The organism is Botrimarina sp. (assembly GCF_040219535.1).
In the GTDB taxonomy this organism is placed as follows: Bacteria; Planctomycetota; Planctomycetia; order Pirellulales; family Lacipirellulaceae; genus Botrimarina.
The window spans coordinates 400,671-514,541 of sequence record NZ_JAVJSH010000020.1; the positions used below are offsets into that span (position 1 = coordinate 400,671).

The following is a 113,871-nucleotide window of genomic DNA, read 5'->3' on the forward strand; positions in this document are numbered from 1 at the left end:
GACTTTCTTGCTCACGAGGCCCCCTTGGCTCGGCGGAGAGAGCGACACCGACTCTTCGGCCACGCGCGGCCCTGTTGAGTCGTCGACCGCGAGCGGCGCGAGGGAGATAGCGACATCGATCTCGTTACCCTCAGCGGCGGCCCGCTGATTAGTCGCGACCGTCACCGAAACGCTGAAGCGGTCGCCCACCGCCGCGCGGCTGGGCGCGGCGAGGTCGCGGAGTTCGGTCCGCGGCGGCTCATCCCGCGGGCCCACGCCGATCGTGTGGACCGGCACGCCGCGCGCGAGGGCGGCCGGCGCGGCTTCTCTCGGGTCGCTCCCGGCGTTCCACCCCCCGTCGGTCGCGACGAAGACCGCCGCCAGGGGAGTCGCCGAGTGGTCGGCGAGAACCTGCTCGAGCGCCGCGCCCAGACGGGTCGCATCGGCGCCGGGTGGCTCGTCGCCGTAGGCAAGCGACGCGGCGAACGCCGCCGCGCGGGGCGTGTGGTCGGGCCGGAGCAAGCGATCGACCCGGCGGAGGGCCTCCTCGGCGGCGTCGCCCCGCGTCGCGCCGGACGCGTCGCTCGCCGGTAGCCGCATGCTCGCGCTGTGATCGCTCAGCAGCACGACGCGCGACGGCTCGACACGCGGCGTCACGCTGCGTCGCTGCGGTTCGACCAGCAGCGTCGCCAGGGCCGCGATGGCGATCAGCCGCAGCGCCAGCAGCAGCAACCCCCCCCGCCGCAGCGCCGGCCGCTCGCGCAACCAGCAAGCGACCGCCGCTCCGCACGCGGCCAAAGCGAGCACGAGGATCACCGACAGCCACGCCGGGTTGTCGAGCAGGAGCTCCCACCCCAAGCCGTCGTAAACGACAGCCGCTCCGCCCTCCGGCAACCCGTTCATCGCCCCCTCCGCGGCGCGGGGACGGCGTCGGTCGCCACGTGGCTCGACCGGTAGGCCAGCACACGCTCGGCGGCGAGCAGCAGCAGCAGCGCGGCCGCCAGGGCGTACTCGAACACGCGGCTTTGCGGCGCGTCTTCTTCGCGGAAGAGCTCGTCGGCCACGGCCACGCGCGCGACGTCGGCGAAGCGACGCCGCAGCTCCTCGAGCGGGGGCGCCCTGAGGTCGCTCTCGCGCGGGTCGACGTCGGCCGAGAACGGCGCCTCCTCGACCCCGCCGACCACGCGGCGGTACACGCCCGGCTCGGCCGGCGACAGCGGCGCGCCCGGGCCGAGGCCCGCGGCGGGCGTCGGGTCGCCGCTGTCGTTGAGCCGGAGCAGCGTGTCGCGTGGCGAGTCGGCGCCGACGGCTCCGGCGCCGATTGTCTCGGCCGGTGGCCGCAGCCGCTGCTGCGAGAGCCAAGCGACGAGGTCGTTCGCCAGCACCGGGAAGACCGGCAGCGCGGCCAGGTTGGTCCACGGCGGCCCGTCCGGTTCGCTCGCCGCGGCAGTCGTTAGGAGCGTGATCACGCGGCCCCGGGCGTGCTGCGACTCGACCATGAGCGGCGACCCGTCGACCATTTCCACGATTGACTCGCTCGTGGCAGAGGATCGCTCGGACACCTGCCGGAGCGGCTGCGCGGCGCCGTCGGACTCAAGCTTGCGGAAGGCGAGCACGTGGACCAATGGCAAGAAGCTGTTCCGCTCGCCCCGAAGCACCCGCACGGCGGGGTGGTCGTTGGCGGTCAGCACCGCTTGGCCGGGATCGACCGGCGGCGGCGAGGTGGGCGGTCCCAGTTTCGCGCGGCCCCCCACCGAGCGCCAGAAGAGGTCAAACCACTCCGCATCGGTCTGCGGCCCCGCGACCACGAGGGCGCCGCCTCCCGTGGCGACGTACCGCTCCAGGCGGCGGATCTCTTGGGCGGAAAGTCGCTGCTTGTCGAGCACGAGCACGGCGGCGGCGTCGGTGAGGTCCTCGTCGGTCAAGCGCGAGCGGACGTGCGGCGCCCAACCGCTGCGGCTCGACCCGGTGGGGCTCAACGCGGCGGAGAAGACCCGGGCCTCGGCGTCGGCGCCATCGTCTGCCAACAGAAGCACCGGCCGGGCGGCTGCGGTTTCGATCGCCAGCCACCGACGGTTGTCCGCCTGGAGGGCGTCAGCGCCGATCGACGCGGCGACCGCGTGCACGCCCTCGCCCGGCAGGCGGACGGGGGCTTCGATCGCGCGCCGGCCGCGTGGATCGAGCGGGCCGGCTTCGATGGTGGCGAGCGGTGCGCCGTTGCGCTCGATCGTGACCGGCGTCGGGCCGACGGCCGAGTCGCTGTCGTTGACGAGCTCGATCCGCAGCCGCTGCTCAACACCGGCCGCGCGGGGTCCCGGTTCGAGTTCGAGCGACTCGATCGCCAAGTTGGTCGCACCGGCCCCGCCCACGGTCGCCAGGACCACACCGCTCACGAGGTTGGACAGCCTCTCGACCGACGACGACCAGCCGGTCGCCGCGTCGTGGTCGGGGCCGGCGAAGTCGGAGAAGAGGTAAGCGTACCCCGGGCCGCCCTCGGCGCGATCGGCGAGGCGTTGCGCGATCAGGTCCAACGCGTCGGCCGGACCGCCCGAAGCGTAGCTGGGTCGCCAAGTCGACGGGGCCGGCGGCGCGGCGCCGCCGGTTGCCGGCTCGGTGGCGGCGAGCACGTCGGGCCTGCGTTGTGTCAGCAGGTCGGTGTAGCGGACGACCTCGACCCGGTCGCCGTGCCGCTCGGCGGACTCCGCGAGCCGCTGGATGGCTTGGGTGGCTCGGCGCCAGGCGTCGGCCTCGGCGCCTTGGCTACGCATCGAGGCCGTGTCATCGAGCAGCACGTAGTGCGTCGCCGGCGCGGCGCCGAACCACCCGTCTAGCAGGCCGGTCGTGCGTGGGCCCGCGGCCAGCAGGCCGGCGGCGGCCACCGCGAGCACACGGCTGGCGAGCAGCAACCACTCCGTGAGGCGCACCCGCGTCTTGTTGCGTCGGTCGCTTGCGAGGAGGAAATCCATCGCGGCCCACGGAACCACCCGCCGGCGGCGGCGGTTGAGCAGGTGCACGATGATCGGGCCGAGCGCGAGCGCGGCGCCGACAGCGGCAAGCGTGGGGAAGACGAACGTCACGGCAAGCGGTTCGAGGGGACGCGGCGCGAGTCAACGCCGGCGGTTGCGGCCGCGGCTGGTCAGCAGCGCCGCGAGCACCGCGTCGAGCGGCTCGCTGGTGCGGATCAACCGGTGTTCTGCGCCGTGCCGGGCGCAAGCGGACTCGATGGCCTGTTGGTGCCGCGCGAGCGCGGCGAGGTACTCGCCCCTTAGGGCGCGGGGGTTGGCGTCGAGCTGCGCGCCCCCTTCGAGCCCAACGAAGCGGGTCGCGCCCTGGAGGGGGAAGTCGATCTCGTCGTCGCTGAGGGTCTGGAGCACGAGCGTGTCGACGCCCTTCGAGGCGAGCATCGCGAGCCCCCCGTCGAGGCGGTCGAGTGGGGCGAGCAGGTCGGACAGCAGCACGACCACGCTGCGCCGGGCCGCGGCCTCGGCCGTGCTCGCTAGGATCGACGCGAGGTCGGTCTTGGCGGCCGCGCCGGGGGATTCCAGCGAGCGTGAGAGGAGGTCGGCGATCGTCGCGACGTGGGAGCGATCGGTGCGGAGCGGCGCCTCGGCCAGGACGCGATCGGAGAACACGCGGCAGGCGACGGCGTCGTGCTGGCTCACGAGCAGGTACGCCAGCACGCACGCGGCGGTCGCGGCGTACTCGTGCTTGGACATCGCGTCCTGCGCGCCGCGGAAGCTCATGCTGGCGGACGCGTCGACGAGCAGCGTGGCCCGCAGGTTGGTTTCCTCTTCGTACTGTTTCACGTAGAGCCGGTCTTGCCGGCCCCAAACTTTCCAGTCCACGTGCCGCAGGTCGTCGCCGGCGGTGTACTCGCGGTGCTCACGGAACTCGAGCGACCGGCCGAGGAACGGGCTGTGGTGCCGCCCGGTGAGGAAGCCGTCGACGACTCGCGCGGCGCGGACCTCGAGCCGGCCGACACGCCTGAGCACGTCGGGGAGCGACGGGCCGCCGGCCCGATCAACCTGCGAGGACGCCGCGGAAGCGGGGGTCATTGCGGAGGGTCTCGTCACGCGTGGGGGTGGCGCCGAGCAGTTCTTCGATCACGTCGTCGGGCGACAGGCCCTCGCTCTCGGTCTGGAAGTTCAGCAGCAGGCGGTGCCGGAGCACGGGCTTGGCGAGCGCGGTGAGGTCGTCCATCTCGACGCACGGCCGGCCGGCCATCAGCGCGCGGGCCTTCGCGCCGAGGATCAGGAACTGGACCGCGCGCGGCCCCGCGCCCCACGCGAGCCGCCCGGCCGCGTCGGGCGCCGCGTCGGGCTCGCCGACACGCGACCCGCGGACCAGCGCGACCGTGTAGCGCACCAGGTCGTCGCCGATGGGCGTCTGACGCACGAGGCTCTGCAGCGCGACGATCTCTTCGGCCGAGGAGACCGGCTCGATCTCGGCGAACTCGCCGACGGTCGTGCGCCGGGCGACCTCGATCTCTTCTTCGAACGTCGGGTACCGGACCAGGGCCTTGAACATGAAGCGGTCCTGCTGCGCCTCGGGCAGCGGGTAGGTCCCTTCTTGCTCGATCGGGTTTTGGGTTGCGAGCACAAAGAAGGGATTGCCGATCTCGCGACGCACCCGGCCCACGGTGACCTGCCGTTCTTGCATCGCCTCGAGCAGCGCGGCTTGGGTCTTTGGCGGGGTGCGGTTGATCTCGTCGGCGAGGATCACGTGCGAGAAGATCGGACCGGGCAGGAACCGCAGGTCCCGCCGGCCGGTAGCCCGGTCCTCTTCGATGATCTCGGTGCCGAGGATGTCGGCGGGCATCAGGTCGGGCGTGAACTGGATGCGGCTGTACGTGAGACCGAGCGACTTTGCGAGCGAGCTGATGAGGAGCGTCTTGGCCAAGCCCGGCGCCCCTTCCAGCAGGCAGTGGCCCCGGCACAGCATCGCGATCAGCAGCAGATCGATCACGCCCTCTTGCCCCACGATCAGGCGGGCGAGCTGCTCGCGGATGCGGTTGGTCGTGTCGCGGAGGCGGGCCGCGTCGTCGGCGGTGGATTCGTCGGGCACCGTGTTTCTCGTTCAGCCGGGAGGGGGGGCGGGTCGCGGGCTTACCGCTGGTAGATCGGCAGGCACGCGTTGTCGAGCTGCAGGATGATCAGGTTCAGCGCGGTCGTATACACCGGGCCGATGTACCCCTGGTTCCATCGGTAACCGGGCCCGCGCGGCGTGTCGACCGGCGTGGCTTGTGCGATCAGCTTCGCGTAGGTCTGGCGGCGGTACTCGTCCCACTGCTCGGGCTCTCGGTAGAGCACCTGCGAATAGTAGAAGTGCGCGTAGTGCCAGTGGCCGTGCGAGCCGGTGTCGTCGGCGCCCAGGTGGGTCTCGCAGTACTGCTTCATGCGGGGCACGTAGTTGTCGTCGTACTGGCCCGCGTCGTAGAGGCACGCGAGCGCCGCGGCGGTGATCGCCGGCCGGCCGTTGCCCCCCTTGGTGCTGTACTGCACACCGCCGTCCTTGAGCGTGCAGCCGTGGATGTAGGCGACCGCCTTGTCGACGATCGACTTCGGGACCGGCACGCCCGCGTTGCGGCAACCGCGTAGGCCCTGGACCTGCGTGACGGTGGTGGAGCCCTCGTCGAAGCCGTTGCCGTCGCGCGCGCTGACGTAGCCCCAGCCGCCCGCCACGGTCTGTGCTTTGCCGGTGAACTCGACCGCGGCGCTGAGCACGCGGAGGATCTCTTCGCGTCGCTTGGCGTCTTCTTCCTCGCCGAGCACCTGCGAGAGGAACAGCATGCTGAAGCCATGCCCGTACGTGTAGCGGTCGTCGCGGAGCGGATCGCCGATCAGGCCGTTGGGGCGGGCTTGGCTGATCAAGTAATCGACCGCACGGCGCAGCTCGGGGGCGTACTGGCCGCCGCTGGGAGTCGAGCCCTCGGACAGCAACGCGATGCCCGCCAGCGCGGTCATCGCGGCCGGGTAGCGGCCGCCGGCGTCCCAAGAGCCGAGGCGGCTCTGCGTGGCGGCAAGCCACCGGAGCCCCCCGTCGGTCACGCGGGCCGCGTCGGCGGCGGGGGCCGAGGCCGTCAGGGCGAACGCGAAGGGCAGGGCCAAGAGCGACGCCGCTCGAGGCGCGGGGAGGCGGGAGAGCATGCCCCTACTGTACCCGATCGCTACCGCCGCGGCCCACGCCGAGTTCATTGTTCGGCTTCTTCGATCCACTGGAACAGCCGGTCGACCCCTTGTTCGAGGTCCTCCAGGTCGGGCCGCCGCTGCGCGTCGGGGTCTTCGACCCGAGCGTCCATCGGCGGCCGGGGCGGGGCCGGGCGGTCGGTCGTTTCCAGCCGCAGGGCGACGCGTCCGACCCGGGCGACGACCCGCTCCGTGTCGCCCCGTTCCAACACGGCCCACGCCGGAGGCGCTTCGATTGGCTGGTCCGCGGGCAGCCCCGAGCGTCGCATGAGCGTCGCCCCCGTGCGGGCGTCGAGGGCTGCTAGCACGAGCTCCGGCGTGTCGTCGGACTCGCCGCTTGCCGAAGCGGCGCCGCGGGCGAGCAGCAGGACCGGCGGGTCGGCGATGGCCGTCTGCAAGACCGCCATACGCTGGATGATCGCCGGCGAGACCCACGCCGGCTCGCCGCTCTTCCGATCCAGGCAGTGCAATTCTCCGGTCAGCAGCGGCTCGGGCCCCAGCGGGGCGGCGCCGCGCGCTTGATCGAGCATCGCCGTCCCCCGATCGACCTCTACGAGGATCCGCTCTCCGAGCGGGCGCGCACGCAGGTCGCGGACCGGTGAATCGTCGAAGGCAGGCAGACGGGTTTCGAACCGCTCTTCGCCGCGCGCGATGTCGATTGCCGTGAGCCGGCAGTCTGGGTCGAGCACCAGAAGCAAATCGCCACCGCAGAGGGCGGCCACCGAATCGGCCGGGAACGACCGTTCCCACAGCTTCGGCTCGTTCTCATCGGCCAACGGCCAAATCGAAAAACGCCGCGACTCCCGCGCTTTGGACTGCGTAAGCAACGCGTCGCCGGCTTGGCAAACCCAACTGTCCGGAGCCGGAAAACGCCCCTCGGCGCCACTCGGTTCACCCGTCCACGCGGCGAGACGAAGGGCAGGGTTCTCGCCGTCGCAGACGATCAGTCGGTCGTTGACGGCCAGCACGCGGGTCGCGTTCGCTCTGCCGGCGAGCGGGCGCCGCCACGCCAGTCGGCCCGACTCGAGGTCGCGGCAGGCAAGCGAGCGATCACTGATCGACACGACGCCCCAGGGCCCGATCGCCATCGGGCTCTCTACCGCTGGTGTGTCGTCGAGCGGGTCGGGCCAGTCCGCCCGGCTCGCCGACCGACTCGTCCAAAGCAGGCCTGCCCGGCCGCCTGCGAGCGAACCCTCGGCCGGATTCAGTCGGTAAACGGCGTAGCCGTCCTCGAGTCGAACGGCTAGCCGGCCTCGCCACAGGCAGTGGTTGGGCTCGCCCGGGTCGGGCGGGCGGTTGCTGCGCCGGTCGGGGGGACCGCTCGGCAAGGCTTCTGCGAACACCCCCTCACCGAACCGATTGGTCGCGACGACGACCGTCTGGTTACCTCGGGTTATCAACTGCAGGTCGGTCGGGTCGGTCGGGCTCGGTTCGCGGATTGCCGGCTCGAACGTCTGGTGCTGGAACCTGCGGCCGCTGTGTCGCCGCCGCGAACTCCGGGTGAGGATCGGCTCAGGCGTGCCGACAGCGAGCTGGCTGCGGACGTGGTGGGTCGACCACGTGATCGAAGCGCCACGCTCCGGGGGTTCGGCGGGCTCGGGCTCGGGCTCGCGGCGTGAGAGGACGCCTTCCGCGAGCCGCGCGGCGCGTAGTTCGAGGCCCCCGGACCGACGCAGAACGCAGTCTGCCGCCGGTGAGTTGCTGAGCCGCCGGGCGGTGGCCAGCAGAGTGGAAGGGTCGGCGCCCTCGGCGGTCAGCCGCAGGGCGGCGGCGAACGCGTCCGCGCGGGGGCCCGCCTCGAGGCGTTCCAGCTCGCTCGCCGCCTCGACCGGGGCGATCCGCCCCGCGTCGGCCGATTCGAGCAACGCGGCTGCGTAGCGGGCGATTGCCTGAGGGTCGTCGGGGGCGGCTTCGTAGCGTCCTTGCCAGTACGAGAGCGACGCCGCTTCGCGCGTCGGGGCCCGATCGGCATCGCACGCCCACCGTCCGACCGCTCGATCCGAGCAACTGAACAGGCCGCCAGCGCTCACGATGAGATCGCCGAGTTGGACGGGCGCCACCAACGGGTTGGTGTCGGTGGACACCCACTCAAGCCGAGCGGATTCGGTCTCGCCCGCGCAAACCACGGCGAATCGCCCCGACCGTGTCGGCACGATCACGCGGTCGCCGACGACCGCGCCGTGGCCGACGGGGCGGTCGCCATCGAGCGAGACGGACCACAGCTCGCGACCGTCACTCACCGCCCACGAGCTGATGGCGCCGCTCTCGATCACCACAACCGAGTCGTCGACGACGCCGGCGATGCTCAGCCCCTCGTCGCGCGAGACCGCCCAGATCGACTCGCCGGTCGCCGGGTCGAGCGCTTCGATAGTCGGCGCGGCGGGGGTCGCGACGATGAGGCGGTCGCCGTTCTCGATGACGGCGGAGTGCCGCCAAGCGACCTCGTCGTTCTCCCACGCCCTGAGATCCCCCGCGTTGAGGCCCTGCCAACCGCGTTGCGGCCGGCCATCTTGCGCTTCGGCGGGGACGGGCAGGTAGTGGATCCAAGCCAGCCGCCGCCGCACGGGGTCGACCGCCGCGACCGCGCCGCGCGCCGTTGGGCAGTAAATCAGGCGCTCGCCGACTACGGGAATCGCTGGAATCTCCGCCACCCTGGCGGGCGCCGCGCGTTCAAACCGAACCAAGGGCTGGGTCCATCGCACCTCGCCCGTGTCGGCCGCGACCTCGACCAGGCTGACGGTTTGGTCGCGGCTCGTGAGCGCGTACAGGCGCGTTTCAGCGGGCTTCGGAGGACCGAGGAACGCCGCGCCCGACACCGGGCTGTCCGCGTCGGCGCCGTCGAGGGCCCAGCGGAGCTTGCCCCCGGCGGCGGCGTCCAGCGCGACGAGGCGGTTGGGCGTCTCGGCGGTGTCGGACCGCCGGCGCCAGTGGCTCTCGATCGACGAGCGCAATGTATCCGGCGTTGCGATCCGTCGCTCGGGCGAGGCGGCCACCGCGTACACAAACTGATCGTCGCACGCGATCGAGCCGACCGGCGTCGACTCGCGGCGGCCCCGCTGTGAAGTCCCGCGCTGGGCGACCTCGGCCGCCCAGTTCAGCCGGCCGGAGGCCGCGTCGTAGGCGAGCAGCGAGTCTTCCCTGACGACGTACACCCCGGTGTCATTCGCGGCGACCGGCGCGTTTTGGAACCCCCCGCTGGGCCCGCCGCCACTTCGGCCGTTTTGATCGCTAGCGAACTCGCAAAGCCAGCTCAGCCAACCGCTAGGGGGCGCAGACGGCGGTCTCGGAGGACTGGGCGCGCGAAGCGGCTCGGCGATCTCTCTCAAGCCGGACGCGGCCGCCGACGCCAAGTCGTCGCGGCCGGCGCGTCGCCAGTTGGCCGCTTCTCTCAGCCGCAACCACGAGGGCGCCGCATCGCCGGCGGCCACGCGCGCCTCGCGGGCCACGCGGTAGATTTGAGCCGAGCGTTGCGGTGCGCCCGACGCGGCCTCGTTGGCCGCCAAGGTCAAGAGAGCGGCGTCGCCGAACAGCTCGGGCGGCCAGTCGGCAACAATCTGCTGCAGCTGCGTCACGCCGGACGCCGACTTGAGTCGTTGGTCGTACTGGCCCTGGAGAACGGTCAAGACGACCGATCGGCCTTCGCGGGGCGCGGCGGCGATCGCGTCGACCAGGCGTTGCTCGAGGCTCGCGCCTGCCGCGTCAACCGTGTCGGCTTTCTTCCCGGCGAGGCGTTCCACGAGCGGCGCCGCTTCGCCGTACCGCTGGTTGGAAAGCAGGTCGAGGACCAGCTCTAGACGCGACTCGACTTCGCGATCGGTCACCGTTTGGAGGCCGAAGTACAGACGGCTGAATTCGGCTGTCTGGGGCTCGGGGGCCGTTTCCTCGGCGAAAACCGGCTGAAAACCGAAAAAAAGGCCGCTTGCCGCGAGGACTATCCCAAGAAGCCGAGGGAGGGCGCCGGCCGCGTCGAATGGACGGCTTGGCTGACAGCCCGACTGAGCCTTCAGATCAACGCTAAGTGTATTATTCATAAGGCGTTATGCCTTCCCTGCAAGCTGCCTGGTTCCCATGCCGCTTCGCGACACGCGTCGGGGCCATGTCGGGGCGGGTCGTCGGCCTCCGAGGGCCGTAACCCCCGTTTTTCTCGGCACAGACGCGCTTTTCCCGCTTGTAGGGCCGAGACCTACCTCGTTTTAATCTCCCGGGTCGCCCGCCGGGCGCAAGCCGAGCTATCACCCAATAGCGTCTCGCCGCAAATCGCATCCACGGACAGCGCGTCCAGGGACGGAGTCCCGGCGAGTCATATCGTCACGAACGGAGGATACCACCCCATGGCGAAAGCCGCCCCCAAGCCGCCTACCAAGACCGAGATCTACGCCAACATCGCCGACGCGACCGGGCTGACCAAGAAGCAAGTCGCCGAGGTCTTCGACGCGCTCGACGCGCAGATCGAGAAGGCTCTGACCGGCCGCGGCGCGCCGAAGATGTTCTCGATCCCGGGCCTTTGCAAGATCACCCTGCAGCACAAGCCCGCCACCAAGGAGCGCGAGGGCATCAACCCGTTCACCGGCGAGCCGACGATCTTCAAGGCCAAGCCCGCGAAGAACGTCGTGAAGATCCGCCCGCTGAAGAAGCTCAAGGACATGGTCGGCTGAGCGCCGTCCGCCCCCCGCTTCTTCGCACCGTGAGCTCACGCCGTGGCGGGCCGAACCTTCGGTCCGCCACGGTTTTTTGTTGGTCTCGGCGGCGCCCACGGCGCCCATCGCCGCCCGTGCCCGAAGCGACCGCGAGATGCCCGAGCTGCACGTCGTGCTCTACCAGCCCGAGATCCCCTACAACACGGGGAGCGTGGGGCGCACGTGCGTGGCGCTCGGGGCCAAGCTCTGGCTGGTGCGGCCGCTTGGCTTCCAGCTAGACGACCGGCAGCTGAAGCGCGCCGGGCTCGATTACTGGGCCCACCTGGACTGGCAGGTCGTCGACGACTGGGCCGACCTCCGCCGGCGGCTGCCGACCGATCGGTTGTGGCTGCTCACCAAGAGAGCCGATCGCTCCTACCTCGAGGCAGACTACCAACCCGGCGACGCGCTGGTGTTCGGCGCCGAGTCGAGCGGGCTGCCGGACTCGCTGCACAGCGAGTTCCCCAACCGCCGGCTGCGGATCCCGACGCGGCCCGAGGTCCGCAGCCTGAACCTGTCGGTGGCCGTCGCGGTGACCGCGTACGAAGCGGCCCGGCAAACGCAGCTGGCGTGACCGGCACGCGTCCCTTCCGCCGGAAGGGGGATTCGCCTTGAATATCGGTATCACGCCCCGCGAGCCTGCCCACGACCCGACCATGGCGCTCACCACCGGTTTGGAAACCATCTTCACGGCCGACGCCCCGCTGGCCGAGCGGACGTGGTTCGGCGTGGGGGGGCCCGCCGCCCAGCTAGCGCAACCAGCCAGCGCCGATCAAATGGCCGAGGTCGTCACCCGCTGCCGCGACGACGCCACGCCGGTGCGGCTGCTCGGATCTGGCTCCAACGTGCTGGCCCGCGACGCCGGCGTGCCCGGCGTGGTCATCCTCCTCGACGACCCCGAGTTCGCCCGCGTCCGTGTCGAGGGCGCCCGGGTCCGAGTGGGGGCTGGCGCGTCGCTGGCGACCGTCATCAACGAGACGGTCCGCGCCGGGCTGGCGGGCCTCGACACGCTCGTGGGGATTCCCGGCACGGTCGGCGCAGCCTTGCACCACAACGCGGGCGGACGCGGCGGCGATATCGGACAGTGGGTCGCCGAGGCGACGGTCATGACCAGGGCCGGTGAGACCCTCACCCGCGAGCGCTCGGAGATGGTCTTCGGGTACCGCGAGAGCAGCCTCGACGAGCTAGCCATCGTTGAGGCGGTCTTCGAACTCGAACAGGCCGACCCGTCCGAGCTCACCAAGCGGATGCAGAAGCAGTGGATCGTGAGCAAGGCCAGCCAGCCCATGAGCCACCAGCGGCGGGGGCAGATCTTCCGGAACCCCCGCGGAATGAGCGCCGGCATGCTGATCGACCAGGCCGGCCTGAAGGGCGCGACGATCGGCGGCGCCAGCGTGAGCGACAAACACGCCAACTTCTTCGTCGCCGCCGAGAGCGCCACCTCCGACGACCTGCTGAAGCTGATCGACCTGGTCCGCAACCGGGTGCACGAGCGGATGGGGATCGAGCTGGAGCTGGCGATCGAGATCTGGTAATCGGCGGGGGCCGCTCCCGAGACGCGACGCCATCCGGCGGCGCGCGAGCCTCCCGGGCGAGGGGCGACCGAGGAGCCGACACCGTGCCCGAACCCAATCCGTCTTCGCAGACGCTCTTCGCAGGGCTGCGGCAGGCCATCGTCGCCCGACGCGGCGTGCTCACGTCGCTAGCGATCCTAGCGGCCCTGTGGTGCGCGGCTCAGGCCGCGTGGCGGGTCTTTCAACCCGAGGTCGCCCGGCGGCCGCAGTACCGATTGACCGCGGCAGCGCTCGAGGTGAACGAGCCCCCGCCGTGGGTGAGGGGCGACCTCCCGGAGCAAGTCTTCTCCGCGATCGACGAGGGGGCAGAGCTCTCAGTCCTGTCGCCGCGGCCGGAGCTGGAGCGCACGCTGAGCGACGCGTTGCTCGGCCACCCTTGGGTTCGCCGTGTCGATTCGATCACGCTGGCGCCGCCGGACCGCGTCGTGGCTCGCTTGGAATACCGGCGGCCGCTGGCGACCGTGATGTTGCCGGACGGCATGACGCCGATCGATGTCGACACGGTCCGGCTCCCCAGCAGCGACCTGCCCGAGCGCCTGGTCGCTCGGCTTCCTCGGATCGCCGTCGCCGTCGGCGATGGCGCCCGAGCGCCGTTCGACCCCTCGCCGTGGCCCACGCAGCAGCTCACCGGCGCCACGGCGATCCTCGCCGCGTTCGGCGACGCGTGGCCCGAGCTGCACCTGTACGAGATCCACGTCGAACTCCCGCCCGAAGTGCGGGGCGGGGTGAGGTTCTACAGCTACCGCCTGCGATCGACCGGCAACACGATCGTGAATTGGGGCGCCGCGCCGGGGCGGGGGCCCACCGACGAGGCCCCCTTCGAGGTGAAACTCGCGCGGCTGCGGCGGTTTGTCGAAGCCGAGGGCGATCTCGATTCGGTCGCCACCAGCCCCGAATTGCTCGACGTACGCAACGGCATTGAAGCGCACCGCCGCGTGGTGCGACGCACGGGGAATCGCCTTGCCGCTAAGCCGGGCGAGGAGCCAGAAACGGTCGCCAAATAGTCACGCCGCGTCGGATGCCGGGGCTCAAGGCCCGCCCTCTTTGGCGAGCTTGCTAATCTCCCGAAACGCCGGGTTTGCCGACGACTCGCACCATTCGAACAGCGTCGCCTCGGTGGTGGTGAGCGTGACGGCCGAGCCTTCGAGCCTCCGCAACGCGGTCTGGTGATCGACGGCGAACCGTGACCCGACCGCGTCGACCGCCACGTGCGGCTCGAAGCCGGCCGAAAGCAGGTCCAGCGCCGTCTGAGCAATGCACACGTGGGTCTCGATCCCCGCGAGCACCACGCTCCTGACGCCCTCCCGAGACCACTCTTCGAGCAGGTCCACGCACGCGCCCGCGCTGAAGTCGGCTTTGGGAAGCCGCGGCGGCAGCAGCTCGGCGAGCGGCGCGACCGTTGGGCCGAGCTTCTCGGGGGCTTGTTCGGTGGCCGCACGCCGCACGCCGAGCGCGGCGGCTGCTTGGGCGAGGCGGCGCGCGTTCCAGACGATCCGCTCGGCGTCGCCTTGGGCGGCCAGCAGCCTCTCCTGCAGGTCGACCACCAACAGGGCGGATTCATCGGGCGACATCAGCAGCGGGCTACGCGAGACGCGAGAACTCGGCACGGTGGTTTCTCCGATTGCGCCGACCAGTCAAAATACAAGCACACCGCCCGAGTCTAACGGCCCACCCGCCCCCCGTCCGCCCCGCCGTGTCGAAACAGAAAACCCTCTGCGATTGGAGCAAGAAAGACCTCCGCGAACGCTTCGAGGAGTTGCGGGAATTGGTCTCGCAGCCGCAGTACGTCTGCCTCAAGTGCGGCCGCGCGGCGTCGCAAAAGGGTGCGCTTTGTAAGGCCCAGTCGCTCGAAAAGCCGCCAAAGTGACTGCCCGCCGCCCCGCTTGGGGCCGGTTGGGCACTGGGCAAATCGGAGCGATCGCTCGACAATCCGATGGTATGAAAACCCCTCGAATCCGGTCGACAACGATCCTCACCGTGCGTGTCGGCGACACGGTCGCGATGGGGGGCGACGGCCAAGTGAGTCTCGGCGACACCGTCATGAAGGCCGATGCGCGGAAGGTCCGCACGATCGGCGACGGCCGCGTAATGACCGGCTTCGCCGGGTCGGCCGCCGACGCGTTCGCGCTGCTGGAGCGGTTCGAGGCGAGGCTCAAGGACTACCCACAGAACATGCCCCGCGCGGCGACCGAGCTCGCCAAGGACTGGCGCACCGACAGGGCGCTGCGACGCCTCGAGGCCCTGATCGCCGTGGCCGACGCCCGCGACACCCTCTTGGTCTCCGGCACCGGCGACGTCATCCAACCATCGGACGGCGTGCTCGGCATCGGCTCGGGGGGCAACTTTGCGACCGCCGCGGCACGGGCCCTGGTGGCCCACTCTTCGCTGTCGGCCGAAGAGATTGTCCGCGAGGCGCTCGGCATCGCCGGCGACATTTGCGTTTACAGCAACCGGAACATCCTCGTCGAGACGCTCGCCGCCGAATCGCGGGATTGAGCACCGGGCCGAGTCGACGCCCCGCCCCTTTTTCCGTAACCCGCCACCAAGTTTTGAAAGACCTGACGCCCAAGAAGATCGTCGAAGAGCTCGACCGCTACATCGTCGGTCAAGGCGACGCGAAGCGAGCCGTGGCGGTGGCGATCCGCAACCGCTGGCGCCGGCGGCGGCTCGACAAGGAGCTGCAACGCGAGGTGTCCCCCAAGAACATCCTGATGATCGGCCCGACGGGCGTCGGCAAGACCGAGATCGCCCGCCGCCTGGCCAAGCTCACCGGCGCCCCGTTCATCAAGGTCGAGGCCACCAAGTACACCGAGGTCGGCTACTACGGCCGCGACGTCGAGAGCATGGTGCGCGAGCTCGTCGACAGCGCGATCGCCCTGGTCCGCGAGCGACTGCGGGGCGAGGTCGAGCCGGAGGCCCGCCGGCGGACCGACGAGCGGCTGCTCGACAAGCTCGTGCCGGCGCCCAATTCGTTCGACGCGGGGGCCGGCGTTGAGGACGCGCAGGAGCGGCACGAGCGCAACCGCGAGAAGATGCGCGCGATGCTGGTCGCCGGCGAGCTCGAAGACCGCACCGTCGAGGTCGCGATCGAGCGGAAGCCGCAGGCGATGATGATCCCGGGGATGGGCGGCCCGGGGGGCGAGATGGACTTCGACGTGCAGGGCATGATCGAGAAGATGCTGCCCAAGCAGGTCTCGCGGCGCCGCATGCCGATCGCCGAAGCGAGGAAGGTGATCTTCGAGCAAGAGTGCGAGCGGCTCATCGACACCGAGAAGGTCAACGCCGAGGCGGTCGACCTTGCGCAAGACTCTGGCGTGATCTTCCTCGACGAGATCGACAAGGTGGTCGCCACCGAGGGGGGCAAGGGCGCCGACGTTTCTCGCCAGGGCGTGCAGCGCGACCTGCTGCCGATCGTCGAGGGGACGACCGTGCAGACGCGTTACGGCTACGTGCAGACCGACCACATCCTGTTCATCGCGGCCGGCGCGTTCCACAAGGTCAGCCCCAGCGACCTGATGCCCGAGCTGCAGGGGCGGTTCCCGATCCGGGTCGAGCTGAGCGACCTCACGAAGGAAGACTTCGTCCGCATCCTCACCGAGCCACGGGGCGCGCTGACCAAGCAGTACGCCGCGCTGATGCAGACCGAGGGGGTGAAGATCGACTTCGACGCCGACGCGATCGACGCGCTGGCCGAGTACGCTTACACGGTCAACCAGTCGACCCAGAATATCGGCGCCCGCAGGCTGTCGACCATCATGGAGCGGCTGCTCGAGGAGCTCTCGTTCGAGGCGCCCGAGATGGGCGGAGCCAGCGTGCCGATCGGCGCCGCGTACGTGCGGGAGCGGCTGGACGAGGTCACTCGCGACGAGGACCTCAGCCGCTATATTCTTTGAGTGTTCGCCCGGCGACCCGGTTGTGACGTTTGGAGCAGTCGCGCCGGGCGGGCCGTTGCGTTTCGCCACGCGCCGAGCCGGCGGGGAGGCCCCGCCAGATTTCCGCCGGTCAGAATGGCTATGCCAAACGAGGGCCCGACGGCACGTCGACCCCGCACGACTAGCGCCCCCAGCGAGAACCCGCCGTGAGCCAAGCCACGACGCTCCCCCTCCGCGCCGAAAACAACCCGAAGTTCTACAGCCGCTTCAAGTGGCTCGGCCTCGGCGCGCTGGCGTTCATGGCCTACTCCGTGTACGACGGGTTCATCCGCTACCCGGCGCAGATGGAGCGGAGCGAGGCCTTCTACGAGTTGGTCGACAGCAAGCTGTCGGACGAGCAAAAGGCCGACGTCCGGCAGCAGGTGCATGGTCGCGCGGAGGAGTACCAAGCCTTCTTGCAGCTCTACAAGAAGTCCGACGAGCTCCAGGCCGCTTGGGCGGAGACAGCCCAGGCCGAGACCTTGCCCCCCGAGCCCTTCAGCAAGCTCCGCACCCAGGCGGACATCTATAGCAACTACATCTTCGCGGCGTTGGGGCTGGTGGCGGGCGTGTGGTTCTTGACCACGGTCGCGCGCACCAACGGGCGGTGGATCGAGCTCAACGGCGACGGGATTACGTCGCGTTGGGGCGAGTCGTTCTCGCTCGACCAGGTCGCCGCGATCGAGAAGAAGCAGTGGCGCGACAAGGGGATTGCGTACCTGCGTTACCGTGACGCGAAGGGGCGCAGCCGGCGGTTCTTGATCGACAACTACAAGTACCACCGGCCCACCACCGAACGGATCCTCTACGAGGTCGAACAGCGGGTCGGGACCGAAAAGATCCAAAACGGCTACCCCGAGGTCGATCCCGACGCACCGCCGGTCGAGGCCGAGGCCGCGCCGCCCGTTGCGGAGCAAGAAGCGGCCAACCGCGACGCCTGAGCCGGTCAGTCGCCGCCCGCTGTGATCGTCTGGGTGAGCAGGCCGGCCGGGTCGCTGATCGTCGCGCGGCGGGTGGTTTCGCCGGTCGGCTCCAGCCGCACCGTCACGCGGTCGGCGGGCAACAAACGGTCGAAGCGGTCGCCCCACTCGACGAACACCAGGCCCGGGCCGGCCGGTGCGTGGCCGGCGAAGTATTCCTCGGCGCCGAGCTGCAGCAGCTCGTCCTCGTCCGTCAGGCGGTAGGCGTCGAAGTGGTAGACCGGCGCGCTGCCCGAGCGGTACTCGTTGATCAGTACGAAGGTAGGGCTGGTGACCTCCTCGCTCGCTCCCAGCTCCGCGGCCACGGCCTGCACCAGCCGCGTCTTGCCGGCGCCGAGCGGGCCTACGAGGCAGACGACCACCGGCGGCTGCAGCGCGCGGGCCAGCCGGCGCCCGAGCTCGGCGGTCGCTTGTTCGTCGGCGAGGTCGAGCGTGTAAGTCATCGGTGCTCGTAGCCCCGCGGCTGGAGGGGCTCCTCGGCGCCGCCGGAGCGGCGGAGCACCACGTCGGTCGGCTCCGTGGCGTTCCCGATCCAGAACAACCGGCAGCCGCCGGGCGGCGACTGGAGCAAGCGGTCCTTCTCCGTGTCGGCGACGGCCAGCAGGAGCTCGAAGTCTTCGCCGTCGGAGAGCGCTCGCTCGATCGCGTCGGGCTCATCCACGAGCGACTCCGAGACCGGCAGCCGAGACGCCTCGACTCGCGCCCCAACCCCGCTGGCGCGGCACAGGCGGTTGAGGTCGAGCGAGAGCCCGTCGCTGAGGTCGATCATCGCATGGACGTCGGTCGCTTCGACAAGGCGGAGCGCTTCGGCCACACGCGGCGTGAAGTCGAGGTGCTTGCCCGCAAGGCTGCCCCCCAACTCTCCGGTCACCAGCAACGCGTCGCCCGCCCGAGCGCCGCTTCGGAGGGTGGACCCGCGGGGCCCCGGTTCGCCGAACACCGTGACGGCCAGCACGAGCGGCCCGGGGCCGACGTTCGTGTCGCCGCCGACCAGCGGGCAGCCGAACTCCTCGGCGAGCGGCAGCATCCCTTCGACCAAGCGTCGGGCCAAGCGGTCTGGCGGCAGGCCGCCGGCGCCCCCGCGGGGCACGGCTAGGCTGAGCAGGAAACCGGTCGGGCGGGAGGCCATCGCGGCCAGGTCGCTGAGGTTCACGGCTAGCGCTTTGCGGCCGATCCGCTCGGGCGAGTGTTCCTGCGACGAGAAGTGCACGCCGTCGATCAGCAGGTCGGCCGCGGTCACCAGCTGGCCGCCGCCGAGCGGCAAGAGGACCGCGTCGTCGCCGACGCCCTCGCCGGGCCGGTTCTCTGGTGGCAGCCGATCGGCGAGCCACTGGACGAAATCGAGTTCCATCCAGAGAGCCTGAGCCAGCGAGGCCGCTTCGGCAAGCGTCCGCTCGCAGGCCGTTAGCGGAGGACTGGTTCGATCCGCATCGCGCCGTAGAGCGTCTCGGCGCCGCGGAGCACGTAGAACTTCACCTCGCCGAGGTCGCTGAGCGACTCGTTGTTGACGATGTAGCGGACGTCGTCGTCCGAGGCCGTCTCCCAGCGGTGCATGCCCACGAGGATGTCGCCGGTGCGGATGCCCTTGGCCGCGGCCGGCCCGTCGACGCGGACGTCGGTCACTCGCATGCCGCCGCGGTAGCGGCTCTGGCGCTGTTGGAACGTGCGCGACGGCTCCTGCTCGAGCCGGAGCCCCAAGACGCTCCACGCCTTGTCGCCGCCGGCGGCAGCTTCGGTTGCGGCGGCCACCCGAGCGGTCGCTTGCCGCGCCGGCGCGTCGCCGCGGCGAGCCACGGCCAAGCGGAGGTCGACCTGTTGTTCCCCACGCCGGACCGCGAGCTCGACGTTCTCGCCGATCCGCCGGCCGAGCAAAGCCCGCTCGACGTCCAGTGCGCGTTCGACCCGCACGTCGCCGAGCTGTTCGATGACGTCGCCCGGGCGCACGCCGGAGTGTGCGGCGGGGCTGCCTGGGTCGACACGCCGCACGACCAGCGCGGCGCCGTTTCGCGAGCCTGCCACGTCGAGGCCGTGCCACTTGTTCTCGAGCCGCTCGACGCTCATCAGCTCGGCCGCCACGTCGAGCGCCTGGTCGATCGGGATGGCGAAGCCGATGCCCTGGGCGCCCGCCCGCACCGCCACGTTGAGGCCGATCATCTTGCCCTCGATCGATAGCAGCGGCCCGCCGGAGTTGCCGGGGTTGATGCTCGCGTCGGTCTGGATCAGGTCGTCGTACGCTTGGGTGTCGCTGACCTGCACGTCCCGGCCCAGGGCCGAGATGATCCCGCGGGTGACGGTGTGCTCGTAGCCGTAGGCGTTGCCCACCGCGATGACCGGCTCGCCGGGCATGAGGTCCTGCGAGGCGCCGACGGGGATCGTCGGCAGCGTTCGGCCAACGTTGATCTTGATCACGGCCAGGTCGGTCCGGCGGTCGTGCGCGACGAGCCTCGCGACATCGACCGAGCCGTCGTCGAGCGTGACGCGGATCTGCCGCACGCCGTCGACCACGTGGTGGTTCGTCAGCACGTAGCCGCGCGGATCGATCACCACGCCCGTGCCCATCCCGTTCACTTGGCGGGCGCCGCCGCCGGGGGCCGCCTCGTCGGTGACGGTCTTCTGGCCCTGGATGTTGACGACCGACGGCCGCGCCGCCTGCACCGCGCGAACGATCGGCGTCATCCGCAGCGGCGAGATCTCCGCCGAACAGCGTCCCGGCGCCAGCAACGAGGCCGCCGCGCCGGCGAAGCCGGCCAACCAGAACGTGCGACGACGAAACGACGGGGCGAACGGCATAGGTGCGACGGCGGGCGGGGGCGTTGGGCGAGCGGCCGGGACCGCCCGCCGGCTCCGAGCCCGGCAGCGCCCCCTACAACCGGCCGAACCATGCGGTCGGCACGATCGTCGATCGGCCCTACGCAGGCGCGTCTCCAGCCCCAGATTCGTTCCCCCTCATAGACACCCTATTTTGACACCCGATATCGTCCCGATTCGGGAATTGCCCCGAAGGGCGCCACCGCGGGCTGTGGCTCGAACGCCGGCCGAGTCGGCACGGGGAAGAATCGGCCTCGGGGGGGAGGCTCCAGCGGCACCGCGGGCGGGGGGTCGGGCAGTGTCGCAGCTTGGTGGCCAGCCAAGCCCCGGCCAGCGTTCCAGTCGTCCGGCCAGCCGCATCCGCTCTCACCACCGTCACACGGGCCGCAGGCGGGCTCTGGCGCCGCGTGGCAGCCGCCGCACCCGCACGGCGACGCGTCCGTGGGGATCGCCGGAGGGCCCGACAGCGGCCACTCTCGAGCGAAGTAGTCGGCCAAGTCGTGGGTTACCGACTGCGAGTCGCGTCCCTCGGGCGCAACAGCGCAGCCGCTAGCAGCGACCGCCGGCACGACGACGAGGGCTGCGATTAGTAGCCGCATAGCTGCAGGTCCAAAGGAAGGCCGCCCGCCCGCGTCTGCTCGGTCGGCACCTCAGAGGTATCGGCGGCCGAGGGCCCGCGCTTTCGGCAAAATCAGCACACACGGCCTAGCTTGACAGCGGTTTAACGCTCACCGAGCGTGTGGGCTGTGCTGCCGGCGGGCGGTTAGGCTTTGGCCGTGACCGATCCCTCCGATCCGACGCCCATTCCCCGAGACCTAGCGACCCTGCAAGTCGCCGAGGCGGCTCGGGCTTCGGCTCTGGCGGCGGGGCATCGTGTCGAGGTCGAGTGCTCGCCAGGCAGCGAATCGACCTACGTGCACGTCTGCCGGGACTCGCGCTGGTACGGGGTGCGGGTCTCGTGCCATGCGCCGGCCTACGATTGCTCGATCGACTATGCGCAGGTGCTGATCGAGGAGCCGCCCACGGCCGAGTCAATCGCGGCCGCCGCTTCGAGGGCCGAGGAACTCGCCGTGCGGGGCGGGGCCGTGGTGGCCGATCCGGCGGACGTGGCGGTGGCGATCGCCAAGATCGCCGCCGTGATGGCCGACGGGCGCGTGTTCCGCGACGCCGACGGCACGCGGTGGCGGTGGAGTTCCGACGACGATGCTTGGCGACAGATCGGCCGCTATTGGGGCGACGGCCCACCTACCCCTCCCGCCCACCGCCCCAACCCGGCGGTCGGCGCGAGGATCCGTTGCCAGGTGCGTCACGCGCAGAACACCAGCGCGAAGTGGGCGGCCGAGCACGAGGGCTGACCGGGGTTCGTCCGGCCTCAGCGTGCGGCGACGGGCTCGTCGACTGTCTCGAAGCCGACCTCCAACCTCAGCGGGCCGAAGTCGGTCTTGAACGGGACCGCCAGCGGCGGCGTCGAGGAGGGGAACCGGATCTCGTGGCCTTCGCCGGTCACAACGTTCGGCAGGCTGACGTTCAGGTCGTATTGAGCCAGGTCGGTCTTGGCTTGGCCCGCGATGACGTTCGCGAGCTCGCCGACCGCGTCGAGCACGTCGTCGTTCACCTCGTTGATGTCTTCCATCAGCATCTGCGACGCGGCCTTTAGCGCGACCTCGGTCGACAGGTTGATCACGACCATGCCCGACGCCTTGCCCGACAGGCCGATCAGGCCGCTGATCGGGTACTGGCGCTGGCGCGGGTCTCCGAGCGACAGGTCGCCGCGGTGGGCGTCGGCGGCCAGCATCGTAGCGAACGTGTTGGTGACCGCCTTCAAGAACGGGTTGATGTGCTCGACCTTCATTGCGCCGCTCCGGTAGTCGGTGTCTGGAGTCTGCTCCCACGGCCGCAGTCGGAGTGCGGCGTAGCGATCGCGAAAGCCTACGTCGACAGACGCGGCCCGCGGGTCGGCGGTCGGCGATGGGCGCCCGTACGCCGCGCGGGTTGTGACGGTCGTAGGAGTCGCATCGAGAAGAGCGGGGCCCGTCTCAGCCGAGGCGGCATCGGCCGATCTGCCCCTCGCATTCATCGACCTCGACCGTCAGCCGGGCCGGCCGCGGCGCGTCGTTCTGCTCGAGGGCTTGGAGCAGCGTCTTGCCGATCCACTCGGCCAGCTTCTCGGCGGTCGTGTTGGGCACCGGCAACAGCACGCAATCTTCGGCTGGGAACACCCAGCGTCGATCGCCGTGCGTAACGACCACCTCGTGCCCCCCGGTCGGGCCGACGGACTTTTGGACCCGGATGGTCCGGTGCTCCGTGGGCAAGAGCATGCGGTGGTCGAGTCGGCGAACTATCCCGGCGAGCGTGTCGCGCGTGGCTATGAAGTCCAGCACGTAGTGGTTCGCGTCGAGCGGCGCCTCGGCCTCGATCGCTACGCGGTAATTGTGCCCGTGCAGCGGTTCGCACGTGTCGCCCGCGTAGGTGATGAAGTGGGCCGCGCTGAAGGTGAACGCCTGCTTCCCCAAGCGGATCGCGTAAGCGGCATCGCCTTCGAACAAATCGGCCATGGACTAGACGCTCTCCCTTGCGGCGCCCGCGTCCGCGCGCGCCGGGTCCGCTGGGCCGTCGCACTCGGCGATGAGACTCGTCAACTCCGCGGCACAGACCTCGGGCGCATCCTCGGCGACCCAGTGGCCGGCCCGCTCCAGGCGCCGCACGCGCAGGTCCGGCGCGGCGGCCCAGATCTCGCAGAACCGCTCCAGGCAGGCGCGGTCGAAACACCAGTCCCGCATGCCCCAAACCAGACGGATGGGCAAGCCTGCGAGCTCCGGCAGGCGCCGTTCGATCTGGGCGAGCGTCCGCCACGTTGGGTGCGACGGGCCTGTGGGGATGTCGTTCACGAACTCAAAGACCGCGCGGCGGTTGGACCAACTGTTGTACGGCGCGAGGTAACCCGACCGCACCGCCGAGTCGAGCGGTTTCTCGGTCGTCATCCGCAGGGCCGCCAGCGAGAAGAGATTGCCGCCCTGCAGCGCGAGCCGCCCCAGCACCGGCGTGCGGCACACGGCGATCCGCCGAGGCGCCCGCCGCGGCGGCCAGGCGCCGGTGTTCAGCAGCATGAGTGCCGACAGCCGGTCCTTCCGCTGCAGCATCGCCCCGAGGCCGATGGCCCCGCCCCAGTCTTGCGCCACGAGCGTGACGTCGCGGAGGTCGAGCTCGTCGACCAAGCGGCCGAGGTGCTCGATCCGGTCTGCGAGCCGGAAGGGCCGCGCGGGCTTGTCGCTGAGACCGCACCCGAGGTGATCGACTGCGACGCACCGCCGCTCGTGCTGCGCCGCGGCGATCAGCCTGCGCCAGTGAAACGACCAGGTGGGGTTGCCGTGCACGAACAGCACCACGCCAGCCGAGTTGCGAGCGGGCGACTCGTCGACGTAGTGCATCGCCCCCTGCTCGAGCTGCAGCCAGCGCGAAGCGAACGGGTACTCGCGCCGCCAGGGGGCGTCGGCGTGTTTGGCGGGCTGGTCCAAGGGGGGCGCCGTGGTGGGTCGGCGGAGAAGGCGTTCGTTTCGGGGAGGGGGGGGGGGAGGTGAAGTTTCCGCTGGGCTCCAAAAAAAAGAAAGCCGCGGTCGAGCGAGTCGACCACGGCTTCTCTATCAAACTTCCGACCGATTGCGACGGAGTGGAGTCGCTCGAAGAAAGACGCGAACCGGACAGCGCTGCGCGCGGCCATGGATCGGCTCGGGCCAATCGAATTTTTAGGTCCTCCCGGCGGAATGCTGGTCGAAAGCTTGGATCGGATACGCGGTCGTCGACCGCGGTGTTCGGTTTGTCGCGTCGCCGCAAGCGGGCGGCTTCCCTGGTATCGGAAAGTGGCCCGCGCGGCGTGACCTTCAGGCCGCGATTCCTGTCGACCCAGCGGGTCGCAAGGCCGGGCTTTCCGGTGGGCCAGGAACCCTATCGCCAAAGCATAGTTCAGGGAACCCCTAGCGGTCGCGCTTTGAGGTTGCCGCAGCGCCATTTTCGTCCGATTGGCGGAATGGCCTTCTCCGGCGCCTTGGGTTTTGGTAGCGCCCCGCGGACACTTCGCGCCGCCCTTCGCATTAGCCCCGCCTGACAGCATGTTCCTCGACTCCCGCGGATCCGCTTATCAGCGCCGCAGAGCGTTGCTAGCCGCGACGCTTGCACTTATCGCGCCGGCTGCCGACAGCTTTGGTCAGACGACGGAAAACCGCGAGCTCACGCTCCGCGAGCAGCTCGTCTTTGGCTTGCAGGTCCGGCGCCCGGTCGAGTTCGCCTATATCGACGCGGTGATCGACACGGTCGAGAGGGACGAGCTGCCGGAGTCGCTCGTGCTCAGGGTTTTCGCCTACGCCCGATCGCGGCAAGCCGTTTCACGGGTGCGCCGGCGGCCGATCATCACGTTCCAGGCGGCTTTGGACGAGATCACGAAGAAGCTGAGGATCGACATCCGTCCCGATCCGGCGCCGACCGCCTGACGCCCGGTAGGAGCCGGCGGGGAGTTGCGGTAAAATCCGGCTTTCGCGGCGTCTGGCCGCTTTCCCCGATTTCGGTCCGCCCGATACAGGCTGCCTTTATGGCTCGTAAAGTCGTTAACCGCAAAGACCTTCGAGCCGAGGCCGAAGCGGCCGAGGCGCGTGAGAAAGCCGACGAAGCGCTCGCCCCGAAGAAGAAAAAAGCAGCGGCCAAGAAGAAGACCACCCGCAGCAAGGCAGCCGCCGAAGTCCGCTTGAAGGCGTTTTGGGGCGTCTTCAATCAGTCGCTCAAGCGGGTCGCTCTTTACGACTACAGTCAGAAGAAAGAGGCCCAAAAGAAGGCCGACGAACTAACGGCCAAGGGCAAGTCGCCGCACTTCGTGCAGCCGGTGAAAGAAGTCATTAAGGAATAGCTAAACCCCTTCCTTGAAAGGCTTTGTGTCGCCGCTCAGGCGCCACTTCCGCGGCGAGGCGCGCCGAGCGGGTTTGGTCTCTCTCCGTTGGGTGCGGGGCATTTTCTGGTTAGCTTCGCGCTTCTGCCTTGACGAAACGTCAAGACATGACGAATAGTCAGTTAGGAGCCATGATCGCCAATACCTCGACACCGCCGCCAACGACACGCGTCGATCTCGCAGAACGCCCCGGCGAAACCCGCAAGCAGCGCGAGGTCCGGGTCCGTGAGGCGCGGATCCTGTCGGTAGCTCGGGAGCAGGTCCTTGAGGGGGGCTATCTGGGCCTCAACATGGACCGGATCGCCTCGGAGATCGAGTACTCGAAGGGCACGATCTACCAGCACTTCCGCAACAAGGAAGAGATCCTGCTCGCTCTGACGAACGATGCCCTCGACACAAGACTGCGGATGTTTGAGGCCGCCGCCGGGCACGTCGCGCCGACCCGCGTCCGCCTAGCGACGGTCGGCGCCGCCGCTGAGGCGTTCGTCGAACAGTTCCCCTATCACTTTAAAGTCGAGCAGATCGTTCGGGCCGCGTCGATCTGGGAGAAAACATCGCCCGAGCGCCGGCGCTTGATGGAATCGTGCGAGCGACGGTGCATGGCGACCGTCGTGCGGATCGTCCACGACGCGTTGGCAGCCGGGGAACTGACACTCGACGATCGGGTTCAGCCCGAGGAAGTTGTCTTCGGGCTGTGGTCGATTTACCTCGGCGCACAAATCATTGCTCACACGAGCCACGCCTTGAACGAGATCGGGATCGAGAGCGCGGTGTCGTCGCTACGAACGAACCAGTCGATGATGCTCGACGGCTACCGCTGGGCGCCGATGAGCGACGATTATGACTACCCCTTTCACATGGACCGCGTCAAACAGCAGTGTTTTCGGCATGAACAGTTCGCCCCCCGGTGAAGCCAGCCGCCCGTCGCGCGAAGGGCGGAGCGGGCCGCCGCTTTTTTTTGGCCGTGCGTTGACGGACCGTCAAAAACTGACGGGCCGTTGGCTGGGCGGGGCCGGATTGGCGATCCTGGTCGGATTGCTGGGCGCGGCCTCGGCGGGGGGCGACGCATCGCAGGCCGCCTCGCGAGCGGGCGCGTCGGCGACGCCGGCCGACGCATCGGACGCCCCCGCCGCGACTGTGGGGGTGCGCATCGCCGAGCCCGTCGACTCGCTGTTACGCGAGCGCGTCTACACCGGCACGCTCCAGCCGCGACGACGCAGTGTGCTGTCGTTCGAATCGGCCGGCAAACTGGTTTCGGTAGCCGTCGACGAAGGCGACCGCGTCGAGCAGGGCCAGCCGCTCGCGGCGCTCGACACCCGCCGACTCGAAGCGACGCGGGCAAAGGCCGCCGCCGAATTGGCGACGGCCATCGCACGGCTGGAGGAGCTGATCGCCGGACCGCGACAGCAGACCATCGCCGCCGCGCGAGCCGACGCGAGGAGCCTCGCCGCGCAACGCGACATCGCCGAACGCCGACGGAAACGCCGGCACGAACTGGCGCCGACCGAAGCGATCAGCCAAGAGGAGTACGAGGAGGCGGTCTACGCGTTTCGTGCGGCGGCAGCCCGCGCCGAGTCGGCTCAACAGGTGTTGGCCGAACTCGAGGCCGGCACGCGTCCTGAGGAGATCGCCGCCCAACGCGGGCAGGTCGAGGCCCTCCGAGCGCAGCTCGCGGACATCGACCACCAGCTCGAAGACGCCGTCCTCCGAGCGCCGTTCACAGGGCGGGTGTCCCGGCGCCGGCTCGATGAGGGGACCGTCGTCGCGCCCGGGGAGCCAGTCATCGACCTCGTCGAAGAGGACGCACTGGAGGCGTGGGTCGGGGCGCCCCCGTCGGCGGCCGGCCGGTTGGAAGCGGGCCAATCGCTGCCGATCGTGGTCGACGGACAGCAGCACTACGCCGTTGTCCAGTCGGTGCGTCCCGAGCTCGACCCGGAGACTCGCACGCAGAACGTGGTGCTGCGGCTAACGGATTCGGCCAACTTGGTGCCGGGACAGGTGGCGAAGGTCGCGCTAGACGAGTCGATCGCGATCGACGGCTTCTGGACACCGACATCTTCGCTCTCGCCCGGCAAACGCGGGCTGTGGTCGGTCCTGGTGGTCAACGCCGACGGGGTCGTCGCGAAGCGGCCGGTTGAGGTGATCGAGAACGACGGCGACCGGAGCTTCGTCCGCGGCACGCTCCAGGCGGGCGAGAGGGTCATTGTCGAGGGGACGCACCGCGTCGTTCCGGGCCAGCGGGTTGACGTTGCCCCGGCGGAGAAGCCTTGATCCGCGCACGGAGAACCGGTCGCGGCTATCGATGACCCACCCACCGCATGAATCGTCTGTTCTTTGACAACCGCCGTTTGCTGCTGCTGGTCATCGCTCTGGTGGCCGTGTCGGGGCTGTCGTCGTACTTCGTGCTGCCGCGGATGGAGGACCCGACGCTGACCCAGCGGGCGGCGATCGTGAACACCTTCCTTCCCGGGGCAACCCCCGACCGCGTCGAGGCGCTGCTGGTCGAGCCCCTCGAGGAGGAGCTCAAGGAGATCCCGGAAATCAAGGAGCTCCGTTCGACCAGTCGGTCGGGGGTCGCGACGATCACGATCGAACTCCGGGACGATGTCTACCAGTCCGACGAGGTCTGGTCACGTGTCCGCGACAAGATCGACGACGCCACGCCGCTGTTGCCGGACGACGCCAGCGAGCCCGAGTTCGACCTGCTGGAGGTGGTGGCCTACGCGTCGATCGTTGCGCTCCGCTGGGACGCCGACGCACCGGTCAACTACGCCGTGCTCCGCCGCGCCGCGGAAGAGCTAGAGCAGCGTCTGCGAGCCACGCCCGGCACACGCGAGGTCGACGCGTTTGGGGATCCCGAAGAGGAGGTCACCGTCGCGGTCGACCCGGCCCAGCTCGCCACGCTCGGCCTCACCGTCGGCGACGTGGCCGACCAGCTGCGCTCGAGCGACGCCAAGATCTCGGCGGGCCAGCTGCGGGGTTCGGACGGGTCGCTCGCGCTGGAGGTCGATTCGGAGCTCGACACGGTCGGCCGCGTCGCCGCCACGCCGATCCGCTACGGCGCCGACGAGTCCGGCCGCGTCGTGTCGCTCGGGGAAGTCGCCGACGTGCACAAGGGGATCGCCGATCCCGCGCGGCGGCTCGCGTTGGTCGGCGGCAAACCGGCCATCGCCGTGGCGACGCTCGTCCGGAGCGAAGAGCGGATCGACACGTGGTCGCGGCGGGCACAGGCGGTCGTCGACCAGTTCGAGAGCGAGCTGCCGCCCGCGATCGGCCTGAAGCGGGTGTTCGAGCAGAGTGGCTACGTGGAGTCGCGTCTGAACACGCTGCTCCTCAACCTCCTCTTCGGCGCCGCGGCGGTGATGGCGGTCGTGTGGGTCATCATGGGGTGGCGCAGCGCCCTCGTAGTCGGCTCGGCGCTGCCGCTGGTTTCGCTGATCGTGCTCGCCGGGATGCGGGTGCTCGGCGTGCCGATCCACCAGATGTCGGTGACGGGCTTGATCATCGCGCTGGGCCTGCTGATCGACAACGCGATCGTGATGGTCGACGAGGTCGCCGACCGCATCCGTGGCGGCGCGCCGGCGGGCGAGGCCGTCGCCGCGAGCGTGTCGCACCTGGCGGCGCCGCTGTTTGGCTCGACGCTGACGACCTGCCTGTCCTTCGCGCCGATCGCGCTGATGCCCGGCCCGGCCGGCGAGTTCGTCGGCGCGATCTCGATCAGCGTGATGCTCGCGGTTGGTTCGTCGTTCGTGCTCGCGATGACCGTCACGCCCGCCATGGCGGCGATCCTCTTGCCGAACGGGCGGCACGGACGCGGCGCCTGGTGGGTCCGGGGCATCGAGACTCCGCGGGCCGGTCGGCTCTATCGCCGGGTGCTCGGCGTTCTGTACCGGCGGCCTCTTCTCGGGGTCTCGCTGGCGGTGGCGCCGCCCGTTATCGGTTTCGCGTTGGCGGGCGCCCTGGAAGAGCAGTTCTTCCCTCCGGCCGAGCGAAACCAGTTCCACATCCAGGCCGACCTCCCGGCCGGCTCGTCGATCGAGGCCACACGACGCCTGACGCTCGCCGCGCGCGACGTGCTGCTGGAGCACCCGCGCGTCGGGTCGGTCGATTGGTTCCTGGGCGCCAGCGCGCCCAATTTCTACTACAACATGATGGCCAACCGCGCCGCCACGCCCGAGTACGCTCAGGCGATCGTCACGCTGGACACGGCGGAGGACTACGCTGCGGTGCTCCGGGAGATCCAGCAAGAGCTCGACGCTCGGCTGCCCGAGGGGCGCCTGCTGGTGAGGCAACTGGAGCAGGGCCCGCCGTTCGAGGCGCCGATCGAGGTCCGCCTGTTCGGTCCCGATCTGGACCGGCTCGAGTCGCTCGGCGCGGAGGTCCGCCGCATCCTCTCCAACACGCCGGGGGTGGTCCACACCGCGTCCGACTTGTCGGAGAGCCGGCCGAAGCTTGAGGTGGTCGTCGACGAGGCCGCCGTGCGGCTCGCGGGGCTCAGCAACGAAGCGATCGCGGAGCAGCTCGACGCGACGCTCGAGGGCGCCATCGGCGGCTCGGTTTTGGAGGAGACCGAGAACCTGCCGGTTCGCGTCCGGGTGGCCGACCTTGCCCGGGGGGACATGAGCCGCGTCGCCGCAACCGACCTGGTGGGGATCGGCGATTCGGGAGAGCCGATCCGCACGCCGCTCTCAGCGGTCGCCGACCTCCGGCTCGCCCCGGAACGCGCGGCGATCCCGCACTTCAACGGCCAACGCTTGAACGAGGTGAAGGCCTACTTGCAGGCCGGTTTGCTGCCGGCGGCTGTGCAGGCCGACTTCCGGGACCGGCTATCTCGGAGCGGCTTCGAAACGCCGCCGGGTTACCGCGTCGAGTACGGCGGCGAATCGTCGAAGCGTGACCAAGCAATCGGCAATTTGCTGTCGAGCGTGGCCGTGCTGCTGGTGCTGATGGCGGCGACGCTCGTGCTGTCGTTCGGGAGCTTCCGCATGGCGGCGCTGATCGCTGCGATCGCCTTTATGTCGGTCGGCCTCAGCCTCGGGGTGCTCGCACTGGCGGGGTACCCGTTCGGCTTCACGGCGATCATCGGCACGATGGGGCTGATCGGCGTGGCGATCAACGACTCGATCGTCGTGCTGGCCGCGCTCCGTGAGGGCGAACGCTCGCGGGCGGGCGAGCCGGACGCGGTGCTCGACGTGGTCGTGCACTCGACCCGCCACGTCATCGCGACGACGCTCACGACGGTCGCCGGCTTCATGCCGCTGATCCTCGGCGGCGGCGGTTTCTGGCCGCCGATGGCCGTCACCATCGCCGGCGGCGTGACGGGGGCGACCGTGCTGGCGCTGGTGTTCGCTCCGTCGGCGTACATCTTGTTGATGTGCCCGAAACGCGGACGTGGCGGCTCGGCGGACGACACGAGGGTCGACCTCGTCGCGCGGGGCGAAGCCTCACGGGCTGCCGAGCAACTACCCGCCGCCGGCTGAAGAACGCCGCAGCGGGAACGCGTCCGTCACGACGCGAGCGCCGCCCGAACCCTCTGGACGGTTGCCGGGTCGCCCAACTCCAGCTTGCCGAAACCGCGCAGCGCTCCCTCGGCCACGGCGGCGTCCTGGTGCTCGGCGTAATTCGTCACGAGCATCACCGGCGTGTCACGGAGGGTCGGCTCGGACTTAATCTGGCGGACGACCTCGATGCCGTCAGAGTAGTCCTCGTCGAGCTTGCGGTTGACGAGGACCAGGTCGTAGGAGCCGGCGCGGAGCTTCTCGAAGGTGTCGGCGGGGAGCTTGGCCGCGTCGACCTCGACGCCGTCGAAGTTGCGGGTGAGGAAATCGACGAGGGCCGCGTGGTCGGGGCCGCACTGGCCGACGCTAAGGACTCGACTTGCCATTTGGTAAGGCTCCGGGTGAAGCTCCGTCGGTCACGACTTCGACTTCGTTCACGTGCGCGAGTGCGAAATGACGGATGCGCGGCAGTTTTTCCCCTTCGGTATGTACGCCGATCGCAACAACGCCTTGCCCGACAATCGCCATCTCCGGATGGCGGATTTCATGGGTCCTGCCATTCGACATGTGGATTCGAAGCGGGAAGAAGGGTCGCTCTTCTAGCAACTCGATCAACTCTTCGGCTCTCATTGCTCGGCCTCGGCTTGAGCTCCCTGCGCTATTGCGAACAGGTGCGTGCGGTTGCTGATGTACAGCACGTTGTCCGAAACGATCGGCGTGGAGTACACGCTGTTGCCCATGTTGACCTCGCCGTAGTGCGGGGCGAACTCGCCGCCGTCGTCCTTCATGGCGACCTTCGGGTCGGACGAGTGGCGGAAGATCGCCACGTCGCCGTCCTCGTCGCCGATGTAGACCTTGCCGTCGACGATCAGCGGAGAGCCCCACGCGGCCGCGAACATGTCGTAGGTCCAGTGGACCTTGCCCGTCATCGCGTCGAGGCAGTGGAAGATGCCGCTGAAGTCGGCGATGTAGAGCACGTCGTCCTTGATGGCGACCGTGCCGCAAGCGCGGTGCATGGTCTCGAGGTACTCGTCGATCTCGCCGTCGCCGTCCTGGTCCTGCGTGCTGTAGTGCCACACGGCCTTGCTCGCCGGGTTGACGTTGGCGAAGTCCCCCTCCTCGGGAACCACCGCTTGGATCCGCTTGTGCGGGATCGGCTGGTTGCGGTCCTCGGCGTTGAACGCCAGTTCGGGCGACACGTCGCCCTCGCCGGTGGGGTCGATGCACCACAGGTGGCCGATCCCCTCGCCGTGCTCGGGGTCCTGGCCGACGGCCACGTAGACGCGGTTCTTGTAGATCACCGGCGTGGCGATGATGTTGTTTCGGGTACCGCGTCCGCCGAGCACCCAGACGGAGTCTTTCGGGTTCGCGTCGAACTTCCAGAGCAGCTTCGAGCCGCCCGAGCCGTCGCCGGCAGGGTCGAAGCTGTAGACCCATCCGTCGCCGCCGCCGAAGATCGCTTGGGCTTGCTCCGAGCCGTCGGGCATCTCGATCTGGCCTACGGCGGGGCTCGACCACTGGCCGTGCAGGATGTTCTCGCCCGGTGACTTATCGGACCAGAGCAGCTCGCCGGTGTTCTTGTCCAGCGCGATGAAGCTGGGCGCGTCGGGCGAGGGGAGGTTGATGTGCGACTCGTCCAGTCCGTTCGAGGTGTTGACCAGCAGCACGTCGCCGATCGCCGTGACGCTGCAGCTGCACATGTTGTGCTGCGACACGCCGAGTTCCCGCATCATGTCGAACACCCAAATGACGTCCGCCTCCTTGTCGCCGGTGTGCCGCTCGTCGGCGACGGGCCCGTCGTTCTCTCCGTCGCGGAACCCCTCCGTGTCCAAGCAACGCACTTCGCCCCGGCTGGTGACAAACCAGAGCTTCTTCCCCTCAACCAGCGGCGCGCAGCAAATGCCTTGCAGCGGCCAGTCGTGCACGCGGCCGGTCTTGAGCTTCTCGCTGGAGTGCTGCCACAGGAACTCGCCGCTCGCCGCGTCGAACGCGATCAGGCACCCCAGGTCGACGTCGCTCGGGTACCGCTCGAGCCAGCCGCCCGAGTTGTTCGTGCCGACGAACGCCTTGCCATCGGCCACGACCACGTTCCCGTAAGTCTGCGAACCCAGGCGGGCGGCCCACTTCACGTTCTCGGCGGACGACGGGTCCCATTCGCCGGTCCGGAAGTCGAAGTCGCCGACGTTCCAATCGGTCGGGATCCCCTCGCCGACCGGCGTGTTGTTGCGGTCGCCGTCGCCGCCCCACTGCGACCACTCCTTCGTGATCTCTTTCGACTGGGCCGACGGCCCGGCGGAGTCGGCGGCGAGCGCCGCGGCGGCGACAAACAGGGCAGACGCAACGCAACCAAGACGGATGAGCATGCTAATCATATCTCGGATCGAGAGGCGGCGGCCGGCTCGCTCGCCGCGTGTTGTGTACCAAGGTGGCGCGAGACCGGCGCCGGGGGGATCTTAGGACTCTGCGGCCGGATCAGCCATTCGGTTCGACGTTCAGGTTGTCGACGTAGAACTCCGCTTCCTTGGAGTCGCCGAACAGGCCCGGCGCGCCCCGCAGGTTGGGCGCCTCGTCGACGAACTCGAGCGTCCACCCGCCCGGCTCGGCCTCGCCGCGCGGCCAGACCTTCGCCTGCACGGTGGTTGACTCGCCGTCCTCACCGGGCGTGACCGAGAGCTTCATCCGGTACCACACGCCGGCCTCGAGCTCCATCTCCTTCGTCGCCTGGGTCCGCTTGTCGTGGGTGCACCAGCTATAGAGCCGGGCCTCTTGGCTGGGGCCGAACAGCGTGAAGGTGTAGCCGCTGTTGATCAGGCCGGCCGAGGGGAGCTTGATGGCCGTCTCGGCGGCGGGCGGGCCTTCGGGCAACGGCGCGTCGTCGGACGCCTCGCCGGCCGTGCCCTCTTGAAGCTGGATGTCCGCGTGCACGGTGTAATCCGTGAGGGTGTGCGGCCCCATCCACATGCGGCTGCGGGTGCCGAGCTTGGTGGTCGGCGCGCCGGGGCGGGTGGGCAACTCGGTCGGCTTGGCGAGGTAGTGGTTGCCGTCGTCGGATTGCCGCATCACGTAGCGGATCCGTCCGCCGACCCAGGTCAGCGGCGCCTCCTCGGCCCCATCCTCGAAGTCGAATGACCACGGCAACGGCGGCACAACGCGGACACGCCCCTGGGCGGATTGCCCCTTGTACTCGCAGAGCACCAGGGCGGTGTCGTGCCCCGACTTCGGGGAGGCCTTGTACACCCCCTGCTTCGAGATCGAGCCGGGACCGGACACGCCGAACGAGACCTCCTTGGGCTGCGCGTCGCGGAGGTACTGGCCTTTGGCGTTGTACAGCCGCAGGCGGTACGGCTGCTCTTCCCCCGGCGCGAGCAACACGTCCCACGGCACGAGCTGCACCTGGGCGACCCGTTTGTCGCTGATCTTATCTTCGGCCGCAGGCGGGGCGTCGTTGTCGCCGCCGCCGAGGGCGGTCTCCTCGGAGCCGATGCAGTACATGGTTTCGCTGGTCGTGAGGTAGATCCGCCCGTTGGCGACGATCGGCGAGGCGTCCACCTGTTCGCGGCCAAGACGCACCCTGTCGACAAGCTCGACTCCCTTCTCGGTCGGCTTGAGAACCGCCCAGTTGCCCCCCTCGCTGCACGCGTAGATCTTGCCGTCGGCGTAGACCGGCGTGCCGCGCATGACGCGCCCGATCGCGGCCCGGTCGATCACCTCGCCCGATTCGGCGTCGAACACCATCAGCTTGGCGGTGTCGGTCACCGCGTAAACGCGGCCGTCGATGTACAGCGGCGAGCTCTTGCCGACCATCTGCTGGAACTCCTTCCAGAGCACGCCGCCGTTCTCGGTCTTCGAGAGGTCGACCGGCTCGGTCTCGCCGACCTGCGTTCCGTCGAGCGCCACCATCGCCCCCATCGCGTTGCCGACGGTGTTCTCCTCGCTGTGGCCCATGAACACGCGGCCGTCGTCGGTCACGACCGGCGAGACATTCAGGCCGCGGCGGGACAAGGGGTACTTCCACAGCAGCTTGCCGGTGCCGGGCTGCATCGCCCACACGGCCCCGTCGCCCGAGCCGAAGACCATCGCGTCTTGCCCCGCCAGGGTCGTCAGCGCGGGGGTGCTATAGGTGGTGTCGTCGGGTATCAGCGAGGTGCCGTTCACCCACCGCAGCTCGCCGGTCAGCTTGTCGAACGCCATGAAGCGGTGCGCGGGCTTGGCCATTAGGTTCCACTTCGGCGTGTCGCCCCAGCCGATGATCACCGCGCTGGTGATGACCGTGTCGTCGTAAATGAGCGGGAAGTTGGTTCGGCCGCCGTAGGTCGAGAGGAACCCGAACTCTTCGTGGAGGCTGCGGTCCCAGACCAGCTTGCCCGAGTCCCCTTCGAGGCAGCAGAAGTAGCCGCACACTCCCTGCGCGTAGACGCGGCCCGTTTCGGGATCGCCGACGACGCTAGACCACCCGACGCGGGTGTCGGGCACGTCGGACAGGTACACGTTGAACCGGTGTTCCCAGAGCTTCTCGCCCTTGGCCGCGTCGACGCAGACGACCTTCTCCCCTTCGAGCGGCGTGCCCGGCTTGTCGCGCACGAGCGTGTACAGCTTGCCCCCCATCACGATGGGGGTCGAACGCCCGGCCAGGGCGTCGTTGCGCCACAGCAGATTGCTGCCGGGGCCGCCTTTGGGGTCCCACTTCTCGACGAGGCCTGTTTCGTCGGAGGTGTTGTTGTGGTTCGGGCCTCTCCAGTTCGGCCAGTCGCCAGCGAGCGCGCCAGCGGCGAACCAGGGGAGGCAGAGTGCAGCGGTGAGAAGCAGCGGAGTTGAACGCATAAGTCTTAGGGGTCGTGCTAGGACGCGAGACATGGCGGTCCTTAGGGGCTCGGCAAGACAGGAGGGCTGCAGCCGACCGGGCGCGGGCCTCCCCGGGCTTCGGCCAGCTCGGGCAGGCGCCCTGGCTCAAGGCGGTGCGTGAAAGGATACCAGCCACCTTGGCGGCAGGCCATCAGCGCGAGCTTCGCGGCCGGCCGCGGCAGCGGGGCGCCCGGCGCCCTACAACCGGAACAATCATGGCGTCCGGCATGGCCCTCAGGGTTTGCGTAACGGTTGATCTAAAGCTTTTGCTGGGAAACGTTTGCGACATCTCAAGGGCCGTTTCAAAGGACGCCGATAGGACTGCTGCCCCGCGATGTCACCCGCGTCATGGCGGGGCGAAAGCGTCCGACCGCTGGCCCAACTGAATCGAGTCAAGGAGTGGCTCGACTGGCGGCGACGCTCCCCCCCGCAGGTTCCTTTGTCGAGCACGGACGAGTCGGCCCCGACGGACTCCCGGCACTTATAAGTGCCGTTCCCTCGGCTGACGCAACAGGCCCCGTACGCGTCGGGCCACGCGAAGAGCAAAGCCGCTGAGGAGCGGCGTCGCGCGTTGCCGGAAGTCAGCCGGTCGCCCACCGGACTGCTGCCCGGAAGGAATCCGCAGAAGTTTTAGGAGAGTCATCGATGAAGTTCCAATTGCTGGGAGCGCTGCTGCTGAGCGCCTCTCTGGCTGGCCAAAGCCACGGCGGCGGCCTGCTGGACGGGTTGTTCGGCGGCGGTTGTGGCTCCGCATGTTGCAGCGACTGCTGCAGCGAACCGAGCTGTTGCGCCACCGACGCGTGTGGGTGTGAGCCGAGCTGCTGCGCGACCGACGCGTGCGGCTGCGAACCGAGCTGCTGCGCCGCGGCGGACTGCGGCTCGTGCTGTGGCGGCGGAAAGTGCTGCCTGCTGGACCGGCTGTTCGGCGGTCTGAAGGGCCGTGGCTGTGGCTCGTGCTGCGAGCCGAGCTGCTGTGCCGAGCCCAGCTGCTGTGCGGACGACGCCTGCTGCGAGCCCAGCTGCTGTGCGGCTGACGCTTGCGGTTGCGAGCCCAGCTGCTGTGCCGCCCCCGCTTGCGGCTCTTGCTGCGACCGCGGCTGCGGCCTGCTGGACAAGCTGTTCGGCGGTCTGAAGAGCCGTGGCTGTGGCTCGTGCTGCGAGCCGAGCTGCTGTGCCGAGCCCAGCTGCTGTGCGGACGACGCCTGCGGCTGTGAGCCCAGCTGCTGTGCGGCTGACGCTTGCGGGTGCGAGCCCAGCTGTGCGGCCGACCCCTGCTGCGGCGCGCCGGCTTGCGGAACGTCGTGCTGCTCGTCGAAGCGTCCTTGCCTGCTGGACAAGCTGTTCGGCGGCCTGAAGGGCCACGGCTGCGGTTCGTGCTGCGAGCCGAGCTGCTGTGCGGCCGACGCTTGCGGATGCGAGCCCAGCTGTGCGGCCGACCCCTGCTGTGCCGCGCCGTCGGCCTGCGGTTGTGCCCCGATGTCGGCGCCGGCTCCCGCTCCGGCGGGCGCCCCGGCTCCGGTCGAGGTTTCCGAGGAAGAAGCCGCGCCGATGCCCCCGGCGCCGATGGCCGACCCGAACGCGTCGCTCGGTCGTCAGCGTGACGTGGTCCGCGTCAGCTTCGCCCGCTGATCCGGAAACGTCGACAACTCGGCAGTGAACGGCCGGCCCGTGGGGCGAACCCCGCGGGCCGGCCTTTTTTCGTTCCCGCTCAGCCGGCGCTCGCGGGCTGCTTCGACGGCGGCAACAAAGGCCGGAAGTGCTCTTCGGGCAAGATCATATTGAGCACCCGCACGCCGAAACGCTCGCCCACCTTGACCGCTTCGCCCCGCGCGACGGGCCGCGCCCCGATGCTCAACTCCAACGGGTCGTCGCACGGCTTGTTGAAGGTGATGATGGAGCCGGGCCCCAGCTCGATGACTTCGCTAAGCCGCACCTTCTTACCGGCTAGGTTGGCGGACACCTCGAGGTTGACCCTCAGCAGGCTGCGTGTGTTGGGCGGAAGGTCCCGCAGGTCCCGCGGCCTCGATCCGCCGCGCAGCACGCGGGATCGCGGCGGAGCCTTTTGAGAAGGTTCCGACGGGGCCTCGGGCGGGGGCGGGGCGTCGGACTCGACCGGCTCGCGGGCCCGGTCGGATGGCGCCCCGCTGAGGATCGCTGCGGTGACCTCTCCGCAGGGCCACGCCAAGCTCAGCGTGCCCAGGGATTCGCCGCGTGTCACCCCCAGCCCCAGCGCGACGGCTTCGGTTGCGGGTCGTGCTCGGGAGACCGCCGCGGCGAGGTCGTCGACCCAGGCGGCTTCGGCCGTTTCGGCTTCGGACCCCTCCGGCAAGAGCAGCATGCCCAGTTCTTGGGCGAGCGCGCCGAGCTTGCTCCGGCCGGTCTCGTCGGGTGACCGCACCCATTCGGGGACGAGGCCCGAAGCCTCTGGGAGAATAGCCAGCGCGCCCGACTCGCCGATCGCTAGGGCCACGACCAGCCCGCCGCCGGCGGGCGTCTGCGCCGCGACCGGGGCGGCTTGCTCGTCCACTTGCAAGGCGAACTCGCCACCGAGTGCGCGAGAGAAGGCTTCGGCCAGCTCCTGGGCGTTCTGGCTGCAAGCAGCGACTACCTGATCGGCGATTTCTGGCGTTAATTCGGGCACGGCTTTCGGGGGACAGAGCGCAACAGCGCGCGGACGACCGACTCTGTCGTTATCGACTGCCTAATCGGCAAGCTTTGCCCAAAGCGTCGCCCGAGGGCGCCCCCCGGCCGATGGAAGCCGCCCCGGTATAATGGAAGTCTTGGCTCGTCGTGCTGGCGCAGCTAGCCCTCAAACCACGTTTCGCAAATGCCCACGGCCACTACCGACGTCCAGCCCCCCCTAGACGGCATCCGGGCGTACAAATCGCTCTCCAACGCGCAGCTCCGCGACAGGATCCAAGCCGTGCGCGACGCGATGGGCCCCGAGCTGTTGATCCTCGGCCACCATTACCAGCAGGACGAGGTGATCGAGCTGGCCGATCTACGCGGCGACAGCTACCAGCTCAGCCAGATGGCTGCCGACAGCGAGCGGTGCCGGGCGATCGCCTTCTGCGGCGTCCACTTCATGGCGGAGACCGCCGACATCCTCAGCAACCGGCCGGAGAAGCTCGCCCAACGCGGCGGCCAGAGGGTGAGGGTGGTTCTGCCCGACCTAGCGGCGGGCTGCAGCATGGCCGACATGGCCGCGATCGACCAGATCGAGGACGCGTGGGATCAGCTCTCCGAGGTGATCGACACCGATCGCCTGATCCCGGTCACGTACATCAATTCTGCGGCGAGCCTCAAGGCGTTCGTCGGCCGGCACGGCGGCATCGTCTGCACCAGCAGCAACGCCCGCGCGGCGATCGACTGGGCCTTCAACGAGGCCAATGGCGGTAGCGGCGGCGACCGCGTGATGTTCTTCCCCGACCAGCACCTCGGGCGTAACACGGCGCTCGGCATGGGGATAACGAACGACCAGATGCCGGTCTGGGATCCGCACCAAGAACTGGGAGGATCGACCGAAGAGCGGCTCCGCCAGTCGAAGGTCATCCTCTGGCGCGGCCACTGCAGCGTGCACCAGATGTTCAAGGCTGAGCACGTCGCGATGTTCCGCGAGCGTCAGCCCGGCATCAGGGTTCTCGTTCACCCCGAGTGCCCGCAGGAAGTCTTCGAGCTGGCCGACCAATCCGGCAGCACCGGCGCCATCATCAAGGCGGTTCGGAGCGCGCCGCCGGGCACGAAGTGGGCGATCGGGACCGAGCTGCACTTGGTGAACCGGCTCAAGCAGGAGCACCCCGAGCAAGAGATTCATTTCCTCTCGCCCGTTGTCTGTATGTGCGCGACGATGTACCGCATCGACCTGGCGCACCTCGCCTGGTCGCTAGAGAACCTCGCGGCCGGCACGCCGGTCAACTCGATCGAGGTGGACGAGGAAACCGCCAAGTGGAGCCTCGTCGCGCTCGAGCGGATGCTCCAGGTGCGGTGACCCGCGCATCGCGGCGTGTGTCGGGAGTCCGCAATATCTTTTCCATGAGATCGCGGGTGTTTATCCGCAAATGCGCCGACAACATCGGCGCCGTGAGTAGAACAAGGCATTGCCGCGTTCTGTGGTCGCTCTCAGGCGGCTCCGGATTGACCCGACCCCAAGTGAGGCTTCCCGAATGCGCTTCGTAGTCGCTGTTGGACTCTTTCTCTGCACAGGCGTGGCCGCCGTGAGCGACGCCGCGCCGGCCGGCGACGTGATCTCGGGCCTGTGGACTCACCTGCTGATCGATGGCGCTCCCGAAGAGCCACGGAGGCTTCCGGTGATTTACCAGGGGCACACCATGGCGTCGGCAGAGAAGCTGCGTGTGGCGGCCGCTAACGCGGCTCGAGAAGGCACGCCGATTGTCCTCGACATCGAGCACCACCCGACCGACGGTTCTGAAATCTGGTGGCTCGACCGACACCGAGACAGCACCGAAGTCTTCAATCGGGCAGAGAACTATTTCATCGACCGCCTTGCCGTTGCCCAGTCGGTCGGCGCCACGGCGTCGCTGTGGAGCCGACCGAGCCAAAACCAGATGCTCCATATTTGGAAGTCCGGACACCGCGAGCTGCGCGAGAAGTACGCCAACCGCTGGGACGACGCCGCGCGGGTGCTTCCGTTGCAGGACTTTGTCGCCATCCAGCTATACATGCCGCGCGATCATCGCCCGTACACCGAGAAGGGCTTCCCGCTGAGCGAGTGGAAGGCGCGTGGCGATTGGTTCGTCAACCACGCGCGGCGCCACGGGAAGCCCGCGATGCTGTTCCTCTCGCCGACGTGGGGCGGCTCGAAAACCCCGTACATCCCGCCCGATTGGCTCATCGAAGTGACTTCCCACTTCCTGCAGGACGGCGGCAGTGTCTGCGTGTGGGGAGGCCAGGGCAAAACCTGGGACCCGAGCCATCCGATGTGCCAGGCCCTGGGCCGGATCGTCGAAGAGTCGCGACGCTACGCGCAGCCTTGAGCACGCGCAGCCGTGAGCCGCGGCGCTCGTCAGAACGCCGCCTCGATGTGGACGACTTTGCTCGGGCGGCGACGGTTGATCGGCCAGACGATCGCCACCACGTCGAACCGGACGGGGTGATCCTCCAGGTCGTGGGTGCGGAGGAACGCGGCCGCGGCTCGACTCAGCCGCCGCTGCTTTTCGGGCGTGACCGCTTCGGCCGGAGAGCCGGCTCGCTCGTTGCGGCGCGTTTTGACCTCGACGAATACCAGCCGACGCTCGGCGGTGCGCTCGTCGATGGTGATGAGGTCGAACTCCCCAAACCGGTTCCGCTTGCCCAAGAAGAGCACCCGGTGCCCCTTGCGCCGCAGAAGGCGGGCCGCGTAGCGTTCGCCACGCTTGCCAAGGGGTTGGGGGCGGTAACGGAGCGGGAGCCGGACCATGGCGCCCGATTCTGCGCCCTTGCGGCGCACGACGCCAACGAAAAAGCGGCCGGCGTTCCGCGCCGGGCCGCTCTCGAGCCGAATAGATGACCGCTGACCGCTGACCGCCGAAGCGGCGCAGCCGCTCAGGCCTTCTTTGTGTCGCGGCGTCGCTCCTTCAGACGCGTCGCCTTGCCGACGCGGTCGCGGAGGTAATAGAGCTTCGCCCGACGCACCACAGCCGATCGGGTCACCTCGACCTTGGCGATCTTCGGCGAATGGATCGGGAACTTACGCTCGACGCCCTCGTTGTTCACGATCCGCCGGACCGTGAACATCTCCTTGGAGCCAGAGCCGCTCCGCGCGATGACCACGCCCGTGAACACCTGGATCCGCTCTTTGTTGCCTTCGAGGATGCGTGTGTGCACGTCGACCGTGTCGCCGATCTCGAAGTCGGGGACCTCTTCGGTCTTCAGGTTTTTCTGTTCGACCAGGTCGATGAGGGATTGGGACATGGCGGTGGGCTTCGGTTGGGGCCCGCCTCCGGGGCGGGCCGGGGTCGTGTTGGATCGTGGGGCTTTGGGTCTCAGGCCTCGGGCTTCGGTCGCGGCTCGCCAGCCGAATCTTGAAGCCCGGAGTCCATAGCCCGAAGCCGCGCCGCCGTGCGGCGAGCGGCGTCGGCCTCTCGCCAGGCGGCGATCTCGGGGTGGTTGCCGCTCAGCAGCACGTCGGGGACGCTCAGGCCTCGGTACTCGCGCGGACGCGTGTACTGGGCGTATTCGAGCGTGCGCCCGGCGCGGCTGAACGAGTCCTCTTGGTTGCTGGTTTCATCGCCGAGCACGCCCGGCACGAGCCGGACGACCGAGTCGATGATCGTCATCGCGGCGACCTCGCCCCCGTTGAGGACGTAGTCGCCGATGGAAATCTCTTCGGGCCGCAGCAGGTCAACAACCCGTTGATCGAATCCCTCGTAGCGGCCGCACAGCAGGACCAATCGATTGCTCGTCGACAGCTCCTCGGCCAGCGATTGGTCGAGCCGGCGGCCCTGGGGTGACATCAGCAGGAGCCGGCCGGGAGGGGCGTCGGCGGCGGCTTGGACCGCCTCGACCGCCTCGACCACGGGACCCGCCATCAGCAGCATGCCGGGTCCGCCGCCGAACGGCTTGTCGTCGACTTGTTTGTGCTTTCCCTCGGCCCAGTCTCGGATGTTGTGCAGGTGTACGGAGGTCAGCCCGCGGTCGATCGCCAGCTTCAGCAGGCTCTGGGTCAGGTACCCCGAGAAGATCTCCGGGAAGAGGGTCAGCACGTCGAAACGCATCGGGCCCCCTTAACGCCCGCGGCTTCCAGGAGGGAGCCGCGAGTGGCTCGTTCACTCGGCCTTCGCCTCTTCGGTGGACTCTTCTTTGGGCGCCTGGTCGGCCGCGGCGCCGTCGCCGGCGGACTCTTCGGCCTTCGCTTCTTCGGCCTTGGGCTCCTCGGCCTTTTCCTCTTCGCTCTTCTGCGTGCTGACCGGTTCGCCGGCGTCCGGGATCTCGACCGGCATCGAGAGCTTCTCCAGGGCCGCCCGCTGCGCGTCGAGGTGCGTGCCGTTCTCGCCGTACTTCTTGATCAGCACGGCGACCTTCTCCGACGGCTGGGCGCCGACGCCGAGCCAGTAGCTCACCCGCTCTTTGTTGAGGACCGCACGGGCGTCCGCTTCGGGGAGCATCGGGTCGTACGTGCCGAGCTCTTCAAGCACCCTCCCGTCGCGGGGGGATCGCTTGTCGGTCGCGCAGATACGAAAGAAGTGCCGGTGGGCGCGGCCCATCTTCTTCATGCGGATACGGACTGCCACGGTCGCGGGTCTCCTCGGTCGGCTTTTATCGAGCGCCAGCGAGCGGCTCTCTTGAGCGCCAGCGGCGGGCGGGCGTTGTAGGCCAGGCTAAAAATGTCGGCTGCGAATCCACGAGTATGGCCGTCGACCGCGCCGCCCCACAAGCCCCTTTCCGGCAGGAAGCGTGGGCGGGCGTCGAGAGCGGCGTCGGCACACCATCGCGGGGGCAGGCGCCGATCGGCGCCGGGGTGCTCACTGCCGCAGCGTGTTCGCCTGAGCGGCGGCGATCGGCGCGAACGCCATCAGCGGCAGCCACGCCCCGAACGCCGGCTTCACCCAGCCCCCCGAACCCAGCGCCTGGCCGCCCAGCACAAGAAGGAAAAAGCCCGTCACCACAAGCACCGAAAGGCCGATCGCGGCGAACGGGCTCCGCGCTCCCCGCGAAACCACCAGCGGCAAGCCGACAAGCAGCAGCGTCACGTCGAGCGCGGGCTGTGTCAGGCGGCTGTGAACGGCCGTGCGAACGTCGGGCCCCAGGTCGGTGGCCGGATTGGCCAGTTCGGCCACCATCTCGCGCGTCGAAGCAAGGTCGCGCCACTGCGGGCCGGCCGCCAAAAGGTCGAACGACACGCCGCTGACGAGGAAAGCCTGACCCGGTTGGAGCCACGGGGCGTCGTGTTGGGTCACGATTAGCGGCTGGGGCTTGGGCTCGCTCTGCCCCGGCTCGGCGGCCCGAACCGGCGCAAAGACCGCGTCGCGGCTGTCGATCCCGCTCGGCGCGGTCACGCCCGACAGCAGGTAGCCGGCGGGGCGGTCGCCATCGGCGCGCAGGTAGCGAGCCGATGCGGCCGAGAGCTGCTTGCCGAACCCCGCCGACACGCGTGGCGGGAGCCCGAACGAGGGGTTGAGGAGGGTGCGCGTCGCGAGGTTGGCGCGCTCGCCGCCGAGCAGCACGTCGGTCACGTTGTCGTACCGCGGCGCGATCTCGACCGTGCGGTCGCCGGCCAGGTCTTTGGAGTCGAGCGACAGCTCGTGCCGCAGGCCCGGCAACACGAATTCGCGCACGCCCGCCGCCCCGAGGGCCACGCCCAACGACGCGAGCAGGATAGGACGCAGCACCCTGAACCGCGGCACACCGGCGGCGAGCAGTGCGGTCAGCTCGTTGTGTCGCTGGATCCACGTGACCGTGAACATCGCCGCGATGAGCGTCAACACGCCGCTGGTCTTGTTGAAGAAGCCGAGCGACTGCAGCGCGTAGTAACGTGCCGCCGTTGCGGCCGCTTCACCCAGCGGACGGCCGGTCGTGAAGTCGTCCATGCGACCGAACGCGTCGATCACCGTGTACAGCCCCGCCAAGCTGACAAAGCAGATCAGGAACGTCTGCAGGAAGTGCCGGAGCAGGTAGCGGTCGATCTTTCGCATCGCGTTTCCGCCGCGGACCAGATGGCAGCATTCGGGGGGGGGCGGGGAGTGTCCCGGCGGGCGTCGGGGCGGTCAAGACAAACCGCACGGCAGGCCCCCCCGGCGATTCGAGGCACAGTTGCTGGCGTGGCCTGGCGTGGGCGGTTACCGTGCCGGCAATGCTGGCGCCTGTACGATCTGCCTTGTCGCACGTCCTCGACGTGGCGTTCCCGCCCACGTGCGCCGCGTGCGGAACAGCCACCGCGGACCGCCCGCGATCCGAGCGCGGCTTCTGCCCCGGCTGCGAGGTGGACCTGCCGCTGCTGGACGATCCTCTGTGTGAGCGTTGCGCTTCGCCATTGGTCGCAGGCGAATCCGAGCATTCGCCGGGGTGCCCGGTCTGCCGCGAAGAACGCTGGTCCTTCGATTCGGTAGTGGCGTTGGGCGCTTACGACGGGCTGATCCGCCGCTTGGTGCTCGACGCGAAGCGACCCGCCGGCGAGGACGGCGCGATGGCGCTGGGGCGGCTGCTCGCCGAGCGACGCCGCCAGCAGCTATTGGGCTGCGGCGAAACGCTTGTCGTCCCCGTGCCGCAGCACTGGCGGCGCCGCCTGAGCCGGCGGGCCGACGGCGTGGGCGCGTTGGCGCGGTCGATAGCGGGCGAGCTGCGCCGCCCCTACGCCCCGGCCCTCACACGCGTGCGGGCGACGCCGCGGCAGACGGACGTCGCCCCCAGCGATCGCTCCGCCAACGTGCGCCGCGCTTTTCGCGCCCGCCGCAGGCGCCGATTGTCCGGGATCTGCGTACTGCTCGTGGACGATGTCCTCACGACGGGCGCCACCTGCCACGCGGCGGCCCTGGCGCTGAAGCGGGCGGGCGCCACTCGGGTCGTGGCGGTCGTCGCGGCTAGGCGGCTCGCCACACGCTGAGGCGCCCCGCGCCGCCCGCACTCGAGCGGCAAGTTGTGTGGACGCTTGCTGGTTGGGGCCGATTGCGAAGAATGCTAGCGGAGGCGGTCTGGGCGCCCGGGTGGGATTGCGCGGATTGTCCGGGCGCCTCCTGCGACGCGCGCTGCCGACGCGCTCACTCCCTTTAACGTTCGCTGATGTCCGCCCCCCACATCCCCGCCGCCCCGCCCGAACGCAGCGCGTTCGACCCGTTCCGCCGGGCCGTGCTGCGCGGCCTCGGGGTGTTGCTGCCGCCGCTGCTGACGGTGGTCATCTTCTTGTGGGTAGGCGGCACCATAGCTCGCTACGTGTTGACGCCGCTCGAAGACGCGACGCGCTACGTGCTCGCCGAGTACGCGTCCGACATCAAGGCGGCCGACGAGCTGCGTGGGGCCGACGCCCCGCTCGGCGAACGGGTCGCCACCGACTCCGGTCGGACGTACCGGCAGACGCCCGACGGGCTGTATATCCCGGAGCGGATTTACGAGCACGTCGAGAGCCACTTGCTGAAGAAGGACGCCGCGCCCACCACCGCGCGGGAGTACCACGAGCGGTACGTCAACGACGTGTGGCTCCGCCCTTGGATCGTCGGGCCGATTTTCTTGTCGGTCTTCTTGCTGCTGCTGTACGCGTTGGGGAAGTTCCTCGCGGCGGGGATCGGCCGCTTCTTCTGGAACCAGTTCGAGTCACTCGTGACACGTGTGCCGCTGGTCAGCAACGTGTACTCGTCGGTCAAGCAGGTCACCGACTTCATCTTCAGCGACCCCGACCTCGACATCACGCGGATCGTGGCCGTGGAGTACCCGCGTCGCGGGATCTGGACGGTCGCTTTCGTGACCGGCGAGAGCATGCTGGATATCGAGTCGGCCGCGAACGAGCCGGTCTGCACCGTGCTGATCCCGACCTCGCCGATGCCGTTCACCGGCTTCTTGATCACCGTCAAGAAGAGCGAAACGGTCGACCTCAACCTCACGATCGATCAGGCGTTCCAGTTCATCGTCAGCTGCGGGGTGGTGGTGCCGCCCCAGCAGATGACACGCATGATCGCCCAACGTGACAGGGGCACGCCGCCGCCGGACACGTCGGCCTACGGCCTCGGCATGGGCGACCCGCCCCTGAAGGGCGCGGGCCATCCCAACGGGGCGGTCGGGTCGGGCGCCGCCGAGCTAGAGCGGCAGGCCGCGCGGGAGCCCACGAACCCTTCACAAGCCGACGACGATGCCAACTGACCGCCCGCTGAGGCTCGGCACGCGTGGCAGCCAGCTGGCGCGGTGGCAGTCGCAGTGGGTCGCCGAGCGCCTCCGCTCGTGCGGCCACTCGGTCGAACTTGTCGAGGTCCGCACCCTCGGCGACGCTCGCCAGAGCGGGCCGATCAGCGAGATCGTCGACAGCTCCGGCGCCATCGCGGGGGGGCAGGGGGTGTTCACCAAGGAGCTGCAGCGGGCCTTGCTCGCCGGCCAAGTCGACCTCGCCGTGCACAGCCTGAAAGACCTGCCGACGGCGCCGGTCGAGGGTCTCACGCTCGCGGCGGCGCCCGAGCGCGCCCCGGTCGCCGATGTGCTTGTCTCCCCAACCGCGACGCGGATCTCCGACCTCTCAAACGGCGCCAGGGTGGGCACCGGCAGCTTCCGAAGGAAGGCGCAGCTCCTCAACCGCCGCCCCGACCTGCGGGTGAGTGACTTGCGGGGCAACCTCGATACGCGGCTCGCGAAACTCGACCGGGGCGAGCACGACGCGATCCTGCTGGCCGAAGCCGGCCTGGCGCGCCTCGGCTGGTCGGACCGCCTCGCCGGCCGCATCCCGCCCCACGAGCTTTTGCCCGCCCCGGGGCAGGGCGCCCTCGGCGTGGAGTGCAGGGCGGACGACTCTCGAACGCTCGCGGCGCTCGCCCTCTTGGAGCACTGGCCCACCCGCGCGGCGGTCACCGCCGAGCGTTCCGCGCTCGCGCGGCTCGAGGGGGGGTGCCTGGCCGCGCTCGGGGCGTGGGGGCGGTTCGAGGGGGACTCGCTGCGGCTCTCGGTCGTCGTGCTCAGCGACGACGGAGTGAAGCGGCTCGACGCCGAGCTGGCCGACCTCTGCCCCGACGCGCGGGCCGCCCGAGACATCGGCCACCGCGTGGCCGACGAGCTGCTCTCACGCGGCGCCGGCGACCTGCTCAGGTCGCGAGGCTGACGACCGGCGATCGGCGCCTTTCGCCGGCGCCCGGTCGGCGGCTTCTGCCGGCCGCCCCGGCACGCGGGAGTCGCTAGCGGCCTGAATCACGAGATTCACGCGTGGCGTCGCGATTGGCCCGCGGTGTGCCTAGTAGGCAGTCGCCAGCAGGGGGGCGACCTGCTAGCGACCCGGCCAACGGCTCATGTCCTACGGCATGTATATCTCCGCTGAGGGAGCGAACGCGCAGTCCCAGCGGCTCGAGGTGATCGCCAACAACATGGCGAACGTCGACACGGTCGGCTTCAAGCCCGACGCGACCGCCTTTCAGGCCCGCTACGCCGAAGCGATCCAAACCGGCGACGCGCTGCCCACCACGACCGGCCTGCCCAACCTCGGCGGCGGCGTGAAGACCATCGAGACGTTGACCAATTGGGCGCCGGGCCGCCTCGAACGGACGGGCAACCAAGCCGACCTGGCGATCCTCGGCGAGGGCTTCTTCGCGGTCGAGGAGCCCGGCAGCGACGAGCCGCTGCTGACCCGCGCCGGGTCGCTGGACATCGACTCGACCGGCCGCCTGGTTCTGTCCGGCACGAACCTGCCGGTGCTCGCCGCCGACGGCGCGCCGATCGCCCTGCTGCCCGACGCGCCGTGGCGCGTGAGCCGCGACGGCTTCGTCGAGCAGGCGGGCGACCGGATCGCGCTGGCGCTGGTCCAACCGCAGTCGCTCGAAACGCTCGACAAGGCCGGCGCCAACCTCTTCCGGCCCCGCGAAGAGGTCTTCCCGGTGCCCGTCGCGGCCCGCGAGGTCCGCCAGGGCTACCTCGAGATGTCCGGCGCAAACTCCACGCAGCTGATGATGGAGATGATCGAGACCAACCGCGCGTTCGAAGCCAACACGCAGATGATCCGCCACCAAGACACCGCCACCGGGCAGTTGATCTCTCGTTTGCTCGGCTGATTGCGCGGCCTGAGCTCTTGGTTATCGCTGAACGACTCCTCAACCCCGCAAGCCCCACCCCTCAAGCCTTTCCATGTCTTTCCAATCTCTCTACACCGCCGCGACCGGCATGCAGGCGATGGAGACCAAGCTCGACGTGATCGCCAACAACCTGGCGAACAACAACACCGTCGGCTTCAAGAAAGACCGCGCCAACTTCGAGGACCTGCTGTACCGGCAGACCCGCCTGCCCGGCGCGCTCGACTCGGACGGCAACCGCACCGCCACCGGGATCGACGTCGGACTCGGTGTGCGTGTCAGCAGCACCCAGGCGGACTTCGACCAAGGCGCGTTCCAGAACACCGGCAACCAGCTCGACATGGCGATCGAGGGCGAGGGCTTCTTCGGCGTGCAGGGTCCCAACGGAGAGACCCTCTACACCCGCGCCGGCAATTTTAACCTGAACGCCGAAGGCGAGATCGTGCTCGGCTCGGCGAGCGTGGGGTACCGGCTGGTGCCCGGGATCCAGATCCCGCCCGAGGCGATCGGCATCTCGATCAGCGGCACCGGCGAGGTGACGTTCCGCCAAGCGGGTCAGACGCAGCTCTCTAATGCCGGCGTGATCCAGCTGTCGAACTTCCAGAACCCGGACGGCCTGCTGAAGCTCGGCGACAATCTGTTCCAGGAGACCGAAGCCTCCGGGCCGGTCACCACCGCCAACCCGCTCTCGCCGGGCTTCGGCAGCATCCAGCAAGGCTTCCTCGAGTCGTCCAACGTGCAAGCGACCACGGAATTGATCGACCTGATCAACACGCAGCGCTCCTTCGAGCTGAACTCGCAGGTCATCCGCGCCGGCGACGAGATCATGGAGCTGGTAGCGAATCTGCGGAGGTAGGCACGAGGCTCGATGGGTGAGGCCTGAGGGAGAGGGACACAGGGAATCAAAATGAGAGACTTGCTGCTCAGCACCGCCGCGCTCTTTCTGGCCGTGGCGGCTGCCGCGGCCGACATCCGGCTGCGGGAGTCGGCCTCGGTTGGTGGCGGCCTGGTTCGGTTGGGCGATGTCGCCGAGGTCACGGGCCCCGGCGCTCGGGAACTCGGATCGGCGCCGCTGATGCCCGCGCCGCCCGACGGCGAGACGCGTCGCCTTTCGGCCGGCGCGGTCCGCGACATGCTGGAAGCCCAGGGCGTGAGGCTCGACCGACACCGGTTCTGGGGCGCGTATCAAGTGCAAATCAGCTCGGGCGCCGAGTCCCCTTCCTCCCGCCAGACGCCCCCGACCGCCGAGCGGCAGACGACCGCGTTCCGCGTCCGCCCCGTGGCCGACCGGGCCAGTCGCTGGGCCGTTTCCACCGTTGAGCGTCGCGTGCAGGCCCCACCGCGGGAGGTCGAACAAGCAGTGACCGAGCGCTTGCGGTCGATGCTCGAAGAACTCCACGCCGCGCAGCCCGACACGCCGCGGCTACTCGTACGCGGCGTGGCCGTGTCGGCGACCGCGGCCCGCGAGCTGGGAGAGTTCGATCCGGCGTCGTATCAGGCGCAATGGGTCGACGGTGGCTCGCTCGGACCGGGCGAGGCCTCCGCGCTCGTGTGGCCCGAGAGCCGCAACCCCGACGAGGCGTTCCGCGTGGTGGCCGATTTGGTGGAGCAACCGATGCGGGTCGTCGCGACGCAGCCGCTAGCCCGCGGCGCGGCCGTGGTGCGCTCGGCGGTGCGGCTCGAGCCGGTGCCGCTCGCAGAAATCGATCGCCCCTCGGCCCTCGGGTTCACCAAGTTAGAGGAAGCGGTCGGCGCCGAGACGCTCCGGCGGGTGCGCGTCGGCGAGCCGCTCTCGACGATCAACACGGCCCCGCCGCTGGTCGTCCGCAAGGGACAAGAAGTCGAGGTCTACAGCGGCGGCGGCGGCGTTTCGGTCAGGCTGACCGCGATCGCGCAAGGCGATGGCCGCGTGGGCGACCTCGTGCAGGTCGAGGCCTACGACGGCCGCGAGACGTTCAGCGCGCGGGTCGTCGGCGACCGGCGGCTGGCCGTTCTGTCGGCCGGTTCCAGCACGAGCGGCTTGGTCCGCTCGGGAGGTGTGCAATGAGCCACGGTTTGTTCGCGGCGGCGATCCTCTCGCTCACCGCAGCGTTGGCGCTCGGTCAGCCCTCGGCGTTCGGCGTCGGGCAAGAGGGCAACCTGTTCGCCCAGCCGGTCGCGCCGGCGGCCGCGGCGGCCAACGCGGGGGGCGGAGGCTGGCTGTACCAGCCGTTGCCGCCGGAGTCGCAGCCCCGCCCTTTGGCCGAGCAGAGCATCGTTACGGTGCTGGTCGACTACCGCTCGGTGACGCTCTCCGAGGGGAGCGGCGAATCGATCAAGACAGGCATCTACAACGCCGCGCTGACCGACTGGATCAAGTTCGACGGCGAGGACCTGTACCCCGCCCCGCAGCGTCGCGGCGATCCGACCGTGGCCGGCCAGCTGAACAGCCAGCTACGCGCAGAGACCGAACTCGAGCAACGCGAGGCGCTCACCTTCGAGATGGCGGCCACGATCGTCGACATCCGCCCCAACGGGAACCTCGTGCTCGAGGGTTGGCGGCGGGTCGTGATCAACGAGGAGGTCTGGATGGTCTACCTGTCCGGCGAAACGGCGCGCGAGAGCATCGGACCGGATCGGCGGGTGCGTGACTCTTCGATCGCGCACCTGGAGATCAAGAAGTTCGAAGAAGGCCTCGTCCGCGACGGCTACGCCCGCGGATGGCTCACGCGGTGGTACGGCAAGTTCAAGCCCTTCTGAGCGGTTGCGGCGGCCTCGCGCCGCGGAGTTTTCCACGGGTGAAACGGATGTCTCGGACGAAGCACACAACACGAGCGCTCCTCGCTATCGCAACGCTGTTGGGCGGCGGCGAATCGGCTTGCCTCGCCGCCGGCAGCACCCGCTTGGCGAACATCTGCCGCATCAAGGGGCAGGAAGAGAACACCCTGAGGGGGATCGGCCTCGTGGTCGGCCTCAACGGCACCGGCGCCACCAACGACCTGGCGACCCAACGCGCGCTCTCCACGATGCTCGACCTGATGGGCAACCCGGTCAGCGCTACCGGGCGTTTCGACCAGCAGGCGCAACTTGCGCTACGCAACGTGAAGAACGCGACGCTCGTCATGGTGACCGCCACGGTGCCCGCGAGCGGCGCCCGCAGCGGCGACAAGCTCGATTGCAACGTGGTGGCGATCCAGGGGAAGAGCCTCGAGGGAGGGCGGCTGGTCGCCGCGCGGCTGCGGGGTCCCAACCCGGCCGACCCGACGCCGTACGCGCTCTGCGAGGGCCCCTTGCAGGTCAACAATCCGGCGACACCGACGACCGCCTACGTGCACGCGGGTTGCCAGATGATCGTCGACGTGAAGACGCCCTACGTTTCCGAGGACGGCTGGGTGACGTTCGTCCTCCGGCCTCACCACGCCGACTTCCTCCGCGCCGAGCAGGTCGCCTACGCGTTGGTTCAGAAGTACGTGGCCCGCGACTTCGGCGACGGCGAGGAGCTCGAGGAGGGGGCGATCCGTGAGAAGTACGTGCAGGTTCTGAACGCTGGGAACATCCGCGTGAAGGTCCCGCCGAACCTCACGAACGATCCGGTCGCGTTCATCGCGGAGCTGCTGGAGCTGCCGATCTACGACACGGACACCGAGGCCCGCGTGGTCTGCAACCGCCAGACGGGCAGCATCGTGATCGACGGCGCCGTGGAGATCGGCGACGTCGTGTTCACCCACAAGAACCTCGTCATCGACACGGGCGTCGTCGCCGAGTTCAAGCCGATCTCGCAGGCGGAAACCTCCCGGCCGCGGCTGGAGCGTTTGGTCAATGCCCTCAGCACGCTGCGTGTGCCGCCGGAGGACGTGATCGAGATCATCCGAATGATCGAGGTCGCCGGGAAACTGCACGCCGACCTGATCATCCTCTGAGCGGCCCGCCCGCTCTGCTTCCTACCCTGCTGAGGGCAAGCCTATGAACACGATCGCCTCGCTGTCGCCGTCGCTGATGCGGCCGGCGCCCTCGGCTTTCGGCGTCAACGGCGCCACACGCCCCGTGCCGGCCGGCGAATCGCCCGCGTTGGCCGACGCGAAGCAGCTCCGTCAGGCCTACACGCAGTTCGTCGGCGAGACCTTCTACGGCCAGATGCTCAAGGCCATGCGGCAGAGCGTCGGCGAGCCGGCCTACTTCCACGGCGGCATGGCCGAACGGCAATTTCAGGCGCAGCTCGATCAGCACCTGGCGCAGGACCTGGCCGGCGCGGGGGCGGGCGGGCTGGCCGACGAGCTGTTCGCGTCGCAGTTCCCGTCGGAGGCCGCGTTGATCGAGGCCTCAACAGACACCGACGGGCCGCTCGCTGCTCTCGACCAACTCCGCCGGCGCTGAGCCGCTCTAAATCCGAATAGCAACCCACGCACGCCCTGCTCAAGACGCCATGGACCCGCAAGCCCCGCTCGCTCCGATCGCGCCGACGACCCCGCCCCGGTCACTCGAAGGGTGGGAGGAGCCGCTCGCGGAGCTGCTCGCAGAGTTGTCGGAGACCCAAGCCGAGTTGCTGGACGTGCTCACCCGCAAGCGCGACCTGCTAGCGGCGGGCGACCGCGACGGCCTCGCCGCGATCGCCCCCGAGGAGGAGCGGCTCGCCGAGCGTCTGGCCGTGTGCCAGCGGCGCCGGCTTGGGCTGCTTGAGGTCGCCGGCGAGCAAGGCCTGCCGTCACAAAACCTGAGGGAGCTGGCCGGCGCGTTGCCGGGGGGCGCCCGCCGAACGCTCACGCCGGCGCTGCAAGCGGCGCAGTCACAGTCGCGGCTCTTGCGGCACCAGAGCCTCACCAACTGGGTGCTCGTGCAACGCACGCTGCTGCACTTGTCCCAAATGATCGAGATTGTCGCTTGCGGCGGACGCAGCGCGCCGACGTATGACAAAAAGGGAAGTTCTCCCGCCGGCGGTGTGCTGATGGACCGCGCGGTTTAAGCGTCCCAACCAATCAACCTCGGCCCGGCGCGTGCGTTCCGCCGGCGCACGCCCGCCCCCCCTGCCGCGCGAGTCGCCCGCCCCCGATGTCCCTGTTCGGTTCGCTACAGACGGCGAGCAACACGCTGCGGGCCGTGCAGATCGGCCTGCAGGTGGTGAACAACAACATCGCCAACGCGGGAACCGAAGGCTACATCCGCGAACAAGCCAACTTCGCGCCCACGCCGGTCCAGAAGCTCGGCTCGCTGCAGATCGGCACGGGCGTCAAGGTCGATAGCATCACGCAGAAGGTCGACGAGTTCCTCGGGACCCAGCTGCGCGACGCGGCCGCGGACCGGGTCAGCGCGGACCTCCAGAACCAGGCGTACAAGGACCTCGAGGAGCTGCTGGGCGAGCTCACCGGGGGCGACCTCAGCACGAGCCTGACCGGCTTCTTCGGCAGCATCGAGGACACCCTCAACGCCGTCGGTGGCGACGCCGCGTCGATCCGCAACCTGGCGGTGCTCGAGGGGCGGCGGCTTTCGCAGGAGATCCAGCGGGTCGAGGACGCCGCGCAGGACCTCCGCGACGGGTACGACCAGCAAATCGCCCAGGCCGCGGACCAAGTCAACGCGCTCACCGAGCAGATCCGCCGCCTGAACATCCAGATCTCGCAAACCGAGGGGGGCGGGGCCGGCAAGTCGGACGCCGGCGCGCTCCGCGCGACCCGCAATCAGGCGATCAACGAGCTGACCGAGCTGGTCTCTGCTACGGTGCGGGAGCAACCCTCCGGCGGCGTGAGCATCTCGGTGAACGGCGAGTTCCTTGTTTTCGAAGGCCAACGTCGCCTGGTCGCCGTCGTGCAGACCGAGGACCAGAGCGAGCCCAGCTCGAGCCTCCGCTTCACCGACACCGGCAAGGCGCTGAAGCCAACAGCCGGCCGTGTCCACGGCTTGACCGCGGCGCGCGACCAGATCGTCGACGGCTTCCGTGACAGCCTCAACGATTTCGCGGCGACCCTGATCTACGAGTTCAACCGCGTCCACTCGCAGGGGCAGGGCATCGAAGGGTTCGGCAGCCTGACGAGCCAGGACGCCGTCGACGACCCGGCCGCGGCGCTCGACGCGGCAGGCCTCGCCTTTGCGCCGGAGAACGGCTCGTTCCGGGTCTCGTTGCTCGACGAGGCCAGCGGCGACTTCAAGACCGCCGTGATCGACGTGCGGTTGCAGGACGACGCGGCCGGCGAGAAGTCCTCGCTCCAGTCGGTCGCCGACCAGATCGACGCGGTCGCCGGCCTCACCGCAACGGTCACGTCGACCGGCCGCCTCGCGATCGCCACGGAGAGCCCCAACGCGGTCTTCACCTTCTCCAACGACACAAGCGGGCTGCTAGCCTCGCTCGGCTTGAACACCTTCTTCGTGGGGTCCAACGCCGACAACATCGGCACGAACCCAGAGCTCGACGGTGTGAAGAACGCCGGCAAGCTGGCCCTCCGGCGTGCGCCCGACGGAGAGCGGCCGGGCCCCGGCGGCACGACCGAGAACGCCGTGCTGCTCGCCGGGCTGATCGACGCGCCGCTGGGTTCGCTCGACGGCGCGTCGATCAGCGAGAGTTACGACCAGGTCGTCAACGAGCTCGCCCAGAACTCGACCGTGGCGGGGTCTGTCGCCGAGGGGCTCGGCGTGTTCGAAGCGACGCTCGCCAACGAGTGGCAGGCGATCAGCGGCGTCAACATCGACGAGGAAGCGATCGACCTCATCTCGCTGCAACGCATCTTCCAAGCGACCGGACGCGTGATCCAGACGATCCAATCCATGCTCGAGACGCTGGTCAACCTCTGAGGCGCGCCGCGTGTCACGCATCCAGCCACTCTCGACGACGCGCGTCACCGACGGGATGACCCGCTCCCGGCTCGTCAACCAGGTCCAGGCCGCCCAGCTCGACCTGTTCCGGCTCCAGGACCAGATCAGCACCGGCCGGCGCATCTTCCTGCCGTCCGAAGACCCGGCCGCGGCCCAACGCGCCAGCGCGCTGCAACGCACGATCGAACGCAAGGAGCAATCGCTCACCAACCTGAAGGGGGCGGTCGCGTCGCTCACGACCACCGAGTCTTCGCTGCAGGGAGTCGCCGGCAGCCTCAACGAGCTGAAGTCCCAGGTCCTGGGGGTGATCGATACGGTCGCCACCGACAGCGAGCGCCGCGGCGTGGCCGACGGCATCAACGGGCTGCTCTACGAGCTCGCCCGCGTGGGCAACGCGACGTTCGCGTCGAACTACCTGCTCGGCGGCGCGGAGCGGTCGGCCGAGGCCTACGCGCGTTCGGAGACCTACGTCGATTTCCTCGGCGACGAGCGGTCGCCGCAGACCTACGTCGATCTCGGACAGCTGTTCGACACCGGCGTCTCCGGCGACGACGTGCTCGGCGGCTTGTCCGAGTCGATCCGCGGCGCGACCGACCTCAACCCGCAGCTCACCCCGGACACGCCCCTGGCGCGGCTCCGCGGCGGCGCCGGCATGCCCGAGCTCGGCTCGTTCTCATTGACCTACCAACCGCCCTCCGGCAGCGGCCCGCCGGAGACCGCCGTGGTCGACCTGCGGGGCGCGAAGACCGCGGGCGACCTCGCGCGGCTCGTCGAAGCCCATGCGCCGCCGGGCGCCGACTTGTCGGTGATGATCGAGGGCTCGTCGCTGCGTATCGGGGTCGCGTCCGGCGCGTTGACGATCGAGGAGGTCGGCCAGGGCGACACGGCCGAGCGGCTGGGTTGGCTCAACCCGACCCTCCCGGCCGCATCGATCACCGGCGCCGATCTGGACCCGGCGATCGACATCACCACGAAGCTCAGCGACCTCGGTGGAGCGAAGACACGCGGCCGGGTTGTCTCCGGTGGGGACAACAACGACATCGTGCTCGCCGCCGCGTCGAACGGCGCGGCCTACAACGGCGTGACCGTCGACTTCGTCGACGGCGCGTCCGAGGGCGCCGAGTCGGCCGTTTACGACGCGATCACCAACACCCTGACCGTGACGATCGACGACGGCCGGTCCACCGCCGCGCAGGTCGCCGACGCGATCAACGCCGAGGGCACGTTTGTCGCCGAGGTCGACTACCGCGACCAAACCTCCGCCGACCAACGCGGCCTGGGGGTCGTGTCGGCCGGGACCGACCTGGGCGTCGCTCTGACCGGCGGCGCCGACGGCGGCGTCGACCTGGCCTCGGGGCTGATCGTCACCAACGGCGAGGTGGCCGCGACGATCGATACCTCCGGCGCCGAGACCGTTGAGGACCTGCTGAACTTGCTGAACGACCCCCAGCTCGGCTTGGCCGCGGCGATCAACTCCGCTGGGTCGGGGCTCGACGTGAGGTCACGCCGAAGCGGCGCGGCGTTCACCATCGGCGAGAACGGCGGCACGACCGCCGCCGACCTAGGCATCCGAAGCTACACGGCCGACTCCGCGCTGGACGGGTTCAACCGCGGCCTCGGCGTGATCGAGCCGCAAGAGAACGACGCCCAAACCCGGCTCCAGAACCGCTTCCAAATCACCGTCACCGACCAAGGCGTCGCCACGACTTACGAGGTCGACCCGATCGGCTTGGCGACCGTGCAGGACGTGATCGACGCGGTCGCCAGCACAACCGGCGGCGCGGTGACCGCTTCGCTCACGACGACCGGCAACGGCTTGGTGCTGACCCGGGCCGACGCGCTCGACGCGCCCGCGACGGCCAGCGGGGTGGTCCCCCTGGGGGCCGACACGCTCACGCTCACGGCCGACGCCCCCGGCGCCCAGGGCAACGCCAACTTCACGCTCAACCTGACGGACGTCGGCGCCGGCGGGCTGGTTGCCGGCGTGTCCGGCACGATGATCACCGTCGATCTGGGCGGCGCGACGCCCACTTCGGACACGATCGCGGCGGCGATCTCGGCGCAGCTGCCCGGCTACACCGCAAGTTCGAGCGGCGCCGCCGCGGTGACCTCGCCGGCCGGCATCACCTCGTTCGCGGTGACCGGCGGCCACGACCAAGACGCCATGACCGTGTCGGGCGAGGTCGCGCAGCGGCTGGGGTTCTTCGAGGGAGGGCAGACCGAGGCCACGACCTCGGGGGCCACGGTCACCTCGACCGACCGCAACCCGCAGGAGGTCGACAGCGTGTTCACCACGCTGATCCGCCTCCGCGACGCGCTGCTGGAGGACGACAGCGCGGCGATCGAGCGAGAAGTCGCGCGGCTCGACAACGACATCCAGCGCGTGACCGCCTCGCGCGCCGAGGTCGGCACGCGGCTGCGCAACCTCGAAGCGGTCGAAGAGCGGCTCGCCGACGAGGAGGTCACCCTCAGGAAGGCCCTCTCCGAGGAGCTCGACACCGACCTCGTCGAGGCCATCTCCGACTTCACCCAGCAGCAGTACGCGTTGCAAGCCTCGCTGCAGACGTCGGCCTCGCTGCTGAGCCTCACGATCCTCGACTTCATCTGAGCCGAACCGCCGCGCCGGCCTGGATTGGGTCAACTCGGGCGACCCGCGCAGCCGATCCAACCGACAAGGGCGCCGCCTGAGGGCCGCCGGTGCTGCGCCGCCCTTGGGCGGACGTGTCAGGGAGAAGACCATGCAGATCAACACAACACGGTTCGGGTCGGTTTCGATCCAGCCGAGCGACGTGCTGGAGTTCCCTCACGGGCTGATCGGCCTCGAGCCGTGGGTCCGCTGGGTGGTGTTGGCGGATCGGGAGAACCCCGGTTTGGGCTGGCTCCAATCGGTCGACAGGGCCGACCTGGCGCTGGCAGTGGTCAGCCCCCGCCGGTTCGTGCCGGGCTACAAGGTGCGGGTCTCGGCCCGCGACGTGGAGCCGCTCGGGCTGCCCGAGGGGGTGAACCCCCAGGTGGTCGCGCCGGTCAGCAGCCACGGCGGCGCGTTGTCGATCAACCTGAAGGCGCCGATCCTGATCGGGCTTGAAACCGGCCGCGGCCGGCAGGTGATCGCCAAAGACGACCACCCCGTGCAGCACTGGCTGTCGGGGCCCGCGACGATGCGTCGTTCCGCTTGAGGCCTGCGCCGCGTGGGGCTCTGGCTTCGGCTATCCCCAGCCGTAGCGAGCGTCACAACCGGCGCGCCTTGCGATCCGGTGCAGTGTGGCGGCGGGGCCGTCGATACGACGTGCTGGCGCCACCGCCCCTTACCGATGATTCCCCGTCCCGCAGCCGCTCTCGCATTCAAGAAGGGTATTGCCCATGTTGGTCCTATCACGCCAACGCGACGAGAGCATCATCATTGGCGACAACGTGGTCGTGACCGTTGTCGACGTGCGGGGCGACAAGGTGCGGCTGGGCATCGACGCGCCGGTCGAGATCCCCGTGCACCGCCGCGAGGTCTACGAGGCGATCCAGCGAGAGAACCGCCGCGCCAGCGAGATCTCCGCCGAAGAGGCCCGCCGCGTGGGCGGCGACCGAGGCCAGTAACCGCGGCCCGCTTGGCGCCGCTACCCCACCCCGCCCGCCCTGCGCCCCCTCGGCGTGGGGCATTGTCGTTTCTTGGGGGCGGGGCTCGGCGGGCTCTTGGAGCCCGGGGCGGATCGCACGAAGCCGGGGCGGGTCGCACGCTGGTCGCGGCCAGGCCGAGCCGGTTTTCGAGCGGCCACACGCTGTGTGGTTGGGGTCGCCGCGGTTGTGACGGCTGTGCGAGGTGAGCCCTTCTCCGCGGGCCTCGAATCCGCGAGCCCGCGTCACGCACGCCACGCTAGCGGACGATACGTTCGCGTAGGCCCCGGCCTCCGGACCGCTCCGAGAGGCCGCCGGGGTCTCTGAGTCACGCGATGGATCGCCCGCCAAGCGCCAACCGAACAAGCTAGCGCCCGCCTCCGGCGGGGGCGGAAAAGCACCCGCTGACCATTCCGAGGTGAGTTAGATGACGCGTATCAACACCAACGTCAGTTCGCTGATCGGCCGGAACAACCTGAACCGGGCGAACGCGAGCCTGTCGCAGTCGCTCACCCGGCTCTCGACCGGTCTGCGGATCAACACCGGCAAGGACGACCCTGCCGGTTTGATCGCCAGCGAGAACCTGCGGAGCGACATCACCGCGATCCGCCGCGCGATCGGCAACACCGACCGTGCGAACCAGGTCATCGCGACCGCTGACTCGGCCCTCGGCCAGGTCAGCTCGCTGCTGAACGACATCCGCGGCCTCGTGACCGAGTCGGCGAACTCCGGCGCGCTGTCGGACGAGCAGATCCGGGCGAACCAGTCGCAGGTCGACTCGTCGCTCGCCGCGTTGAACCGCATCGCGCAGACGACGACCTTCCAGGGCCGCAAGCTGCTCGACGGCTCGCTCGACTTCGTCACCACGCCCGGCTCCAACTTCAGCAACATCTCCGACCTGGCGATCGACCAGGCGAACCTCGGCGCGTCCGGCTCGGTCGGCGTGAACGTGTCGGTGTCGCAAGCCGCGACCCAAGCGCTGGTCGACGTCGAGGGCTTCCCGGACGGCTCGATCGCCGCGAGCACCACCGCCACGTTCGCCACCGCGGCCAACGCGGCGAGCGGCTCGGTCTCGCTGACCGTGAACGTGCCCGCCGTGCAGGCGAGCGGCACGTTCACCGCTGGCACGACGTCGACCGTCGGCTTCGACATCACCGCGGTAGCCGGCCAAGCGGCCGATGGCGTCACGGGCAACGATGTCGACGTGATCCTCGTCGACAACGACGACGACTCGGGCAACATCGCGTCGGTCGTGTTCGACGACTTGGCCGGAACCCTGACCATCACCGGTGACTTCGACGGCTCTGCGGGCGGCTCCAACTCCGGCGCTACCGGCACGCAGGTCGCGGACGCGATCGACGCCGAGGGGACCTTCGTCACGAGCAACCGCTCGGCCGGCGTCGGCAACAACCTGGTAGCCGCGGACGCCACGACGTACTCGGACGTGACCAGCAACGGCGCCAACGCCACGACCGGCACCGAGACGATCGACATCGTCACCAACTCCGACGCGACCGGCGGGAACCTCTCGCTCACGTTCCAGCAGGGCACCACGGCCGGTGTCGCCGACTTCGGCGACGGCGCGTACACGATCACGTACACGTCGGGCCAGACGATCAACGACATCGTCTCGCTGCTGGAGAACGGCACGATCACCGAGATCGACGCGGCCGCGACGGGCGTCGCCACCGGCAGCAGCGGAACCTCGGTGCTGTCGGGCGTGACGCTTGCAAACCAAGCGATCAACGGCTACGTGGCCGCCGGCAACGACGTCATCACGATCTCGGCCGCCGACGGCGGCACGGCCGGCAACGGCAAGACCGTGACGATCCAAGAGTCGGCCATCGCGTCGGAGTTCGACGCGACGACCGGCGTGGGCGTGGCGGTCGACGGCAGCGGCAACATCACGGTCAGCCTCGACGCGTCGAGGACCGACATCTCGATCCAGGACATCGTCGACGCGATCGACGACACGGGCGAGTACGTGGCCGAGCTGACCACCTCGGACGGCTCCGGCACGTACGACGCGACAACGGCCACCCCGCCGTCGGTCGCCAACACGGCCGGCGGCGCCGCGACCGGCGGCAGCCAAGGCATCGCGTCGGCCGTGGTCTTCGAGCTGACCGGCTCCAACGGGTCGGAGGTCCTCTCCTTCGGCGCCGGCACAACGCTCACCGGCATCATCAACGGCATCAACCTGCTGTCGGACGCGACCGGCGTGCAGGCCCGGGCCAACGGCACCACGAGCACCACGCTCGAGCTGTTCTCGACGACCTACGGCCGCGACTCGGTGGTCGACATCGAGGTCATCAGCGAGGCCGCGACCGGGGTGTTCACGACCGGCCTGGCCAACACGGGCCAAGAGCGGGTCGTCGGCGTCGACGCCCTCGCCGCCGTGAACGGCGTCGCCGCGACGACCAACGGCAACCGGTTGTCGATCAACACCTCGACGCTCGACCTGAACCTCACGCTCGCCGAGGACTTCACCGGCAGCGCGGCGTTCACCATCACCGGCGGCGGCGCCAAGTTCCAGCTCGGCCCCGACGTGGTCAGCAACCAGCAGGCCCGCCTGGGCATCGGCAGCGTCAACACGTCACGCTTGGGCGGGGTCAGCGGCAAGCTGTTCCAGCTCGAGAACGGCGGCTCGTTCGACCTGTCGACCGACCCGAACCAGGCCGCCAAGATCATCGAAGAGGCGATCGACCAGGTCACCTCGCTCCGCGGCCGGCTCGGCGCGTTCCAACGCACCACGCTCGAGACCAACAAGAACGCGCTGAACGACACCCTCTCGAACCTCACCGAGGCCGAGAGCTCGATCCGCGACGCCGACTTCGCCGAGGAAACCGCCTCCCTGACACGGTCGCAGATCCTGGTCCAGTCCGGCACCCGGGTCCTCGCAATCGCCAACCAGAACCCGCAGAACGTGCTGGCGCTGCTGGGTTAGTCACCACACTCGCGGCTTGATCACCGAGCCGGTCTGGCCTTCAGGGGCCAGACCGGCTTTTTTCGTGCCGCCGGGGCGTGGCCGGCACGATCGTTAAATTTCGCTCAAACCGCCCGGCCCGCCGGTCGATCCAAGAGAAGACGCTCCGCCGCCGCGCGCCGCTTCCGACCGCCGAGCACCCGCCGTGTCCAACGTCCACAACGCCGCCGTGCTGTTGATGAGCCTGCCAGAGGAGCAGGCCGGCGAGCTGCTCGGCCGCATGAGCCGACGCGAGGTCGAGCAGGTCACGACCGAGATCGCCCGCATGGAGAGGGTGCCGGCCGACGAGCAGGAGGAGGTCATCAAGCAGTTCGCCGACGCCAACCCGGCCGCCAGCGGCGGGGTCGGCGGCATGGACTACGCGAAGAAGCTCGTCCGCTCCGCCCTCGGCGCCGACGCGGGCGACACACTGGACAACATCCGCCAGTCGATCGAGGCCCTCCCCTTCGGCTTCCTCCGGAACATCGACAGCCAGAACATCCTGACCTACGTCATCGACGAGCACCCCCAGACCATCGCGCTGATCCTCGCCCACCTGCCGCCGGGCTTCAGCGCCGAGATCCTCGCCGGCCTGCCGGCCGACCGGCAGCTCGCCGTGGTGCGTCGGATGGCCACGATGAACCAGACCAACCCCGAGATCATCCACGAGGTCGAGGCCGGCCTCGAGCGCCGCATGTCGAGCGTCATGAGCCAGAGCTTCCAGATGGCCGGCGGCGTCGAAGCGGTCGCCTCGATGCTCAACGTGTCCGACCGGGGCACCGAGCGCGCCCTGATGGACGGCCTGGCCGACGACGACCCCGAACTCGCCGAAGAGATCCGCCGGCTGATGTTCGTGTTCGACGACATCCAGAAGTTCAGCCCCAAAGAGGTCCAAACGATCCTCAAAGCCGTCGAGGCCAGCCAGTGGGCCCTCGCCCTCAAGGGGGCGAGCCCCGAGCTGAAGGACAAGATCCTCAGCAACATGTCCCAACGCGCCGCCGCGATGCTCCAAGAAGAGATGGACTACCTGGGCGCGGTGAAGGTCTCGGCCGTCGAGGAGCAGCAGCAAAAGATCGTCGACGCGATCCGCGCCCTGGAAGACGCCGGCGAGCTGGAGCTCAACAAGTCGGGTGAGGAAGAAAGGCTGATCCGGTGAGGCTGGAGGCCGGAGCCCGGAGGCGGTAGGGTTTCGCGTCGCGATCGTCGCGGGGTCGCGTCGTCATCCCTCCCGCCTGTCGCCTCCCGTCTGCAGCCTGTTATGTCCCCGATGATGCGTCAGTACCACGAGGCCAAGCAGGCCTCGGGCGACGCGCTGCTCTTGTTCCGCATGGGGGACTTCTACGAGCTGTTCTACGACGACGCGCGCGACGCGGCCCGGCTGCTCGGCATCACGCTGACCACCCGCGACAAAGACAAAGGGGAGCGCGCCGTGCCGATGGCCGGCTTCCCGCACCACCAGCTCGACGCGTACCTCGCAAAGATCCTCCGCTGCGGACGCCGCGCCGCGGTCTGCGAGCAGGTCGAAGACGCCCGGCAAGCCAAAGGCCTCGTGCGGCGCGAGGTGACCCGCATCGTTTCGGCCGGCACCGTCACCGACGACGGCCTGCTCGACCCGCAAGCGAGCAATTACCTGGCCGCCGTCGCCATCGACGGCCAGTCGAGCGGCCGTCAACCGAGCGGGGACCGCCAGCCGCCGGCGGTCGGCCTCGCGTGGATCGACGCGTCCACCGGCGAGTTCAACGCCGCCGCCATCGACCAGAGCCGCCTGGCCGATGAGCTCTCCCGGATCGAGGCGGTCGAGTGCCTCGTCGCCGAAGGCGCCGACGCGCTACTCCCGGCCGACGCGGTCCGCCACGCGGCCGTCACCACACGGCCGCCGCACAGCTTCGGCTTGCAGGTCGCGGTCGAGTCGCTCCGCAAGCACTTCGGCACGCGGTCCCTCGAAGGGTTCGGCTTCAACCCCGCCGACCACGGCCACGCGCTCGCGTTGTCCGCGGCCGGGGCGATCTTGGCCTACTTGGCCGAAACGCAGCGGGCGTCGCTCGCGCACGTCGAGCGCCTGACGCCCTACGCGACCGGATCGGCCATGCAGATCGACGCGGCCACCTGGCGGAGCCTCGAGGTCACCCAGACCCTCCGCGACGGCCGCCGCGAGGGCGCCCTGCTGGGCGTGATCGACCGCACGGTGACCGGGGCCGGCGCGCGGCGGCTCGCCGACTGGCTCCGCCGGCCGCTGACACGAGTCGACGCCATCCGCCGGCGGCAAGAGGCCGTCGAGGAGTTGGTCGGCGACCCGTCGCTGGCAGCGACTCTGCGCGAAGAGCTCCGCGGCGTGTACGACCTGCAGCGCCTGGTGGCCCGCGCCACAACCGGCCGCGCCAGCCCGCGCGACTTGGCGAGCATCGGCCGCACGCTCGGCGTGCTCCCCAAGGTCAAGGCGCGGCTCGCCGCGCGTCGCAGCGAGCGGCTCGGCCAACTCCAGTCGCGCGTCGACCTCTGCGGCGAACTCCGCGAGGCGCTCGCCGCGGCGCTGGCCGACGACTGCCCGCTCTCGCCGCGCGAGGGGGGCTTCATCCGCCAGGGCTACTCCGCGGACTTGGACGAGTGCCGCGAGCTGATGGCCGGCGGCAAGCAGTGGATGGCCGCCTACCAAGCCAAGATGCAGTCCGAGCGCGACATCCCCAACATCAAGGTCGGCTTCAACAAGGTCTTCGGCTACTACCTCGAAGTCACCCACGCCCACAGCGGCAAGGTCCCCGCCGATTTCATCCGCAAGCAGACGCTCAAGAACGCCGAACGCTACATCACCCCCGAACTGAAAGAGTACGAAGAGAAAGTCCTCACCGCCGAAGAACGCGCCCACACCCTCGAGTACGACCTGTTCGTCGCGCTAAGGGAACGGGCCGCCGAGAGCTCGTCGCGTCTGCTGGCGACCGCCGACGCGCTCGCCGAGATCGACGTGCTGGCCGCCCTGGCGGACCTGGCGCGCTCGCGAGGCTACTGCAAGCCGGAAGTGGTCGAAGAGCCGGTCCTCGACATCACAGCCGGCCGCCACCCGGTGCTCGACCTGACCGAGCCGGAGGGGACGTTCGTCCCCAACGGGGTGCGGTGCGCTGCGCGAGGCAAGCGGGAGGAGGGGAGCGGGAAGCGGGATCCAAAGGCGGGCGAGCCCTCCGGCCTCCGGCCCCCGGCCCCTAGCCTCCTGCTGATCACCGGCCCCAACATGGCCGGCAAGAGCACCTATATCCGGCAGATGGCGCTGCTCACGCTGCTCGCGCAGGTCGGCGGCTTCGTGCCGGCCGAGGCGGCGCGGATCGGCGTGGCGGACCGGCTGTTCGCGCGGGTCGGCGCGAGCGACGACGTGTCGCGCGGCCAGAGCACGTTCATGGTCGAGATGACCGAGACCGCGCGGATCCTCAACACGGCCACGCGGCGGTCGCTCGTCGTGCTCGACGAGATCGGCCGCGGCACCAGCACGTACGACGGCCTGTCGCTCGCGTGGGCGATCACCGAGCACCTGCACGACGTGGTCGGCTGCCGCACGCTGTTCGCCACGCACTACCACGAGCTGACCGAGCTCGCCAACCGCCTCGAGCACGTCGGCAACCGCAGCGTGGCCGTACGCGAGCACGACGGCCGCGTGGTCTTCATGCACCAGATCGTCGACGGGCCGGCCGACAAGAGCTACGGGATCCACGTCGCACAGCTCGCCGGCGTGCCCCGCAGCGTGAATGACCGCGCCGCGGCGATACTGGAAGCGCTCGAATCGACCAAAGCCGACAGCCGACAGCCGCCAGCCGACAGCCGGCGCGGCGGCATCCAAATGACGCTGTTCGAAACGGTCGAGCACCCGCTCGTCGACGAGCTACGCAACCTCGACATCGACCGCTTGGCGCCGATCGAAGCCTTGGAGAAACTCCACGCCTGGCGGCAGCAGCTCTTGGCGGAGCGCCAATAAAAACGGCCCCGCGACGGCGCGAGGGACCAATGGGGCGACGGGACGCCGCGCCAGTTCGTCACCGGGGCCTATTCATTGGCCATTCAATCCAGCGGTCACTCCGCCAGCTTCTCGCCCACCAGCTCGTCTAGCGTCGCGTGCAGTTCGCGGTGCGTCGACAGGGTGTACTCGAGGTCGAACCAGAGGAGCTTCCCCTCGGGGCCGAGCACGTACACGTGCGGCGTAGGGCGCACGCCGAGCTTCTCGTCGAGCGTCTGCGGATCGACGCCCAGCGAGCGGATCGCGTCGGCTTCGAGGCCGCCGTCGAGCGAAACGAACGACACGCCCCGCTCGGCGTACTTCGCCGCGAAGTCCTCGACCAGGTCCGACCGCATCATCGCCTGCATCCAGTCCGGCTTGCCGGCGGTAGCGACGACCGTCGCCTTCTCGCCCAGCAAACCGCGGAGGGCGGTCGCCTCGCCGGCCGCCGATTGGCCGCTCAGTTCGGGGAACACGTCGCCGACGGCGACCTTCGTCATCGCCTGGTGTTCCGCCGATAAGATGACCGCCGGGACCGCAACGACCATCGCCGCAAATGGGAGCATCGAGAGACCTCGTGTCGGGGGCTGACGTAGGAAACAATTGAACGCCTGCGCCCGCTCGCGGTCAACGTGGCCGACCGGCGCGACGCCCCGCCCGCCCTGCCTCCCCGGACGAGCCGATCCCCGTGCCCACGACGCGCCTCGCCCCGTCGCCGACCGGCGCGCTGCACCTCGGCAATGCGAGAACCTTTCTGGTCAACTGGGCCCTCGCGCGACGCTCTGGCTGGCGAGTCGTTCTTCGTATCGACGACCTCGACAGCCCGCGGGTCAAGCCGCAGGCCGCCGCCGAGGCGATCGACGCGCTCCGGTGGCTCGGCCTCGACTGGGACGCGGGACCCTTCTACGAGTCCGACGACACGCGCGCCTACCGCGCGGCCCTGGAAGCCCTGATCGACGCCGGCCACGCTTATCCCTGCCGCTGCACGCGGTCGCAGATCCTCGCCGCCAGCCTCTCGGCGCCGCACGCGGGCGAGCACGAGCTGCGATATCCCGGAACGTGCCGGCCAGCCGGTGACCGAGCGGCCGACAAAGCCCTGCTCGACGACCCCGCTTACGCTTGGCGGCTCGCCACGCCCGACGCGCCGGTGGCCTTTGAGGATCAGTTCCGCGGCCCGCAACGGTTCAACCCGCAGCGCCAGGTCGGCGACTTTCTCATCGCCGCCAAGGGGGGGCAAGCGAGCTACCAGCTCGCGGTAGTTGTCGACGACACGCGGCAGGGGGTGGACCGCGTCGTCCGCGGCGACGACCTGCTCGCCAGCACCGCGCGGCAGCTGCTCTTGTACGAGCGGCTCGGCCGCGAGCCGGTCCCGCTGCACTGGCACTTGCCGATCGTGATCGGCGAGGACGGGCGTCGGCTCGCCAAGCGGCACGGCGACACCCGCCTGTCCACTTACCGCGACCACGGCGTCGCGCCCGAGCGACTGATCGGCCTGCTAGCCGAGTGGTCGGGCCTGGGCCCCCGCCGGCCGATGACCTCCCGCGATTTCGCCGACGGCTTCGACCTCGGCCGGCTCGGCGTCGATCCGATCGTGTTCACCGACGCCGACGACCACTGGCTGCTCTCGCGCGGGTAACGGCCCCCGAGAAGCAGAGCGAGTCGTGTTGGGCCGCGTGCGGCGGCAGTGCTAGCACGGCGCCGTGGTAATCGCGGCCGGTTCAGCCCTTTAACTCAAGCCAACCGTCACAACCCGCCGAAACGGTACGACAGAGCGCGCCCCGGTGCGCGCTCCGAGACTGGCGTCGTACCCACCCCGAGGCGAGGCATGCTGACCTACTGGCTCTTACGCCCGCTGCGGACGCTGCTGGGCGTGCTGCTCACGAACGACTCCAGCCGTCAGGTCGCGGCCGGTGTGGCGATCGGCGTGGTGCTCGGGGCTGCGCCGCTGGGGTCGCTGACCGCGGTCGCGCTGGGCGTGGTGCTGTGTTCGCTCCGCGTGAACAAGGCCGCCGGCCTGCTCGCCGCCGCCGGCGTGGCCGCCGCCACGCCGCTGCTGGACCCGTTCACCCACAAGCTTGGGCTGAAGGTCCTCACCGTGCCGAGCCTCCAGTCGACGTACGCCGCCGCGTACGACGCGCCGTTAGGTCCGTGGTGGGGCCTGCACAACACGGTCGCGTGCGGCTCGCTGCTGCTCGGCCTGTACCTGTCGTACCCCGTGTTCCTAGGAACCCGTGCGCTGGTCGATCGCGCGCGGCCGTGGGCGGTGAAGCATATCGCCAAGTACAAGCTCGGCCGGGTGCTGCTCGGCGCGCAGATCACCGACCGGCTCGGCGCGTCGTTCGGGATCGGTTCCTGAGCCGATCGCGGCGCCGCTCGGCTAGACCCCCACTCCCTCGCGGACCCGTCACGATGACGCGATACCTCCGGCTCGGATACCTCGTCCCACGCTTGCTGCTGCTGGTCGTGCTGCTGCTAGCGGCCGAGATCGGCTCCGGATGGGGCCTCCGCTGGGCCGCGATCAACGCGGGCCAGGGGGCCGTCGGCGCGAAGGTCGAGGTCGGCGGCAGCAAGGTCTCGCTCCTTGGCGCCCGCGCGGTGCTCGCCGACGTGGCGGTCGCCAACCCGAGGCGGCCGATGGAGAACCTGGTCGAGGCCGAGCGGATCGAACTCGACTTCGACTCCGCCGCCCTCACGCACCGCAGCGCCGTCGGCCGCGGCCTCGTCCGCGGCTTGCGTTTCAACACGCCCCGCTCCGAGTCCGGCGCCCTGGACCCCGACGACGCCCCCGAAGCGGGCGGCGCCGCCCCGGCCTGGGTCGCCGGCGCGCAGCAGGCGGCCGCCGACTCGGCCGAGCGTTGGATCGCCGCCCTAGAATCGAAGCTCACAGGACAAGTCGACGAGTTCGAGTCCGTCCGCTTGGCGGAGCAGCTCTCCGAGAGTTGGCCATCGCGCTGGCGCGAGCTGCGCGCCGAGGCCGAGGCGATCGAGGACGAGTTTCGGTCGCTCAAGGAAGCGGCCCAGGAAGCCCGGCGGAACCCGCTCCGTCACACCGAATTCCTCGCCACCGCGCCAAGCCGGGCCGCCCAGCTGCAGACGAGGCTCACCGCGCTGGCGGACGAGGTCAGCCGCCTGCCCGAGCTGGCGGAAGTCGACCGCCAGCGGATCGAAGCGGCCCGCAAGGCCGACCGGCGCTTGCTCACCGAGCGCTTGAAGGCGGATCAACTCGACCCGGAGTCGCTCACCAGCCAACTGCTCGGCGAGAGCGTCACCGGCACGGTCGAGAGCCTGGTCGGCTGGGTCCGGTGGGCGCGCGAGATGACGCCTGCCAGCGGTCCCGGCGAGCGCGTGTGTCCCCGCGACCGGGGCGCCGACATCCGCTTCGTGGGCGTTCGGCCCCGGCCCGCTCTGCTGTTGACCGAGCTACAGTTCGACGGGGTGGCTCGGCTGCTAGGGCGTGGCGTCGAGCTGCGTGGCCGGGTGACCGACTTCTGCAGCACGCCCGCCGCCCACGACCAGCCGCTACGCATCGTCGCGCAAGCGACCGGCGGCGCGCCGATGACGATCGACGCGACCCTCGACCGCCGACAGGCCGAACCGATCGACACGCTGGCCATCGTTTGCGAAGGGTTCCCGACGCCAGGCGGAAAGATAGGCAAGCCAGACAAGCTGGCCGTGAGGCTCGCACCCACGCCCGCCACGCTCGCGATGAATCTCCGCATCGAAGGCGAAGCCCTCAGTGGCCGAATCGACCTGACGCAGCACGCGGTGGGCTTGGAAACGATCGTGGGCCCAGACGCCGGCCGGGTCGGGGCCCGCTTCGGGGCGGCGCTGGGTCAAGGGCTCGCGGAGGTAGACCGCGCCGAAACGACCATCCTGGTTTCGGGCAGGCTCGATCGGCCCATGGTCAAGCTAGAGTCCGACCTCGGGGGCGTGCTCGCCGCGGCATTGCAGCACGCGGCTACCGACCTGGTGCAGGCCGAGGTCCAACAGCGGTTCGACGCCGGGCAAAAGCGCGTCGATCAGCAGCTTGCCCGTTTCGACGAGCAGCTGCGGGAAGCGTCTCGTGAGCTCTCGCAGCGGCTGGCCGGGCCCACCGAGGAGCTTGAGCGGGTCGCCGCCGCGTGGGCGCCGGCCGGATTCTCTGGCCGGGGCGTGTCGGTCGAGCAGATCGGCCGGCGTCTGTTGGGTGGCGGCCAGACCCGTTAGCCGGCCGATCATCGCAAGCTGGACGCCGTCTTCGACGCCGCAAGTCCCTTTCTAAAGGTGACTTGCGACGACGAGGCAACTTGGGTGATCCAGGCGAGGGGTTTGGCGGAGTAATCGGTTAAGAACTTTCTTGCCGTATTTTCGGAAAGTTTATTGTACGGCAGCCCGTCACTGCGTAGACTCACGCACGTGTGCCGGAATCCCCGCCCCTGGTCTTTCCATGCGGCCGGCCCTAAACGGATAACAGTGAGAGAGCAGCGTCGCGGGGTGGAAAATCCGCCGACGCCGTGATTCCAGATCCCCACGACTAGCACCCAGCATCTGCGGAGTTGACCTAATGAGCGTCACGAAACGAGTTGCTTCTCTGCTCTGCGGGGCAGTGATGTGCTTTGCAGGCTCGGCGCAGGCCGAGCTCATCCAGATCGGCTTTACCGGCCTCGATCTGTCTTACGACGGCGCCACCCTACGCGACGTCAGCGCCAACGGCGATGTGCTTAGCTCGGTCTCGATCGAAGAGAACGGCGTCGCGGTTGCCGGGTCGCCCTTCGGTGCAGGCATCTCGATGGACCTCGAGATCCCGGGCCTTACGCTCGAAGACGTGATGGTCGACGAGGCCGTCAGCGCCGCCGGCGGCTCCCTTCTGCTGAACCTTCCCGGCGGCGACTTCCTCAATCTGTCGCTCGCTGAAGTTCAGGTCACCTACATCAATACCGGCTTCTTGAAGGCGACCTTCGGCGGCACCGTGGCCGACGTCGTGTCGCAGCAGTTGCCGACCACGATGCCGATCGGTTCGCCCGTCGAAGTGACGTTCTCGGCGAACATCAGCACGACGACCGCCAGCAACGGCTTCATCGACAGCTTCCTGGCCCGTGGTTCGGGCGAGATCTCCGGCGAAGCGATCCCCGAGCCCGCCTCGCTCGCTCTGGTCGCCCTGGCCGGCGTGGCCGCCGCCGCCCGTCGCCGCAGCTAATCGTCCGAAGGTCGGCCTCGCACCCGCCGCCGGCCGCTAGGACCACGACGAATAAGCAAAAAGCCTCTCGGCGCCCCTTCGGCGCCGAGAGGCTTTTTTTCGTGCCTTACCGTGCTTGAAACCTTTGATTCGTACAGCCGAAGGCGAAGAGGAGCGGGCGAGGTCGCGGCTGCAGGACGCACTTTCGCTTGCTTGCAAGAGGGCAGCCCGCTTCGACAAACAGTTACCTCGGCCGAGAGTCACACAACTCGGTGATCTAGCTACCGTCCGACAGCTGAGCCACAGCCGCGCGAGGCCGGTCCGCCCCTGCCCCTGTCGAGGCCGCGAACCCGCCGAGGGCGAACGCCCGCCGCCCGGACAGACGCATTGAGCCAGCTGTCCGGGCGGACGCTTGAGTGTCGGAAGCCGCCATCCGGGCCGCCGGCGCCGCCAAACGCGCCGCCAAACGCAAAGAGCCGCCCTGCACACGTGCAGAGCGGCTAGGCGGAGAGAGTGACCCCAACGGGACTCGAACCCGTGTTGCCGGCGTGAAAGGCCGGAGTCCTAGACCACTAGACGATGGGGCCGCGGGTGCGAGAGCTGTGAGCGGGGGTGGCCGTCACCGGCCTGCGCTACCGCTTCAAGCTCGCCAGCAAGAAGGCTAAGAGCCGCGCCAGCTGTGGTCAACCCGCCTTCCTACCAACGCGGCGGGGAGTGTCGCGTCACGGCCCCAGGCGAGATCGGCGTGACAGCACACAGGCAAGCGTCGTCGATCAAGAATCGGCGACTTGCCCCTCAGGTGCGCCGCCTACAGCGCCGGGGCCGTCTTGCTGGCTCTTCCGGATCGCTTCGTAGACTTCGTTCCGATGGACAGGCACCTCTTTGGGCGCCTCGATGCCGAGCCGGACCTTGTCGCCGCGGATTTCTACCACCACGATGGTGATATCATCGTTGATGACAATGCTTTCGTTCTTTTTCCGCGACAGGACTAGCATTTCGATTCCTTCGCTCTCGAGGAGGGACTTCCTGGCAGCCGCTCGGAACCGCCCGAGTAATGGTTCTTTAGGCGCGGTCTCGCGGAGCGGTCGGCTTCCCTATTTTGGCTTGGCTTCGGCTTGACGGAGTTTATGGAACTGAGTCTGCGGAACTGAAACGGAAGGACTCGCGTCCTGTCGCCCGCCGCCGCGACACGCGTCGCTAGCGGCGCCCAGCTCCCATTCTACTTACCTGTCGCACTGTCTACTGTACGGCCGGGGGGTTGACAGTCAAGAATCAGGGCGGTCGCGCGGCGACCTGTGGCCTGAAATTTGCCAAATAGGCCTTCCCACGGGGCAGACTGGGGGGTCTACAACGCGCTTGCTGCGGATTGCCGCATTGTCCGGTTGTCTAGCGGGACGGACCTACAGGACCGGGATGCTCTACGACACCCATGCTCACCTCGACCAACAGGCCTTCGCCGACGACCTGCCCGTCGTGATCCACAGAGCGCGGGAAGCGGGCGTCGGCCGCGTGAACGTCATCGGCGTCGACGCTCATTCTAGCCGGCAGTGCGTCCGCCTGGCGGCGCAGTGGGCGCCCCTCTGGGCCGTCGTCGGCATTCAGCCGAACGATGTGGCGGAGGCCAAGCCTGGCGACTGGGACGAGATCGTCCGCCTGGCCGCGACGCCTGGCGTGGTGGGTCTCGGGGAGACCGGCCTCGACCGGTACTGGGACCACACCCCGATCGACGCGCAGAAAGACTTTTTCGACAGGCACCTGCGGCTGTCTCAAGCCAGCGGGCTGCCGTTCGTAGTGCACATGCGCGAGTGCGAGCAAGAAGTGCTCGACATGCTCGGCGAAGCCCGCCGCCGGGGGCCGCTACGCGGCGTGATGCACAGCTACACCGGCTCGGCCGACGGGGCGGCCCAAGCGATCGAGCTTGGCCTCCACGTCAGCTTTGCTGGCATGGCGACCTTCAAGAAGTCGGACGAGCTCCGCGCAGTGGCCGTTAGCGTGCCGCTCGAGCGGCTGCTTGTCGAGACCGACTCGCCGTACCTGTCGCCGGAGCCGGTGCGCAAAGTCAAACGCAATGAACCTGCCCACGTGGCCCACACCGCGCGTCGCTTGGCCGAGGTCCGGGGCGAGCCCTTCGAGCGCTTCGCCGAAGCGACGACCGCCAACGCGCTGGCCCTGTTCGACCGCGCCGAGTAAGCGGTCAAATCACCGGAGCTTGGTCGTCCCGTCGCCCGGCAGCCGCGTGACGCGTCGCGGGGTGAAGTGCGGCTGGTGGCTCATCGCTTGCGGAGCGGTCGGGCCGACCCAGTTGCCGCAGTCGTCGCACGGGTCGTGGCACGCCGGCGGGTCGTTGTGCCATTCGCTCCAGTAAAGCTCGCCGTCGCAGCCGCCGCAGCCGCCGCACGCGCCGCCGGGGCAGCACAAGCCCAGCGGAGAGAGCAGGCGCCGCAGCTCGGCGCCGATCGAGTGCAGGCCGAAGGCCACGTTTTGGGCCACCGGACAACGGCCGCAGCCGCCGCACAGTCCGCCACACACGTCGCCGCAGCCGCCGACGCCGCAGGCGGGCTCGCACCCGCAGCCAGGATCGCAGGCGCCGCACGCGGGGCCTTCGCACACGTTGATCAGCGGGCGGGCCGGGCCGCAGTCGCAGCCGCCGCACCATTTCTGGCCGGCGAGGCTACACCCGCCGACGCCGCAAGCAGGCTCGCACCCGCATCCGGGCTCGATGGCGCAGCCGGGCTCCAGAGCGCAGCCCCCGTGGATAGGGGCCCCGCAGCCCACAAGCGAGCCGCATCCCGGCGCTGGGCCGACACACCCAGTCGAGCCGATGAGCGTCAGCACCGCGGCGATCGCGGCCAGCGGCGCCGACCCGGCGAGGGCGAAGCGATTGCGAAAGGTCATCCCTGTGGTCTCCTGGCCCGATCGGGGCGGGCGCCTGGCGTTCCCTCGCCAGCGGCGCCGTCACGAGTAGCGTCGGGTCCTGTCGACCTGCACGAGCGTGTCAGTCGACCGGCCCCGGTAGGCTTGAATCGGACGCGCGGGCCGCACCGCCTGAGCCGAATCGTCAAGGTCAACCCAGATTGCGACAGCCGCGGCGGACCCCTTCGAACCCGGGCGAAGGGCGGTTAGAGTCGGCCCCGACGACCCGCGCCGGGCGACCCGCCCCGCGCAGCGGCGAGCCATCCGATCCCTCCCACCAGCCGAGCGACCCGCCCGATGACGCCAGAGGCCAAGAAGTTCTTCCTGGAGGTCCTCGAAACGCCGAGCCCCTCGGGCTACGAGCAGCCCGTGCAGCGGCTGGTGCGCGAGTACTCGGAGCCGTTCGCCGACGGCGTGCACACCGATTCGCACGGCAACGTCGTGGTGTCGGTCAACGCCGACGCGCCGCTGCGTGTGATGTTCGCCGGCCACTGCGACCAGATCGGTTTGATCGTCACGTACATCGACGAGTTCGGTTTCGTGTACACCAAGCCGATCGGCGGCTGGGACCCGCAGCAACTGATCGGCCAGCGGATGACGATCCACACCGACAGCGGGCCGGTCCCGGCGGTGATTTCTCGCAAGCCGATCCACCTGCTCGAAGAGGAGGAACGCAAGCAGGTCGTCAAGCAGAAGGAGATGTGGCTCGACGTCGGCGTGAAGTCCGAGAAGGAGGCCAAGGAGCTGATCCAGGTCGGCGACCCGGTCACCCTGAACCTCGGCTGCCAAGAGATGCGCAACGGGTTCGCGAACGGCCCCGGCATGGACAACAAGACCGGCATGTGGGTCTGCATCGAGGCCGCGCGACGGGCCGCCGAACGCGGCGGTCTGAAGGTCGCGGTCCACGCCGTCGCCACCGTGCAGGAAGAGATCGGTCTCCGCGGCGCGAGGACCAGCGCGTACGGGATCGACCCGCACGTGGGCGTCGCGGTGGACGTGACCCACGCGACCGATTGCCCCACGATCGACAAGACCCAAGAGGCCGACATCCGCCTCGGCGGCGGGCCGGTGATCGAGCGGGGCCCGAACATCAACCCGGCCGTCTTCTCGCGCCTGAAATCGGTCGGCGAGTCCGCCAAGCTGCCGATGCAATGGGCCGCGCTCAACCGCGGCGCGTCGAACGACGGCAACGCGCTGCAGCTCACCCGGGCGGGCGTGGCGACGGGCATCGTGGGCATCCCGCTGCGTTACATGCACTCGGCCGTCGAGGTGATCTCGCTGGACGACATCGACCACGCGGCCGACCTGCTAGCCGAGTTCGTGCTGTCGCTCGAAGCCGACGCCGACTTCACGCCGCGGTGAGCAATCAAGCAGAGCAGATTATGGGTAAACGACTGCTGGTCGTCGGTGGGCCGAACGGGGCAGGCAAGACCACGCTCGCTAGAGCTTACCTGGCGAGCGGAGACTGGCTGTACCTTGGCGCCGACGAGATCGCGAAAGAAATGTCGCCGCAACGGCCCGAATCGGCATCTGTGGCGGCTGGAAGGGAATTTGTGGAGCGACTCGAGGCGGCGCTAAACGGGGGCCGAAACTTGCTCGTCGAGTCGACCCTCTCGGGGAGGTCGATTGGACGCAACCTGGAGCGCGCAAGGCAGCTCGGTTTTTCCGTTGAGATAGCGTTTACGTTTGTAGACGCCCCCGAGACCAGCATCGCCCGGGTGGCTCACAGGGTCCGAGTGGGCGGTCACCACGTTCCTAGCGACGATGTGCGGCGACGCTTCTTCCGCAGCATCAGGAACTTTTGGCAGAAGTACCGGGAGCAAGCCGATTACTGGACTCTGGCCGACAACCGCTCGTCCGTCCAACGTAGAATCGCAATAGGCGATCGTTCCTTTTCGAAGGTACTGGATCGTGAGGCGATGGCAGAGTTCATAGCAATCGTGGAGGGTGAGCATGTCTGATTCAGCCAGCGGACACGCCAGCGACTTATCGCTCGAAGCGTACGTCTTCGCCGCCGAGGTGGACGAGATGGCGGCCCGCGGTGTCCGCGCGGCCCAAACCGAGGCCCGCGCCGCTGGCGTGCCGTGCGTCTACTCGATCAACGGGATCCTCCACTGGGAGCTGCCCGACGGCAGCCTCACCACCGTCGACCCCTGGGCCGGCCGGGACACGCCGCCGGCAGAGTGAGTCCGGCCTCACTCGCCCGAGCGGATCTGCGCGTAGCTCTCGTACCGACGCACGTCGATCCAGCCGTCGGCCACGGCGTCCTTCACCGCACAGAAGCCCTCGTGGGTGTGTGTGCAGTCCGGGAAGCGGCACTGGCTGACATAAGGCCGGATGTCGCGGAAGTAGCCCGCGACCTCCTCCGGGATCACGTCCCACAGCTCGAAGCTGCGGATGCCCGGCGTGTCGACGAGCAGCCCCCCCGCGCCCGGGTCGCCCCACGGGTAGAGTTCGGCGGTGGTCGTGGTGTGGCGGCCCTTCTGGCTCTCGGCGCTGACGTGCTGCACACGCAGCGCCAGGCCCGGCTCGATCGCGTTCAGGAGCGAGCTCTTCCCCACGCCGCTCTGGCCCGCGAACACCGTTTGGGTCCCCTTCAGCTGCTCGCGCAACCGCCCGATCCCCGCCCCGGTGGTCGCCGACACCGGCGCGACGCGATAGCCCAACTGCGACCACACGCCAACGATCGGGACGAGGTCCGAGGGCTCGACCAGGTCGACCTTGTTGATGCACACGATCGGGCGGAGGCCCGTCTTCTCGGCGGTCACCAGGTAGCGGTCGACCAGATTCGGCTTCAAACGCGGCTCGGCCGCCGACGCGACGACGACGATCTGATCGACGTTGGTGGCGATGAGCTGCTGCCGCCCGCGGCTGGTGCGGCTCAGCACGCCGTGGCGGGGCTCCACACGCTCGATGATCCCCTCCTGGGGAGAGCCGTCACTCGGGGGCTTGCCTTCGGGGCGGATCCAGACGCGGTCCCCGGCGGCGACCACGTGCCGCAGGTCCGTTGCGAGCTGCTTGAGCAGCTGCCGCGTCGCACAAGCATAGAGCCGTCCATTGTCGCCGAGCACGCGGCTCACCAAGCCTTGCACCCGCAGCACGCGGCCGAGCAGGCAAGTCCGCTTGTCCACGTCGGGCAGCACCAGACGGCCGGACTCGTCCTCGACGATCTCCGCGTCGGCCACGGTCCGGTGGCGGGTCAGTCGGCCCTTGCCCGACAGCCGTTCGCCGCGCTCCACGTCGGCCGTCGCGTCGGCGCCTTCGAGCTCGAACGTGCGCGTCAGGCGGCGGTCGCGCTGCGCCGCGTCGTGGTGCTTGCGGAACGTCGCCCGGACCTTGCGGCGCTTCTTAGCCACAGCGGGCGATCCCTCAGTAAAGGACCGACGGCGATCGCGGGCCCGGCGTCAAACCTTGTCGCCCGGCAGCTTGATCTGACCGGCCGCGTCGTTCGTCGGGTCGTAGCGACTCGACCGCGAGCCGCGCCCCGCCGAGTCGGCCTTCTGCAAGCCGGCCCGCGCGAGCAACGACGTGCCCAGGATCTCACGCTGACGATTCTCTGCCGGCGGGGGACCCACCGCCCCGAGGTCGGCCGGCGAGTACTCTACCCGGTAGCTGTGCTTGGCGACCGAGAGCGTGTCGCCCGGGTCGAGCCGGCCATCGGGAGTGCGGACGCCGTTGATCTTGATGCCGTTGCGGCTCTGCAAGTCGCGGGCGTACAGGTAGCCGCCGTCGATCCGCAGCTCGCAGTGGTGGGCGGACACGTTGGCGAACCGCAACACGATGTCGCAGCTCTCGCGCCGGCCTACCAAGAGCTTCTTCTTAAGAAGCGGGATCGGGTCGCCGCCTCCGAGCGGCACAAGCTCGCCGTACATAAGATGGGTCTCGTCAGGCAGGGCGGCGGCAAATGGGGAAGGGCAACTCGTAGGATGGCCGCCGCAGCGCGGGGACGCAGAGCCGTTCGTCTGCCCCATTGGGCAGCGGCCCATTGGGCAGCGGTAATCCGCGTGTCTCCGACTACCCCTCACCTTACGAACGGCGCCGGTAATCGTCAAACGCGCGGCGACCGCTCTTGCCAGCCCCCTGGCCGCCGCGGGCAATCGCCTAAGCCCCTGCGTGACCTAGAGTTGCGCACCGGGCGGTCGTCCCGATCAGGCGGCCTTGCCCGGCGATGCGGTTGCCGCGACCCCGCGCCGCGTGCCAGACTTGCCCGGCTCGCCGCCGCCCGACTCCCTCCGACACGAACACGGCAGACCGTTGACCGCTACCGCCCCCGTCGTCCCACGCGACCGCGAAGCCCTCTCCCGCCGGCTGGCGAACGGCCTCACGGTCGTCGGCGAGCCGGCGCCCGGCTTCCAGTCGGCCGCGTTCACGCTGATGCTGCCGGCCGGCTGCCGCTACGACCCGGCCGAGCGACGCGGCTTGGCCAACCTCACGTGCGAGATGGTCCTGCGCGGGGCGGGCGACCGCGACAGCCGCCAGTTGGTCAACGACCTCGACGCGCTGGGCGTCGAGCGGGGCGAGTCGGTCGGCTTGGGCCACACGTCGTTCTGGGCGAGCACGCTGGCCGAGAACCTGCCCGCCGCGCTGGCCATCTACGCCGACATCGCGCGGCGACCGCTGCTGCCCCAAGACCAATTCGAAGCCGGCCGCCAGGTCTGCTTCCAAGAGCTACGCGGCGTCGAGGACGAGCCGAGCCACAAGCTCATGCAAGAGCTCCGCCGGCGACACTACGGCGACCCGTTCGGACGCTCCTCCAGCGGCGAGCGCGAAGCGATCGCCGCCGCCACAATGGCCGACGTCCGCCGCTTCCACCGCTCCCGCTACGCCCCCGACAGCGCGATCCTGGCGATCGCCGGCGCGTTCGACTGGGCCGAGGTCTGCGACCAGGCGGACGAGCTGTTCGGCGACTGGGCCAAGACCGAAGCGCCGCACTCCACGGAGGAAACACCCCCCGAGCGGGGCGGCCACTTGCCGTACGATTCCTCCCAGTCGCACATCGGCATCGCCTACGCGTCGACGCCGTACAACCACCCCGACTACTTCCAAGCGTGGGGCGCCACGGGCGTGCTCTCCAGCGGCATGAGCAGCCGCTTGTTCTACGAGGTCCGGGAGAAGCGGGGCCTGTGCTACACGGTCTACGCGTCGCTGCAGACGCAGCACGACCGCGCGGCCGTTTTCTGCTACGCGGGCACGACCGCCCAACGCGCGCAAGAGACGCTCGACGTCACCCACGGAGAGCTCGTCCGCTTGGCCGACGGGGTGACCGCCGACGAGCTGGCCCGCCTGAAGGCCCGGATGAAGAGCGCCTTAATCCTGCAGCAAGAATCGACCCACGCCCGGGCCGGCGCGTTGGCGCGCGACTGGCGCCACCTGGGCCGCGTGCGCAGCTTGTCGGAGGTCAACGCGCTGGTCGACGCGGTCACGGCCGAGTCGATCAACGACTACCTCCGGCGCAACCCGCCCGGCGACTTCACCATCGTGACGCTGGGGCCGGAGGAGCTGACGCTCAGCAGCCCGTAGCCGGTCGCCAGTAGCCGGAAGACGGTCGACACGAAGAGCCGAGCCGTCGCCGCGTCTTGAACCCGTCGACTAGCAACTGGCCGCTGACAACTGGCCACGGACAACTCGCAACCAACATGCAATTCAAACGCCACACACTCGCTAACGGCCTCGAGGTGATCGCCGAGTGCGACCCCGACGCGCTGTCCCTCGCGCTGGGGTTCTTCGTGCAGACCGGCTCGCGCGACGAGACCCCCGCGGAGGCCGGCGTGAGCCATTTCCTCGAGCACATGGTCTTCAAGGGGACCGACCGTCGCTCGGCCGACGACGTGAACCGCGAGTTCGACGAGCTCGGCGCACACTACAACGCGTTCACCAGCGAGGAGAACACGGTCTACTACGCGTCGCTGCTGCCCGAGCACCAGGCGCCGGCCGTCGACCTGCTGGCCGACATCCTCCGCCCGACCCTCCGCGACGACGACTTCGCCACCGAGCAGAAGGTCATCCTCGAAGAGATCGAGATGTACCTCGACCAGCCGCCCTACGGCATGGACGACCACGTGAAGCGGCTTGCGCTGGGCGACCACCCGATCGCCAACAGCATCCTCGGCACGGCCGAATCGGTCGCCGCCCTCACGCCCTCGTCGATGCGCGCGTACTTCCAGCGGCGCTACGCGCCGCGCAACCTCGTGCTCGCCGCCGCGGGCCGCGTCGACTTCGACACGCTCGTCGAGCAGGCGGAGCAGGCGTGCGGCGAGTGGACCGGCGGCCCGCCGGAGCGTCACGCCCCGGCGGCCGAGACCTTCACCCCGCGCGAGGCGGTCGTGCAGTCGTCCGCCACCCAGCAGTACGCGCTGCTGCTCGGCGCCGCGCCGGACGGCGCGTCCGACGACCGCTACGCGGCCAAGCTGCTCGCCGCGATCCTCGGCGACGACTCCGGCAGCCGGATGTATTGGCGGCTGATCGACACCGGCCACGCGGAGTCGGCCAGCCTCGGGCACTACGACTACCAGGGCGTCGGCATGTTCTACACGTGGCTCGCGTGCGACCCCGGCGACCTGGAGCGCAACCTCGACGAGCTCGAGGCGGTCCTCTCCTCGGCCGCCGACACGCCGACCCAGAACGAGCTCGCGCTGGCCAAGAGCAAGATCAAGTCGCGCGTCGTGCTCGGCAGCGAGCGGCCGCGTAGCCGGCTGTTCCACCTCGGCGGCAACTGGCTGCTCCGCGGGGAGTACCGCCCCGTGGCCGAGGAGCTCGAGCGGCTCGACGCCGTCACGCGCGACGACCTCGCCCGCATCGCCCAGGCGTGGCCGCTCGACCGAAACGCGGTGGTCACGGTGGGGCCGCGCGACGACTTGCGGTTGTGATTGACGGCCGGCCGTCGGCTGTCGGCTGTCGGCTGTCGGCTATCGGCTGTTGGTTAGCGGGGGCCGGAGCCCCTTCCGGCGCCAGAGCCTGCCGGCTGCCGCCGACGGCTGACCGGTCCTGTGGACCGCCCCCCCCTTAGGGCCAACAGCCAACAGCCGACAGCCGACCGCAACCCACACCCCCCATGCTCGCCGACAAACTCCGCAGCGACCTGGCCCTCTCGCCCGATGACACCGGCGTGATCGTCGTCGACCACGGCTCCCGCCGCGCCGAGAGCAACGCGTTGCTCCACGACGCCGCGGACCTGTTCCAGCGTGTGTCGGGCATGGGGATCGTCGAACCGGCCCACATGGAGCTCGCCGAGCCTTCGATCGCGCAGGCGTTCGATCGCTGTGTGCAGCGGGGCGCGTCGACGGTCGTCGTTTTCCCGTACTTCCTCTCGCCGGGCCGGCACTGGTCGCAAGACATCCCGCGCCTCGCGGCGGAAGCGGCCGCCGAGCACACCGGGGTTCGCTACCAGGTGACCTCGCCGCTCGGGCTGCACGAGCTGCTAGCGGAGGTCATGTGCGAGCGGATCACCCACTGCCTGCGGCGCTCGCTGCACGGTGGCGAGCCTTGCGAGCTCTGCCGGCCCAGCGGCGGCTGCCGGATGCACGAGGGGCCATGAAATCGGCCCGCCCGGCCGAGACCGCGCAACCTTTGCTGGGGTCGCGGCCGCGCGACGGACGATGCCTAACGACGGCTGCGCACCACGAGCGACAGCCGCCGTTCGCATGCTATCGCCGCAAGCAACCACGCAAGGAGCAAGGATGCTCGCCACGCGCTACTGGATCGTCCCGCTGGCCGCCGCGCTGCTGGCCGCCCCGCTCGCCACGCCGTCCGCCCGGGCCGCCGAGCCCTTCGTGCCCGGCAGCGGAGAGTTCGTCTACCAAGCGGCCGACGACTTCGAAGACCCGAAGTGGTCTTACCAGACCAACTTCCCCAAGAGCAGCTTCGAGCAAGACGACAACCAACGCGCCCCCGGCGGCTACTCGGCCAACAAGCTCTGGCACGAAGGCGCCAAGCGCGGCACGCCCGACGTGGTCAAGCGGGTCGCCACCCCGCCGGGCGGCATCCCCGGCAGCCAAGGCGCGTTGATGTTCCAGACACGCTACTCGGGCATCCCGGGCCGCATCACCAACGAGCAGCAGCAGGACGACCTGCTGATGAAGGTCGACCGCTTCCTCGGCCGCTCGATCCCCGTCACCTGGCAGCCCAGCTGCACGGTGCGCGTCTACCTGCCGCCGTTCGAAGAGTGGGAGAACCGGACCGGCGCGTCGTTCGGCATGCGCGCCGACTGCCGCGGCCGGATCCCCGAGGGCGAGACCGCCGCGTACTGGCCCGGCATGTTCATCCTGTTCCGCAGCGAGACCTCCCGGAACGTCGAGTCGGACTACGCCGAGCTCTCGGTCCGCGCCAACGGCATGGGCCGCGACATCCGCGCCCTCGACATCAAGGAGCCCGGCTGGTGGACGCTCGGCATGTCGTTCACGCCCGACGGCCAGATCCACTACTACGCGAGCGAAGGGGTCGACGACCTGACCGAGGAGGACTACCTGACCTCGAGCTTCCCGTACAACTACAAGTGCCTGGCGTTCGACAACTTCTTCTTCAACGTGGCCAACTGGGACAACGGGCAGACCTGGAGCACCGCCTGGGTGATCGACGACCCGAAGGTGTTCGTCGTGCCGCCCACCGGCGAGTCGATCGCCAGCCTGCCGCGCCGCAAGGGGCAGCGGGTGCCGACCTTCCCGATCACCCACATCCACGAAGCCGACAAGAAAGACAACGGCTTCTTCGGAAACCTGTTCGGCGGCGGCTCAAGCCGGGGCGGACGCGGCTACAACCGTAGCGCGAGCGGCAGCTCGATCCGGAATCGCCGGTGAAGTCGGATTGATATCGGCTGCTATCGATGTGATCGCGACTGGCGCGCCCCGTAAGCCGCTGCGTGGCGTGCGTTGATCGACTTAAGTAGCATCTAGAAATCGACTTGCGTCGCGAACGGCGATTGCGGCGCCGGCGTTGCCTCTACCGAGAAGCGAGCCCCACCACGGGGCGGAGCAACTCGCAATAGGGAGGCAATCCAATGCTTAAATCGATCACCACGGCGGCCCTAGCGGCCGCTATCGCTAGTCCGGCCGCGGCCGGCCACTTCGGCGACCTCTACCAACACGTCGCCCAGGTGCGTGGCCAGATGGCGCTGCTCGAGGCCCAGACCTCGGCGATCTTCGACCCGCTGCCGCGCGGCCGGCTGCTGGCCGACGACATCTACGACGAACTCGAGGACCTCTGCCGCGACCTCGACCGCTTCGAGGCCGACCTGCGGCGGCCGATCCAAACCCGCGGCCAGCTCCGCCGGCTCGAGCGACGCGCCGAGCAAATCGAGGACCAGGCCTGCGAGGTCTACGAGGCCGTCGCCGAGGCGCTCCACGACGCCCGCGGCCGGCACGCCGTGCACCGGCCGGTCCACCGCCACGCGCACCGCCAGGCCCTCCGCCCGTTCCCGGTGACCCGCGGCTTCCCGGGCGAGCCGCTGACGGCCTACCACGGCGTGACCACGCGCGGCGTGAGCGTCAACCTCGGCGGCGTCCGCTTGAGCTTCGGCGGCGAGCCCCGCTTTGTGGCTCGGCCGGTGGTCGCCCACCCGGTCGTGGCCTCGCACCTGGCGCCCGGTTGCGTGTCGCCCGGGCAAGCGGCCGTGCTGCTCGCTCAAGCCAACGACCTCCGCCAGATGGCGAAGCTGCTGCACCAGTGCGCGTGCCGCTGATCCGCTTCGTCGCCAAAGGGGCTGATCTCGTCAGGCAAACCCTCGCCGCCCCGCCAAGCCCGTCCCGGGTCCGGCGGGGCGGTGTTGTTGTTGGCTGGCTCGTGAAGCGGTATCCTTCGGCGCTCCGAGGGCTAATGCCCTCGGCTCCGGTTTCTCGAACCGCATCGCGCTCTTCCTACGGTCTACAGCCTACAGCCTCCGGCCTCCCCCATGCCCCGCAACCGCACGTACGACCACGCCGCCGCCTGCATCGGCGACACGCCGATGATCCGCATCAACCGCCTGGTGCCCGAGGGCCAGGCGACGGTGTTCGCGAAGTGCGAGTTCTTCCAGCCGCTCAACAGCGTGAAGGACCGGATCGGCGCCGCGATGATCGAGGCCGGCGAGCGCGACGGCCACATCAAGGCCGACACCCACATCGTCGAGCCCACCAGCGGCAACACCGGCATCGCGTTGGCGTTCGTCTGCGCGGCGAAGGGCTACCAGCTCACGCTCACCATGCCCGAGAGCATGTCCGTCGAGCGCCGCGCGTTGCTCAAGGCGATGGGCGCGCACCTGGTGCTCACGCCGGCCGCCGAGGGGATGAAGGGCGCCATCGCCAAGGCGACGGAGCTCGCCGACAAGCCGAACCACTGGATGCCTCAGCAGTTCGAGAACCCGGCCAACCCGGCGATCCACGAGGCCACCACCGGCCCCGAGATCTGGGAAGACTCCGGCCACGACATCGACTGCATCGTGGCCGGCGTGGGGACCGGCGGCACGATCACCGGCGTGTCGCGGTTCATCAAGAAGCTGAACCCCGACTTCAAGGCGGTCGCCGTCGAGCCGGCCGACTCGCCGGTCATCTCCGGCGGCGACCCGGGCCCCCACAAGATCCAAGGCATCGGCGCCGGCTTCGTGCCGAAGAACCTCGACACGAGCCTCGTCGACGAGGTCATCACGGTCAGCAACGAGGAGGCCTTCCTCTGGGGCCGCCGCCTGGCGAAGGAAGAGGGCATCGTCGGCGGCATCAGCAGCGGCGCCAACATGTGCGCGGCCGCGAAGGTCGCCGCCCGGCCCGAGATGGCCGGCAAGCGGATCGTCACGATCATGTGCTCGCTCGGCGAGCGCTACCTGTCGACGCCGCTGTTCGAAGGGCTAGCCAGCTAACGCCTGGCTGGCGCCGCCGACGTCGCTCGGCTCACCAGCCACGGGTTCCGGCGCGAGGGTCGGCGGCTCTGGCTCGATCACCCGCATGCTGCGCCAGTATCCGGCGCGGAATCGCAGGTAGAAGACCACGGCCAAGCCGAAGATCCACGCCGACACCAGCGCCCAACAGCCGTACACGCCCGCGTCGAGCACCTCCAGCGCGGTCCACGTCAGCGCGGCGAGCGCCGTGGCCATCACGAGGCTGGCCCAGAGGATGAAGCGGGTGTCGCCGGCGCCCTTCAGCGCGCTGACGAACACGATCAGCATCGCGTCGACGAAGTTGTAGGCCGCGTTGAACCGCAGCAGCACGACCGCCAGCGCGCCGACCGCCGCGCGGTGGGCCGGGTCGGCGCCCGCCACGGCCTCGCCGCTAAAGAAGCCGCCCAGCAGCCAGCCCGGCGCGAAGACCATCACGGCCGACGCGCCCGCCATGTAGGCCCACGACACGTGCAGCGAGGTCCAGGTGGCCTGGGTCGCGGCCTCTTCGCGGTTCTCGCCCAGGTGCTGGCCGACGAGGATCGAAGCGGCCATGCCGATGCCGCACACGGGCATGAACGCCAGCGAGCCGATGCTGAACGTCATGCTGCTGGCCTCGTTGGCGACATCGCCCAGCCGTGCGATCAGCAGCACGAAGACCGTGAAGCCGAGGATGTCCAGCAGCATCTGCAGCCCGCTGGGGCCGCCGAACCAGAGCATCCGGCCGAGCAGCGCGCGGTCCACGCCCACCGCGCCGGTCGCGAAGGCCGCGCGGTGCTCCCGCCGCAGCACCAGGGCCAGGTAAGTGAGCGCCTTGAGCCACAACGACACGACCGTCGCCCAGCCCGCGCCGGCGATCCCCGCGGCCGGGAAGACCTCGAAGGTCTCCCCGCCCATCGCGACGGTCAGCCCGAAGATCCACCACCAGTCCAGCAGCAGGTTCAGCAACGCGAACGCCGCGTCGACGACCATCACCACGACCGTCCGCCCCCGCCCGCTATAGAACGAGCTGAGCGCCTGCGAGAACAGCATGGCCGGCGCGCCGATCGAGAGGATCGCGAAGTAGCGTCCCTCGAGGGCGACGGCCTCGGGCGAGTGGCCCGCCCACTCGAACAGGCGGTCGGCCAGCGGCACGCCGAGCAACACAAAGGGGGTGGCTGCCGCCGCGATCCAAACGCTTTGCCACACGGCCGGGCCGATCCGCAGCGGCCGCCCGGCCCCTTGGTACTGGGCGACGAACGTGTTCGCGTAAGCGCACACGCCGAGCGGGAAGCACAGGGCCGCGAACCAAGCGGTCGAAGCGGCGAACGCGGCCGCCATGGCCGCGCCGGACCAGTGGTTCAGCAGCATCCGGTCGACGAACGTCATGACCGTCCACGACAGGCTCGACACGACCAGCGGCGCAGCGACCGACAGCACCTCGCGGCCGCCGCCGGGGCGTCGCCACCAGGTTCGGCTTTGGGCGCCCGCCGTGGAATGCATCTGGGGCTCCGCCACCATCGTGTTTCCCTGCGCTACAGGCCGGTGCGCGCCGCCTAACCCCGGAGCGACCGCTGCCGGACACGCCGCGCGACGCCGGGGTTCGCGCAACCCGGACGCAGCAAGCTATCGACCCGCCCCGCGCACCACCAGCCACCGGCCACTAGCGATTAGCGACTGGCGACCGGCGACCGGTCCCTAAAAATCAAACGGGTTGTCCGCGTCCGCGTCGCCGGAGTCTTCGGCCGGCGCGAGGTCGCCGAACGGGTCGGTCGCGTCGGGCGACTCGGCCGGGGGCTCGCCGAATCCGGGGATCGGCTCGGGCGCCGTCGTGTCGGGCTCGTCGGCGGGCGTGGTTTCGGCCGGCGCGTCGGCTTTCGGCTCGGTCTCTTCGCTCGGCCGGTGGCGGAACGGCTCGTCGGCGCCCGCTTCGTGGAAGCACTGGATCAGGCCGCTGTCGCTCATCACGTAAATGCGGTCCGTTTCGTTGTTGGGGATCGCCCGCAGCGGCTCGACCGCTGGCCAGCTAGCGACCGGCTCGCCGGTCTCTCGGTCGAGCACCGCCAGGGCGCCCCCCGGCGCCAGCGCGTAGACGCGTTTCTCCGACGCCGCGGCGAAGTCGCTCACCCCCTCGACGTTCCAGCGGATCTGCCCGGTCTCGCGCGAGAGGGCGTGCAGCGACGGCGTCGCGGCGGTCACGTAGATCGTGTCCGCGACCTCGACCAACGGCTTCTCGACCGAGCCCTCGATCGCCCTCCGCCAGACGACCCGGCCGGTTTCGGTTTGCATGGCGTAAACGAAGCCGGCCGTCGTCGCGAAGTACATCTGCTCCGCGTCGACGATCGGCGCGCCGGACAACCTGGCGGCCGCGTCGAAGCGGTAGCTCGGCACGCCGCTGTCGATCGCGGCCGTGTAGACCATCCCCTCGACCGTCGACCAGACAACGCGGCCGCTCGCCACCACCGGGTTGCCGAGCACCGTGCCGGGCGAAGCGATCCGGAACGGCAGGGCCGCTTGGTAGTCGATCGGGTGGGCGACCAACCGGCCCCCGAGCAGCGGCGTCAGCAGGTACTCTTCGCCGATGGCCGGCGCGCCGCCGGGGGCGCCGTCGAGTTGCTTGGCCAGCACCTGCGCGCCGGTCTCGGCGTCGATCAGGAACGCGGTCGACCCGACAACGATCGCCAATCGGTTCCCCTCGACCGTCGGCCCAGCCACCGGGGCGAGGCGGTCGCCGTAGCGCCGCCGCCACTTGGGGGCGCCCGTCTCGGCGTCGAGGGCCTGCACGTTGCCGGCCGACGTCAGCACGTAGATCACGCCGTCGGACAGCACGGCCGCGTGGATCTGTTGCGTCGCCGCGTCGATCGGCGCCTGAGTGAACCAAGCCCGGGTGAGCCCGGCTTGCTGCGCGACCGACTCGGGGATCACGGCGCCGGCTTGCGGGGCCGAAACGACCGCCGCAGCGGCAGCGATGCAGGTCATCGCCCTACGCCAGGCTCGGCGGGCGGGGTTCTTGGAGCGTTTCATCGCGGCTGGGCGGTTGCGTTGGTAGGGAGCCGGGCCGCCGGCGCGGGGCGCCGACCTGAGACTCATCCTAATCCCCGACCCCCACGCCTGCACGTTTTGGCCAAGCGGCTGGCCGCTAGACCGTCTCGCAGGGGCTCCCTAAATTGCGTTCCGGGACCCCTGTCGGCGCTGGCTCGCCTTGAGTGACCCGCGCCGCCTGTCTAACCCGCCCCGCTTGCGTATGCCCCACGTCGACGACGACCCGCAGCAACGCCGAGGTCGACTCGAGCGTGAGGTGCTCGGTTACCTCAACTTCTCGTCCGGGGCGAGCGATGGCGGCTTCTTGAAGGCCCTGAACGGCCTGTTCGAGATCGCCGAAGGCGATTCCCCCACCGCCGCGCCGAACCAGCCGGCCTCGGTCGACCGCGTGCTGGCGAGCCTCTCTTCGCGGCTGGAGCAGCTCCGCAGCGAGGGCGCCGCGTTTGCCGACGCGAGCCAGGCGGTCGGCGTGCTGCGGCTGGCCGAGCAATTCCGCCAGGCGTACGGCCGCTTCCACGCCGACCTGCTGTGGGGCGTGCCGGCGCAGCAGCTCTGGCGGCCTTTCTTCCTGGGGCGGGTGTTCGAAGCGATCCTCGCGCAGGGGCCGCCGTGGGACGAGTCGACCCTCAACACGGCCCGGGACCGCCTGGACGACTACATCGGCTACCGGCCGATCGCCGTGCTCGAGACCGAGCAGAAGATCGAGCCCTACCGGAACGAGTGGATCCGGCCGATCCCGCTGTACGTGGCCGGCGCGGGGGTGGGGCACGGCCGGCGCCAAGAGCTGATCGAGCGGACCCTGCGCTTGCTGCGTGAGAGCGACCCCGGCGTGCTCCGCGCGGCGTACTTCGACCCGGACAACCTGGACGAGCTGGCCCTCGACCCCCGCGCGTACGACTTCGACCACCCGGCCCACAAGCGGCCCAACCACCACTTCGGCCTCTGGGACCCGGACCGCATCGACGGCAAGGGGATGTACCGCCGCTTCGTGCTGCAGCCGGTCGTGCTCGATGCGTTGTGCGAGCGGGTGGAGCTCGAGTCCGGCGACCGGCCCGACGGCGCGTTCGCGCGGGAAGAGCTGCTCACCGAGGCGGCCGCGGTGCTCGCCGGCACGATCCTGATGGCCTCCGGCGTGAGCGGCTCGGGGCCCGGCGCCCACAGCGGCGACGAGACCCTGGCCACGCTGCTGCCGCAGATCGCCGCGTACCGCGACCGCTTCTACGCGGACCTGCTCGCGCGGACCACCGGCGACCACGGCGAGCGGCTGCGCCGCGAGGCCCAGCGCATGCGTCAGCCGTTCGCCGGCGCGCGGCAGCACCTGAACCACGCCATCGCGCGGCGCCGCGCGGAGCAGCTGCAGCGGGTGCGGCTGGCCCGGGTCTACGCGCGGATGGGCGCCGCCGAGGCCGCGCTGGAGCAGGCCAACGAGGTGCGCGTCGCGTCGAGCCGCATCCTCTGCAAGATCTACTGCAAGCTGACCGCCGGCCACCAGGCGCTGGACAACCACGACCTGGCGGTCGCCGCGGAGCTCACGCCCGAGGTCGAGGACCTGATCGAGCGGGGCATCGAGTGCGGTGCGTTGGTGGACCCTTGGAACGTGGTCGGCTTCGGCGGCAACTTCAGCCTGTGGCCGAGCGTGGAGAACACGATCCACGACTACCGGGTCGACGACCTGATCCGGGTGGTCGAGCAGCTGCTGGGGCTCTGCTCGCGCGGTTGCGGCGAGGCGGCCGCCGTCGACGACCAGGAGTACGAGCAGTTCTTCTCGAGCACGCTGGAAAGGGTCGCCGGCTGGTGGGACCAGTTCGCCACCCCCACCGTCAGCGGCGTGCGGCGGCTGTTGGCCAAGGAGGTCGAGGTGTCGACCAACCTGGTCGCCGGCGCCCTCAGCGCTTGGCACAAGGCCGGCGCGGCGGCCGGCGACATCGCTTTCTGGGGGATGTTCGTCGACCAGTTCGACTCTCCCAAGGCGTTCCACCAGGTGGTCGAGGCGCTGCTCGAGAAGGGCGACCTGGTCGCTTCGATGGCCCTGCTGATGCGTTGGGTCTGCCAGGTCGAGTACACGCCGCTGGACGACGGCGACGCGTCGTTCCACCCGCTGGCCGAGCGGTGGCTGCGGCAGGTCGAGCGTCGCGGCGAGGAGACCGGCGAGGACCAGTGGCCGCTGGTGGCGAAGTTCTTCGACCACCTGGAAGCCAACGCCGAGGACCTGTGGAACGCGCCGCGGTGGCAGTTCGGCGAGTTCGACGAAGCGGAGCTCGACGACCTGCTCGACGACGACAGCGAGCTGCACGACGACCCCCTCGCCGACGACGAGTTCGACCCCCTCGGCGACGCCGCGTTCGACGACGACGACGAGGACGACCTGTTCGAGGCCGCCTACGACGACGTCACCTACGAGGACAGCACCGACGACGGCGTCGACTCGGCCATCTTCGAGTACGGCGGCGAGGACGAGACCCGCGCCGAACTCGAGGCCGAGGCCGAGCGGCTCGAAGCCCGGCTGGCCTTCCTCAACACGGTCGCCCGGCTCTGGAAGCACGCGGCCGTCGTGTGGGGCGTGCGGCAAGCGGAGCCCGACAACCGCCACGAGGTCATCGCCCAGTGGCGACGCATGGCCGCCCGCCGCGGCGCCCAGCTCGCTCAGCTGCTCGAAGCGGTCCACTCCCACCGGCTGCCGCAGCCCGGCGCGGACCACGACTCGATGGTCGAGTACGACCGCCTCCGCTCGGTCCGCGACGCGATCCTCGACGGCGTGATCAACTCCTGCGTCGAGTCCGCCGACGCGGGCCGCCTGCTCCGCGCGGCGGTCGGCGCCACCGCGGCCGACGAACCCCCCACGCCCGACGGCGCCACCCACGTCGGCGGCGCCGGCGCGGTGCTCTGCCGCGTGCTCCGCGGCGACGCCCCCGGCGTGCGCCAGCACTGGCCCGAGTTCCTCGCCGCGCTGGGCCGCGAAGAGATCCTCTACGTGCCGCTGGCCCGCGGCGGCGACCCCCGCAAGATCGTCCGCGCGCGGACCCTGCACCGGCTCACCAGCGACCTGGCCGGATGGCTCCCCCGCTTGGGCCTGCTCAGCGAGACCGCCGAGCTGCTCGCCACGGCCCAACGCATGGAGAGCGACCACCCGGTCGGCCGCGGCGCGGTGACCGAGTACGACCGGCTCTTCGAGACCGGCTACTCGGCGATGGTCAAGTGCCTGGTCGCGTCGTCGCTGTCGTGGCAGGTCCGCCGGGGCGACTCGCCCGCCGAGGCCAGCCCGGCCGAGTCGATGCTCGCCGAGGCCCTCTGGGACCTGACCGACAAGCACCTGAAGCGGTGGCTCGCCCACAGCGCGACCGTGAGGCTGAGCGTGGTCGAACGCTTCCGCGACCGGCCCGACGACTGGGAGCGGTTCGTGCGGTTCGTCGAGCGCTACGGCGAGGACCTCTTCACCCAGCGCTTCCTCACGCTCAGCAACCTGCGGGCGATCCTCCACCACCGGGTCGGCGTGTGGCTCGACAACCTCCGCGACGCCCCGCCCGACGACGCGCCGCGGCTGGTCGAGGAGATCGACGCCGGCGTGTCGCGCGAAGAGGCCATCCGCTGGCTCACCGTGGCGATCGAAGCGGTCGTCGAGAACTACGGCGTCTACCGCGACTACAACGCCACGACCACCCAGTCCGACCGCGGCGAGCTGCTGCACGCCCTCGTCGACTTCCTCCGCCTGAAGAACGACTACGACCGCGTCGCCTGGAACCTCAAACCGGTGACCCTCGCCCACCGGATCCTCGTCGAGAACGGCATGCCGCTCGCCGCCGCGCTGTGGCGGCGCGAGGTCGAGCACCGCACGCGCGAGGTCGCCGACCAGAACCTGGCCGCGCTGGAGGCCCTGTCGCAGCGGTACGGCATGCGCCTGCCCACGATCGGCGAGCGGCTCGGCGAGCGCTTCGTGCGGCCGCTCACGATCGACCTCGTGCGCTCCCTGGTCGGCCCCGCGATGGGGACCGACCCGCGCATCGACCGCCAGACGGCCTTCGCCGCGATCGAGCGCGAGGTCGCCGTGCTGCTGGCCGACGCGTCCGGCGCGGGGCTCGACCTGCCCGACTGGGTCGAGGCCCTCGAAGACGAGGCCGACGACCACGCCCGCCGCGCCCGCCGCGGCGAGGACACCGCTTCAGACGACCCGCTCCGGCGGATCGAGCAAGCCGAGCTCTCTTGGGAAGAGACCCAGCGCCAGCTAGCCGAAACCCCACGCCCGAACGAAGGCTGAGGGCCAAGCGGTCTTTTGCGGTCGGCCGCAATCCGAGCCCCGGCGCACTTCGCTCCGTTTGAAACACGACACACACTAAGAAAACGCTGTGTCACGCATCACGGCGCTAAAATCGACCTTAAGTCGTTTCCGCCAGACGGTTTAGCGAAGCGTTACACGGCCCAGCAGGTGTAAACTTTCGGCTTGCCGCAAGTCTTCGCCCCGACGCCCTATTCTCCCAGCCTTACGGCCACGCACAGCAGAAATAGCCCCCTGAGGCCAGCCTTTCCCCGCCCCTAAAGCCCCGCCCCCCACCCCTCAAGCCTCACCCCTCAAGCCTCCGTAACCGCTCTTGTTCCGCCGCCCCGCGTCCGGGACGCTCCCCGCCCCCCTCACTCGGTTCCTTGGGTCGGAGGCACGGCGATGCAGCCACGCGGAGTCACGGCGGCAGTTCAAACAGAGGCCCGGCGGCACGCCCCCAACGGAAGCCCGCACCGACCCGCCCCCCAGAGCCCCGGGCATCAGCAGAGCCCCGGGCATCAGCCCGGGGAGCGCGCCGGAGTTCGGTTGGCAAGCAACTCCCCGGGCTTATGCCCGGGGCTCCGGGGGGTTGGGTTCGGGCTCGGGCTGCGCTGGTCGGGCGTCGCCGTCGGCGGGGGTTGTGGTGGGAGGCTTCGCCGCGCGCGGGTGCTGCCGCTTGCACTGGTGATCGCTGTGGGGGCCGTGGCGGTCGCCGCGGAGGCCGCGGCCGCCGGGGAACCCGACAGCGTCACCTTCGGCGAGCCGTCGTCGCGCGTGGGCGACATCGTCCGGCAGTCGGTGCAGGTCGGCCTTTCGCTCGAATCGAAGCTCCGCCGCGGCGCGGAGGTCCTCGAAGAAGAGAACCGCCGGGTCGAACGGGCCCAGCGCCGGACCGTCACCGCCACCGCGCTCGACTCCGGGCGGGTCACGGCGGCCCAGGTCGTGTTCGCCGAGTCGCACGCGCAGATCGTCGACGGCCCCAAGGCCGGCGCACGCGACGACGACCCGGTCGTGGGCAAGACCTACCTGTGCTGGCGCGAGGGGGACGAGCTGCGTGTCACGCTGCCCGACGGCAAGCTGCCGCCGCTCGACGAGTACGCGGTGGTCGCCCGCGCGATGCGCACGCTCGGCACGCCCAGCCCGCTGGCCGCCCACCTGGCCGGCCGCACGGTGCGCGTCGGCGAGAAGCTCGAGCTGCCCAGCGCGGTCGCGCAGCAAGCGCTCGGCTTCGACAAGGAAATGGGCGAGGTCGTCGACTTCGAGCTCGAGCTCAAAGCGATCGACGAGGCCGGCGGCGCCCGCCTGGCCCGCTTCGACGCACGGATCGAGGCGGTCGGGGCCGGCGCGGAGCAGATGCGGCTGTTCATCGCGGGCCGCTTCGTGCTGGACGAGGCCCAGTGCCGCGTCACGTCGGCCGACCTGTCCGGCCCGATCGCGATGAGCAGCCTGCGCGGCCCGTCGTCGCAGGGCTACCAGATGGACGCGCGCGGCAAGATGCGCCTGCGAGTCGCCGCGGAGCACACCGACGCGCCGCGCTAGCCGGGCGTGGACGAGAGAACCACGAGGGGCAGGACGGCCCGGTCGTGGGTTGGGTGCTCAGGGCTTTGCTGGTGGGTCATTAGGGCTGCAGCCAGGCGTTTGCCTGTACAACATTATTGTTGTACACTCGCTAGGGACTCGGCCGCCAAAATGCCACAAACCCTGCTGCAGTTTTACCAGGACGACGACGGCAGTGTGCCGGTGCGAGACTGGCTGGCCGGACTGCAACAAACGGATCGTCGCGCCTTTGCAAAATGCGTGGCGGCCATCGATCGGCTAGCCGCTCTTGGGCACGAGTTGCGGCGGCCTCACGCCGATCTGCTGCGGGACGGGATCTACGAATTGAGGGTACGGCATCAGCGTGTGAATTACCGAGTGTTGTACTTTTTCCACGGCCAGAACGTGGCGTTCCTTGCTCACGGGTTGGTCAAAGAGAAGCGGGTTCCAAACGCCGACATCGAACGGGCGCTCGCCCGGAAGCAGAAACTCCAAAACAATCCTGCCAAGCACACTTACCGGGGAGGCGACGGCGATGGCGAAGACTAGCGACGCCGTGGCGATTATCGACCGCATGGTCGGCGACGACGCCGAGCTGCGTGACCTTATTCGGCAGGCCAAGACCAACGCCGACGTCGCCCAGATGATCTACGACGCTCGGACCCAAGCCGGCCTGAGCCAAGCCGCGTTGGCCGAGCGGATCGGCTCGAAACAACAAACGATCTCGCAACTCGAGTCCGCTGACTACGAGGGGCATTCTCTTTCCATGCTGCGGCGGATCGCCGAAGCACTCGAGCAAGAGTTGGTCGTGCGGTTCGTCCCCGCGAAGGCCGGGTAGCGAGAGTATGGCCGGATCGCACGACCGTTACGACGTCCACGACGGCCCGCTCGACGGGGGCTCACACAAAGTCGCAGGGCCGGGCGTCACGCTCAGACGCAAAGCGGATGAGCACCAGTTTCGTAGGCCAGACTGTGCCTGACGCATCGCCCGATAGGCCGGAACCAGCGTCGGGCGAAGCCTGACTTACTGTACTTCGGATAAGATGGCCCCCCCTTGTCACGCCTTCAGTCTGTCAAAAAGTCGCGAAGCGGAATCGCGAACGTACGCATCTTTTGCGCGCGTTAGATTCGCCAATGCGCAGAATAGCCCTTCGTGGTGAATCATCGGGGCGACGGTATCCCGTTCCAGTAAGTTCCACAGCTCGAACAGACCACCGCAAATCTCGCTCTCGTGGCCGCTGTTGAGTGCGTCGAGAATTGAAGATAGGGTGCGCTCGGCATCGAACGAGCAACGGTTCGCGAGTTTACGGCCGATGATTCGTCCATCAACTATCGGGGATTTCAGCAGCGCTTCGATTAGCCCCTCCGGCACTTGGATAGAACCCGGGTGCACTCGCAGGTAGTCACTGGCCGCACCCCCCAAATGCCAAAGAGTCGCGGGGCCCTCGGCAGAACGGTACAGCTCATCGAATCTCGCTTGAAAGCTCTCGGGTCGCAGGCGAATTGACTCTGTAGACCACAAGACTTTTGCGTGCTTTGCTGTGCTGTCGTGAAGATTGCTCATATAGCCTCACTGAAACCCCACGGCCTCGTGTGGGGCATCATAGTTGCTCACGAAGCGGACGAGCATGCGGCGCGGCCGAGGTTGCACGCATGCCCATCTCCTTGAGGTGGGCATGCGCCCGGCTTCGCCAAGCGAAGCTACCGGCTTGCGATGGCCTCCCAGGCCTTTCGGGGGTGTGTCTGCAGAACCATGTGCGGGGCGTTGATCTCGTGAACCTCGACGCGTCCGTTCTGTTCCTGGATCTCCTGTACGCAGCGGAGTGGCACGAGCGCATCGGCGGTCGGCCTCAGGTAAAGTATCGGGCAGGTCAGCCGGCGGAGCGGGGCGGTCACGTCGACCTTGAGTATACAGCGGATGCGGTGCGCGAGCACGCTGGGATCGTTCGCTGCGATCGCCACCCGCGCTCCAGGTAGCAGGTGTAGGTGTTCGCCGAGGAGGAGACGCTTCGCGGCCGCGGCGGGCAGCGGCGCCCTCAAGAGCAACGGCCAAGGCGCCCATGCGGCCAGCTTTGGCGCCGGAGAGGTCGCGAAGCTGGCGACCAGCACCAACCGCTGGACGGTCTCGGGGCAGCGCTCGGCCAGCAGGATCGCGAGCGGGCCCGAGAACGATTCGCCGATCAGGGTGCAGGGGCCGCCACTAACTTCCTCCGCAAGCCGATCGGCCAGACCCTCGTACCCGAGCCGCTGCTGCGGCAGCGGAACGACTCGAGCGGCCCATCCCGGCGGCGCCGCCAGCGTGAACGGCGCGCGGAACTCGCGCGAACCGTCCAACCCTGGGAGCAGCACGGCGTTCATTCGTTTGCTGCCTCTCTTGAAGGGTCCGACCCGCCGGCGCGAGTGGGTCGGCTTGCGAAGCATGCCGGCCAGAGCGCCCATCGTACCGGATGAACTAGGCGGCAAGATCGCCCCCCGGCGGGCGGAGTATCCGCGTCGGCTTTGCGAGCCGGGCGAGCCGGCTGGCTAGGCAAGCCGGGCCGACTGTTGCGCCGCCGATTTGGTCGACTGCTGCGCCCGGATGTGGTACGACGAACGCGCTGGCTTGCGGTGGTGGATCCTCGAGCGATCGGCCCGGCGTCGCTTGTCGCGGCGCGTGGAGGGCGGGTCGCGTGTCCTTGTCGGAGCCTTCGCGATGCCCACGATTATCGATCTCCCCGAGCCGCGCGCCGCGAGCCAACCACGGGTCCGGCCGTCGCGGGGCGAGCCGCGGCCCTTCACGCTCGAGCAAGAGCTGGAGCCGTTCGCCCGCTGGGTCGGCGAGCCGATCTGGGCGCCGCCGCTCGACTCGGCCCAGACGCTCGCCGAGTCGATGCTCCAGCGGAGCCGGCCTTTCGCGTCGCGCGAGCGGCGTTGGCGCGCGGTCGTCCAGATGCACCGCAACGAGTTCGCCCAGGTGCGCGAGGTCGACCTGGCGAAGGCCTCGATCCGGCTGCCCAAGGGGCGGCTGCTGGTGAGCGTCACCGAGCAGAAGCACTTCGACCGGATCGAGGAAGAGGTGCCCGACTGCGTGCGCACGCGACTGGAAGAGTTCTTGATGGGGCAGGGGGCGCGGACCGGCGTGCGGGTCTACTACCTGAAGCCGCTGTGCGTGGAGGTCGGCGACCGCCTGGTGATGACCACGCGCGAGGAGTTGACGGCGGCGATCGAGCGGATCAAGGCCGACGCGTTCGCCGAGTACGCGCGCCGGGCGCCGCTGCGGCGGACGAAGGACGCGCTGCGGTCGGCGGCGCGCGTCGGCCTGGCCGGGCCGAAGCGGGTGGCGCAGGCGATCGACAAGCGTCGCCGCCGCGCGCTCGACGCTTACCACGCGCGGATGGAGTTCGAGCGTCGCAAGACGGCGCTCGACGCGATGCGGATGCACCAGAGGCGCCGCACCAACGGCTGCACGTTCGACGAGATGCTCTCGCTCACCAACCCGCTGGAGCCTTCGGCCGTCGCGCGGCAATACAGCGCGGAGAAGAAGCTGTCGACCGTCAAGCGGCGGCAGATCGCGCGGATGGCGGCCGGCAGCACGCCGTGGTTCGTGACCCTGGCCCTGGCGGTCTCCGAGGCCGCGGCCTGGAGCTCGGTGCTGACGTTCGCCCCGCCGGTGCTGATGTGCGACCCGGCCTTCGTCGCCGAGCTGCCCGGCACGCGCGGCGTGCTGTGGAAGATCGGCCACTTCGACGAGGTGGGCGGGGTGGTGCACGTCGAGCTGTGAGCGGCGGGGCAGGCTTGTCCTCTGGTAGACCCCAAAGGGCGAGCGCCAGCTACGGGCGGCGCCTCTTGGCGTGCGTGGCGCCGGATGTGCTGCAGCCGCAGCGCTAGGGCGAGGCCGGATCAGACATGGCCTCGCAGCTTGTTCGATGAGCCACGCAGCGGAGGGAAGCGGTGATGCGGCTTCGAGGGTCGGTTGTTCTGTTGTCGGTCGTGACCGCCTCTCTCGCTGTCGCGCAGTCGCGCGACACGAGCGAGGTCGAGACCCTCACCGCGCCGCCGGCGCCGTTGCCGGAGGTCCGGGCCGAGCCGGCGGAGGTGGTCGATCGGGTCGTGCGGCAGACGAACGAGCTGCGTCGCAGCGAGGGGCTCGAGGAGCTCGCCACGGACGACCGCCTGGCCGAAGCGGCCCAACGCTTCGCCGATTACATGGCGCGGACCGATCGGTACGGGCACCAAGCCGACGGCCAGCGCGCCGCGCAGCGCGTGCGCGAAGAGGGCTACGACTACTGCCTGGTGCTGGAGAACATCGGCTACGGGTTCGACCCCGACGGCTACTCCAGCGGAGAGCTCACGAGCACGTTCTTCGACGGCTGGAAGAACTCGCCGGGCCACCGAGAGAATATGCTCGACCCGGCCGTGACCGAGACCGTTGTGGCGGTCGCGCGGAGCGACAAGACGGCCCACTGGTACGCGGTGCAGCTGTTCGGGCGGCCCAAGTCGGCCGCGATCGAGTTCCGCGTCGAGAACGACTCCGAAGCGGAGGTCAGCTACACGGTCGGCGAGAACGCCTTTGACCTGCCGCCGCGCTACGCGCGAGAGCACCTGCGGTGCCGGCCGGTCGACCTGGTCTTCGACCTGGGCGGCGACGACTCGGCCGAGCGGACGCTCGAGGCGGAGGCCGGCGCATCGTATGTGATCTCGGGCGAGGGGCAGGGCGGGGGGCTTCGCGTCGAGGCGTCGGCCCCGGAAGCGACGCGGGGCGATTGACGCTCGGTTTAGAGCGATCGTGTGCAGATCGTGCGCAAGCTGACGGCGGCTTGCCGGGCGTTATCGGAATCTGGAGACCCCTCCCACAGCAGTTCTCTTCTTGCGCGGAAGCTCACGACGAGCGTTGCCGGCGCGCTTCGTAGAACAGCACGGCGGCCGCCGCGGCGACGTTCAAGCTGTCGGCCACGCCGAGCATCGGCAGCGACACGCCGAGCACGCCCGGCGCGGTGTCCCACTCCGGCGGCAGGCCCTCCGCTTCGCTGCCGAGCACGATAGCGACCCGGCCCGCCAGGTCGGCGCGGGTGTAGGGCGTGGCCGCGTCGGGGCGGGTGGCGATCGGCTGCAGGCGCTGCTCGGCGAGCCACCGGCGGGTCTGGCCGCCGTCGGCCGCCGCGACGTTGTCGCGGAACACGGCGCCGACGCTCGCGCGGATCGTGTTGGGGTTGAACAGGTCGACGCGCGGGTCGGCCACGACCACGGCGTCGACGCCTGCGCCGTCGGCCGTGCGGAGGATCGCGCCGACATTGCCGGGCTTTTCGAGCCCGGCGAGCACCGCCACGAGCGGTCGGTCGGGGAGCACCAGGTCGGCCAGCGTACGCGGCGCGGCCCGGGCGACGAGCACCACGCCGTCTGAGCGGTCGCCGTAGGCGAGCTTGTCGAACGCGTCGCGTGCGGTCGGGAACACGTCGACGCCGCGCCGCTGGAGTTCGGCGAGCGCTTCGGCGGTGCGTGCGTTCGCGCTCGGGTCGTCGAGCACAAAGGCCTCGACCGGCGCCACCCCGGCCGCCAGCGCGCGGAGCGATTCCCGCGCGCCGTCCACCAGCAGCCGCCCCGTGCGGCGACGCTCGCGGCTGTCGCGGAGCCGCGCGGCCTGTTTCAATCGTGGGTTGTGGCGGCTAGTGATCCGAGGGAGCGACAAGACAACTCCAAGCGGGGGACGGGATGCGATCCGGCGAAACGATGACGGCCCAGCAACTGATCGACCGGCTCGGCCTCGAGCCGCTGCCCGAGGAGGGCGGCTACTACCGCGAAACGTTCCGCTCGCCGCGCCGGCTGCCGGCCGGGTCGATGGGGCCGGGGTACGAGGGCCCGCGCGACGCGCTCACGGCAATCTACTTCCTCGTGACCCGCGAGTCGCCCTCCGCTTGGCACGTGCTCCCCAGCGACGAGGTCTTCCTGTGGCACGCCGGCGCGAGCGTGGCGATGCTGCGGCTGCCGCCGGACGGGCCGGCCGACCCGGTCGTGCTGGGCGTCGATCTGTCGGCTGGCGAGCGGCCGCAAGCGGTTGTGCCGGGCGGGGTGTGGCAGGGCTGCCGTGTGGCGGACCGGGCGGAGGTCGATTGGGCCCTGTTGAGCTGCCTGGTCGCTCCGGGCTTCGACTTCGCCGACTTCCGTGTCGCCACGCCGGAGGAGGTCGCCGAGCTGGCCGCGCGGTTCGCCGAGCACGCCGAAGAAGTCAAGCGCCTCGCGCCGAAGTGATGTCGATAGGATGTCGCCGCCAAGTAAGGTGTGTTATCTAATCGACTTCGATTGCAGGCGCCGCAAGCGAGGCTCGATCTCGGATTTCGAGTCGTAAGTCTTTTCTGAATATCGAGTTAAGGGTGATGGCGGGCGTGCTGGCACGGCGTGAGCTTTAGGGAAAACCGAACGGCGAGGACAGCTCGCCCACACGGCCCTCCCAAACTCATTCGCTGACGCCAAGGAGCCCTGAGATGTCCCGCTCGACCCCACACCGCTTGCTCTCGCTGGTCGTGCTGCCCGCCGTGGCGGCGATGCTCGCCTCGCCTGCCTCCGCCGGAAAGGGCTTCAAGTTCCCTAGCATCGACGTCGGGGGGGTGAAGATCGGCGTCGGCCATGGGGGCGGCTTCCAGGTCTCGCCGCCGGTCAGAAAGCCGCCCATCAAGATCACCCCGCCGATCCGGATCACGCCGCCACCGATCTTCAAGCCGCCGATCATCAAGCCGCCCGTGTGCCCGCCTAGGCCGCCGGTGCACCCGCCGATCCACCCGCCGGTGCACCCGCCGGTGCACCCGCCCGTTTGCCCGCCGCCGGTGGTGAAGCCGATCTGCCCGCCGCCGATCGTGTGCCCCACGCCGACCCCGATCCAGCCGGCGCCCGCCCCCACGGTGCAGCCGATCGGGTGGACGCCGCAGCACGGCCCGCGGCCGTGGTACTTCGGGATGAGCCTGCAGATCGTCGGGACCCAGTACGGCCCCGGCCTGCAAGTCGCCGCGGTCACGCCCGGCAGCCCGGCGCAGGCAGCGGGCCTCGAGCAGGGCGACGTGCTGCTGGTCGCCGGTCAGGTGAGCCTGCAACAAGCGGCCAGCAACGAGCACGGCGTAGACCTGTTGCAGTCGGCGGTCACGAGCGGCGGCCCCGCGCCGGCCGCCCCGGCGGTGGCGGTCGGGTTGCCCCCCAACGTGACGATCACCACGCTCGACGTTCGCTCGCAGCAGCTCACCTACGTGACGGTGCAGCCGATCTCGACCGCCGCCCCGGCCCCAACCGCGGCGACGACGGTGGCGACCGCGGCGCCGTCGGCGACCTTCTGAGAAGGGCGGGTCCCGTAGATCGCAGGTCCCCTCAGCCGCGGCCCCCCTAGGGGCCGCGGTTTTTCTCATGCGCGACGGCCAATCGAAATTGGCTTCGAATAAATTCGGTATGTTTTATCGCGTGTAGATCCCAAAGCATCCAGGATAGCCCGCATCGCTCCATTGGTTCTCAGGATCCACGACATCTCACAATGCGTAACCCCCCGGGGAAGCAAGGCTTGCCTGCACCGGTCGATCAACAGCAGCGCGATCGCGGCGCCCAAGCGGCTTCTTTGGTGTTCCTTGCAGATGCCGAGCAGAGGCACCCGCACAGACTGAAACTGCGCATGCTTGAGTCGCCACAGGAGGCGTAGCCAACCTACAGGAAATAACTTGCCGTCGAGATCGCCTATTATCTCATTGACATTTGGCAGCGCGACAATGAATCCAACCGGGTTGCCATCGAGTTCAGCAAACATGACGGAACCCCTGCGCAGGATCTGCATTAAATTCCGCGTCAGATGTTCCACTTCTGCTTCTGTAGGCGGTATATACCCCCAGTTTTCCGACCACGCCTCTTGGAAGAGTTGCAGCGCCAGTCGGAGCTCGCCGCTGTAGTTCTCCTCGGCTATTGGGCGAATCAGGATGTCACTGCGGCGTTCCGCCCAGTCTACGACGCGTTGAATCCGGTCCGCGTAAGGTCGGGAGATGTCCAGGTAGTAGCCATAGACATCCATTTCTCCTTGGAATCCCGCGTTCAACAAGAGTTGGTGGTAATAGGGTCGATGGTGCCCCATGAGGATCGACGGGGGCCGATAGAAACCGTCAACGAGCAGCCCCACCTCGTCGTTGATCGAGTGACTGAATGGTCCCTGGATTTGGCGCATGCCACGCTGGTGCAACCAACCTTCGGCCACGCGGAATAGCTCATTGGCGGCGTCCTGAGCGTTCTCACACTCGAAGAAACCGAATTGGCCAATGCCCTCGCCGAAATGCTCTTGAACCAGCTGGCACACCTGCGCGGAGATACGCCCGACAACCCGGCCTTCACGCACCGCCAAAAAGTAAGCCACCTCGGCATGCTCAAAATAGGGGTTCTTACGGGGATCGAGCTGGGCCCGCACTTCGGATCGCAGCGGCGGGACCCACTGGGCGTCATCCCGGTACAAGTCCCAAGGCACGCTTATGAAACGCTCCAGGTCACTCCGCGTGGCGACGATTTGTATGTCTGTCGCCATTGCCATTCCTTTGCCGCGAGAGATCGTGGTTTCGCCCGCAGTCTTTTTCCCCGATGGATATCCAGTAGTCTACTCCCGCACCAATTTTGAGACCAAGCGAGGGGCTCTGAGGGAGAATCGACGAGCCCGCGACGTTGGCGTGCAAAGTGGGGATCGGTCGCGAGGCGCACGAATCCGCGGAGGTGAATCGGAGCGATGCGTCTCGGGGGCGTCGCTAACAGCCTGTTGAAGAACGCGTTCCTGGCATTTTTTCAACCTCGCCAACCTCGCAGCAAGCTCCTCGCGACTCGCAAGACGCCGGCTCTCCGCCGACGTACCGGCGCCGCCCTCCTGGGGGGCGACGCGGGCCGCTGATCAATCACAGCCTGCTAAGGCAACGCGGATGCGGTGCGCGACCGCAGGTGGCGAGTCTGTCAATTCGCGACGGTCGTGACAGCCTCCGGGGATAGCGGCGCCCAAACAGGGAGCGCTCGGCCACTTCCGTGAGCCGTCGAAGTCTCCACGGTGCAGCGTACGAATGTCGCTCAGATGAGAGCGACGGGAAACGAGCTGCCAGCAGATGGGCGACTAGAAGCGAGGTTCTCCCCCAGCTTTTCGCGATAGCAGCGCGCCCTTCCTCGCTAGCGAAGCGGCATTCGTGCAGCGCACCTCAGCGAGTGGGATGAGCAGGGCTGCGGTGGGTCGCGGGCCCGGTTGGCGGCGTGGAGCGATCCGGTCGCCGCGTTGCGTCTCTTCGAAAATGGTTCGCCCGTTGGCGGGCGGGCATGCAGCGTCTCTTGATGAGGCCCGGCCCGCCACGGTTGCGACGTTAGGCCGGCCTCGAGGCGTCGGTAGGAGGTGATGTCGATATGGCGCCACCACCGCTGATGGGTGTCATCGAAATGGTGACGACCGGACGGCGGTAAATCGAGTCGTGGACCGACGCAATAGGAGCGTAAGTCCATCGGCAAAGGTCACTTAGATCAATATCCAGCGACGCTGGCACGGGGTGAGCGTTACAGGTCCGGCAACAGCCGAGCGGCGACTCTGCTTGGCTCACCAACGACCCAGATCGAAACGCCTGTTCCGCCTTCCGCTGCTGACCCAGGAGCCCACGATGACCCGCACGCTCGCCATTGCCGCTTTGGCCGCCTCGCTTGCCGCCGCCCCGGCCGCCCTCGCTGGGGGCTGCAACAAGGGGGGCGGGCAATGGAGGCCGGTCCACCCCGTTCACCCCGCGCCGGCCCCGGCGGTTCGGCCGATCGGCTGGCATCCGCAGCCGGTCGCCCCGACTCACCGCGACTGGTACTTCGGCATGAGCCTCGAGATCCAGCACACCCAGTACGGCCGCGGCCTGCGGGTGGCGAGCGTCACGCACGGCAGCCCGGCTGACCGAGCGGGTCTGGAGGTTGGCGACGTGCTGCTCGCGGCGAACCAGGTCAGCCTGGCCGGCGCGGTGAGCAATGAGCACGGCGTCACGCTGGTCAACCAAGCGATGTCGCAGGGCCAGGCCCCCGCGCCGGCCGCCGCTGTGACAACGGCCGTGGCGTACGTGCAGCCGCAATCGCAGATGCAGTTCACCGTGCTCGACCGCCGCAGCGGCCAGCCGGTCTACGTGGCGGTCGCCCCGCACCGCGTGGGCGGCTACCCGGCGCCGGCCCCCGCGGCCCCGGCCTTCGGAGCGCCGGCCCCGTCGGCGCCGCGTCCTGCCGCTCCGGCGGTGACGACCTTCTGATCTCACCCCGAGGATCGGCGACCTACCCCCGACGAACCGGCCGCCGCGGCCTCTGCCGCGGCGGCCGGTTTCGTCGTGTAGGCAGGCGGCAAGCTAGCGGCTACTGTAGCTTGGCGTTGGTGTCGGTTGGTCGCGGCGCGACCAGGGGCTAAAGTCTGTAAGTCGGCTGGCGGCGGCCAACCGGATCCGATCGTTCGAGGGGCGCGGGGAGCAAACGTGGCATCGAATCGAACGGCGCAGGTCGCCACGCTGGTGCTGGCGGCGGTGGCCGGATGCTCGAGCCGGTCGGGCTCCCAGGCGGGGGGCCCGCAGCCTCCGCCAGAGGTGGTCGTCGCCAAGCCGGCGGTCGTCCAGACCCTCGACTGGGATCCCTACACGGGCCGTTTGGCCGCGGTCGAGTCGGTCGACGTGCGGTCGCGTGTCGAGGGCTACCTGGTGTCGCACCACTTCGAGGAAGGCAAGCCGGTCGAGAAGGGGCAGTTGCTCTTCCGCATCGACCCACGCCCCTTTGAAGCGAAGCTCCAAGAGGCGATCGCGCAGCGGGCCGAAGCGCTCGCGAAGCGCGAGCAGGCGTCGTCCGAGGTCGAGGTGGCCCAGGCCAACGCGAAGCAGGTCGAGGCCCGCCTGCGACTGGCGACCGCGCAGCTCAACCGGGCCCGCCCGCTTGCGCCGCGGGGCGCGATCAGCGAGGACGAGCTGGACGAGCTGGAGGCGGCCTACAGCCAGGCCGACGCGGACCTGACGGCGGCCGGATCGAAAATCAAGTCTGCCCAGGCGGCGGTCACCGCGGCCGAGGCCGCGTACGAGACGGCGCAGGCCGCCGTTGATTCGGCCCGGCTCGACCTGGAGTACTGCGACATCACCGCGCCGATCAGCGGCCGCGCCGGGCAACGCCTAGTGACCGAGGGCAACCTCGTAACCGGGGGAGCGCTCGCGTCGCCGCTAACGACGATTGTGTCGTACGATCCGATCCAGGCGTACTTCGACGCCAACGAGCAGGCGTACTTGAAGTACCGGCGGCTCGATCAGCAAAACGAGCGGCCCGACTCGCGCGACGCGGCCACGCCGGTTTTCATGTCCCTCGCCGACGAGGAGGGCTACCCGCACCAGGGGTACATCGACTTCGTCGACAACCGGGTTAACCAATCAACAGGCTCGATGCGCGCCCGGGCCATCTTTCCGAACCGGGACCAGTTCCTCACGCCGGGCGTGTTCGTGCGGATTCAGGTTCCCGCGAGCAAGCCGCAGCCGCGGATCCTCGTTCCGGACGTGGCGGTCGGCACGGACCAAGACAAGCAATTTGTGTGGATCGTCGACGGGGCCAACAAGGCACAGCGCCAGGTGGTCAAGACCGGGCCGATGGCCAAGGGCCTGCGGGTCATCGAGGAAGGGCTCACCGGCGAGGAGTCGGTCGTCATCCGCGGCGTGCAGCGGTGCCGAGCGGGCGCCGAGGTGCAGCCGACGGTTGAAGAGATCGAGCCGGGCGATGGCCTCGGCCTGCCCGACGACTACTCGCCCGTCGCACGGGAAGAGTGGCTGCTGCCCCCCACGCCGCCGGCGCCGCAGCCGCAGGCGCCTGGTAGGGACGGCGCGTCGGCGCCGGGGGCGGCCGGATGAGGTTCGCGCACTTCTTTATCGACCGCCCGATCTTTGCGGCGGTGTTGTCGATCACCGTCGTGATCGTCGGCGTGCTCAGCTACTACGCGTTGCCGGTCGCGCAGTACCCCGAGATCGCGTTGCCCACGGTCGTGGTTAGCACGAGTTACGCGGGCGCGACGCCGGAAACCATCGCCGAGACGGTCGCCACGCCGCTGGAGCAAGAGATCAACGGCGTCGAGGAAATGCTCTACATGCAGTCGCAGTCGACCCCAGACGGGGCGATGCAGCTGACGGTCACTTTCGCGCTGGGGACCGATGTCGACCAGGCGCAGGTGCTGGTGCAGAACCGCGTGGCGATCGCGCTGCCCCGCCTGCCGGAGGAGGTGCGCAACGTGGGCGTGACGACCGAGAAGTCGTCGCCTCAGATCATGATGGTCGTTCACCTGATCTCGCCCGACGCGAGCCGCGACCAGCTGTACATCGCCAACTACGCGTACCTGCAGGTGCGCGACGTGCTCGCTCGGCTGGGCGGGGTGGGCGACATCACCATCTTCGGCGCGTCCGAGTACAGCATGCGGGTCTGGCTCGACGTGGAGCGGCTCGCGTCGCTGGACCTCACGGCGGGCGACGTCGTCGACGCGCTGCGCGAGCAAAACGTGCAGGTCGCCGCGGGTAAGATCGGCGAGCCGCCGCTCGACCGCCCGGGCGACTTTCAGCTCATGATCGCCAGCCAGGGCCGCTTGCGCGACGCCGACGAGTTCGCCGACATCGTGGTGAAGCGCGGCGAAGGCGGCCGCCTCACCCGCGTGCGCGACGTGGCCCGCGTGGAGCTCGGCGCGCAGGACTACTCCGTGCAGAGCTACCTCGACGGCGACAACGCGATCGCGCTGGTCATCTACCAGCGCCCGGGCACGAACAGCGTCGCCGCGGCCGCCGAGGTCAAGGAGACGATGCGGGAGCTCAAGGAGAACTTCCCGGCCGGCGTCGACTACGAGATCGTCTACAACCCGACGGACTTCGTGAGCGAGTCGATCGACGAGGTCTTCGTAACCCTGTTCCAGGCGGGCGCCTTGGTCGTGCTCACCGTGTTCATCTTCTTGCAGCGCTGGCAGGCGACGTTGATCCCGGTCGCGGCGATCCCGATCTCGCTGATCGGCACGTTCGCGGTGATGAACGCCGTGGGCTTCAGCCTGAACAACCTCTCGCTGTTCGGCCTGATCCTCGCGATCGGCGTGGTCGTGGACGACGCGATCGTCGTCGTCGAGAGCGTCGAGCGCTTGATCGGCGAGGGGCGTAGCCCGAAGGACGCGACCCGCGAGGCGATGAACGAGGTGGGGGGCGCGTTGATCGCCACGTCGCTTGTGCTGGTGGCGGTGTTTGTGCCGACGTCATTCATGGCCGGCATAAGCGGACAGTTCTACCAGCAGTTCGCGATCACCATCGCGGCCGCCACGGTGATCAGCACGTTCGTGTCGCTGACGCTCACCCCGGCGCTGTGTGGCCTGCTGCTCCACCCGGCCGACGCGAAGCCCGGCGTGCTGACGCGGTTTATGGACGTCGCTTTTGGCTGGCTCTTCCGGCCCTTCAACGCGGTCTTCGACCGCGCGAGCGGGCTCTACGCGGGCGCCGTTGGCCGTATGGTGCGGGTCGGCCTGGTGATGATCGCGGTGTACGTGGGCCTGCTGATCGCGACTCGCTTCAGCTTCGAACTGGTGCCGACCGGGTTCATCCCCGAGCAAGATCAGGGCTACCTGATCGTGTCGGCCCAGTTGCCCGACAGCGCGTCGTTGGACCGCACGGACCGGGTCGCGAAACAGATCAGCCGGATCGCGCTCGAGACGCCCGGCGTCGCCCACTCGGTCGACTTCGCCGGGTTCTCCGGCGCGACGGGCGTGCAGAACCCGAACACCGCGACCTCGTTCACGACGCTGTCCGACGCGCGCGAGCGGGCCCGGCAGGGGCTGTCGGTCGCCGCCGTGGTGCAAGACCTCCGGCGCCGGCTCTCCTCCGTGGCGGACGCGGACATCCAGGTGATCACGCCCCCCGCGGTGCCGGGCATCGGCTCCGGCGGCGGGCCGAAGATGTTCGTGCAGGACCGTGGCGGGCGAGGCTACCAGGCGCTCGGCGCACAGACGCTGGAAATGGTCGCCGCGGCGAACCAGCAGGCCGGGCCGCAAACGGGCATCGCTGCCGCGTACTCCTTCTACCGCCCGAACACGCCGCAGCTGTACGCGGACATCGACCGGGTCCGCACCCAGCAGCTCGACGTGCCGGTCTCCAACGTGTTCGATGCGCTGCAGGTGTTCCTCGGCTCGCTCTACGTGAACGACTTCAATTACCTCGGTCGCACGTACCGCGTCACCGTGCAGGCGGAGAGTGAGTTTCGCGACGAGGTCGACGACGTGCTGCGGCTGAGGACCCGCAGCGCGAGCGGCGCAATCGTGCCGCTCGGCACCCTGGTCGACATGCAGCGCCGCGTCGGACCCGACCGGGTGATCCGCTACAACCTCTACCCGGCCGCCGACCTGCAGGCCGCCACGTTTCCCGGCGCGAGCACCGGGCAGGTTATTGAGTCGCTCGAGCGGATCGCCGACGCACAGCTGCCGCAGGGGTTCGACTTCGAATGGACCGACCTGGCCTACCAGGAGGTCAACCAAGCCGAGGCGAGCGGCCTATCGGCCGTGCTCATCTTCCCGCTCTGCGTGCTGTTCGTGTTCCTCTGCCTGTCCGCGCAGTACGAGAGCTGGGTGCTGCCGCTGGCGGTGATCCTGATCGTGCCGCTCTGCTTGTTGTTCGCGATCATCGGCGTGTGGGTCCGCGGCATGGACAACAACATCCTCACCCAGATCGGCTTCGTGGTGCTGATCGCGCTGGCGTGCAAGAACGCGATCCTCATCGTCGAGTTCGCCAAGGCGCTCGAGGACCAGGGCCGCAGCCGATTCGACGCCGCGGTCGAGGCCTGCCGCCTGCGCCTGCGGGCGATCCTCATGACGGCCCTGTCGTTCGTGCTCGGCACGATGCCACTCTTGGTGGCGACCGGCGCGGGGTCGGAGATGCGCCGCGCGCTGGGCACCGCGGTGTTCAGCGGCATGCTCGGCGTGACGTTCCTCGGCCTGTTCCTCACGCCGGTCTTCTACGTGCTCTTGCGTGGGCTGGTCGCGTCGAAGCCCTAGCAGGCGACAGCCGATGGCCGAGCCCCAAGAGCCCGCCGCCCGGTTCCGCCTCGGCTGCCCGGTCTGGGCGTGCGAGGCGTGGGTCGGCTCGCTGTACTCGACACGCAACCGCCGCCGCTGGCTCGGCGAGTACTCCAGGGTGTTCGGCACGGTCGAAGGGAACAGCACGTTCTACGCGACGCCGGCCGACGACCTGGTCCGCCGGTGGGCCGACGAGGCCGCGCCCGGCTTCCGCTTCGCGCTGAAGACCCCCGCCGCGATCACGCACGAGAAGCAGCTGGCCGGCGCCGAGCGTGAAACGGCCGAGTGGCTCCTGCGCTTGCGCGTGCTCCGAGCCGCCGACCGGCTCGGCCCCACGCTGCTACAGCTGCCGCCGCTATTCGATGGCGGTCGGCTGGACACCCTGGCGGCGTACCTCGCCGCATGGCCCGACGACCTGCCGCTGGCGGTCGAGCCGCGGCACGCGGACTACTTCGATGGCGGGTCGGTCGAGAACGCGCTCGACGCGTTGCTGCGTAGTGTGGGCGCCGACCGGGCGCTGTTCGACAGCCGCGCGTTGTTCCACGCGCCGCCAGACGACCCGATCGAGGCCGCTTCGCAAGACCGCAAGCCGCGTCCGCCGCGCCGGCTTACCGTGACGGGCCGGCGGCCGTTCTTGCGGTTCGTCGGCCGCAACGATTTGGCGAAGGCCCAGCCTTGGATCGACGAATGGGCCGCGGTGATCGCCGCGTGGATCGAGGGGGGCTACGAGCCGTACGTGTTCTGCCACGCACCGAACGACGCGCTCGCGCCGGCGTTCGCCGAGCGGCTGCACGCGGCGATCCAAAACCATGCGGCAGAGATCGCGTCGCTCCCCGAGTGGCCGGGTCGCTCGGCGGCGAAGCAGCAGTCGCTGTTCTGAGAGGAACGGTTGGGCTCCCGTGCTGGCGCCCCCGCTGGACGCCGAGCGTCCAGAGGCTGGCTGCTGAAGAAACAGCCGACGCACAGTCTCTGACGCAGAGGGCGGGCGAGCGGCCCGCTTGCCCGAGGATTGCGGCCCATCCGCGGGATGGCGCGCGGTTTGCGTAATCTGTGTGTCGCCCTCGGGTGGATCAGGAGCGGTTCGCTCAACCGGCGGCAGGAAACGATGGGTGAATCGAAGGCCATGCCGACATTGTTGGATCTCTCCGCTGCGCCGTTGGGCGCCGCGTTGGTGGAAGGGGGCGTTACTTTTCGGGTCTGGGCGCCGCACGCGGATCGCGTGTCGGTCGTTGGCGAGTTCAACGACTGGAGTGATCAGGCCAACCCGATGGAGAAGTTAGACGGCGGGCAGTGGGCCGCTTTCGTTGAGGGCGCCGAAGCGGGGCAGCGGTATCGCTTCCTGCTCGCGACCCCCTGGGGCGAGCTCTCCCGGATCGACCCCTACGCGCGGGAGGTGACCAACTCGGTCGGCGACTCGGTCGTGCACGACCCGTCGTTCGACTGGCAAGACGACCGCTTCCGATTGGCCGACCGCAACCGCCTGGTGATCTACGAGCTGCACGTGGGCACGTTCCACCGTGCGGACAAGGACGAGGTCGGTTCGTTCGACGAGGCGGCCGACAAGCTCGACTACCTGCAGTGGCTCGGCGTGAACGCCATCGAGGTGATGCCCACCGCCGAGTTCGCCGGCGACCTCTCGTGGGGATACAACCCGGCCCACCTGTTCGCCGTCGAGTCGGGGTACGGCGGCCCCCGCGCACTGAAGCGCTTCGTGCGCGAGGCGCACCGCCGCGGCATCGGCGTGATCATGGACGTCGTCTACAACCACCTCGGACCCAGCGACCTGGACCTCTGGCAATTCGACGGCTGGAGCGAGAATGGCAAGGGGGGCGTGTACTTCTACAACGACCACCGCAGCAGCACCCCCTGGGGCGACACGCGGCCGGATTACGGCCGCGGCGAGGTCCGCCAGTTCCTCTTCGACAACGCCATGATGTGGATCGAGGAGTACCACATGGACGGGCTGCGCTACGACATGACCCTCTACATGCGGAGCATCCACGGCGACGACGCCACCGCGATCCCCGAGGGCTGGACCCTCGCCCAGTGGATCAACCGCGAGGTCCGCAGCCGCTACCCTCACAAGGTCACCATCGCCGAAGACCTACGCACCAACGACGCGATCACCAAGCCAGAGAAGTGGGGCGGCGCCAACTTCCACGCGCAGTGGGACGAGCGCTTCGTGCACCCGATCCGCTCCGTGCTGCTGCAGGTCGACGACGCCCACCGCTCGATGGCCGAGGTCCGCGAGGCGCTGACCTACCGCTACAACCACGACGCGTTCGAACGCGTCGTCTACACCGAGTCGCACGACGAGGTCGCCAACGGCAAGGCCCGCGTGCCCACCGAGATCGACGCCGAAGCCCCCTCCAGCTGGCACGCCCGCAAACGCTCCACCCTCGGCCTCGCGCTGGCGCTCACCGCGCCGGGCGTGCCGATGCTCTTCCAGGGGCAAGAGTTCTTGCGCGTCGGGTGGTTCCAGGACACGCGGCCGCTCGACTGGCGCCGCGCCGACACGCAGCAGGGCACGCTCCGGCTGGCCCGCGACCTGATCGGCCTGCGGCTCGACCGCGACGGCTTCTCCGGCGGCCTGACCGGCCAGCGGATCGAGGTCCTCCACGTGAACGACTCGGACAAGGTGATCGCCTACCGGCGATGGGACGACGGCGGGCCGGGCGACGACGTCCTCTGCGTGGCGAACTTCTCCGCCCGCCGCTTCGACGACTACCGGCTCGGCGTGCCGACGGCGGGCGCTTGGCGGCTGCGGTGCAACTCCGACGCGGCGTGGTACACGCCCGACGGCGAGACCGGCGGTCCCGGGCCGATCGAGGTCGGCGACTTCGCCACCCAGGACCACCCTTACGACGGCCAGCAGCAATCGGCGCTAGTGACGCTGCCGCCGTACACGATGCTGATCTACTCGCAGGACTAGCGGCTCGCTCTAAGTCAGAGGGCGCCGCGTTTCGCAAGGCATAGCCATGAATCTCGACTCGCTCGACAAGCTCTACGTGCACGAGCTGAAGGACCTCTACAGCGCCGAAACGCAGCTGCTCGACGCGCTGCCGAAAATGGCCGACGCGGCGGCTTCATCGGACTTGAAAAAAGCCTTCGAAGCCCATTTGAAAGAGACGAAGAAGCACGTGTCGCGGCTGGAGAAGCTCTTCGACGACCTCGACTACTCCCCCTCGGGGCACAAATGCGAGGGGATGGCCGGCCTGCTCAAGGAGGCCCAGTCGCTCCTCTCCGGCGACGCCGACCCCGAGGTGCGCGACGCTGCTTTGATCGGCGCCGCGCAACGGGTCGAGCACTACGAGATGGCGGCTTACGGAACCGCGGCCGCATTCGCAGAAAAGATCGGCCGCCGCGACGACGCGGACACCCTTTACGAGACGCTCGATGAAGAGGGCCGGACCGACCGGCTGCTCTCGCGCCTCGCCGCGCGGGTCATCAACTTCAAGGCGTTGGTCAACTGATCGGCGCCACGTTCGCGAACGCCAATTATTAAACCCCACGGAGGGACACCCGATGACGCCGCCCAACACAACAGTTGAACAACGCTTCGGTGCGCCGGCTCCCAGTGAGTCGTCCGACGCCGAGCAGCACGCGGCCACGGCCGGAGCACCGATGCAAGGAGCACCGATGCAAGGAGCGTCGATGCAAGGTTTATCGGAAGAGCTTCCGCCGAGCCGACGCGGCCGCTGCGGCGCGTTCGCCCGGCGGCTCCGGCCCAGCGCGCAGCGCCGCTTGATGGGGCGGTACGGCGGCCGGCCGCGTTGAAAGGTCGAGTGCTTCAGTCCAGCGGCGTGCGCCGCCGGCGGCTCAGCCGCTGGTCTCGAAGCCGTGCTGCTTGCGGTGGTAGGGCCCGTCGAAGTCCTTGCTGGTCTTGAACAGCTCGTAGCGGCCGTCGGCGGCGACCTCCTTGACCTTCGCCAGCACGTCGGCCTGCTCGCTGTCGGACATCGGCTCAAAGTCGCGCGCCACCTCAAGGGCTTGATCGAGGTCGCGTTCGCTCTGCATGCCGGTCACGAGCGTGCTGATCGGCTGGGAGAGCGCGAAGCGGAGGCACTCCTTCGCTTCGATCACGCCCGACTTGGGGAGGATGCCCGAGCCGCCGCCGAGGCTCTTCATGCCGATCACGCCGACGCCGTTCTGCTGGCACTGCGGCACGACCCGGTGGCGGAAGCTGCGGAAGAAGTAATCGCACGGGTTGATCGGCATCTGCGACGCGTCCCAGTCCTGGGGCTTGGCGAGCATGCCGAGGTGGATGCTCGGGTCCTTGTGCCCGGTGAAGCCGATGTAGCGGACCTTGCCCGCCTCCTGGGCCTCGCGGGCCGCGCGGATGGCGCCCTTCTCGAAGACCCAATCGGGGTCGTTGTCGTAGACCATCTCGTGGAACTGCCACAGGTCGATCACGTCGGTCTGCAGGCGGCTGAGGCTCTCGTCGAGCTGCTTCTTGGCGCCCTCGTAGTCGCGATCGCAGACCTTGGTCATCAGGAAGACCTTGTCGCGGCGGTCGGCGATCGCCTTGCCCATGACCTCTTCGCTGAGGCCGTCGTGGTAGTCCCAGGCGTTGTCGAAGAACGTGATCCCTTCGTCGAGCGAGCGGTGCATCAGCTTGACAGCCGCCTGCTCGCCCTCGTCCTTGGCGAGCTGGCCAATGTGCCACCCGCCGAGGCCGATGATCGCGACCCGGGCGCCCGACTTACCCAGGGGCCGCTTCGGCACGCCCGACGGGGTCTGGCTCTGCTGAGCGAGGGCCGAAGAGCCCATGGCCGCCGTCGCGCCGGCGGCGAGGCTTGTTTTCAGGAAGTCTCTGCGGGGGTTGCTGGGGGGCATGGTCGTCGTGTGGTGCGAGAGAGAGGGAACTAGCTCCTCCGAGCAGCAAGCGCTGCGCCGTGGGCGGTCCGACAGTCCTTGTCCCTGGGGTCCCGAAGTAGCGTCTCACCGGTCGCTGGTTAGGCATCGTCGGGCCCGGCCGCTAAGGACAACAAGACCAGCACGATCGATTTGCAGCCGCTGTGGCCGCTTCGGGGCCAGCCCTGGCGGGTAAACGTGAATTGCGACCGCAGGAGGCGGGCGCGCCTTCCGCGTGGGGCGGCTGGGCAGTCGTCAAGTCTGGTGGGATCCGCTCTACTCTCGGAGCCCTCGCTGGACCGAATGGAGTCGCCGCCGTCCGACGGACCGATCGTACTCGACTGCCGACTTCCGAGGTTCGCCGCGATGAAGAGCCTTCTGCGCTGTGGGATCGACCGTTGGCGTTACGTTCTGGCCGTGACGCTGCTTGCTGTGGCGCCGCCCCACAAGCCGGCCCTGGCCGACGCGATCGACGCGGTATTCGTAGGCCCCCAGGTCGGTGGGGTGCTGGTCGACGAAGGCGTCGGCTCCTGGTGGGACGATGCGAACTGGAGCAACTTCCAGCGACCCGATGACACGCAGGCCGAAACGGCGGACGACACCGCCCGGTTCGACGCCGCCCTGCTTCAAACGGGAGCGCCTCGTCACGTGGTCTTCGGCGACTTCGACAAACGGGTCGCCAGCGGCGGCGGCAGTTCGTTTGTGCCCGGCGGGGTGGCGACCGTCCAAGAACTTCACTTAGAGCAGGGCGCCTGGACGTTTGACTTCGACTATTTCGACGACCCAGCCTATTTCGGCGTCAACGCCGAACCCGCCGCCGGTGGCCTGGTCGTCACCGGATTTGCGCGGGTGGCCGGCGAGCTGACGCTCGAAGGGGACGGCGTT

99 protein-coding genes, 1 tRNA gene and 1 pseudogene (2 of these 101 running past the window's edge) are annotated in these 113,871 nt (G+C 69.3%); 65 read left to right on the plus strand and 36 right to left on the minus strand.

All coding sequences use genetic code 11. The annotated features are described in order from the left end of the window. The 6 genes in view from RIC11_RS11900 to RIC11_RS11925 are tightly spaced (at most 44 nt apart) and all read right to left on the minus strand, a layout consistent with a single transcriptional unit that may run on beyond the window. Nucleotides 1-882, minus strand: the start of a protein-coding gene (locus RIC11_RS11900; RefSeq protein ID WP_350211493.1) for a vWA domain-containing protein. The gene continues 1,422 nt to the left of window position 1, outside the view; the window shows 882 of its 2,304 coding nt (coding positions 1-882); the start codon lies at nucleotides 880-882; its stop codon lies beyond the left edge, outside the window. After that, nucleotides 879-3,056 carry a BatA domain-containing protein gene (locus RIC11_RS11905; RefSeq protein ID WP_350211495.1) on the minus strand — a complete coding sequence of 726 codons (2,178 nt, stop codon included), beginning with the start codon at nucleotides 3,054-3,056 and terminating at the stop codon, nucleotides 879-881. The genes RIC11_RS11900 and RIC11_RS11905 overlap by 4 nt, the downstream gene beginning before the upstream one ends. Nucleotides 3,057-3,086: 30 nt before the next feature. After that, the gene (locus RIC11_RS11910) at nucleotides 3,087-4,034 is read right to left on the minus strand and encodes a DUF58 domain-containing protein (RefSeq protein ID WP_350211497.1); all 948 of its coding nucleotides are present in this window, start codon (nucleotides 4,032-4,034) and stop codon (nucleotides 3,087-3,089) included. After that, a complete protein-coding gene (locus RIC11_RS11915) occupies nucleotides 4,000-5,043 on the minus strand; it encodes an AAA family ATPase (RefSeq protein ID WP_350211499.1) in 1,044 nt (347 codons plus the stop codon). Before RIC11_RS11915 ends, RIC11_RS11910 begins: the two co-directional genes overlap by 35 nt. A gap of 41 nt (nucleotides 5,044-5,084) precedes the next feature. Then, nucleotides 5,085-6,125: a prenyltransferase/squalene oxidase repeat-containing protein gene (locus RIC11_RS11920; RefSeq protein ID WP_350211500.1), complete on the minus strand. Its 1,041-nt coding sequence runs from the start codon at nucleotides 6,123-6,125 to the stop codon at nucleotides 5,085-5,087. 44 nt (nucleotides 6,126-6,169) lie between these two features. Next, a complete protein-coding gene (locus RIC11_RS11925) occupies nucleotides 6,170-9,985 on the minus strand; it encodes an outer membrane protein assembly factor BamB family protein (protein ID WP_350211502.1) in 3,816 nt (1,271 codons plus the stop codon). A gap of 510 nt (nucleotides 9,986-10,495) precedes the next feature. On the opposite strand from RIC11_RS11925, the gene RIC11_RS11930 reads away from it, so the two are divergent. The 4 genes from RIC11_RS11930 (at nucleotide 10,496) to RIC11_RS11945 (ending at nucleotide 13,418) form a co-directional block, all read left to right on the plus strand. Continuing rightward, on the plus strand, nucleotides 10,496-10,819 hold the full coding sequence (locus RIC11_RS11930; protein WP_350211504.1) for an HU family DNA-binding protein: 324 nt from the start codon (nucleotides 10,496-10,498) through the stop codon (nucleotides 10,817-10,819). Nucleotides 10,820-10,955: 136 nt separating this feature from the next. Beyond that, nucleotides 10,956-11,414 (plus strand): tRNA (cytidine(34)-2'-O)-methyltransferase, encoded by a 459-nt coding sequence (locus RIC11_RS11935; RefSeq protein WP_350211506.1) that lies wholly within the window; start codon nucleotides 10,956-10,958, stop codon nucleotides 11,412-11,414. A gap of 82 nt (nucleotides 11,415-11,496) precedes the next feature. Next, on the plus strand, nucleotides 11,497-12,375 hold the full coding sequence (gene murB, locus RIC11_RS11940) for a UDP-N-acetylmuramate dehydrogenase (protein ID WP_350211508.1): 879 nt from the start codon (nucleotides 11,497-11,499) through the stop codon (nucleotides 12,373-12,375). Nucleotides 12,376-12,458: 83 nt separating this feature from the next. Beyond that, entirely contained in the window at nucleotides 12,459-13,418 is a 960-nt protein-coding gene (locus RIC11_RS11945; RefSeq protein WP_350211510.1) for a cell division protein FtsQ/DivIB, read from the plus strand. Nucleotides 13,419-13,442: 24 nt separating this feature from the next. On the opposite strand, the gene RIC11_RS11950 is transcribed toward RIC11_RS11945, so the two are convergent. Continuing rightward, the gene (locus RIC11_RS11950; protein ID WP_350211511.1) at nucleotides 13,443-14,021 is read right to left on the minus strand and encodes an isochorismatase family protein; all 579 of its coding nucleotides are present in this window, start codon (nucleotides 14,019-14,021) and stop codon (nucleotides 13,443-13,445) included. 86 nt (nucleotides 14,022-14,107) lie between these two features. Here RIC11_RS11950 and RIC11_RS11955 point away from each other — a divergent pair, with 86 nt between their 5' ends. From RIC11_RS11955 to RIC11_RS11970, 4 genes are all read left to right on the plus strand, one after another. After that, the gene (locus RIC11_RS11955) at nucleotides 14,108-14,281 is read left to right on the plus strand and encodes a hypothetical protein (RefSeq protein WP_350211513.1); all 174 of its coding nucleotides are present in this window, start codon (nucleotides 14,108-14,110) and stop codon (nucleotides 14,279-14,281) included. 71 nt (nucleotides 14,282-14,352) lie between these two features. Beyond that, nucleotides 14,353-14,910 carry an ATP-dependent protease subunit HslV gene (gene hslV, locus RIC11_RS11960; RefSeq protein ID WP_350211515.1) on the plus strand — a complete coding sequence of 186 codons (558 nt, stop codon included), beginning with the start codon at nucleotides 14,353-14,355 and terminating at the stop codon, nucleotides 14,908-14,910. A 53-nt stretch (nucleotides 14,911-14,963) separates the two neighbouring features. Further along, complete coding sequence (hslU, locus tag RIC11_RS11965; RefSeq protein ID WP_350211517.1) at nucleotides 14,964-16,307, plus strand: ATP-dependent protease ATPase subunit HslU; 1,344 nt, start codon at nucleotides 14,964-14,966, stop codon at nucleotides 16,305-16,307. A 185-nt stretch (nucleotides 16,308-16,492) separates the two neighbouring features. Continuing rightward, nucleotides 16,493-17,266: a hypothetical protein gene (locus RIC11_RS11970; RefSeq protein ID WP_350211519.1), complete on the plus strand. Its 774-nt coding sequence runs from the start codon at nucleotides 16,493-16,495 to the stop codon at nucleotides 17,264-17,266. A 5-nt stretch (nucleotides 17,267-17,271) separates the two neighbouring features. On the opposite strand, the gene tsaE is transcribed toward RIC11_RS11970, so the two are convergent. The 3 genes from tsaE to RIC11_RS11985 are packed head-to-tail and all read right to left on the minus strand — an operon-like array spanning nucleotide 17,272 to nucleotide 20,095. Continuing rightward, nucleotides 17,272-17,748: a tRNA (adenosine(37)-N6)-threonylcarbamoyltransferase complex ATPase subunit type 1 TsaE gene (gene tsaE / locus RIC11_RS11975; protein ID WP_350211521.1), complete on the minus strand. Its 477-nt coding sequence runs from the start codon at nucleotides 17,746-17,748 to the stop codon at nucleotides 17,272-17,274. Continuing rightward, nucleotides 17,745-18,656 (minus strand): thiamine-phosphate kinase, encoded by a 912-nt coding sequence (thiL, locus tag RIC11_RS11980; RefSeq protein ID WP_350211523.1) that lies wholly within the window; start codon nucleotides 18,654-18,656, stop codon nucleotides 17,745-17,747. The genes tsaE and thiL overlap by 4 nt, the downstream gene beginning before the upstream one ends. A 53-nt stretch (nucleotides 18,657-18,709) precedes the next feature. Beyond that, entirely contained in the window at nucleotides 18,710-20,095 is a 1,386-nt protein-coding gene (locus tag RIC11_RS11985; RefSeq protein ID WP_350211524.1) for a trypsin-like peptidase domain-containing protein, read from the minus strand. Between the two features lie 794 nt (nucleotides 20,096-20,889). On the opposite strand from RIC11_RS11985, the gene RIC11_RS11990 reads away from it, so the two are divergent. Then, the gene (locus tag RIC11_RS11990) at nucleotides 20,890-21,468 is read left to right on the plus strand and encodes a hypothetical protein (RefSeq protein WP_350211526.1); all 579 of its coding nucleotides are present in this window, start codon (nucleotides 20,890-20,892) and stop codon (nucleotides 21,466-21,468) included. 17 nt (nucleotides 21,469-21,485) lie between these two features. Here the strand turns inward: RIC11_RS11990 and RIC11_RS11995 are convergent, their stop codons facing one another. From RIC11_RS11995 to RIC11_RS12005, 3 genes are all read right to left on the minus strand, one after another. Beyond that, complete coding sequence (locus tag RIC11_RS11995; protein WP_350211528.1) at nucleotides 21,486-21,965, minus strand: chemotaxis protein CheX; 480 nt, start codon at nucleotides 21,963-21,965, stop codon at nucleotides 21,486-21,488. A gap of 184 nt (nucleotides 21,966-22,149) precedes the next feature. After that, nucleotides 22,150-22,668 carry a 6-pyruvoyl trahydropterin synthase family protein gene (locus RIC11_RS12000; RefSeq protein WP_350211530.1) on the minus strand — a complete coding sequence of 173 codons (519 nt, stop codon included), beginning with the start codon at nucleotides 22,666-22,668 and terminating at the stop codon, nucleotides 22,150-22,152. Nucleotides 22,669-22,671: 3 nt separating this feature from the next. Continuing rightward, nucleotides 22,672-23,628 (minus strand): alpha/beta fold hydrolase, encoded by a 957-nt coding sequence (locus RIC11_RS12005; protein WP_350211532.1) that lies wholly within the window; start codon nucleotides 23,626-23,628, stop codon nucleotides 22,672-22,674. A 591-nt stretch (nucleotides 23,629-24,219) separates the two neighbouring features. Between RIC11_RS12005 and RIC11_RS12010 the strand changes: the two genes are divergently transcribed. The 5 genes from RIC11_RS12010 (at nucleotide 24,220) to RIC11_RS12030 (ending at nucleotide 30,526) form a co-directional block, all read left to right on the plus strand. Continuing rightward, a complete protein-coding gene (locus RIC11_RS12010) occupies nucleotides 24,220-24,597 on the plus strand; it encodes a hypothetical protein (RefSeq protein WP_350211534.1) in 378 nt (125 codons plus the stop codon). 98 nt (nucleotides 24,598-24,695) lie between these two features. Next, on the plus strand, nucleotides 24,696-25,007 hold the full coding sequence (locus tag RIC11_RS12015) for a hypothetical protein (RefSeq protein WP_350211536.1): 312 nt from the start codon (nucleotides 24,696-24,698) through the stop codon (nucleotides 25,005-25,007). A gap of 128 nt (nucleotides 25,008-25,135) precedes the next feature. Next, entirely contained in the window at nucleotides 25,136-25,957 is an 822-nt protein-coding gene (locus RIC11_RS12020; RefSeq protein ID WP_350211538.1) for a TetR/AcrR family transcriptional regulator, read from the plus strand. Nucleotides 25,958-26,015: 58 nt separating this feature from the next. Then, nucleotides 26,016-27,317 carry an efflux RND transporter periplasmic adaptor subunit gene (locus RIC11_RS12025; RefSeq protein ID WP_350211540.1) on the plus strand — a complete coding sequence of 434 codons (1,302 nt, stop codon included), beginning with the start codon at nucleotides 26,016-26,018 and terminating at the stop codon, nucleotides 27,315-27,317. Between the two features lie 47 nt (nucleotides 27,318-27,364). Continuing rightward, nucleotides 27,365-30,526, plus strand: coding sequence for an efflux RND transporter permease subunit (locus RIC11_RS12030; RefSeq protein ID WP_350211542.1), 3,162 nt, complete (start codon nucleotides 27,365-27,367; stop codon nucleotides 30,524-30,526). A gap of 26 nt (nucleotides 30,527-30,552) precedes the next feature. On the opposite strand, the gene RIC11_RS12035 is transcribed toward RIC11_RS12030, so the two are convergent. The 4 genes from RIC11_RS12035 to RIC11_RS12050 all read right to left on the minus strand — a co-directional run bounded on the left by RIC11_RS12035 (nucleotide 30,553) and on the right by RIC11_RS12050 (nucleotide 35,365). Further along, entirely contained in the window at nucleotides 30,553-30,930 is a 378-nt protein-coding gene (locus RIC11_RS12035; RefSeq protein ID WP_350211544.1) for a response regulator, read from the minus strand. Further along, on the minus strand, nucleotides 30,911-31,174 hold the full coding sequence (locus RIC11_RS12040; protein WP_350211546.1) for a hypothetical protein: 264 nt from the start codon (nucleotides 31,172-31,174) through the stop codon (nucleotides 30,911-30,913). The genes RIC11_RS12035 and RIC11_RS12040 overlap by 20 nt, the downstream gene beginning before the upstream one ends. Beyond that, nucleotides 31,171-32,907 (minus strand): outer membrane protein assembly factor BamB family protein, encoded by a 1,737-nt coding sequence (locus tag RIC11_RS12045; protein ID WP_350211548.1) that lies wholly within the window; start codon nucleotides 32,905-32,907, stop codon nucleotides 31,171-31,173. The genes RIC11_RS12040 and RIC11_RS12045 overlap by 4 nt, the downstream gene beginning before the upstream one ends. A gap of 109 nt (nucleotides 32,908-33,016) precedes the next feature. Further along, nucleotides 33,017-35,365 carry an outer membrane protein assembly factor BamB family protein gene (locus tag RIC11_RS12050; protein WP_350211550.1) on the minus strand — a complete coding sequence of 783 codons (2,349 nt, stop codon included), beginning with the start codon at nucleotides 35,363-35,365 and terminating at the stop codon, nucleotides 33,017-33,019. 857 nt (nucleotides 35,366-36,222) lie between these two features. Here RIC11_RS12050 and RIC11_RS12055 point away from each other — a divergent pair. Together RIC11_RS12055 and RIC11_RS12060 are read left to right on the plus strand one after the other, a co-directional pair. Then, nucleotides 36,223-36,420 carry a hypothetical protein gene (locus tag RIC11_RS12055; RefSeq protein ID WP_350211552.1) on the plus strand — a complete coding sequence of 66 codons (198 nt, stop codon included), beginning with the start codon at nucleotides 36,223-36,225 and terminating at the stop codon, nucleotides 36,418-36,420. Between the two features lie 442 nt (nucleotides 36,421-36,862). After that, a complete protein-coding gene (locus RIC11_RS12060; protein WP_350211553.1) occupies nucleotides 36,863-37,015 on the plus strand; it encodes a hypothetical protein in 153 nt (50 codons plus the stop codon). A 79-nt stretch (nucleotides 37,016-37,094) separates the two neighbouring features. On the opposite strand, the gene RIC11_RS12065 is transcribed toward RIC11_RS12060, so the two are convergent. Next, nucleotides 37,095-38,027: a FliM/FliN family flagellar motor switch protein gene (locus tag RIC11_RS12065; RefSeq protein WP_350211555.1), complete on the minus strand. Its 933-nt coding sequence runs from the start codon at nucleotides 38,025-38,027 to the stop codon at nucleotides 37,095-37,097. A gap of 186 nt (nucleotides 38,028-38,213) precedes the next feature. Here RIC11_RS12065 and nadA point away from each other — a divergent pair, with 186 nt between their 5' ends. Continuing rightward, nucleotides 38,214-39,374 carry a quinolinate synthase NadA gene (nadA, locus tag RIC11_RS12070; protein WP_350211557.1) on the plus strand — a complete coding sequence of 387 codons (1,161 nt, stop codon included), beginning with the start codon at nucleotides 38,214-38,216 and terminating at the stop codon, nucleotides 39,372-39,374. A gap of 175 nt (nucleotides 39,375-39,549) precedes the next feature. After that, nucleotides 39,550-40,380, plus strand: coding sequence for a hypothetical protein (locus RIC11_RS12075; protein ID WP_350211559.1), 831 nt, complete (start codon nucleotides 39,550-39,552; stop codon nucleotides 40,378-40,380). Nucleotides 40,381-40,409: 29 nt separating this feature from the next. Here RIC11_RS12075 and RIC11_RS12080 read toward each other — a convergent pair whose 3' ends face one another. The 5 genes from RIC11_RS12080 to RIC11_RS12100 form a co-directional block, all read right to left on the minus strand. After that, entirely contained in the window at nucleotides 40,410-40,802 is a 393-nt protein-coding gene (locus RIC11_RS12080; protein ID WP_350211561.1) for a YraN family protein, read from the minus strand. Nucleotides 40,803-40,927: 125 nt separating this feature from the next. After that, a complete protein-coding gene (gene rplS / locus RIC11_RS12085) occupies nucleotides 40,928-41,296 on the minus strand; it encodes a 50S ribosomal protein L19 (protein ID WP_350211563.1) in 369 nt (122 codons plus the stop codon). 71 nt (nucleotides 41,297-41,367) lie between these two features. Beyond that, a complete protein-coding gene (trmD, locus tag RIC11_RS12090) occupies nucleotides 41,368-42,099 on the minus strand; it encodes a tRNA (guanosine(37)-N1)-methyltransferase TrmD (protein ID WP_350211565.1) in 732 nt (243 codons plus the stop codon). A 51-nt stretch (nucleotides 42,100-42,150) separates the two neighbouring features. Next, on the minus strand, nucleotides 42,151-42,615 hold the full coding sequence (rpsP, locus tag RIC11_RS12095) for a 30S ribosomal protein S16 (protein ID WP_350211566.1): 465 nt from the start codon (nucleotides 42,613-42,615) through the stop codon (nucleotides 42,151-42,153). Nucleotides 42,616-42,846: 231 nt separating this feature from the next. Next, nucleotides 42,847-44,016, minus strand: coding sequence for an LptF/LptG family permease (locus RIC11_RS12100; RefSeq protein ID WP_350211568.1), 1,170 nt, complete (start codon nucleotides 44,014-44,016; stop codon nucleotides 42,847-42,849). Nucleotides 44,017-44,174: 158 nt separating this feature from the next. On the opposite strand from RIC11_RS12100, the pseudogene RIC11_RS12105 reads away from it, so the two are divergent. From RIC11_RS12105 to mutS, 18 genes and pseudogenes are all read left to right on the plus strand, one after another. Next, a pseudogene (locus RIC11_RS12105) lies at nucleotides 44,175-44,387 on the plus strand (double zinc ribbon domain-containing protein); the annotation flags it as partial. Nucleotides 44,388-44,429: 42 nt separating this feature from the next. Next, the gene (locus tag RIC11_RS12110; protein ID WP_350212045.1) at nucleotides 44,430-44,924 is read left to right on the plus strand and encodes a ComF family protein; all 495 of its coding nucleotides are present in this window, start codon (nucleotides 44,430-44,432) and stop codon (nucleotides 44,922-44,924) included. Nucleotides 44,925-45,100: 176 nt separating this feature from the next. Further along, nucleotides 45,101-46,171, plus strand: a complete 1,071-nt coding sequence (locus RIC11_RS12115) for a DUF502 domain-containing protein (protein WP_350211569.1) — start codon at nucleotides 45,101-45,103, stop codon at nucleotides 46,169-46,171. Further along, a complete protein-coding gene (gene hemC / locus RIC11_RS12120) occupies nucleotides 46,161-47,114 on the plus strand; it encodes a hydroxymethylbilane synthase (RefSeq protein WP_350211571.1) in 954 nt (317 codons plus the stop codon). Before RIC11_RS12115 ends, hemC begins: the two co-directional genes overlap by 11 nt. Before the next feature lie 196 nt (nucleotides 47,115-47,310). Beyond that, on the plus strand, nucleotides 47,311-48,054 hold the full coding sequence (locus RIC11_RS12125) for a flagellar hook-basal body protein (protein ID WP_350211573.1): 744 nt from the start codon (nucleotides 47,311-47,313) through the stop codon (nucleotides 48,052-48,054). Between the two features lie 73 nt (nucleotides 48,055-48,127). Then, the gene (gene flgG / locus RIC11_RS12130; protein WP_350211575.1) at nucleotides 48,128-48,928 is read left to right on the plus strand and encodes a flagellar basal-body rod protein FlgG; all 801 of its coding nucleotides are present in this window, start codon (nucleotides 48,128-48,130) and stop codon (nucleotides 48,926-48,928) included. 51 nt (nucleotides 48,929-48,979) lie between these two features. Next, a complete protein-coding gene (gene flgA / locus RIC11_RS12135) occupies nucleotides 48,980-50,119 on the plus strand; it encodes a flagellar basal body P-ring formation chaperone FlgA (protein WP_350211577.1) in 1,140 nt (379 codons plus the stop codon). Then, nucleotides 50,116-50,811, plus strand: a complete 696-nt coding sequence (locus tag RIC11_RS12140) for a flagellar basal body L-ring protein FlgH (protein WP_350211579.1) — start codon at nucleotides 50,116-50,118, stop codon at nucleotides 50,809-50,811. Before flgA ends, RIC11_RS12140 begins: the two co-directional genes overlap by 4 nt. A 47-nt stretch (nucleotides 50,812-50,858) precedes the next feature. Beyond that, nucleotides 50,859-51,971, plus strand: a complete 1,113-nt coding sequence (locus tag RIC11_RS12145) for a flagellar basal body P-ring protein FlgI (protein WP_350211581.1) — start codon at nucleotides 50,859-50,861, stop codon at nucleotides 51,969-51,971. Between the two features lie 43 nt (nucleotides 51,972-52,014). Then, on the plus strand, nucleotides 52,015-52,425 hold the full coding sequence (locus RIC11_RS12150) for a rod-binding protein (protein ID WP_350211583.1): 411 nt from the start codon (nucleotides 52,015-52,017) through the stop codon (nucleotides 52,423-52,425). A 49-nt stretch (nucleotides 52,426-52,474) separates the two neighbouring features. Then, on the plus strand, nucleotides 52,475-53,011 hold the full coding sequence (locus tag RIC11_RS12155) for a flagellar protein FlgN (protein WP_350211585.1): 537 nt from the start codon (nucleotides 52,475-52,477) through the stop codon (nucleotides 53,009-53,011). Nucleotides 53,012-53,097: 86 nt separating this feature from the next. After that, a complete protein-coding gene (gene flgK / locus RIC11_RS12160) occupies nucleotides 53,098-54,831 on the plus strand; it encodes a flagellar hook-associated protein FlgK (RefSeq protein WP_350211587.1) in 1,734 nt (577 codons plus the stop codon). Between the two features lie 10 nt (nucleotides 54,832-54,841). Beyond that, nucleotides 54,842-57,460, plus strand: coding sequence for a flagellin N-terminal helical domain-containing protein (locus RIC11_RS12165; protein WP_350211589.1), 2,619 nt, complete (start codon nucleotides 54,842-54,844; stop codon nucleotides 57,458-57,460). 130 nt (nucleotides 57,461-57,590) lie between these two features. Beyond that, a complete protein-coding gene (fliW, locus tag RIC11_RS12170; protein ID WP_350211591.1) occupies nucleotides 57,591-58,028 on the plus strand; it encodes a flagellar assembly protein FliW in 438 nt (145 codons plus the stop codon). Between the two features lie 184 nt (nucleotides 58,029-58,212). Further along, nucleotides 58,213-58,440 (plus strand): carbon storage regulator CsrA, encoded by a 228-nt coding sequence (csrA, locus tag RIC11_RS12175; RefSeq protein ID WP_350211593.1) that lies wholly within the window; start codon nucleotides 58,213-58,215, stop codon nucleotides 58,438-58,440. A 445-nt stretch (nucleotides 58,441-58,885) separates the two neighbouring features. Next, complete coding sequence (locus tag RIC11_RS12180) at nucleotides 58,886-61,402, plus strand: flagellin N-terminal helical domain-containing protein (protein WP_350211594.1); 2,517 nt, start codon at nucleotides 58,886-58,888, stop codon at nucleotides 61,400-61,402. Nucleotides 61,403-61,586: 184 nt separating this feature from the next. After that, nucleotides 61,587-62,576 (plus strand): flagellar motor switch protein FliG, encoded by a 990-nt coding sequence (gene fliG / locus RIC11_RS12185; RefSeq protein ID WP_350211596.1) that lies wholly within the window; start codon nucleotides 61,587-61,589, stop codon nucleotides 62,574-62,576. Nucleotides 62,577-62,678: 102 nt separating this feature from the next. After that, entirely contained in the window at nucleotides 62,679-65,378 is a 2,700-nt protein-coding gene (mutS, locus tag RIC11_RS12190; protein WP_350211598.1) for a DNA mismatch repair protein MutS, read from the plus strand. Between the two features lie 95 nt (nucleotides 65,379-65,473). Here mutS and RIC11_RS12195 read toward each other — a convergent pair whose 3' ends face one another. Next, nucleotides 65,474-65,962, minus strand: coding sequence for a TlpA family protein disulfide reductase (locus tag RIC11_RS12195; protein WP_350211600.1), 489 nt, complete (start codon nucleotides 65,960-65,962; stop codon nucleotides 65,474-65,476). A gap of 122 nt (nucleotides 65,963-66,084) precedes the next feature. Here RIC11_RS12195 and gluQRS point away from each other — a divergent pair, with 122 nt between their 5' ends. The 4 genes from gluQRS (at nucleotide 66,085) to RIC11_RS12215 (ending at nucleotide 70,572) form a co-directional block, all read left to right on the plus strand. Further along, on the plus strand, nucleotides 66,085-67,032 hold the full coding sequence (gene gluQRS / locus RIC11_RS12200; RefSeq protein WP_350211602.1) for a tRNA glutamyl-Q(34) synthetase GluQRS: 948 nt from the start codon (nucleotides 66,085-66,087) through the stop codon (nucleotides 67,030-67,032). Between the two features lie 189 nt (nucleotides 67,033-67,221). Next, nucleotides 67,222-67,752 carry a TIGR03546 family protein gene (locus tag RIC11_RS12205; protein ID WP_350211604.1) on the plus strand — a complete coding sequence of 177 codons (531 nt, stop codon included), beginning with the start codon at nucleotides 67,222-67,224 and terminating at the stop codon, nucleotides 67,750-67,752. Between the two features lie 53 nt (nucleotides 67,753-67,805). Beyond that, complete coding sequence (locus RIC11_RS12210; protein WP_350211606.1) at nucleotides 67,806-69,602, plus strand: hypothetical protein; 1,797 nt, start codon at nucleotides 67,806-67,808, stop codon at nucleotides 69,600-69,602. 337 nt (nucleotides 69,603-69,939) lie between these two features. After that, entirely contained in the window at nucleotides 69,940-70,572 is a 633-nt protein-coding gene (locus RIC11_RS12215; protein WP_350211608.1) for a PEP-CTERM sorting domain-containing protein, read from the plus strand. Between the two features lie 493 nt (nucleotides 70,573-71,065). Here RIC11_RS12215 and RIC11_RS12220 read toward each other — a convergent pair. Both RIC11_RS12220 and csrA (RIC11_RS12225) read right to left on the minus strand, forming a co-directional pair. Next, a tRNA-Glu gene (locus RIC11_RS12220) sits at nucleotides 71,066-71,138 on the minus strand. Between the two features lie 186 nt (nucleotides 71,139-71,324). Then, nucleotides 71,325-71,546 carry a carbon storage regulator CsrA gene (gene csrA, locus RIC11_RS12225; RefSeq protein WP_350211610.1) on the minus strand — a complete coding sequence of 74 codons (222 nt, stop codon included), beginning with the start codon at nucleotides 71,544-71,546 and terminating at the stop codon, nucleotides 71,325-71,327. Between the two features lie 418 nt (nucleotides 71,547-71,964). Between csrA (RIC11_RS12225) and RIC11_RS12230 the strand changes: the two genes are divergently transcribed. Next, nucleotides 71,965-72,741 (plus strand): TatD family hydrolase, encoded by a 777-nt coding sequence (locus RIC11_RS12230; RefSeq protein ID WP_350211612.1) that lies wholly within the window; start codon nucleotides 71,965-71,967, stop codon nucleotides 72,739-72,741. A gap of 9 nt (nucleotides 72,742-72,750) precedes the next feature. Here the strand turns inward: RIC11_RS12230 and RIC11_RS12235 are convergent, their stop codons facing one another. Beyond that, entirely contained in the window at nucleotides 72,751-73,446 is a 696-nt protein-coding gene (locus RIC11_RS12235; protein ID WP_350211614.1) for a hypothetical protein, read from the minus strand. A gap of 315 nt (nucleotides 73,447-73,761) precedes the next feature. On the opposite strand from RIC11_RS12235, the gene RIC11_RS12240 reads away from it, so the two are divergent. From RIC11_RS12240 to RIC11_RS12250, 3 genes are read left to right on the plus strand one after another with little or no spacing between them, the layout of a single operon-like run. Next, nucleotides 73,762-74,826: a M42 family metallopeptidase gene (locus RIC11_RS12240; protein ID WP_350211616.1), complete on the plus strand. Its 1,065-nt coding sequence runs from the start codon at nucleotides 73,762-73,764 to the stop codon at nucleotides 74,824-74,826. 20 nt (nucleotides 74,827-74,846) lie between these two features. Then, entirely contained in the window at nucleotides 74,847-75,425 is a 579-nt protein-coding gene (locus RIC11_RS12245; RefSeq protein WP_350211618.1) for an ATPase, read from the plus strand. Continuing rightward, the gene (locus RIC11_RS12250) at nucleotides 75,418-75,651 is read left to right on the plus strand and encodes a hypothetical protein (RefSeq protein ID WP_350211620.1); all 234 of its coding nucleotides are present in this window, start codon (nucleotides 75,418-75,420) and stop codon (nucleotides 75,649-75,651) included. Before RIC11_RS12245 ends, RIC11_RS12250 begins: the two co-directional genes overlap by 8 nt. Nucleotides 75,652-75,659: 8 nt before the next feature. Here RIC11_RS12250 and rsgA read toward each other — a convergent pair whose 3' ends face one another. Together rsgA and RIC11_RS12260 are read right to left on the minus strand one after the other, a co-directional pair. Next, nucleotides 75,660-76,820, minus strand: coding sequence for a ribosome small subunit-dependent GTPase A (rsgA, locus tag RIC11_RS12255; protein ID WP_350211622.1), 1,161 nt, complete (start codon nucleotides 76,818-76,820; stop codon nucleotides 75,660-75,662). Between the two features lie 48 nt (nucleotides 76,821-76,868). Beyond that, nucleotides 76,869-77,336 (minus strand): FHA domain-containing protein, encoded by a 468-nt coding sequence (locus RIC11_RS12260; RefSeq protein WP_350211623.1) that lies wholly within the window; start codon nucleotides 77,334-77,336, stop codon nucleotides 76,869-76,871. A gap of 382 nt (nucleotides 77,337-77,718) precedes the next feature. Here RIC11_RS12260 and RIC11_RS12265 point away from each other — a divergent pair, with 382 nt between their 5' ends. The 6 genes from RIC11_RS12265 (at nucleotide 77,719) to cysK (ending at nucleotide 84,286) form a co-directional block, all read left to right on the plus strand. Further along, nucleotides 77,719-78,984, plus strand: coding sequence for a M16 family metallopeptidase (locus RIC11_RS12265; protein ID WP_350211625.1), 1,266 nt, complete (start codon nucleotides 77,719-77,721; stop codon nucleotides 78,982-78,984). 116 nt (nucleotides 78,985-79,100) lie between these two features. Continuing rightward, the gene (locus RIC11_RS12270) at nucleotides 79,101-80,330 is read left to right on the plus strand and encodes a M16 family metallopeptidase (RefSeq protein ID WP_350211627.1); all 1,230 of its coding nucleotides are present in this window, start codon (nucleotides 79,101-79,103) and stop codon (nucleotides 80,328-80,330) included. 185 nt (nucleotides 80,331-80,515) lie between these two features. After that, nucleotides 80,516-80,998: a CbiX/SirB N-terminal domain-containing protein gene (locus RIC11_RS12275; RefSeq protein WP_350211628.1), complete on the plus strand. Its 483-nt coding sequence runs from the start codon at nucleotides 80,516-80,518 to the stop codon at nucleotides 80,996-80,998. Between the two features lie 142 nt (nucleotides 80,999-81,140). Continuing rightward, a complete protein-coding gene (locus tag RIC11_RS12280; protein ID WP_350211630.1) occupies nucleotides 81,141-82,256 on the plus strand; it encodes a hypothetical protein in 1,116 nt (371 codons plus the stop codon). A gap of 200 nt (nucleotides 82,257-82,456) precedes the next feature. Then, on the plus strand, nucleotides 82,457-83,137 hold the full coding sequence (locus RIC11_RS12285; RefSeq protein WP_350211632.1) for a hypothetical protein: 681 nt from the start codon (nucleotides 82,457-82,459) through the stop codon (nucleotides 83,135-83,137). Between the two features lie 210 nt (nucleotides 83,138-83,347). Further along, nucleotides 83,348-84,286, plus strand: coding sequence for a cysteine synthase A (gene cysK, locus RIC11_RS12290; RefSeq protein ID WP_350211634.1), 939 nt, complete (start codon nucleotides 83,348-83,350; stop codon nucleotides 84,284-84,286). Here the strand turns inward: cysK and RIC11_RS12295 are convergent. Both RIC11_RS12295 and RIC11_RS12300 read right to left on the minus strand, forming a co-directional pair. After that, the gene (locus RIC11_RS12295) at nucleotides 84,275-85,783 is read right to left on the minus strand and encodes an MATE family efflux transporter (protein WP_350211636.1); all 1,509 of its coding nucleotides are present in this window, start codon (nucleotides 85,781-85,783) and stop codon (nucleotides 84,275-84,277) included. The genes cysK and RIC11_RS12295 overlap by 12 nt on opposite strands. 195 nt (nucleotides 85,784-85,978) lie before the next feature. Then, a complete protein-coding gene (locus tag RIC11_RS12300) occupies nucleotides 85,979-87,304 on the minus strand; it encodes an outer membrane protein assembly factor BamB family protein (RefSeq protein WP_350211638.1) in 1,326 nt (441 codons plus the stop codon). 220 nt (nucleotides 87,305-87,524) lie between these two features. Between RIC11_RS12300 and RIC11_RS12305 the strand changes: the two genes are divergently transcribed. The 4 genes from RIC11_RS12305 to RIC11_RS12320 all read left to right on the plus strand — a co-directional run bounded on the left by RIC11_RS12305 (nucleotide 87,525) and on the right by RIC11_RS12320 (nucleotide 93,948). Beyond that, complete coding sequence (locus RIC11_RS12305) at nucleotides 87,525-91,574, plus strand: hypothetical protein (protein WP_350211639.1); 4,050 nt, start codon at nucleotides 87,525-87,527, stop codon at nucleotides 91,572-91,574. Nucleotides 91,575-92,240: 666 nt separating this feature from the next. Beyond that, a complete protein-coding gene (locus RIC11_RS12310; protein ID WP_350211642.1) occupies nucleotides 92,241-93,113 on the plus strand; it encodes a hypothetical protein in 873 nt (290 codons plus the stop codon). 150 nt (nucleotides 93,114-93,263) lie between these two features. After that, complete coding sequence (locus tag RIC11_RS12315) at nucleotides 93,264-93,659, plus strand: type II toxin-antitoxin system RelE/ParE family toxin (protein ID WP_350211648.1); 396 nt, start codon at nucleotides 93,264-93,266, stop codon at nucleotides 93,657-93,659. Continuing rightward, nucleotides 93,646-93,948 carry a helix-turn-helix domain-containing protein gene (locus tag RIC11_RS12320; protein WP_350211650.1) on the plus strand — a complete coding sequence of 101 codons (303 nt, stop codon included), beginning with the start codon at nucleotides 93,646-93,648 and terminating at the stop codon, nucleotides 93,946-93,948. The genes RIC11_RS12315 and RIC11_RS12320 overlap by 14 nt, the downstream gene beginning before the upstream one ends. Nucleotides 93,949-94,167: 219 nt before the next feature. On the opposite strand, the gene RIC11_RS12325 is transcribed toward RIC11_RS12320, so the two are convergent. Then, the gene (locus RIC11_RS12325) at nucleotides 94,168-94,674 is read right to left on the minus strand and encodes a hypothetical protein (protein WP_350211652.1); all 507 of its coding nucleotides are present in this window, start codon (nucleotides 94,672-94,674) and stop codon (nucleotides 94,168-94,170) included. Between the two features lie 137 nt (nucleotides 94,675-94,811). Beyond that, nucleotides 94,812-95,468: an alpha/beta fold hydrolase gene (locus RIC11_RS12330; RefSeq protein ID WP_350211654.1), complete on the minus strand. Its 657-nt coding sequence runs from the start codon at nucleotides 95,466-95,468 to the stop codon at nucleotides 94,812-94,814. A 334-nt stretch (nucleotides 95,469-95,802) separates the two neighbouring features. Between RIC11_RS12330 and RIC11_RS12335 the strand changes: the two genes are divergently transcribed. Together RIC11_RS12335 and RIC11_RS12340 are read left to right on the plus strand one after the other, a co-directional pair. Beyond that, nucleotides 95,803-96,870 (plus strand): hypothetical protein, encoded by a 1,068-nt coding sequence (locus tag RIC11_RS12335; protein WP_350211656.1) that lies wholly within the window; start codon nucleotides 95,803-95,805, stop codon nucleotides 96,868-96,870. Between the two features lie 173 nt (nucleotides 96,871-97,043). Beyond that, a complete protein-coding gene (locus tag RIC11_RS12340) occupies nucleotides 97,044-97,856 on the plus strand; it encodes a CAP domain-containing protein (protein WP_350212046.1) in 813 nt (270 codons plus the stop codon). A gap of 112 nt (nucleotides 97,857-97,968) precedes the next feature. On the opposite strand, the gene RIC11_RS12345 is transcribed toward RIC11_RS12340, so the two are convergent. After that, a complete protein-coding gene (locus tag RIC11_RS12345) occupies nucleotides 97,969-98,736 on the minus strand; it encodes a TrmH family RNA methyltransferase (protein WP_350211658.1) in 768 nt (255 codons plus the stop codon). A gap of 62 nt (nucleotides 98,737-98,798) precedes the next feature. Between RIC11_RS12345 and RIC11_RS12350 the strand changes: the two genes are divergently transcribed. Both RIC11_RS12350 and RIC11_RS12355 read left to right on the plus strand, forming a co-directional pair. After that, the gene (locus tag RIC11_RS12350) at nucleotides 98,799-99,335 is read left to right on the plus strand and encodes a cupin domain-containing protein (protein WP_350211659.1); all 537 of its coding nucleotides are present in this window, start codon (nucleotides 98,799-98,801) and stop codon (nucleotides 99,333-99,335) included. A gap of 233 nt (nucleotides 99,336-99,568) precedes the next feature. Continuing rightward, complete coding sequence (locus RIC11_RS12355) at nucleotides 99,569-100,408, plus strand: PDZ domain-containing protein (protein ID WP_350211661.1); 840 nt, start codon at nucleotides 99,569-99,571, stop codon at nucleotides 100,406-100,408. A gap of 65 nt (nucleotides 100,409-100,473) precedes the next feature. On the opposite strand, the gene RIC11_RS12360 is transcribed toward RIC11_RS12355, so the two are convergent. Continuing rightward, nucleotides 100,474-101,625 carry a hypothetical protein gene (locus tag RIC11_RS12360; RefSeq protein ID WP_350211663.1) on the minus strand — a complete coding sequence of 384 codons (1,152 nt, stop codon included), beginning with the start codon at nucleotides 101,623-101,625 and terminating at the stop codon, nucleotides 100,474-100,476. Nucleotides 101,626-102,721: 1,096 nt separating this feature from the next. On the opposite strand from RIC11_RS12360, the gene RIC11_RS12365 reads away from it, so the two are divergent. From RIC11_RS12365 to RIC11_RS12390, 6 genes are all read left to right on the plus strand, one after another. Continuing rightward, nucleotides 102,722-103,339: a PDZ domain-containing protein gene (locus tag RIC11_RS12365; RefSeq protein ID WP_350211665.1), complete on the plus strand. Its 618-nt coding sequence runs from the start codon at nucleotides 102,722-102,724 to the stop codon at nucleotides 103,337-103,339. A gap of 216 nt (nucleotides 103,340-103,555) precedes the next feature. Next, nucleotides 103,556-104,956, plus strand: a complete 1,401-nt coding sequence (locus RIC11_RS12370) for an efflux RND transporter periplasmic adaptor subunit (protein WP_350211667.1) — start codon at nucleotides 103,556-103,558, stop codon at nucleotides 104,954-104,956. Then, nucleotides 104,953-108,111, plus strand: a complete 3,159-nt coding sequence (locus tag RIC11_RS12375) for an efflux RND transporter permease subunit (protein ID WP_350211668.1) — start codon at nucleotides 104,953-104,955, stop codon at nucleotides 108,109-108,111. The genes RIC11_RS12370 and RIC11_RS12375 overlap by 4 nt, the downstream gene beginning before the upstream one ends. 13 nt (nucleotides 108,112-108,124) lie before the next feature. Continuing rightward, nucleotides 108,125-109,012 (plus strand): DUF72 domain-containing protein, encoded by an 888-nt coding sequence (locus RIC11_RS12380; RefSeq protein WP_350211670.1) that lies wholly within the window; start codon nucleotides 108,125-108,127, stop codon nucleotides 109,010-109,012. 243 nt (nucleotides 109,013-109,255) lie between these two features. Next, nucleotides 109,256-111,064 (plus strand): alpha-amylase family glycosyl hydrolase, encoded by a 1,809-nt coding sequence (locus RIC11_RS12385; protein WP_350211672.1) that lies wholly within the window; start codon nucleotides 109,256-109,258, stop codon nucleotides 111,062-111,064. Nucleotides 111,065-111,110: 46 nt separating this feature from the next. Next, entirely contained in the window at nucleotides 111,111-111,605 is a 495-nt protein-coding gene (locus RIC11_RS12390; protein WP_350211674.1) for a YciE/YciF ferroxidase family protein, read from the plus strand. 346 nt (nucleotides 111,606-111,951) lie between these two features. On the opposite strand, the gene RIC11_RS12395 is transcribed toward RIC11_RS12390, so the two are convergent. Beyond that, a complete protein-coding gene (locus tag RIC11_RS12395; protein ID WP_350211676.1) occupies nucleotides 111,952-112,968 on the minus strand; it encodes an aldo/keto reductase in 1,017 nt (338 codons plus the stop codon). Between the two features lie 384 nt (nucleotides 112,969-113,352). On the opposite strand from RIC11_RS12395, the gene RIC11_RS12400 reads away from it, so the two are divergent. Next, nucleotides 113,353-113,871, plus strand: partial view of a hypothetical protein gene (locus tag RIC11_RS12400; RefSeq protein ID WP_350211678.1) — the start only. The gene runs 1,338 nt beyond the window's last position; only the first 519 of its 1,857 coding nucleotides appear in the window; the start codon lies at nucleotides 113,353-113,355; its stop codon lies off the right edge, out of view.

Coding starts and splice junctions, on each gene's coding strand:
- RIC11_RS11910 (WP_350211497.1), bottom strand. CDS start 4,034: ATGACCCCCGCTTCCGCGGCGTCCTCGCAGGTTGATCGGGCCGGCGGC.
- RIC11_RS11920 (WP_350211500.1), bottom strand. CDS start 6,125: ATGCTCTCCCGCCTCCCCGCGCCTCGAGCGGCGTCGCTCTTGGCCCTG.
- RIC11_RS11930 (WP_350211504.1), top strand. CDS start 10,496: ATGGCGAAAGCCGCCCCCAAGCCGCCTACCAAGACCGAGATCTACGCC.
- RIC11_RS11935 (WP_350211506.1), top strand. CDS start 10,956: ATGCCCGAGCTGCACGTCGTGCTCTACCAGCCCGAGATCCCCTACAAC.
- murB (WP_350211508.1), top strand. CDS start 11,497: ATGGCGCTCACCACCGGTTTGGAAACCATCTTCACGGCCGACGCCCCG.
- hslV (WP_350211515.1), top strand. CDS start 14,353: ATGAAAACCCCTCGAATCCGGTCGACAACGATCCTCACCGTGCGTGTC.
- tsaE (WP_350211521.1), bottom strand. CDS start 17,748: ATGACTTACACGCTCGACCTCGCCGACGAACAAGCGACCGCCGAGCTC.
- thiL (WP_350211523.1), bottom strand. CDS start 18,656: ATGGAACTCGATTTCGTCCAGTGGCTCGCCGATCGGCTGCCACCAGAG.
- RIC11_RS11985 (WP_350211524.1), bottom strand. CDS start 20,095: ATGCCGTTCGCCCCGTCGTTTCGTCGTCGCACGTTCTGGTTGGCCGGC.
- RIC11_RS11995 (WP_350211528.1), bottom strand. CDS start 21,965: ATGAAGGTCGAGCACATCAACCCGTTCTTGAAGGCGGTCACCAACACG.
- RIC11_RS12000 (WP_350211530.1), bottom strand. CDS start 22,668: ATGGCCGATTTGTTCGAAGGCGATGCCGCTTACGCGATCCGCTTGGGG.
- RIC11_RS12010 (WP_350211534.1), top strand. CDS start 24,220: ATGTTCCTCGACTCCCGCGGATCCGCTTATCAGCGCCGCAGAGCGTTG.
- RIC11_RS12015 (WP_350211536.1), top strand. CDS start 24,696: ATGGCTCGTAAAGTCGTTAACCGCAAAGACCTTCGAGCCGAGGCCGAA.
- RIC11_RS12030 (WP_350211542.1), top strand. CDS start 27,365: ATGAATCGTCTGTTCTTTGACAACCGCCGTTTGCTGCTGCTGGTCATC.
- RIC11_RS12035 (WP_350211544.1), bottom strand. CDS start 30,930: ATGGCAAGTCGAGTCCTTAGCGTCGGCCAGTGCGGCCCCGACCACGCG.
- RIC11_RS12040 (WP_350211546.1), bottom strand. CDS start 31,174: ATGAGAGCCGAAGAGTTGATCGAGTTGCTAGAAGAGCGACCCTTCTTC.
- RIC11_RS12045 (WP_350211548.1), bottom strand. CDS start 32,907: ATGCTCATCCGTCTTGGTTGCGTTGCGTCTGCCCTGTTTGTCGCCGCC.
- RIC11_RS12050 (WP_350211550.1), bottom strand. CDS start 35,365: ATGCGTTCAACTCCGCTGCTTCTCACCGCTGCACTCTGCCTCCCCTGG.
- RIC11_RS12060 (WP_350211553.1), top strand. CDS start 36,863: ATGTCGGCGCCGGCTCCCGCTCCGGCGGGCGCCCCGGCTCCGGTCGAG.
- nadA (WP_350211557.1), top strand. CDS start 38,214: ATGCCCACGGCCACTACCGACGTCCAGCCCCCCCTAGACGGCATCCGG.
- RIC11_RS12075 (WP_350211559.1), top strand. CDS start 39,550: ATGCGCTTCGTAGTCGCTGTTGGACTCTTTCTCTGCACAGGCGTGGCC.
- RIC11_RS12080 (WP_350211561.1), bottom strand. CDS start 40,802: ATGGTCCGGCTCCCGCTCCGTTACCGCCCCCAACCCCTTGGCAAGCGT.
- rplS (WP_350211563.1), bottom strand. CDS start 41,296: ATGTCCCAATCCCTCATCGACCTGGTCGAACAGAAAAACCTGAAGACC.
- trmD (WP_350211565.1), bottom strand. CDS start 42,099: ATGCGTTTCGACGTGCTGACCCTCTTCCCGGAGATCTTCTCGGGGTAC.
- RIC11_RS12100 (WP_350211568.1), bottom strand. CDS start 44,016: ATGCGAAAGATCGACCGCTACCTGCTCCGGCACTTCCTGCAGACGTTC.
- RIC11_RS12115 (WP_350211569.1), top strand. CDS start 45,101: ATGTCCGCCCCCCACATCCCCGCCGCCCCGCCCGAACGCAGCGCGTTC.
- hemC (WP_350211571.1), top strand. CDS start 46,161: ATGCCAACTGACCGCCCGCTGAGGCTCGGCACGCGTGGCAGCCAGCTG.
- RIC11_RS12125 (WP_350211573.1), top strand. CDS start 47,311: ATGTATATCTCCGCTGAGGGAGCGAACGCGCAGTCCCAGCGGCTCGAG.
- flgG (WP_350211575.1), top strand. CDS start 48,128: ATGTCTTTCCAATCTCTCTACACCGCCGCGACCGGCATGCAGGCGATG.
- flgA (WP_350211577.1), top strand. CDS start 48,980: ATGAGAGACTTGCTGCTCAGCACCGCCGCGCTCTTTCTGGCCGTGGCG.
- RIC11_RS12140 (WP_350211579.1), top strand. CDS start 50,116: ATGAGCCACGGTTTGTTCGCGGCGGCGATCCTCTCGCTCACCGCAGCG.
- RIC11_RS12145 (WP_350211581.1), top strand. CDS start 50,859: ATGTCTCGGACGAAGCACACAACACGAGCGCTCCTCGCTATCGCAACG.
- RIC11_RS12150 (WP_350211583.1), top strand. CDS start 52,015: ATGAACACGATCGCCTCGCTGTCGCCGTCGCTGATGCGGCCGGCGCCC.
- RIC11_RS12155 (WP_350211585.1), top strand. CDS start 52,475: ATGGACCCGCAAGCCCCGCTCGCTCCGATCGCGCCGACGACCCCGCCC.
- flgK (WP_350211587.1), top strand. CDS start 53,098: ATGTCCCTGTTCGGTTCGCTACAGACGGCGAGCAACACGCTGCGGGCC.
- fliW (WP_350211591.1), top strand. CDS start 57,591: ATGCAGATCAACACAACACGGTTCGGGTCGGTTTCGATCCAGCCGAGC.
- csrA (WP_350211593.1), top strand. CDS start 58,213: ATGTTGGTCCTATCACGCCAACGCGACGAGAGCATCATCATTGGCGAC.
- RIC11_RS12180 (WP_350211594.1), top strand. CDS start 58,886: ATGACGCGTATCAACACCAACGTCAGTTCGCTGATCGGCCGGAACAAC.
- mutS (WP_350211598.1), top strand. CDS start 62,679: ATGTCCCCGATGATGCGTCAGTACCACGAGGCCAAGCAGGCCTCGGGC.
- RIC11_RS12195 (WP_350211600.1), bottom strand. CDS start 65,962: ATGCTCCCATTTGCGGCGATGGTCGTTGCGGTCCCGGCGGTCATCTTA.
- RIC11_RS12205 (WP_350211604.1), top strand. CDS start 67,222: ATGCTGACCTACTGGCTCTTACGCCCGCTGCGGACGCTGCTGGGCGTG.
- RIC11_RS12210 (WP_350211606.1), top strand. CDS start 67,806: ATGACGCGATACCTCCGGCTCGGATACCTCGTCCCACGCTTGCTGCTG.
- RIC11_RS12215 (WP_350211608.1), top strand. CDS start 69,940: ATGAGCGTCACGAAACGAGTTGCTTCTCTGCTCTGCGGGGCAGTGATG.
- csrA (WP_350211610.1), bottom strand. CDS start 71,546: ATGCTAGTCCTGTCGCGGAAAAAGAACGAAAGCATTGTCATCAACGAT.
- RIC11_RS12230 (WP_350211612.1), top strand. CDS start 71,965: ATGCTCTACGACACCCATGCTCACCTCGACCAACAGGCCTTCGCCGAC.
- RIC11_RS12235 (WP_350211614.1), bottom strand. CDS start 73,446: ATGACCTTTCGCAATCGCTTCGCCCTCGCCGGGTCGGCGCCGCTGGCC.
- RIC11_RS12240 (WP_350211616.1), top strand. CDS start 73,762: ATGACGCCAGAGGCCAAGAAGTTCTTCCTGGAGGTCCTCGAAACGCCG.
- RIC11_RS12245 (WP_350211618.1), top strand. CDS start 74,847: ATGGGTAAACGACTGCTGGTCGTCGGTGGGCCGAACGGGGCAGGCAAG.
- RIC11_RS12250 (WP_350211620.1), top strand. CDS start 75,418: ATGTCTGATTCAGCCAGCGGACACGCCAGCGACTTATCGCTCGAAGCG.
- RIC11_RS12260 (WP_350211623.1), bottom strand. CDS start 77,336: ATGTACGGCGAGCTTGTGCCGCTCGGAGGCGGCGACCCGATCCCGCTT.
- RIC11_RS12270 (WP_350211627.1), top strand. CDS start 79,101: ATGCAATTCAAACGCCACACACTCGCTAACGGCCTCGAGGTGATCGCC.
- RIC11_RS12275 (WP_350211628.1), top strand. CDS start 80,516: ATGCTCGCCGACAAACTCCGCAGCGACCTGGCCCTCTCGCCCGATGAC.
- RIC11_RS12280 (WP_350211630.1), top strand. CDS start 81,141: ATGCTCGCCACGCGCTACTGGATCGTCCCGCTGGCCGCCGCGCTGCTG.
- RIC11_RS12285 (WP_350211632.1), top strand. CDS start 82,457: ATGCTTAAATCGATCACCACGGCGGCCCTAGCGGCCGCTATCGCTAGT.
- cysK (WP_350211634.1), top strand. CDS start 83,348: ATGCCCCGCAACCGCACGTACGACCACGCCGCCGCCTGCATCGGCGAC.
- RIC11_RS12295 (WP_350211636.1), bottom strand. CDS start 85,783: ATGCATTCCACGGCGGGCGCCCAAAGCCGAACCTGGTGGCGACGCCCC.
- RIC11_RS12300 (WP_350211638.1), bottom strand. CDS start 87,304: ATGAAACGCTCCAAGAACCCCGCCCGCCGAGCCTGGCGTAGGGCGATG.
- RIC11_RS12305 (WP_350211639.1), top strand. CDS start 87,525: ATGCCCCACGTCGACGACGACCCGCAGCAACGCCGAGGTCGACTCGAG.
- RIC11_RS12315 (WP_350211648.1), top strand. CDS start 93,264: ATGCCACAAACCCTGCTGCAGTTTTACCAGGACGACGACGGCAGTGTG.
- RIC11_RS12320 (WP_350211650.1), top strand. CDS start 93,646: ATGGCGAAGACTAGCGACGCCGTGGCGATTATCGACCGCATGGTCGGC.
- RIC11_RS12325 (WP_350211652.1), bottom strand. CDS start 94,674: ATGAGCAATCTTCACGACAGCACAGCAAAGCACGCAAAAGTCTTGTGG.
- RIC11_RS12330 (WP_350211654.1), bottom strand. CDS start 95,468: ATGAACGCCGTGCTGCTCCCAGGGTTGGACGGTTCGCGCGAGTTCCGC.
- RIC11_RS12335 (WP_350211656.1), top strand. CDS start 95,803: ATGCCCACGATTATCGATCTCCCCGAGCCGCGCGCCGCGAGCCAACCA.
- RIC11_RS12340 (WP_350212046.1), top strand. CDS start 97,044: ATGCGGCTTCGAGGGTCGGTTGTTCTGTTGTCGGTCGTGACCGCCTCT.
- RIC11_RS12350 (WP_350211659.1), top strand. CDS start 98,799: ATGCGATCCGGCGAAACGATGACGGCCCAGCAACTGATCGACCGGCTC.
- RIC11_RS12355 (WP_350211661.1), top strand. CDS start 99,569: ATGTCCCGCTCGACCCCACACCGCTTGCTCTCGCTGGTCGTGCTGCCC.
- RIC11_RS12360 (WP_350211663.1), bottom strand. CDS start 101,625: ATGGCGACAGACATACAAATCGTCGCCACGCGGAGTGACCTGGAGCGT.
- RIC11_RS12365 (WP_350211665.1), top strand. CDS start 102,722: ATGACCCGCACGCTCGCCATTGCCGCTTTGGCCGCCTCGCTTGCCGCC.
- RIC11_RS12375 (WP_350211668.1), top strand. CDS start 104,953: ATGAGGTTCGCGCACTTCTTTATCGACCGCCCGATCTTTGCGGCGGTG.
- RIC11_RS12380 (WP_350211670.1), top strand. CDS start 108,125: ATGGCCGAGCCCCAAGAGCCCGCCGCCCGGTTCCGCCTCGGCTGCCCG.
- RIC11_RS12385 (WP_350211672.1), top strand. CDS start 109,256: ATGCCGACATTGTTGGATCTCTCCGCTGCGCCGTTGGGCGCCGCGTTG.
- RIC11_RS12390 (WP_350211674.1), top strand. CDS start 111,111: ATGAATCTCGACTCGCTCGACAAGCTCTACGTGCACGAGCTGAAGGAC.
- RIC11_RS12395 (WP_350211676.1), bottom strand. CDS start 112,968: ATGCCCCCCAGCAACCCCCGCAGAGACTTCCTGAAAACAAGCCTCGCC.